The 111,779-nt window shown below is 64.6% G+C and carries 112 protein-coding genes and 1 tRNA gene (1 of these 113 running past the window's edge); 47 read left to right on the top strand and 66 right to left on the bottom strand.

Going from position 1 to position 111,779, the window contains the following annotated elements:
- From AQZ50_RS11015 to AQZ50_RS20075, 7 genes are all read right to left on the bottom strand, one after another.
- Positions 1-891: the 5' portion of a quinone oxidoreductase family protein gene (locus AQZ50_RS11015; RefSeq protein WP_067746485.1), read on the bottom strand. The gene continues 90 nt to the left of window position 1, outside the view; the window shows 891 of its 981 coding nt (coding positions 1-891); its start codon is at positions 889-891; its stop codon lies off the left edge, out of view.
- A gap of 9 nt (positions 892-900) precedes the next feature.
- On the bottom strand, positions 901-2,853 hold the full coding sequence (ftsH, locus tag AQZ50_RS11010; protein WP_067746483.1) for an ATP-dependent zinc metalloprotease FtsH: 1,953 nt from the start codon (positions 2,851-2,853) through the stop codon (positions 901-903).
- A gap of 125 nt (positions 2,854-2,978) precedes the next feature.
- Positions 2,979-3,935 carry a tRNA lysidine(34) synthetase TilS gene (gene tilS, locus AQZ50_RS11005; RefSeq protein ID WP_067746480.1) on the bottom strand — a complete coding sequence of 319 codons (957 nt, stop codon included), beginning with the start codon at positions 3,933-3,935 and terminating at the stop codon, positions 2,979-2,981.
- Between the two features lie 4 nt (positions 3,936-3,939).
- A complete protein-coding gene (locus AQZ50_RS11000; RefSeq protein WP_156427324.1) occupies positions 3,940-4,962 on the bottom strand; it encodes a tetratricopeptide repeat protein in 1,023 nt (340 codons plus the stop codon).
- Positions 4,963-5,065: 103 nt separating this feature from the next.
- Positions 5,066-6,103 (bottom strand): helix-turn-helix domain-containing protein, encoded by a 1,038-nt coding sequence (locus AQZ50_RS10995; RefSeq protein WP_067746478.1) that lies wholly within the window; start codon positions 6,101-6,103, stop codon positions 5,066-5,068.
- Between the two features lie 157 nt (positions 6,104-6,260).
- Positions 6,261-8,540: a phosphoenolpyruvate--protein phosphotransferase gene (ptsP, locus tag AQZ50_RS10990; RefSeq protein WP_067746473.1), complete on the bottom strand. Its 2,280-nt coding sequence runs from the start codon at positions 8,538-8,540 to the stop codon at positions 6,261-6,263.
- 199 nt (positions 8,541-8,739) lie between these two features.
- Positions 8,740-8,898, bottom strand: a complete 159-nt coding sequence (locus tag AQZ50_RS20075) for a YdcH family protein (RefSeq protein WP_082703587.1) — start codon at positions 8,896-8,898, stop codon at positions 8,740-8,742.
- 382 nt (positions 8,899-9,280) lie between these two features.
- Here AQZ50_RS20075 and AQZ50_RS10985 point away from each other — a divergent pair, with 382 nt between their 5' ends.
- From AQZ50_RS10985 to AQZ50_RS10960, 6 genes are all read left to right on the top strand, one after another.
- Entirely contained in the window at positions 9,281-9,478 is a 198-nt protein-coding gene (locus AQZ50_RS10985) for a YdcH family protein (protein ID WP_067746472.1), read from the top strand.
- Positions 9,479-9,604: 126 nt separating this feature from the next.
- Positions 9,605-10,159 (top strand): DUF1465 family protein, encoded by a 555-nt coding sequence (locus tag AQZ50_RS10980; protein WP_197412466.1) that lies wholly within the window; start codon positions 9,605-9,607, stop codon positions 10,157-10,159.
- Between the two features lie 47 nt (positions 10,160-10,206).
- Positions 10,207-11,178 (top strand): MBL fold metallo-hydrolase, encoded by a 972-nt coding sequence (locus AQZ50_RS10975; protein WP_067746470.1) that lies wholly within the window; start codon positions 10,207-10,209, stop codon positions 11,176-11,178.
- A gap of 37 nt (positions 11,179-11,215) precedes the next feature.
- Positions 11,216-12,202 carry a quinolinate synthase NadA gene (nadA, locus tag AQZ50_RS10970; RefSeq protein WP_067746468.1) on the top strand — a complete coding sequence of 329 codons (987 nt, stop codon included), beginning with the start codon at positions 11,216-11,218 and terminating at the stop codon, positions 12,200-12,202.
- Positions 12,203-12,353: 151 nt separating this feature from the next.
- Complete coding sequence (locus AQZ50_RS10965) at positions 12,354-13,457, top strand: alkene reductase (protein WP_067746466.1); 1,104 nt, start codon at positions 12,354-12,356, stop codon at positions 13,455-13,457.
- A gap of 66 nt (positions 13,458-13,523) precedes the next feature.
- Positions 13,524-14,402 carry an HpcH/HpaI aldolase/citrate lyase family protein gene (locus AQZ50_RS10960; protein ID WP_067746580.1) on the top strand — a complete coding sequence of 293 codons (879 nt, stop codon included), beginning with the start codon at positions 13,524-13,526 and terminating at the stop codon, positions 14,400-14,402.
- On the opposite strand, the gene AQZ50_RS10955 is transcribed toward AQZ50_RS10960, so the two are convergent.
- Together AQZ50_RS10955 and lipB are read right to left on the bottom strand one after the other, a co-directional pair.
- Positions 14,399-14,731 (bottom strand): hypothetical protein, encoded by a 333-nt coding sequence (locus AQZ50_RS10955; protein ID WP_156427323.1) that lies wholly within the window; start codon positions 14,729-14,731, stop codon positions 14,399-14,401. The genes AQZ50_RS10960 and AQZ50_RS10955 overlap by 4 nt on opposite strands.
- Before the next feature lie 32 nt (positions 14,732-14,763).
- Positions 14,764-15,429, bottom strand: coding sequence for a lipoyl(octanoyl) transferase LipB (gene lipB / locus AQZ50_RS10950; RefSeq protein WP_067746579.1), 666 nt, complete (start codon positions 15,427-15,429; stop codon positions 14,764-14,766).
- 181 nt (positions 15,430-15,610) lie between these two features.
- Here lipB and AQZ50_RS10945 point away from each other — a divergent pair, with 181 nt between their 5' ends.
- Positions 15,611-16,384, top strand: a complete 774-nt coding sequence (locus tag AQZ50_RS10945) for a hypothetical protein (protein WP_067746462.1) — start codon at positions 15,611-15,613, stop codon at positions 16,382-16,384.
- Here the strand turns inward: AQZ50_RS10945 and AQZ50_RS10940 are convergent.
- On the bottom strand, positions 16,362-16,988 hold the full coding sequence (locus AQZ50_RS10940; protein WP_067746460.1) for a class I SAM-dependent methyltransferase: 627 nt from the start codon (positions 16,986-16,988) through the stop codon (positions 16,362-16,364). The genes AQZ50_RS10945 and AQZ50_RS10940 overlap by 23 nt on opposite strands.
- A gap of 205 nt (positions 16,989-17,193) precedes the next feature.
- Between AQZ50_RS10940 and AQZ50_RS10935 the strand changes: the two genes are divergently transcribed.
- A complete protein-coding gene (locus AQZ50_RS10935) occupies positions 17,194-18,594 on the top strand; it encodes an MFS transporter (RefSeq protein WP_231730228.1) in 1,401 nt (466 codons plus the stop codon).
- On the opposite strand, the gene AQZ50_RS10930 is transcribed toward AQZ50_RS10935, so the two are convergent.
- Positions 18,569-19,498 carry a CDP-alcohol phosphatidyltransferase family protein gene (locus tag AQZ50_RS10930; RefSeq protein ID WP_067746578.1) on the bottom strand — a complete coding sequence of 310 codons (930 nt, stop codon included), beginning with the start codon at positions 19,496-19,498 and terminating at the stop codon, positions 18,569-18,571. The genes AQZ50_RS10935 and AQZ50_RS10930 overlap by 26 nt on opposite strands.
- A gap of 226 nt (positions 19,499-19,724) precedes the next feature.
- On the opposite strand from AQZ50_RS10930, the gene AQZ50_RS10925 reads away from it, so the two are divergent.
- Both AQZ50_RS10925 and AQZ50_RS10920 read left to right on the top strand, forming a co-directional pair.
- Entirely contained in the window at positions 19,725-20,825 is a 1,101-nt protein-coding gene (locus AQZ50_RS10925) for an inositol-3-phosphate synthase (RefSeq protein WP_067746458.1), read from the top strand.
- A 101-nt stretch (positions 20,826-20,926) separates the two neighbouring features.
- On the top strand, positions 20,927-21,700 hold the full coding sequence (locus tag AQZ50_RS10920; protein ID WP_067746456.1) for an NTP transferase domain-containing protein: 774 nt from the start codon (positions 20,927-20,929) through the stop codon (positions 21,698-21,700).
- 3 nt (positions 21,701-21,703) lie between these two features.
- Here AQZ50_RS10920 and AQZ50_RS10915 read toward each other — a convergent pair whose 3' ends face one another.
- Positions 21,704-22,657, bottom strand: coding sequence for a 2-hydroxyacid dehydrogenase (locus AQZ50_RS10915; protein ID WP_067746455.1), 954 nt, complete (start codon positions 22,655-22,657; stop codon positions 21,704-21,706).
- Positions 22,658-22,664: 7 nt separating this feature from the next.
- A complete protein-coding gene (locus tag AQZ50_RS10910) occupies positions 22,665-23,165 on the bottom strand; it encodes a DUF2141 domain-containing protein (protein WP_067746454.1) in 501 nt (166 codons plus the stop codon).
- A gap of 347 nt (positions 23,166-23,512) precedes the next feature.
- Between AQZ50_RS10910 and rpe the strand changes: the two genes are divergently transcribed.
- The 5 genes from rpe (at position 23,513) to AQZ50_RS10885 (ending at position 30,006) form a co-directional block, all read left to right on the top strand.
- Positions 23,513-24,175: a ribulose-phosphate 3-epimerase gene (gene rpe, locus AQZ50_RS10905; RefSeq protein WP_067746453.1), complete on the top strand. Its 663-nt coding sequence runs from the start codon at positions 23,513-23,515 to the stop codon at positions 24,173-24,175.
- A gap of 5 nt (positions 24,176-24,180) precedes the next feature.
- Entirely contained in the window at positions 24,181-26,103 is a 1,923-nt protein-coding gene (locus AQZ50_RS10900; RefSeq protein ID WP_231730237.1) for a heparinase II/III family protein, read from the top strand.
- 13 nt (positions 26,104-26,116) lie between these two features.
- Positions 26,117-27,706, top strand: a complete 1,590-nt coding sequence (gene purH, locus AQZ50_RS10895; protein WP_067746451.1) for a bifunctional phosphoribosylaminoimidazolecarboxamide formyltransferase/IMP cyclohydrolase — start codon at positions 26,117-26,119, stop codon at positions 27,704-27,706.
- A gap of 102 nt (positions 27,707-27,808) precedes the next feature.
- Positions 27,809-29,098: a sugar MFS transporter gene (locus tag AQZ50_RS10890; RefSeq protein WP_067746575.1), complete on the top strand. Its 1,290-nt coding sequence runs from the start codon at positions 27,809-27,811 to the stop codon at positions 29,096-29,098.
- Between the two features lie 65 nt (positions 29,099-29,163).
- A complete protein-coding gene (locus AQZ50_RS10885) occupies positions 29,164-30,006 on the top strand; it encodes a thioesterase family protein (RefSeq protein WP_067746449.1) in 843 nt (280 codons plus the stop codon).
- A gap of 62 nt (positions 30,007-30,068) precedes the next feature.
- Here the strand turns inward: AQZ50_RS10885 and AQZ50_RS10880 are convergent, their stop codons facing one another.
- From AQZ50_RS10880 to AQZ50_RS10840, 9 genes are all read right to left on the bottom strand, one after another.
- On the bottom strand, positions 30,069-30,734 hold the full coding sequence (locus AQZ50_RS10880) for a cell wall hydrolase (RefSeq protein ID WP_067746447.1): 666 nt from the start codon (positions 30,732-30,734) through the stop codon (positions 30,069-30,071).
- A gap of 226 nt (positions 30,735-30,960) precedes the next feature.
- Positions 30,961-31,296 (bottom strand): DUF1491 family protein, encoded by a 336-nt coding sequence (locus AQZ50_RS10875; protein ID WP_067746446.1) that lies wholly within the window; start codon positions 31,294-31,296, stop codon positions 30,961-30,963.
- 32 nt (positions 31,297-31,328) lie between these two features.
- Positions 31,329-31,790, bottom strand: coding sequence for a PTS sugar transporter subunit IIA (locus tag AQZ50_RS10870; protein WP_067746445.1), 462 nt, complete (start codon positions 31,788-31,790; stop codon positions 31,329-31,331).
- A 223-nt stretch (positions 31,791-32,013) separates the two neighbouring features.
- Positions 32,014-32,613, bottom strand: a complete 600-nt coding sequence (gene hpf / locus AQZ50_RS10865; RefSeq protein ID WP_067746444.1) for a ribosome hibernation-promoting factor, HPF/YfiA family — start codon at positions 32,611-32,613, stop codon at positions 32,014-32,016.
- A gap of 48 nt (positions 32,614-32,661) precedes the next feature.
- Positions 32,662-33,369: a DNA polymerase III subunit epsilon gene (gene dnaQ, locus AQZ50_RS10860; RefSeq protein WP_067746442.1), complete on the bottom strand. Its 708-nt coding sequence runs from the start codon at positions 33,367-33,369 to the stop codon at positions 32,662-32,664.
- A gap of 105 nt (positions 33,370-33,474) precedes the next feature.
- Complete coding sequence (gene coaE / locus AQZ50_RS10855; RefSeq protein WP_067746440.1) at positions 33,475-34,113, bottom strand: dephospho-CoA kinase; 639 nt, start codon at positions 34,111-34,113, stop codon at positions 33,475-33,477.
- A complete protein-coding gene (aroE, locus tag AQZ50_RS10850) occupies positions 34,110-34,967 on the bottom strand; it encodes a shikimate dehydrogenase (RefSeq protein ID WP_067746424.1) in 858 nt (285 codons plus the stop codon). Before aroE ends, coaE begins: the two co-directional genes overlap by 4 nt.
- Positions 34,964-35,551, bottom strand: a complete 588-nt coding sequence (locus AQZ50_RS10845) for a Maf family protein (RefSeq protein ID WP_067746422.1) — start codon at positions 35,549-35,551, stop codon at positions 34,964-34,966. Before AQZ50_RS10845 ends, aroE begins: the two co-directional genes overlap by 4 nt.
- Positions 35,548-36,432 carry a pyruvate, water dikinase regulatory protein gene (locus AQZ50_RS10840; protein ID WP_067746421.1) on the bottom strand — a complete coding sequence of 295 codons (885 nt, stop codon included), beginning with the start codon at positions 36,430-36,432 and terminating at the stop codon, positions 35,548-35,550. The genes AQZ50_RS10845 and AQZ50_RS10840 overlap by 4 nt, the downstream gene beginning before the upstream one ends.
- Before the next feature lie 382 nt (positions 36,433-36,814).
- Here AQZ50_RS10840 and hemE point away from each other — a divergent pair, with 382 nt between their 5' ends.
- Entirely contained in the window at positions 36,815-37,843 is a 1,029-nt protein-coding gene (hemE, locus tag AQZ50_RS10835; RefSeq protein WP_067746574.1) for a uroporphyrinogen decarboxylase, read from the top strand.
- A gap of 7 nt (positions 37,844-37,850) precedes the next feature.
- Here the strand turns inward: hemE and AQZ50_RS10830 are convergent, their stop codons facing one another.
- Positions 37,851-39,362: a hypothetical protein gene (locus AQZ50_RS10830; protein WP_231730227.1), complete on the bottom strand. Its 1,512-nt coding sequence runs from the start codon at positions 39,360-39,362 to the stop codon at positions 37,851-37,853.
- Positions 39,363-39,411: 49 nt separating this feature from the next.
- Between AQZ50_RS10830 and AQZ50_RS10825 the strand changes: the two genes are divergently transcribed.
- From AQZ50_RS10825 to rho, 3 genes are all read left to right on the top strand, one after another.
- Complete coding sequence (locus tag AQZ50_RS10825; protein ID WP_231730226.1) at positions 39,412-39,651, top strand: hypothetical protein; 240 nt, start codon at positions 39,412-39,414, stop codon at positions 39,649-39,651.
- 69 nt (positions 39,652-39,720) lie between these two features.
- A complete protein-coding gene (locus AQZ50_RS10820; protein ID WP_067746417.1) occupies positions 39,721-40,164 on the top strand; it encodes a CopD family protein in 444 nt (147 codons plus the stop codon).
- A gap of 162 nt (positions 40,165-40,326) precedes the next feature.
- Positions 40,327-41,586, top strand: a complete 1,260-nt coding sequence (gene rho, locus AQZ50_RS10815; RefSeq protein WP_067746415.1) for a transcription termination factor Rho — start codon at positions 40,327-40,329, stop codon at positions 41,584-41,586.
- A gap of 221 nt (positions 41,587-41,807) precedes the next feature.
- Here rho and AQZ50_RS10810 read toward each other — a convergent pair whose 3' ends face one another.
- On the bottom strand, positions 41,808-42,191 hold the full coding sequence (locus AQZ50_RS10810) for a nuclear transport factor 2 family protein (protein WP_067746413.1): 384 nt from the start codon (positions 42,189-42,191) through the stop codon (positions 41,808-41,810).
- Between the two features lie 78 nt (positions 42,192-42,269).
- Positions 42,270-42,965 carry a dienelactone hydrolase family protein gene (locus tag AQZ50_RS10805; RefSeq protein ID WP_067746410.1) on the bottom strand — a complete coding sequence of 232 codons (696 nt, stop codon included), beginning with the start codon at positions 42,963-42,965 and terminating at the stop codon, positions 42,270-42,272.
- Between the two features lie 144 nt (positions 42,966-43,109).
- Here AQZ50_RS10805 and AQZ50_RS10800 point away from each other — a divergent pair, with 144 nt between their 5' ends.
- The 7 genes from AQZ50_RS10800 to AQZ50_RS10770 all read left to right on the top strand — a co-directional run bounded on the left by AQZ50_RS10800 (position 43,110) and on the right by AQZ50_RS10770 (position 50,353).
- A complete protein-coding gene (locus AQZ50_RS10800; RefSeq protein ID WP_197412465.1) occupies positions 43,110-43,379 on the top strand; it encodes a DUF6489 family protein in 270 nt (89 codons plus the stop codon).
- Positions 43,380-43,418: 39 nt separating this feature from the next.
- The gene (mnmE, locus tag AQZ50_RS10795) at positions 43,419-44,717 is read left to right on the top strand and encodes a tRNA uridine-5-carboxymethylaminomethyl(34) synthesis GTPase MnmE (protein ID WP_067746408.1); all 1,299 of its coding nucleotides are present in this window, start codon (positions 43,419-43,421) and stop codon (positions 44,715-44,717) included.
- A gap of 66 nt (positions 44,718-44,783) precedes the next feature.
- The gene (gene mnmG / locus AQZ50_RS10790) at positions 44,784-46,628 is read left to right on the top strand and encodes a tRNA uridine-5-carboxymethylaminomethyl(34) synthesis enzyme MnmG (RefSeq protein WP_067746406.1); all 1,845 of its coding nucleotides are present in this window, start codon (positions 44,784-44,786) and stop codon (positions 46,626-46,628) included.
- A complete protein-coding gene (gene rsmG, locus AQZ50_RS10785) occupies positions 46,625-47,332 on the top strand; it encodes a 16S rRNA (guanine(527)-N(7))-methyltransferase RsmG (RefSeq protein ID WP_082703584.1) in 708 nt (235 codons plus the stop codon). The genes mnmG and rsmG overlap by 4 nt, the downstream gene beginning before the upstream one ends.
- The gene (locus tag AQZ50_RS10780; RefSeq protein ID WP_067746404.1) at positions 47,329-48,105 is read left to right on the top strand and encodes a ParA family protein; all 777 of its coding nucleotides are present in this window, start codon (positions 47,329-47,331) and stop codon (positions 48,103-48,105) included. The genes rsmG and AQZ50_RS10780 overlap by 4 nt, the downstream gene beginning before the upstream one ends.
- Positions 48,102-49,091 (top strand): ParB/RepB/Spo0J family partition protein, encoded by a 990-nt coding sequence (locus tag AQZ50_RS10775; RefSeq protein WP_067746402.1) that lies wholly within the window; start codon positions 48,102-48,104, stop codon positions 49,089-49,091. The genes AQZ50_RS10780 and AQZ50_RS10775 overlap by 4 nt, the downstream gene beginning before the upstream one ends.
- Positions 49,092-49,198: 107 nt before the next feature.
- The gene (locus AQZ50_RS10770; protein WP_067746571.1) at positions 49,199-50,353 is read left to right on the top strand and encodes an acyl-CoA dehydrogenase family protein; all 1,155 of its coding nucleotides are present in this window, start codon (positions 49,199-49,201) and stop codon (positions 50,351-50,353) included.
- A gap of 323 nt (positions 50,354-50,676) precedes the next feature.
- Here AQZ50_RS10770 and AQZ50_RS10765 read toward each other — a convergent pair whose 3' ends face one another.
- On the bottom strand, positions 50,677-51,165 hold the full coding sequence (locus AQZ50_RS10765; protein ID WP_067746399.1) for an Lrp/AsnC family transcriptional regulator: 489 nt from the start codon (positions 51,163-51,165) through the stop codon (positions 50,677-50,679).
- A 159-nt stretch (positions 51,166-51,324) separates the two neighbouring features.
- Between AQZ50_RS10765 and AQZ50_RS20460 the strand changes: the two genes are divergently transcribed.
- Both AQZ50_RS20460 and AQZ50_RS10760 read left to right on the top strand, forming a co-directional pair.
- Complete coding sequence (locus AQZ50_RS20460; RefSeq protein ID WP_156427322.1) at positions 51,325-51,477, top strand: hypothetical protein; 153 nt, start codon at positions 51,325-51,327, stop codon at positions 51,475-51,477.
- 9 nt (positions 51,478-51,486) lie between these two features.
- Complete coding sequence (locus AQZ50_RS10760; RefSeq protein ID WP_067746398.1) at positions 51,487-52,398, top strand: EamA family transporter; 912 nt, start codon at positions 51,487-51,489, stop codon at positions 52,396-52,398.
- Positions 52,399-52,400: 2 nt separating this feature from the next.
- Here the strand turns inward: AQZ50_RS10760 and AQZ50_RS20455 are convergent, their stop codons facing one another.
- Positions 52,401-53,006, bottom strand: a complete 606-nt coding sequence (locus tag AQZ50_RS20455; RefSeq protein WP_156427321.1) for a hypothetical protein — start codon at positions 53,004-53,006, stop codon at positions 52,401-52,403.
- Between the two features lie 113 nt (positions 53,007-53,119).
- Entirely contained in the window at positions 53,120-53,614 is a 495-nt protein-coding gene (locus AQZ50_RS10750; protein ID WP_067746394.1) for a GAF domain-containing protein, read from the bottom strand.
- A gap of 557 nt (positions 53,615-54,171) precedes the next feature.
- Between AQZ50_RS10750 and AQZ50_RS10745 the strand changes: the two genes are divergently transcribed.
- Complete coding sequence (locus AQZ50_RS10745; protein WP_369801412.1) at positions 54,172-55,140, top strand: PQQ-dependent sugar dehydrogenase; 969 nt, start codon at positions 54,172-54,174, stop codon at positions 55,138-55,140.
- Positions 55,141-55,175: 35 nt separating this feature from the next.
- Here the strand turns inward: AQZ50_RS10745 and AQZ50_RS10740 are convergent, their stop codons facing one another.
- Positions 55,176-55,997, bottom strand: coding sequence for an ATP-binding protein (locus AQZ50_RS10740; protein WP_067746387.1), 822 nt, complete (start codon positions 55,995-55,997; stop codon positions 55,176-55,178).
- A gap of 9 nt (positions 55,998-56,006) precedes the next feature.
- Positions 56,007-57,728, bottom strand: coding sequence for an acyl-CoA dehydrogenase family protein (locus AQZ50_RS10735; RefSeq protein WP_067746385.1), 1,722 nt, complete (start codon positions 57,726-57,728; stop codon positions 56,007-56,009).
- A gap of 49 nt (positions 57,729-57,777) precedes the next feature.
- Between AQZ50_RS10735 and AQZ50_RS10730 the strand changes: the two genes are divergently transcribed.
- Entirely contained in the window at positions 57,778-58,722 is a 945-nt protein-coding gene (locus AQZ50_RS10730) for an L-threonylcarbamoyladenylate synthase (protein WP_067746382.1), read from the top strand.
- Between the two features lie 4 nt (positions 58,723-58,726).
- Here the strand turns inward: AQZ50_RS10730 and AQZ50_RS10725 are convergent, their stop codons facing one another.
- From AQZ50_RS10725 to AQZ50_RS10695, 7 genes are all read right to left on the bottom strand, one after another.
- Complete coding sequence (locus AQZ50_RS10725) at positions 58,727-59,470, bottom strand: head GIN domain-containing protein (RefSeq protein WP_082703583.1); 744 nt, start codon at positions 59,468-59,470, stop codon at positions 58,727-58,729.
- Between the two features lie 179 nt (positions 59,471-59,649).
- Positions 59,650-60,174 carry a CarD family transcriptional regulator gene (locus tag AQZ50_RS10720; protein WP_067746380.1) on the bottom strand — a complete coding sequence of 175 codons (525 nt, stop codon included), beginning with the start codon at positions 60,172-60,174 and terminating at the stop codon, positions 59,650-59,652.
- Positions 60,175-60,603: 429 nt separating this feature from the next.
- Positions 60,604-60,942 (bottom strand): ferredoxin FdxA, encoded by a 339-nt coding sequence (gene fdxA, locus AQZ50_RS10715; RefSeq protein ID WP_067746375.1) that lies wholly within the window; start codon positions 60,940-60,942, stop codon positions 60,604-60,606.
- A gap of 73 nt (positions 60,943-61,015) precedes the next feature.
- Entirely contained in the window at positions 61,016-61,342 is a 327-nt protein-coding gene (locus AQZ50_RS10710; protein WP_067746373.1) for an RNA-binding S4 domain-containing protein, read from the bottom strand.
- The gene (locus AQZ50_RS10705; protein ID WP_067746371.1) at positions 61,342-63,903 is read right to left on the bottom strand and encodes a helicase-related protein; all 2,562 of its coding nucleotides are present in this window, start codon (positions 63,901-63,903) and stop codon (positions 61,342-61,344) included. Before AQZ50_RS10705 ends, AQZ50_RS10710 begins: the two co-directional genes overlap by 1 nt.
- 122 nt (positions 63,904-64,025) lie before the next feature.
- Positions 64,026-64,370: a DNA-directed RNA polymerase subunit omega gene (gene rpoZ / locus AQZ50_RS10700; RefSeq protein WP_067746368.1), complete on the bottom strand. Its 345-nt coding sequence runs from the start codon at positions 64,368-64,370 to the stop codon at positions 64,026-64,028.
- Between the two features lie 101 nt (positions 64,371-64,471).
- Positions 64,472-65,158: a CPBP family glutamic-type intramembrane protease gene (locus AQZ50_RS10695; protein WP_231730225.1), complete on the bottom strand. Its 687-nt coding sequence runs from the start codon at positions 65,156-65,158 to the stop codon at positions 64,472-64,474.
- A 141-nt stretch (positions 65,159-65,299) separates the two neighbouring features.
- Here AQZ50_RS10695 and AQZ50_RS10690 point away from each other — a divergent pair, with 141 nt between their 5' ends.
- The 5 genes from AQZ50_RS10690 (at position 65,300) to ruvB (ending at position 68,833) form a co-directional block, all read left to right on the top strand.
- Positions 65,300-66,043, top strand: coding sequence for a YebC/PmpR family DNA-binding transcriptional regulator (locus tag AQZ50_RS10690; RefSeq protein WP_067746361.1), 744 nt, complete (start codon positions 65,300-65,302; stop codon positions 66,041-66,043).
- A gap of 12 nt (positions 66,044-66,055) precedes the next feature.
- Positions 66,056-66,532 carry a crossover junction endodeoxyribonuclease RuvC gene (gene ruvC / locus AQZ50_RS10685; protein ID WP_067746359.1) on the top strand — a complete coding sequence of 159 codons (477 nt, stop codon included), beginning with the start codon at positions 66,056-66,058 and terminating at the stop codon, positions 66,530-66,532.
- Between the two features lie 31 nt (positions 66,533-66,563).
- Positions 66,564-67,118 (top strand): DUF4337 domain-containing protein, encoded by a 555-nt coding sequence (locus AQZ50_RS10680; RefSeq protein WP_067746357.1) that lies wholly within the window; start codon positions 66,564-66,566, stop codon positions 67,116-67,118.
- A gap of 66 nt (positions 67,119-67,184) precedes the next feature.
- Positions 67,185-67,799, top strand: a complete 615-nt coding sequence (ruvA, locus tag AQZ50_RS10675; protein ID WP_067746356.1) for a Holliday junction branch migration protein RuvA — start codon at positions 67,185-67,187, stop codon at positions 67,797-67,799.
- A complete protein-coding gene (ruvB, locus tag AQZ50_RS10670; RefSeq protein ID WP_067746352.1) occupies positions 67,796-68,833 on the top strand; it encodes a Holliday junction branch migration DNA helicase RuvB in 1,038 nt (345 codons plus the stop codon). The genes ruvA and ruvB overlap by 4 nt, the downstream gene beginning before the upstream one ends.
- Before the next feature lie 479 nt (positions 68,834-69,312).
- Here ruvB and AQZ50_RS20960 read toward each other — a convergent pair whose 3' ends face one another.
- Positions 69,313-69,855, bottom strand: coding sequence for a hypothetical protein (locus AQZ50_RS20960; RefSeq protein WP_067746351.1), 543 nt, complete (start codon positions 69,853-69,855; stop codon positions 69,313-69,315).
- Here AQZ50_RS20960 and AQZ50_RS20955 point away from each other — a divergent pair.
- Positions 69,848-69,922 carry a hypothetical protein gene (locus AQZ50_RS20955; RefSeq protein WP_231730236.1) on the top strand — a complete coding sequence of 25 codons (75 nt, stop codon included), beginning with the start codon at positions 69,848-69,850 and terminating at the stop codon, positions 69,920-69,922. The genes AQZ50_RS20960 and AQZ50_RS20955 overlap by 8 nt on opposite strands.
- Positions 69,923-70,238: 316 nt before the next feature.
- On the opposite strand, the gene acnA is transcribed toward AQZ50_RS20955, so the two are convergent.
- A complete protein-coding gene (gene acnA, locus AQZ50_RS10660; RefSeq protein ID WP_067746350.1) occupies positions 70,239-72,911 on the bottom strand; it encodes an aconitate hydratase AcnA in 2,673 nt (890 codons plus the stop codon).
- Positions 72,912-73,282: 371 nt separating this feature from the next.
- Between acnA and AQZ50_RS10655 the strand changes: the two genes are divergently transcribed.
- Complete coding sequence (locus AQZ50_RS10655; RefSeq protein ID WP_067746348.1) at positions 73,283-73,468, top strand: hypothetical protein; 186 nt, start codon at positions 73,283-73,285, stop codon at positions 73,466-73,468.
- A 19-nt stretch (positions 73,469-73,487) separates the two neighbouring features.
- Here the strand turns inward: AQZ50_RS10655 and AQZ50_RS20450 are convergent, their stop codons facing one another.
- Together AQZ50_RS20450 and AQZ50_RS10650 are read right to left on the bottom strand one after the other, a co-directional pair.
- On the bottom strand, positions 73,488-73,640 hold the full coding sequence (locus AQZ50_RS20450) for a hypothetical protein (protein ID WP_156427320.1): 153 nt from the start codon (positions 73,638-73,640) through the stop codon (positions 73,488-73,490).
- Between the two features lie 58 nt (positions 73,641-73,698).
- Positions 73,699-74,610 (bottom strand): DMT family transporter, encoded by a 912-nt coding sequence (locus AQZ50_RS10650; RefSeq protein WP_067746343.1) that lies wholly within the window; start codon positions 74,608-74,610, stop codon positions 73,699-73,701.
- A 203-nt stretch (positions 74,611-74,813) separates the two neighbouring features.
- On the opposite strand from AQZ50_RS10650, the gene AQZ50_RS10645 reads away from it, so the two are divergent.
- A complete protein-coding gene (locus tag AQZ50_RS10645; RefSeq protein WP_067746339.1) occupies positions 74,814-76,283 on the top strand; it encodes a L,D-transpeptidase family protein in 1,470 nt (489 codons plus the stop codon).
- A 52-nt stretch (positions 76,284-76,335) separates the two neighbouring features.
- Here AQZ50_RS10645 and AQZ50_RS10640 read toward each other — a convergent pair whose 3' ends face one another.
- The 8 genes from AQZ50_RS10640 to xseA form a co-directional block, all read right to left on the bottom strand.
- Positions 76,336-76,908: a murein L,D-transpeptidase catalytic domain-containing protein gene (locus AQZ50_RS10640; RefSeq protein ID WP_231730224.1), complete on the bottom strand. Its 573-nt coding sequence runs from the start codon at positions 76,906-76,908 to the stop codon at positions 76,336-76,338.
- A 47-nt stretch (positions 76,909-76,955) separates the two neighbouring features.
- The gene (locus AQZ50_RS10635; protein WP_067746568.1) at positions 76,956-77,438 is read right to left on the bottom strand and encodes a GNAT family N-acetyltransferase; all 483 of its coding nucleotides are present in this window, start codon (positions 77,436-77,438) and stop codon (positions 76,956-76,958) included.
- An 11-nt stretch (positions 77,439-77,449) separates the two neighbouring features.
- On the bottom strand, positions 77,450-77,983 hold the full coding sequence (locus AQZ50_RS10630; RefSeq protein WP_067746337.1) for a retropepsin-like aspartic protease family protein: 534 nt from the start codon (positions 77,981-77,983) through the stop codon (positions 77,450-77,452).
- An 18-nt stretch (positions 77,984-78,001) separates the two neighbouring features.
- Positions 78,002-79,120, bottom strand: coding sequence for a flavodoxin-dependent (E)-4-hydroxy-3-methylbut-2-enyl-diphosphate synthase (gene ispG, locus AQZ50_RS10625; protein ID WP_067746332.1), 1,119 nt, complete (start codon positions 79,118-79,120; stop codon positions 78,002-78,004).
- A gap of 146 nt (positions 79,121-79,266) precedes the next feature.
- Positions 79,267-82,095: a TonB-dependent receptor domain-containing protein gene (locus AQZ50_RS10620; RefSeq protein ID WP_067746331.1), complete on the bottom strand. Its 2,829-nt coding sequence runs from the start codon at positions 82,093-82,095 to the stop codon at positions 79,267-79,269.
- Between the two features lie 505 nt (positions 82,096-82,600).
- Complete coding sequence (locus AQZ50_RS10615; RefSeq protein ID WP_067746329.1) at positions 82,601-83,455, bottom strand: M23 family metallopeptidase; 855 nt, start codon at positions 83,453-83,455, stop codon at positions 82,601-82,603.
- The gene (locus AQZ50_RS10610) at positions 83,452-83,655 is read right to left on the bottom strand and encodes a DUF2093 domain-containing protein (RefSeq protein WP_067746327.1); all 204 of its coding nucleotides are present in this window, start codon (positions 83,653-83,655) and stop codon (positions 83,452-83,454) included. The genes AQZ50_RS10615 and AQZ50_RS10610 overlap by 4 nt, the downstream gene beginning before the upstream one ends.
- Before the next feature lie 26 nt (positions 83,656-83,681).
- On the bottom strand, positions 83,682-85,154 hold the full coding sequence (gene xseA, locus AQZ50_RS10605; protein ID WP_067746325.1) for an exodeoxyribonuclease VII large subunit: 1,473 nt from the start codon (positions 85,152-85,154) through the stop codon (positions 83,682-83,684).
- Here xseA and purD point away from each other — a divergent pair.
- From purD to pbpC, 3 genes are all read left to right on the top strand, one after another.
- Positions 85,153-86,433: a phosphoribosylamine--glycine ligase gene (purD, locus tag AQZ50_RS10600; RefSeq protein WP_067746323.1), complete on the top strand. Its 1,281-nt coding sequence runs from the start codon at positions 85,153-85,155 to the stop codon at positions 86,431-86,433. The two genes, xseA and purD, sit on opposite strands and share 2 nt — an antisense overlap.
- A 69-nt stretch (positions 86,434-86,502) precedes the next feature.
- Complete coding sequence (locus tag AQZ50_RS10595; protein WP_197412464.1) at positions 86,503-92,292, top strand: Ig-like domain-containing alpha-2-macroglobulin family protein; 5,790 nt, start codon at positions 86,503-86,505, stop codon at positions 92,290-92,292.
- Positions 92,280-94,400: a penicillin-binding protein 1C gene (pbpC, locus tag AQZ50_RS10590; RefSeq protein WP_067746322.1), complete on the top strand. Its 2,121-nt coding sequence runs from the start codon at positions 92,280-92,282 to the stop codon at positions 94,398-94,400. The genes AQZ50_RS10595 and pbpC overlap by 13 nt, the downstream gene beginning before the upstream one ends.
- Here pbpC and galK read toward each other — a convergent pair.
- The 3 genes from galK to AQZ50_RS10575 all read right to left on the bottom strand — a co-directional run bounded on the left by galK (position 94,387) and on the right by AQZ50_RS10575 (position 97,647).
- On the bottom strand, positions 94,387-95,535 hold the full coding sequence (gene galK / locus AQZ50_RS10585; protein WP_067746321.1) for a galactokinase: 1,149 nt from the start codon (positions 95,533-95,535) through the stop codon (positions 94,387-94,389). The genes pbpC and galK overlap by 14 nt on opposite strands.
- The gene (locus tag AQZ50_RS10580) at positions 95,532-96,566 is read right to left on the bottom strand and encodes a UDP-glucose--hexose-1-phosphate uridylyltransferase (protein ID WP_067746566.1); all 1,035 of its coding nucleotides are present in this window, start codon (positions 96,564-96,566) and stop codon (positions 95,532-95,534) included. Before AQZ50_RS10580 ends, galK begins: the two co-directional genes overlap by 4 nt.
- Before the next feature lie 85 nt (positions 96,567-96,651).
- Positions 96,652-97,647: an adenosine kinase gene (locus AQZ50_RS10575; protein WP_067746565.1), complete on the bottom strand. Its 996-nt coding sequence runs from the start codon at positions 97,645-97,647 to the stop codon at positions 96,652-96,654.
- 168 nt (positions 97,648-97,815) lie between these two features.
- Between AQZ50_RS10575 and AQZ50_RS10570 the strand changes: the two genes are divergently transcribed.
- Complete coding sequence (locus AQZ50_RS10570) at positions 97,816-98,184, top strand: hypothetical protein (protein ID WP_067746564.1); 369 nt, start codon at positions 97,816-97,818, stop codon at positions 98,182-98,184.
- Here AQZ50_RS10570 and AQZ50_RS10565 read toward each other — a convergent pair.
- From AQZ50_RS10565 to AQZ50_RS10540, 6 genes are all read right to left on the bottom strand, one after another.
- On the bottom strand, positions 98,181-99,086 hold the full coding sequence (locus AQZ50_RS10565; RefSeq protein ID WP_156427319.1) for a HupA family protein: 906 nt from the start codon (positions 99,084-99,086) through the stop codon (positions 98,181-98,183). The two genes, AQZ50_RS10570 and AQZ50_RS10565, sit on opposite strands and share 4 nt — an antisense overlap.
- A 137-nt stretch (positions 99,087-99,223) precedes the next feature.
- The gene (locus AQZ50_RS10560) at positions 99,224-100,387 is read right to left on the bottom strand and encodes a saccharopine dehydrogenase family protein (protein ID WP_067746318.1); all 1,164 of its coding nucleotides are present in this window, start codon (positions 100,385-100,387) and stop codon (positions 99,224-99,226) included.
- A gap of 89 nt (positions 100,388-100,476) precedes the next feature.
- Positions 100,477-101,031 (bottom strand): dCTP deaminase, encoded by a 555-nt coding sequence (gene dcd / locus AQZ50_RS10555; protein ID WP_067746316.1) that lies wholly within the window; start codon positions 101,029-101,031, stop codon positions 100,477-100,479.
- Positions 101,032-101,055: 24 nt separating this feature from the next.
- Entirely contained in the window at positions 101,056-101,487 is a 432-nt protein-coding gene (locus tag AQZ50_RS10550; protein ID WP_067746314.1) for a cytidine deaminase, read from the bottom strand.
- On the bottom strand, positions 101,484-102,191 hold the full coding sequence (locus tag AQZ50_RS10545; RefSeq protein WP_231730223.1) for a glycoside hydrolase family 25 protein: 708 nt from the start codon (positions 102,189-102,191) through the stop codon (positions 101,484-101,486). The genes AQZ50_RS10550 and AQZ50_RS10545 overlap by 4 nt, the downstream gene beginning before the upstream one ends.
- Before the next feature lie 67 nt (positions 102,192-102,258).
- Entirely contained in the window at positions 102,259-102,741 is a 483-nt protein-coding gene (locus AQZ50_RS10540) for a UPF0262 family protein (protein ID WP_067746308.1), read from the bottom strand.
- Positions 102,742-102,857: 116 nt separating this feature from the next.
- Here AQZ50_RS10540 and AQZ50_RS10535 point away from each other — a divergent pair, with 116 nt between their 5' ends.
- On the top strand, positions 102,858-104,372 hold the full coding sequence (locus tag AQZ50_RS10535; RefSeq protein ID WP_067746307.1) for a replicative DNA helicase: 1,515 nt from the start codon (positions 102,858-102,860) through the stop codon (positions 104,370-104,372).
- Positions 104,373-104,433: 61 nt separating this feature from the next.
- Here AQZ50_RS10535 and AQZ50_RS10530 read toward each other — a convergent pair whose 3' ends face one another.
- From AQZ50_RS10530 to AQZ50_RS10520, 3 genes are all read right to left on the bottom strand, one after another.
- The gene (locus AQZ50_RS10530) at positions 104,434-104,670 is read right to left on the bottom strand and encodes a DUF2312 domain-containing protein (RefSeq protein ID WP_067746306.1); all 237 of its coding nucleotides are present in this window, start codon (positions 104,668-104,670) and stop codon (positions 104,434-104,436) included.
- A 110-nt stretch (positions 104,671-104,780) separates the two neighbouring features.
- Positions 104,781-105,449 carry an RlmE family RNA methyltransferase gene (locus tag AQZ50_RS10525; protein ID WP_067746305.1) on the bottom strand — a complete coding sequence of 223 codons (669 nt, stop codon included), beginning with the start codon at positions 105,447-105,449 and terminating at the stop codon, positions 104,781-104,783.
- On the bottom strand, positions 105,446-106,828 hold the full coding sequence (locus tag AQZ50_RS10520) for a Ppx/GppA phosphatase family protein (RefSeq protein WP_067746303.1): 1,383 nt from the start codon (positions 106,826-106,828) through the stop codon (positions 105,446-105,448). The genes AQZ50_RS10525 and AQZ50_RS10520 overlap by 4 nt, the downstream gene beginning before the upstream one ends.
- Before the next feature lie 152 nt (positions 106,829-106,980).
- Here AQZ50_RS10520 and AQZ50_RS10515 point away from each other — a divergent pair.
- Positions 106,981-107,054, top strand: a tRNA-Gln gene (locus AQZ50_RS10515).
- Positions 107,055-107,057: 3 nt separating this feature from the next.
- Here AQZ50_RS10515 and AQZ50_RS10510 read toward each other — a convergent pair.
- The 3 genes from AQZ50_RS10510 to AQZ50_RS10495 form a co-directional block, all read right to left on the bottom strand.
- Complete coding sequence (locus AQZ50_RS10510) at positions 107,058-108,143, bottom strand: tyrosine-type recombinase/integrase (protein WP_067746302.1); 1,086 nt, start codon at positions 108,141-108,143, stop codon at positions 107,058-107,060.
- Between the two features lie 368 nt (positions 108,144-108,511).
- Positions 108,512-109,006 carry a hypothetical protein gene (locus AQZ50_RS10500; RefSeq protein WP_067746300.1) on the bottom strand — a complete coding sequence of 165 codons (495 nt, stop codon included), beginning with the start codon at positions 109,004-109,006 and terminating at the stop codon, positions 108,512-108,514.
- A gap of 164 nt (positions 109,007-109,170) precedes the next feature.
- Positions 109,171-109,689 (bottom strand): hypothetical protein, encoded by a 519-nt coding sequence (locus AQZ50_RS10495; protein WP_156427317.1) that lies wholly within the window; start codon positions 109,687-109,689, stop codon positions 109,171-109,173.
- Between the two features lie 271 nt (positions 109,690-109,960).
- Here AQZ50_RS10495 and AQZ50_RS20740 point away from each other — a divergent pair, with 271 nt between their 5' ends.
- Genes AQZ50_RS20740 through AQZ50_RS10490 form a run of 3 tightly spaced genes read left to right on the top strand, consistent with a single transcriptional unit; the run spans position 109,961 to position 110,817 of the window.
- Positions 109,961-110,149: a hypothetical protein gene (locus tag AQZ50_RS20740; RefSeq protein ID WP_197412463.1), complete on the top strand. Its 189-nt coding sequence runs from the start codon at positions 109,961-109,963 to the stop codon at positions 110,147-110,149.
- Between the two features lie 32 nt (positions 110,150-110,181).
- Entirely contained in the window at positions 110,182-110,487 is a 306-nt protein-coding gene (locus AQZ50_RS20445; protein WP_156427316.1) for a hypothetical protein, read from the top strand.
- A 42-nt stretch (positions 110,488-110,529) separates the two neighbouring features.
- Positions 110,530-110,817, top strand: coding sequence for a hypothetical protein (locus AQZ50_RS10490; RefSeq protein ID WP_067746298.1), 288 nt, complete (start codon positions 110,530-110,532; stop codon positions 110,815-110,817).
- A 4-nt stretch (positions 110,818-110,821) separates the two neighbouring features.
- On the opposite strand, the gene AQZ50_RS10485 is transcribed toward AQZ50_RS10490, so the two are convergent.
- Together AQZ50_RS10485 and AQZ50_RS10480 are read right to left on the bottom strand one after the other, a co-directional pair.
- Positions 110,822-111,484, bottom strand: coding sequence for a hypothetical protein (locus AQZ50_RS10485; RefSeq protein WP_067746297.1), 663 nt, complete (start codon positions 111,482-111,484; stop codon positions 110,822-110,824).
- Positions 111,481-111,779: hypothetical protein (locus AQZ50_RS10480; RefSeq protein WP_231730222.1), on the bottom strand; the 299-nt coding region annotated here is incomplete at its 5' end. The genes AQZ50_RS10480 and AQZ50_RS10485, both read right to left, overlap by 4 nt.

The following is a 111,779-nucleotide window of genomic DNA, read 5'->3' as shown; positions in this document are numbered from 1 at the left end:
CAAGAGCGGCAGATCGCCCGCCGCCATCGCCGCAAACAGACTGGCCGAAGCGGACAGCAACTTGTCGCGCGGATGGATATAAGGCCACAGGAACGGGCGCGAGACTTTGGCGGATTTCGCACCCAACCGCGACAGATCGAACAGCGGAATCGGCCCGGAGGCCTGACCGTAATGAACCAGATGCCCCTTGGTCGCCAAAGATGCGAGCGAGCCCTCGAACGTGTCCTTGCCCACGGCGTCAAACACGACATCGACACCCCGGCCACCGGTCAGTTCCATCACCCCGGCGGCAACATCGGCCTCGCGATAGGCGATGATATGGTCACAACCGGCAGCGCGCGCGATCGCCGCCTTTTCGGGCGAGCCGGCGGTGCCGATCACGGTTGCGCCGCGCAACTTGGCCATGCGCGCGACCAGCTGCCCCACCCCGCCCCCGGCGGCCTGAGCCAGAACCACGCTGCCGGCATGGACCGGCTCGACATCGTCGACCAGCGCCTGCGCGGTCAGCCCCTTGAGATACCAGGCGGTCGCAACGCCATCGTCGATCCCGTCGGGAAGCGGCACGGCAAGCTCTGCCGCCAGCACGCGCAACCGCGCATACCCGCCGTAATGCCGATCGATATAGGCGACGCGATCCCCGATCGCGAAATCATGCACGCCTTCGCCCAGCGCTTCGACGCGACCGACCGCTTCCAATCCCGGAATACCGGGCAGGGGCAGTGTCTTGTATGCGCCCGAGCGGACATAGATGTCGTGAAAATTGACCGAAGCCGCGCTTTGCCGGATCAGGATCTGACCGGGGCTGGGCGCGGGTACAGTCACCGTTTCGAGAACGAGCGCTTCGGGCCCGCCCGGCTGGCGCAGAACGATCGCTTCGCTGGTAAACGCCATTCCTGCCTCTTACGCGCCGAGCGGACGCGGCGCGCCCGCATTGGCATCGACACCGACAAAGCGGCGACCGGCACGCGGCACCGAGACAATCTGCGGCATCGGCGGCCGCGAATCGTCCGAAGCGCTGTCGGGCCGGTCGAGCTTGCCTTCCTCGATCAGCTTCTTGATCTCTTCACCGGTCAGCGTTTCGTATTCGAGCAGCGCTTCGGCCAGCAGACGCAGCTTGTCGGCATTGTCCTGCAGGACCGTCGTTGCGCGGGCGTGGGCATCGTCGACCAGCTTGCGGATTTCGCTGTCGATCAGCTTGGCGGTTTCGTCCGACATCATCGTGCGCTGCGACATGCCCATGCCGAGATAGCCGTCCTGGCTTTCTTCATAGAGCAGCGGGCCGAGCTTGTCCGACATGCCCCAGCGCATGACCATGTTGCGCGCCAGACTGGTGGCATATTGAATGTCCGACGAAGCGCCCGACGACACTTTGGCATGGCCAAAAATGATTTCCTCGGCCACGCGACCGCCCATGCTGACCGACAGGTTGGCCAGCATCTTGTCGCGATGATAGGAATAGCTGTCGCGCTCGGGCAGACGCATGACCATGCCCAGCGCGCGACCGCGCGGGATGATCGTCGCCTTGTGAATCGGGTCGCTGGCCGTTTCATTGACCGAAACGATGGCATGACCGGCCTCGTGATAGGCGGTCATCTTCTTTTCTTCCTCGGTCATGACCATCGAGCGCCGTTCCGCGCCCATCATGACTTTGTCCTTGGCGTCTTCGAATTCCTGCATCGCGACGAGGCGCTTGTTGCGCCGCGCGGCCAGCAGCGCCGCCTCGTTAACCAGATTGGCGAGGTCCGCGCCCGAAAAGCCGGGCGTGCCGCGCGCAATCACGCGCGGATTGACGTCGGGCGCGAGCGGCACTTTCTTCATGTGTACGCCGAGGATCTTTTCGCGGCCCTCGATGTCAGGGATCGGCACGACCACCTGCCGGTCAAACCGGCCCGGACGCAACAGCGCCGGATCGAGCACGTCGGGGCGGTTGGTCGCGGCAATGATGATGATGCCTTCGTTGGCCTCGAAGCCGTCCATTTCGACCAGAAGCTGGTTGAGCGTCTGTTCGCGTTCGTCGTTGGAATTGCCCAGGCCATGCCCGCGATGACGACCGACCGCGTCGATTTCGTCGATGAAGACGATGCACGGCGCGTTTTTCTTGGCCTGTTCGAACATGTCGCGCACGCGGCTGGCGCCGACGCCGACGAACATTTCGACAAAGTCCGAGCCCGAAATGGTGAAGAACGGCACGCCCGCTTCGCCGGCGATGGCGCGCGCGAGCAAGGTCTTGCCGGTGCCGGGGCTGCCGACGAGCAATGCACCTTTGGGAATCTGCCCGCCGAGTTTGGAAAAGCGGCTGGGATCGCGCAGGAATTCGACGATTTCCTGCAGTTCCTCGCGCGCTTCGTCGATCCCGGCGACATCGTCGAACGTGACCCGGCCCGATCGTTCGGTCAGCAGCTTGGCCTTGGACTTGCCAAAGCCCATCGCGCCCGAGCCGCCACCTTTTTGCATCTGGCGCAGCGCGAAAATGACCATGCCGAGAATCAACAGGAACGGCAGCGACTGAGCGAGGAAATAGAGCAGGACATTGGGCTCCTCGGCGGCTTTGCCGGCATATTGCACGCCCTTGTCCTGCAACAGCTTGGCAAGGTCGGTATCGCCCGGGATCGGCACGGTCTGAAACTGCTGATCGTTCTTGAGCGTGCCGGTGATCCGGTCAGAGCCGATCTGAACCTCGCGCACATCGCCTGCCGTGACATGGGCACGGAAATCCGAATAGCGCATCAAGGTGCCGGTCGAATCGCTGCGGGCGCTGAACATCGAAACCACCAGCAGCAGCGCCAGGAAAATCCCGCCGTACACCAGAAGGTTCTTGATCCAGGGATTACCCTGCGGCTGGTCGTCGTTCATCGCGTGTCGCTTTCTGCCGGGCAGACTCGTCCTGCCCTTTCGTTGGCCCAATGTAGGAAGGCGCGGGTGAATGGCAATATAACCATACGTGCGAATTTCTGCGCGGGTGTCAGTGGATTTCTCGATCAGCGGCCACGATGCGGCGGCGCCGGACTGAATCGCCATGGCCGCGCCCGCCCGTCGCCGCGCACTCCGGCGAGCGTCGCTACCTCGCCGCCCGCGAGTCGGTCGTGCCAGCGCGCCAGATCGCGCCCGCGCGGCACGCCGCCGCCAAGCCGCACGAGCACGCGCTGGAGCACGCGCAACGCCAGCGCGCGGGGCAAATCAGGATCGAACGCAATCACGCCATCGATCGCCCCGCCGTCCAGCGGCACCCGGTTCGCCACCCAGTCGAGCGCGGCATCGGCCTCGGCAAGATGCCCCGATGCGGCCGCAAGACCGGCAGGATCGAGCCAGGACGCCCCTGCCAACCCTTCACGCATGCGCACGCGTTCAAATCGCGTGTCGCGATTCGACGGATCGTCGACGGCCTCGATCCCCGCTCCGGCAACCAGCGCGACCAACGTTTCGCGCCGCCAGCCGAGCAAGGGCCGCAACAACGGCAGATCGCCGCCGGGCACGATCGTGCGAGCGCGCATTCCGGCAAGGCCGCGCAAGCCCGCCCCCCGGTTCATCCGCATGATCATGGTTTCCGCCTGATCGTCGGCGTGGTGCGCGGTAACCAGCGCTGTCAGGCCCCGTTCGCGGCACCAGCCTTCGAGCGCACGATAGCGGGCGTCGCGCGCGCGTTCCTGAACCGCCGATCCCGGCGCCAGGCCAATCGGCAAAGTGGCATGGGCAATCCCGCGCGCGTCGCAGAGCGCCGCCACATGCGCAGCTTCGGCAGCAGCTTCGGCGCGAAGGCCGTGATCGACCGTGGCCACGGCAAAGCCGCCTGCCCCGACCGCCGCATGCATCATCAGCAACAGCGCCAGGCTGTCCGGCCCGCCCGAAACGGCAAGCCCGACCGGCCCCTCGCCGGGCCGGAGCCGGGCCCAGTCGGCAGCAAAGGCCGCAATACGATCCGCCGCGATCAGAGGCACATCGTCAATGACAGCTCGCCGTCCTGGTCACGGCGTCATACTGACCTTTGAGCCGACCATCGGATTCGGTCGGATATGTCTGGCGAAATTCGCCCAGCGCGATGCAGGCGCGCTTGGCTTCCTTGAGCCGGGTCATCGCCACGGCGAGATAGAGCAGGCTGTCCGGCGCACGATCACCGGCTTTGTCGGCGCGATAGTTCTGCGCGAACCATTGCGCCGCCGCGCCCGGCTTGTTGTCGTCGAGATAGGCCCGCCCCAGCAAGTTGCGCGCATAGCTGATGCGCTTGTGGCCGGGATATTGCTGAACGAAATCAAGCAGGACGGCTTCGGATTCGGCGAAGAACTTCGCCTCCCACAAGCGATAGCCATAGGTATAGGCATCTTCGCCCTTGTCGTCGCTCGAAGGGTGCTCGATCGCGGCGACCGCTGCGGCGCGATCACCCGCTGCGGGCGACGACGGCGTGGCGGCACTGTCTGTCGAAGCGGCCTTGCCCTTTGCAGCCCCTTTGACCGGTTTTGCCGGGGGCACAGGCGGGGCATCGACGGGCGGCGGCACGGGCTGCGGGGGGGAGCTCGCCGCGGCGGCGCCGGCTTGTGCCGTTTCGACGGCGCCGATCCGCCCTTCGAGTTTGGCCAGCCGGTTCTGATTGTCTTCGCTGGTCGCGGTCAGCGATTTCATTTGCGCCTCGACCGCATCCATCCGCGCCAGCACGTCGCTCAGCGCGCCTGCATTGCCCGAAGGAACAGTCGCCGCAGCCCCGGGCGAGCCCGGGGCGATTTCGGGAGCGAAAGTCTTGCCTGCGCCGTCGGGAAAAACCTTGCGCTGCAGCGCGCGCAATTCGCCCTCGATCCGGCGCAGCCGCGCTTCGGTCGTTTCAACCCCTTGTGAGGGCGTGTCCGCATAGGCCGCGACCGGAACCAGCGCCGGGACGGCCAGCACCCCGATCAACACCGGCAGCAGGCGCTTCAGCATCGGGCGTGACGGGCGGCGACCGGTCGAATCGCGCAGCGGCAAAGTGAAAGTCATGGATACTCCAACAAAAGCAACAGCTTTACGGCGCATGGCCGTTTCGGCGCGGCACCGATTTTGCCGCAGTGTCGCCGCGAAGTCGAGCGCGCGCGACAGAACCTTATTGTGGTGGCGGTGCCGGAGTTGACGTCGCCAAAGGCGCCGCCGCCGCGTCGGCAGCGACCGGGGTGGAGGACGCCGCAGGCGCCGCCTCGACATGGGCGGCAGTCCGGCGCGATTTGTGCCGCGGCTGCGCGGGTGCGGCGGCAGGAGAGGTGGCAGCAGGAAAAGTGGCGGCAGGAGAAAGGGCGGGCGGAGACGCGGCAGCAACCGGCGCGCGCGCCAGCAGCGCTTGCGCTGTCACCGGCACATCGCGCACGATCCCGCGCTTGTCGGACAACGGCGCAACCGCCTGCCCGGCGACGGTGATCGTCAAGGCGTCGGGCCGCCCGGTCCACAGCCTGGGATCGACCGCATCGGTGGGCACGGTATAGCTTTCACCCCGAGCCAATTGCTTTTGCAGCAGTTGCGTCCCGTGCCCGTCGTAGAATTTTACCCAGATGCCGTCCTCGCGCGCGGTAAACACCACCGGGCCTGCGGGCACCGCAGCGGGTTTGGCCACGACAGCAGGCCTGGGCTTCGGCGCCGAATCAGGCTCGACCAGCGAAGGCAGCGCCGCACCGGGCGCGTAATAGCTGCGCCAGAACACGCCGCCGGCGGCCAACACCGCGATGACCAGACCCAACGCCGCCCAGGTAACCAGCCGTGACGGAATCTTGGCCGGATCGTCGACATCGAACTGGTGAACCATGCGCGGCACGGGCCGGGGCACGCTCGCGTCCATCTCGCTGCGCGCCAACGTGGCCAGTTCTGCGCCATCGAGCCCGACTGCGCGGGCATAATTTCGTACAAATCCAAGAACATAAGGCCGACCTGGCAAAGCGGCGAGATCGCCGCGATCGAGCGCTTCGACATGACGAATGGTAATACGGGTGCGCGCGGCGATATCGCCCGTCGTCAGGCCAAGCGCTTCACGCGCGGCCCGCAGGCGCGCACTTGCCGTCTGGGGCAGTTGGGAAGGCGCAGACGTTCCCGCCTTGCCTTCGTACCCACCGCCGTGATCGCCGTCCGGGGCCACGGCGTCGCGCGCTTGATCCATTATGCTTGTGCAACCCTTGGTATGGTGAAATTCCCTTAGGCAGGCTTGGTTGCAATCCCAAGAATGTCAACGGGAATCGCGGCGCAACGGCCATGGCTTGCGATGCGTGGCGCAAGGAGGTCCGGCGGCCGCCACAAATGGCCATCGGCGCTTGCGCTCAGTCGCAGTCTATTCCGTGATCCGCCGCCCATTCGGTCAGCGTCGCGCGCATATTGGCCGGCGGATCGACCAGCCAGCCGGTCATGGCCAGGCGAATCGCGCCAATGTCGACTTTGCTGACCAGTTCCTTGATCGGCCCGACCGAAGCCGGGGTGATCGACAGCCGCGTGATGCCCAGCCCGAGCAGCGCCAGCGCCTCAAGCCGACGCCCGCCCATTTCGCCGCATACGGTAATGTCGGTGCCAAACGGCGCAACCGCACAGACCACGCGATTGAGAAAGCGCAAGATCGCCGGAGAGACCCAGTCATAGCGTTCGGCCAGCTTGGGGTGACCGCGATCGGCGGCAAACAGAAACTGGGTCAGATCGTTTGTGCCGATCGACAGGAACGACAGGCGCGGCGCCAGCACGTCGAGCCATTCGGCAATCGCCGGCACTTCGACCATCGCGCCATAGCGGATCGCTTCGGGCAGCAGCTTCTTCTGCTTTTTGAGAAAGGCCACCTGGCTTTCGAACACCGCCTTGGCCGCGTCGAATTCCCACGGTTCGGTGACCATCGGGAACATGACGTTGAGCGTGCGTCCGCCCGCCGCCTCGATCAGCGCGCGCGCCTGAACCTTGAGCAGCCCGTCGCGTTCGAGCGCAACGCGCAAGGCGCGCCAGCCCATCGCCGGATTTTCCTCGAGCGCGCTGTCATCCTGACGCAGGTAGGGCAGCACTTTGTCGCCGCCGATGTCGACCGTGCGGAACACCACCGGCCGGTCGCCCGCCGCATCGAGCACATCGCGATAGAGCCGCGTCTGGCGCTCGCGCGCGGGCAGCGTGGCCGAAACGAGAAACTGGAATTCGGTGCGGAACAAACCGATGCCGTCTGCCCCGGTCAGATTGAGCATCGGCATGTCATCGCGCAGGCCGGCATTGATCATCACCGTGATGCGCCGACCGTCGCGAGACACCGGCTCAACATCGCGCATCGCCGCGTAATGCGCCTGGCGCTCGCGATTCTTGGCAAAGCGCGCCTCGAACGCTTCGGTCATGCTCGGGGTCGGGCGCACGTCGATCACGCCCCGATCGCCGTCGACCAACAGATGATCGCCTTCGCGCAGCTTGCCGCGCAGGCCGCGCAACCGCCCGATCACGGGAATGCCCATGGCCCGCGCCACGATCACCACGTGCGCGGTCAGCGAGCCTTCTTCGAGAATCACGCCTTTCAATCGGCGGCGATCGTATTCGAGCAGTTCTGCCGGGCCGAGATTGCGCGCGACGAGAATCGCATCGCCTTTGAGCCCCATGCTCGCAGCCGTGCCCAATTGACCCGACACAATCCGCAAGAGCCGGTTGGACAAGTCCTCCAGATCGTGCATGCGATCGGCCAGCAACGGATCGTCGATCTGGCGCATGCGCATGCGGGTGCGCTGCTGCACCCGCTCGATCGCAGCCTCGGCGGTCAGTCCGGAATCGATCGCTTCATTGATGCGCCGGCCCCAGCCTTCGTCATAGGCGAACATCTTGTAGGTCTGGAGCACTTCCTCGTGCTCTCCGCCCACGCCGAATTCGGCCTGACTCGCCATGCGGTCGATCTGTTCGCGCATCTTGTCAAAGGCAAGATAGACGCGCTGCCGCTCGGCCTCGGTATCATCGGCGACGATCTGTTCGATCGTGACGCGCGGCTGGTGAAACACGGCCGCGCCCGATGCGATGCCCTTGACCAGAGTCAGGCCCTGCAAGCGTTCGGGCCCCGTCATGTGGGCGCCCGAGCCCAGGAAATCGTCCTCGTCGATCAGCCCGGCGTTGGCGATCAGTTCCGAAAGCACCATCGCCACGGTCTGCAATGCCTCGATTTCGACTTCTTCGTAGCGGCGCGGCTCGACATGCTGCACCGCGACCACGCCGACCGCGCGTTCGCGCCGCACGATCGGCACCCCGGCGAACGAGTGAAAGCGCTCTTCGCCGGTTTCCGGGCGAAACGCGAAATCGGGGTGCGCCGCCGCTTCGGCCAGATTCAGCGATTCGGTGTGCAGCGCGATCGTGCCGACAAGACCTTCGCCCACCGCCATCCGCGTAACGTGGACGGCCTGCTGGTTGAGCCCGCGCGTGGCGAAAAGCTCAAGCATGCCTTCGCGCAGGAGATAGATCGAGCAGACTTCGCTATGAAGCTTCTCGCCGATCACCTCGACGACCTGATTGAGCTTGGCCTGCGCTCCGCTGCGCGAAGCCATAATCTCGTGCAGCGAGGTCAGGATTGCCCGGGCGGCGGCGGCGGCTGTCTGCGGAGGCATGACCCATGGCCTAGCGCAAGGGGCGCGTTTTGCAAGCCGCAGACACGACGTTGGCGCGCCCTTCTTGAAAACAGACTGTTTTTTAGAGCGCCGGGTGCAAGCAAGAGCCGATTTCAGGCAAGACGGGGCGACCGACAAAAAAGCGGCGGGCTTCGCGTCCCGCCGCCCTTTCCTTCCGATGCCCGAAAAGGGCGCAGGATCAGTGCAGTTGCGCCAACTCTTCCTTGATCTTGAGCTTGCGGCGCTTGAGATCCTTGATCAGAACCGCATCGGGCGATGGTCGAGTCATTTCCTCGGAAATGCGGCGTTCGAGACCGGCATGTTTGTTTTGCAACGCGCTGAAGTGCGAGGATTCCATCCAGTGCCTCCTTCATGCCAGGACTTCCCTGATGGAAGTCGCGGGCCCTATCCGACCGGCCATTGCCGGCCGAGCTCTCGTCGCCCCCGCTGTCGCGACTCGTCCCGGTGGATAAGCCCGGGCAGCAGGTGCGTTGTCATGCTCCCACATTCGCCGTATCTTGCAAGCGTTGTCGCGTCGGTACGCAATGTTTGCGGGGCAGATCGAAAGATCTGGTCAAGCAAAAGGGCAAGCGGACCCTCGCGCAACGCGCTTCATCGCCGGAAGGTCCGGGGCGGTGGGCGGCAGAGACAAAGGTTTGCCGGACCAGACCCGTTGCGCGCCTCGCCCATGCGCGCTCCGGTTGCGTGCAGAAGCGTTGGCGTCGAGGAGTTGGCCAGGAGTGACCGAAGACGAAATGCGCAAGCGACTGACCGCGCTGCGACTGGAACACCGTGATCTCGATGCCGCGATCGATGCCTTGACCCTGGCGGGCGCAAACGATCAATTGCAGATTGCCCGGCTGAAAAAGCGGAAATTGCGCCTGAAGGATCAGATCAGCCTGATCGAGGATCACCTCATCCCCGACATCATCGCGTAAAATAGCGGTTTTACACGTCGTGGCAGTCGATTGCGCGCGCTTTGCGGCGTGCCAATCCGATACAGCCGATCAACCGGCCAATGCGAACGGTTGAGCCCGGTCGGCACACCCCGCTATGCCGCCGCCATGACCGAAGTGCCAAGCCTCAATCCGCGCATTGTCGAAGCGCTCTATACCGAGGCCCTCGTGCTGGCCGATGCCGCGCGCAGCCGGTTTGACGACTTGCGCCAGGCGGCGGGCGGTACGGTGCAATTCGCCCGTCTGGTCCGCACGGGGCCAGATGGCACTTCCGATTCGGGCCGGATTTCCGATTCTGGCCGGAATTGCGGGCCGGACGATGTGGAAGTGATGTGCGAGGCCTTGCGCACCACCACCCGCGTGATGCACTGCCTTGCCTGGCTGCTGAACCATCGCGCCTGGTTCGCCGGGCAGATCAGCGCGGTGCAACTGCGCCGCCACGGTCGCCTGATCAGCCATTTTCCCGCCAGCGACTCGATGATCGTCGACCACCTTCCGCCCGATCTCGCCGCGCTCGTGCATCAAAGCGAACGGCTCTATGCCCGTATCCAGCGGCTCGAACAGGCGTGGCGCAACGAGACCCCCGCCCAGCCCGGGGCCATCGAGCGCCTGCGCGAACGGCTGCGCGAACGGCTGGCCCACGCCGCGCTAAAGCAGGCGTGAATTGCGAAAAAGTTGCGCGGCGCAACCGGAATGCCCATCATGGGGACATGACCGAAGCGATCCCTGCGGAAAACCCCCACGACCCGTCCACCTGGCCGACCGGACGGGCGGTCCGGCTTGAGCCGCTGGTCCGCCGCGTGCTCGCCCCCAACGGATCGCCCTATACGTTTACCGGCACGCAGACCTATCTCGTGGGCCGCGGGGCCGATCTGGCCGTGATCGATCCCGGCCCGGCGGATACCGGCCTTGCCGGTCATGCCGATACGCGCGGAGACGGGCATATCGAGGCTATTCTGGCCGCGATCGGCCCGGTGAAAGTCGCCGCGATCGTGTGCACCCATACCCATCGCGACCACAGCCCCGCCTCGCGCGCGCTTCAGGCCGCAACCGGCGCGCCGATCATCGGCTGCGCCGCGCTGTCGTTCGAAGATGACGGGCCCCGCGCCGATGCCGCGTTCGACCCCGATTATCGCCCCGACCGCGTGCTGGCCGATGGCGAGCGCCTGTCGGGCGAAGGCTGGACGATCGAGGCAGTGGCAACCCCCGGGCATACCAGCAACCATTTGTGCTATGCCCTGATCGAAAGCGGCGCGCTGTTTACCGGCGATCATGTCATGGGCTGGTCGACCAGCGTGGTTTCGCCGCCCGATGGCGACATGGCGGCCTATCTGACCAGCCTGGCCCGACTGCAAGAGCGCGAGGATCGCGTCTATTACCCCGCGCACGGGCCGCAGATCGACAATCCGCGCCAATTCGTGCGCGGCATGATCGGCCACCGCCGCCAGCGCGAACGCCAGATCGCGACACTGCTTGAAGCGGCCCCGCGCACGATCCCCGATCTGGTGGCGTCGATGTACAAAGGGCTCGATCTGCGACTGCACGGCGCGGCGGGCCGATCGGTTCTGGCGCATCTGATCGATCTCGAACGCCAGGGCCGCGTCGCCGCCGATGGCGATCTGTGGCAAGCGAGCGCACTTGCCCCAGACCCGACACTTGCCCAAGCCCCGACACAGGCCTAAGTCGCCTCGCGTCCGAACACCTGACAGGATTTACCCCATGACGGCCCAGACTGCCCTGCCCGCCGGAACCGACTTGCGCGCCGAAATCGACCGGCTGCGCAAAGAGCGCAACGCGGTGATTCTGGCGCATTATTACCAGCGCCCGGAAATTCAGGATCTGGCCGACTATATCGGCGATTCGCTCGAACTGTCGCGCAAGGCGGCGGCGACCGATGCCGATGTCATCGCCTTTTGCGGCGTGCGCTTCATGGCCGAGACCGCCAAGATTCTCGCGCCCGAAAAAACCGTGATCCTGCCCGACATGGATGCCGGATGCAGCCTTGAGGATTCGTGCCCGCCCGACCGCTTCAAGGCGTTTCGCGAGGCGCACCCCGATCATATCGCGCTGACCTACATCAACTGTTCGACCGAAGTAAAAGCGCTGTCCGACGTCATCGTCACCAGCTCCAGCGCCGAAACGATCCTGTCGAAGATCCCGCCCGAACAGAAAATCATCTTCGGCCCCGACCGCCATCTCGGCGGCTATCTCAATCGCAAGTTCGGGCGCGAAATGCTGCTCTGGCCGGGCGTGTGCATTGTCCATGAAGCGTTCAGCGAGACCGAGCTGATCAAGCTCAAGGCGCAGCACCCCGGCGCCCCGGTCGCGGCGCACCCGGAATGCCCGCCGCATATCATCGACCATGCCGATTATGTCGGATCGACCAGCGGCATCCTCGCCTATGCGAAGGAAACCCCGGCGCAGACGCTGATCGTCGCCACCGAGCCGCACATCATCCATCAGATGCAACTGGCCATGCCGAACAAGACGTTCATCGGTGCCCCCGGCGCCGACGGCAACTGCAATTGCAACATCTGCCCCTACATGGCGCTCAACACGCTGGAAAAGCTCTATCTGGCGCTGCGCGACCTGAAGCCTGTGGTGCATATCGAGGAAAACCTGCGGCTTGCCGCGAAAAAGAGCCTCGATGCGATGCTTGACCTTGCCTCGGGCACAGTGGGCATGGGCGACCTCGGCGCGCGCTGAACGGATAGGGCTGATTTGTCGTTCGAGAGATTTTCTGAACGACGGGGCAGTTGTCAGGGCGGCGGTCCTTGCCTAGGTTAGGTTGCAAATGGAAACGGTTATTGCCTGCGGGCGAGCCGTTCCCTTTTCCACCCAGCAAGAAGGCATCCCTATGGTCGAATCCTTGTTAAAGCCGATCCAGCTTGGCGCCATCGCCGCCCCCAACCGCGTCATCATGGCCCCGCTGACACGCGGTCGGGCCACTGCCGAAGGCGTGCCGACCGCAGTCATGGCGGAATATTATCGTCAACGCGCCAGCGCCGGGCTGATCATCAGCGAAGCCACCGGGATCAGCCGCGAAGGCGCCGGCTGGCCCTCTGCGCCGGGCCTGTGGACCGAAGCCCAGACCGAAGCGTGGAAGCCGGTGATCGAAGCCGTGCACAAGGCCGGTGGGCGCATCGTCGCCCAGCTGTGGCACATGGGCCGCATCGTCCATCCCTGGTTCCTCGGCGGCGAACCGCCCGTTTCGGCATCGGCCACCCGCGCGCCGGGCCAGGCCCACACCCCCGAAGGCAAAAAGGACTTTGCCGTCGCGCGGCCCTTGCGCCTCGATGAAATCCCCCGGCTGATCGACGATTATGCGCTCGCCGCCGAAAACGCGAAAAAGGCCGGATTCGACGGGGTCCAGCTCCATGCCGCCAACGGCTATCTGATCGACCAGTTTCTGCGCAACGGCACCAATCTGCGCGACGACGATTACGGCGGGTCGGTCGAAAACCGCACGCGGCTGCTGCGCGAAGTGACCGAACGGCTGATTTCGATCTGGGGCGCGGATCGCGTCTCGGTGCGCCTATCGCCCAACGGCGATTCGCAAGGCGTCGATGACAGCGATCCTGCGTCGATCTTCGGCGAAGCGGCGCGCGTGCTTCAGGCGCTGAACATCGCCTTTCTCGAATTGCGCCAACCCGGCCCCGACGGAACGTTCGGATCGACCGACGTGCCGCAACAGGACGCACTGATCCGCTCGATCTACAAAGGTCCGCTGGTGCTCAACAGCGACTACACCGTCGACAAGGCCGAAGCCGACATCGCTTCGGGCCGCGCCGACGCGATCAGCTTTGGCCGCCCGTTCATCTCGAATCCCGATCTGGTCGAGCGCATTCGCGTGGGCGCGGCGTTCGCGCCCAACGTCAATGTGCCGCAGTCGTGGTATTTCCCCGGCGACGCGGGCTATATCGACTATCCGACACTGGCAGAGGTCGCTACGCCTGCATGATCGCGACCGCCGCCGCCCGCGTCAATGCGGGCGGCGGCGGTCCGCCATCGGTTGGAGCTGCTTCTTATGACGTCAATCCCGCGTTCCTGGCTGTTCATCCCCGCCGACAGCGAACGCAAACTGGCCAAAGCGCGCGAAACCGGCGCGCATGCGGTCATTATCGACCTTGAAGACGCGGTTACGGCCGATCGCAAACCGGTCGGTCGCGCCCTTGCCGGCGAATGGCTGCGCCAGCAAACGGGCAATCCGTCCGATCAGCAGATCTGGGTACGGATCAACGCGCTCGACACCGGGCTGTGGCGCGACGATCTTGCCGCGATCATCCCCGGCGCGCCCGTCGGAATCATGGTGCCCAAGGCCGAAGGGCCCGACCAGATCGCACGGATCGGCGAAGAACTTGCAGCGCTCGAACAGGCCCATGGCCTGACGCCGGGGCAGACCCGCATCCTCCCACTGGTCAGCGAAACGGCGCGTGCGGCAGTCACCATTCCTGCCTATGCCCATGCCGTATTGCCACGCCTTGCCGGGCTGACCTGGGGCGCGGAAGATCTTGGCGCAGTGCTTGGCGTCACACGCAAGCGCGATGCGCGCGGCGTCTGGACCGATGCCTTTCGACTGGTGCGCGCGCAGACTTTGCTCGTCGCGCATGCGGTGGGCGTTTGGGCAATCGACACGCTGCACGCCGATTTTCGCGACGAGGCCGGGCTGGCCGAGGCGGCCCATGCCGCTGCGGCGGATGGTTTCGCCGGGATGCTGGCGATTCATCCCGCACAAGTCGCCGTGATCAACCGGGCCTTTGCCCCCGATGCGGCGGCGCTCGCCGAAGCGCGCGCGATCGTCGCCGCCTTTGCCGCCAATCCCGGTGTCGGCGCGCTGCAGATCGACGGGCGAATGATCGACCAGCCGCATTTGCGCCAGGCGCGCGCTCTGCTCGGACTCGATTAGGGCTGTTTGGGCTTTTCGTCCGCCGGTTTGGGCGCCCCAACCTTGTCCGGCGCAACCTTGTCCGGTGCGGCATCGCTGGCCGCGCCGCCGGTATCCTCTCCCATGATGTCCGCCGCGCTCGGGCGGCTGCGCTGCACCGGTTGCAACAGTGGTTGCGCCTGCGAGCGGTCGAGGTCGAGCATCGAATCGCTGATCGTGCCGGGCAACACTTGTGCACCGGCAGCCTTGCCGGCGGGCGCCTGCGTACCTTTGCCGCACCCGCTCAACCCCGACAGGGCAACGGGGGCCAAAACGGCCAGCATGACGAGGCGGGCTTTGCAGGACATCATCGACAGGATCCGTTTGCTGAAACTGCGGTACATCACGGGCAAGGTCGATCAAGCTGCGCAAGAAACGCATCAAACCGTGCAAGCAGCGCCTTATCCCACGCCTCTGCGCTAACCTCCAGCCCCAGGTCGGCAAGGCTGGTGACGCCATAATCGGCGATGCCGCAGGGCACGATTCCGCCGAAATGGGCAAGATCAGGCGAAAGATTGACGGCAAAACCGTGCATCGTCACCCAGCGGCGAATGCGGATGCCGATCGCGCCGATCTTTGCCTCCGCCCCGTCGCGCCCCTGCGTCCAGATGCCGATTCGCCCCGGCGCGCGCCAGGCTTCGACGCCGAAATCGCCCAGTGTGTCGATGACCCAGCCTTCGACCGCATGGACGAACCCGCGCACATCGCGCGCGCGCGTCCGCAAATCGAGCATCAGATAGCCGATCCGCTGTCCCGGCCCATGATAGGTATAGCGCCCGCCGCGACCGGCCTCGACCACTTCAAACCGCGGGTCCAGCAGTTCTTCGCGTGCCGCGCTCGTCCCGGCGGTATAGACCGGCGGATGTTCGAGCAGCCAGACCAGTTCGCGGGCGCATCCTTCGGCGATCCCGGTGTTGCGTGCGGTCATCGCATCAAGCGCGTCGCGATAGGGCACGCGCGCGGATTCAACGCGAATCTCTATATCCCGCCTGGGGCTCGCTTCGGTCATGATGCGGCACTTGGCCTCGCTGCCCGCGCGGTGCAAGGGGTGTTAACGCGAAGTCCCGTTCCGGACTTCGCGAAAACCGGTTCCCACAGGTCGCCCCGATGCACTAGAAGTGATTTTGAAAGCGAGGTAATCCACCGTGGTAACTCTGGACAGCAGCGCCGCATGGCAGAGCGCGAGACGCATGGTCTCTGCCAATCGCGACATGCTTGCCGCGATCGCCGGCGTGTTCTTTCTCCTTCCCGGACTGGTTGCGGCGGTCGTGCTGCCTTCGCCGCAGCTGAGCAACGGCATGGATCAACAGCAGATCGCCGATGCGATCACGCGGTTCTATGCCTCTGCCGGGCCGCTCATGCTGGCGCTGTCGCTGCCGATGCTGGTCGGATACCTGACTCTGCTTGCCGTGCTGCTCGACCGCGACCGGCCGAGCGTGGGCGCCGCCATCGGCCAGGCAGTGCGCCTCTTGCCCAGCTATCTCGTGGCGCAATTGCTCACCGCGCTCGTGCTGTCGGTCTTGTGGGTGACGGTGCTCGGCGGGCTAGCGGCCATCATGCCGCAAACTTTCGCGGTGCTGCTTTCGCTGATCGTGATGATCTATCCGCTGACCCGCGTGGTGCTGATCGGGCCGGAAATGGTCGTGCAGCGGCTGTACAATCCGATTCGCGCGATTGTCGGTGGCCTGTCCCGCACGCGCGGCCAATTCCTGGGCGTCCTGCTCTATTTCGGCCCGGCACTGACGCTTTTCGTGGTGGTCTATGGGCTGGTGATGATCTTTGTCGGCGTCGTTCTGGTCAATCTGAGCCAGGGCGAAGCGCAGCGCATGATCAGCGAGGCGATCGCCGCTGTGGTATTTGCCGTCGGCTATACCTATTTTGCCGCGATCGCCGCCTCTGCCTATCAGCAGCTCGGCCCCGTCAACGGGACCGGCGACGCGTTCAGTCCTTCCAGCCCCAGCTGATCACGCACGGCGGCACGTTGATCGGCTCGAACCCCTTGTCGATGCGCGGGAAATATTCGCTCATCAGCGTGCGCGCCCGCGCCGTGTACTGATAAACGCAAAACGCCCCGCCCGGACGCAGGACATTGCGCGTCGCCGCCATGATCGCCGGGCCGACACCGGGCGGCAAAGTGGTGAAAGGCAGGCCCGACAGCACATAATCGGCATGATCGAAACCATGCGCGGCGACGATCGCTTCGACATCGGCGGCCGAACCATGGACCGCGCTGAATCGGGAATCGCGGATCGTCGCCTTGAGATAGGCGATGAAATCGGGATTGGTGTCGATCACGATCAGCTTGCCATCGCGGCGCAGGCGATCGAGCACCGGCTGGCAAAACGTGCCGACGCCCGGACCATATTCGACGAAAACCTGGCACCGATCCCAGTCGACCGGCGAAAGCACCCGCCGGATCGTGCGCCGCGACGAAGGAACGATCGCGCCGACCATCACCGGATGCTTCACGAAGCCCTTGAGGAACAGGCCCATCGGCCCGAGCATCGCGATTGCCTTTCGCTTGAGACGAACGGGGAGCTGTTCCTGGGCGAATTCGGTGGGCGACATTGGCGATATGGACCTTTGCGCAATAAACGATAGCTAAGGCCATGCTCGGTTGCAAAAATCGCGCCCCATTGCAAGCTTTGTCCAAGCATCCTACCGGGACAATCACGCCAGGTTGCAAAGCGCAACTGATTAAGCGACGACAGGGACACGCGCTCGCCGCACGAAGCCCCCTGCGTCCATTGGGATTGGGGAACCACAAAAGGCGATGACCGAAACGCGCGCGATTGACACCACGGCCGACGGGCAATCCGAACACGATGCGCAAGTCCTGCCGCCGGGGCGCATGACGCTGCTGTTTGCGGTCATGCTGATCACGGCCGCAGGCAATACCGCGATGCAATCGGTCATGCCGTCGATCGGCACGCATCTTGGCATCGCCGACGTCTGGGTCAGCCTGGCCTATTCGTGGTCGGCGCTGCTGTGGATGCTGCTGGCGCCGTTCTGGGCGCGCCGTTCCGACCGGCTTGGGCGCAAGGCGATGATGACACTGGGCCTGGGCGCCTTTGCGCTGTCGTTCGCGCTGTGCGGCATGGCGTTGCTGGCCGGGCTCACCGGTCTGGTCGGCGGGATGAGCGCGATCTTGCTGTTTGCGCTCGCGCGTTCGATCTACGGCACATTCGGTTCGGCCGCGCCGCCGGCGGTTCAGGCCTATGTCGCCGGGCGCACCGGTCGCGCCGAACGCACCAAGGCCTTGTCGCTGGTCGCATCGAGCTTTGGCCTGGGCACCGCGCTGGGCCCGGCGCTGGCGCCATGGCTGATCGTGCCGGGGCTCACTGTGCCGGGGCTGGGACTGATCGGGCCGTTCGCGGGCTTTACGCTGGGGGCCTTGGCGGTCCTGGCAATCCTGCGGATGCGGCTGCCCGACGATACGCCGCAGCCTGATGACGACGCGCAGCACGGCCCGGCGCACCTTTCGCCCGCGCAGGCCGCACAGGCCCGGGCCCAAAAATTCGGCGAATATGCCGATGGCTGGCCCGGCGAGGACGGTCCGCAGGAAACCGCATTCCCGACCGGGCGCTTGCGCTGGGGCGACCCGCGCCTGCGCCCCTGGCTGATCGCGGGCACGCTGGGCGGACAGGCGCAATCGATCCTGCTTGGCGTGATCGGCTTTCTCCTGCTCGACCGACTGGGATTGCGGCATCAGCCCGACGCCGCCGCAGGGCCGATCGGGCTCGTGCTGATGTCCGGCGCGATCGCCATGCTGCTGGCCCAATGGGGGCTGATCCCGATGCTGGGGCTGGGCCCGCGCATGTCGACCATTCTGGGCATGGCGCTGGTTTCGGTCGGAATCGTGCCGGTCGCGCTGGGGGCGGACCTTCATACCATCGCCACCGGCTTTGCCGTCTGTTCGGTGGGTTTCGGATTGTTTCGGCCGGGGTTTACCTCCGGCGCCAGCCTTGCGGTCTCACTTGGCGAACAGGGGCAGGCGGCGGGCATCGTCGCTGCGGTCAACGGATCGGCCTATATCGTCTCGCCCGCAATCGGCGTGTGGCTCTACAACCATTCGCACTGGATGGTCTGGGCCGTCGTCGAGGCGTTTGTGCTGGCCGTGCTTGGATTGATCCTGTCCGACCGGAAAGTCAGCGCACAAGCCCGAGCCGATTGACGACACGCAGCGCCGCCGCGTCTTCGCGCCGCACCGCGATGGCGAGCAAGGCATTCAGAGCCAGCGACTGATAGACGAAATACCACAGCGGGCTGCCGACCAGCATGGCGATGCCCAGCACGATCGCGCGCGGATTGGGCCCGAGAAATTTGAGCATGAACAGCAACGGCCGCTGTTCGCGCTGCACTTCGGCGCGAATCCGCGCCAGCGCGGTGCCGTCGCCCGCGCGGTCTGCCGCAATCGCTTCGGATACCGCCGCATCGATCGTCAACGCATTGGGGCTCATCCCCGAAGCGAGCCGCAAATAGCCGCGCACAAAGCCGCGCAGGATCCACGAAACCCCGCGCTTGTCCTTGAACAGCGCCGCGTCGGCCTGAGTCGCATTGTTGAGCCAGGGCACGCCATAGGTCCAATACTGGTAGAACCGGCGCTGCACTTCGACGAAATTGGCCTGCGCGATATGGCTGGCTCCGGCGACCAGAGCCCAGAACCACGCCCACCCCCAGCCGAGCGACGGCGCGAGGATCATCACCAGCAGGATATAGAGCACGACATGGCTGGCATAATCGCAAATGCCGTCGATCAGTTCGCCCAGCGGGCTCGACCGCCCGGTCAGCCGCGCGAGATCGCCATCGGCGCCGTCGACGACATGCCAGGTCATGTGCAGCATCATGCCGATGAGCGGCGCCCACGGCCATTCCAGCCCCCAGACGGGCCCGCGCCAATAGACGATTCCCGCCGCAACGACGAACAGACCGCCCACCACCGAGACCATGTTGGGCGTGACCGGCGTCGGCGCCAACAGCCGGGCCAGCCGCCAGGCAAGCGGGTGATAGAGGTAGTGGTTAAGCGAATCCTGCAGTTCGCGCGGGCGGCGCGGACGTTCGCGGGATGCTGTCGCCATCGTGCGGTGCTTTCCTTCTTGCGTGTTGCGATCGGCTTCCAGCCGCGATTCGCCAGCCCATAGGCTGCCTTGACGCATCGCGCCACCAGCGGTTGAAACCTCACACCTTTGCAGGGCTTGCTTGACAATCTCGGGATTCCGCTTGCATTCCCGGATAATTTCGCAAACTAAGGCACTTTGATGACAGCCATCCGGCAGCGGTGCCTGTCGAAGAGGACGTGCTTACATGAAGCCAATCAAGGTCGCGGTGATCGGCGTAGGAAACTGCGCCAGTTCGCTTGTCCAAGGGGTGTATTTCTATCGTCAGAACAATTCGGCCGGAGGGCTGATCCACGACCGGATCGGCGGCTACGGCGCTGGTGATGTGGAATTCGTACTCGGCGTCGATGTCGACGCGCGCAAAGTCGGTAAAGACATCGGCGAAGCCATCTTTGCCGGTCCCAATTGCACCGCCGTGTTCCACGCCGATGTGCCACAGACCGGCACCAAAGTGATCATGGGCCGCATCCTCGACGGTGTTGCCGAACACATGACCGGAATGGGCGATCGCGGCTTCATCGTCTCCGATGCAGCCGAAGCAACGCACGAGAGCATCGTCGCCGCGCTGAAGGCGTCGGGCGCCGAAGTCCTGCTCAACTTCCTGCCCGTCGGGTCGCAGGAAGCGACTGAATTCTATATGGAAGCAGCGCTCGAAGCGGGTGTTGCCGTGGTCAACTGCATGCCGGTGTTCATCGCCAGCACGCCCGAATGGGAAGCCCGGTTCCGCGCCAAGCGCCTGCCCATCGTCGGCGACGACATCAAGGCCCAGATCGGCGCGACGATCGTCCATCGCGTGCTGTCGAGCCTGTTTGGCGCCCGCGGCGTGACGGTCGAAAAGACCTATCAGCTCAACACCGGCGGCAACACCGATTTCATGAACATGCTCGACCGCCAGCGGCTGGGCAGCAAGAAGGAATCGAAGACCGAGGCGGTGCAGGCCATGCTTGCGCACCGCCTTGCGGATGAAAACATCCACGTCGGCCCGTCGGACTATGTGCCCTGGCAAAAGGACAACAAGCTGTGCTTCCTGCGCCTCGAAGGGGCGCAGTGGGGCAATGTCCCGATGAATCTCGAATTGCGTCTGTCGGTCGAAGACAGCCCGAATTCGGCCGCTTGCGTGATGGACGCGATCCGTTGCTGCAAAGTCGCGCTGGAACGCGGCGAAGGCGGCGCGCTGATCGGTCCGTCGGCCTATTTCTGCAAGCACCCGCCGCAGCAGTTCAACGACGATGTCGCCGCGCATCTCGTCGAAGAATACATCACCGAACCGGCCCTCGCGGCCGAGTAAGCGGATTTGACCTGATCGTCAGGGGCGGCGTCGGCACAAGCTGACGCCGCCCTTTTCGGTCGCGCGTGATCCACGCAAAGCTTTTGGGGAATACGAAACGCATGGATGCGTTGATCATCGCCGCCGGCTATGGCAGCCGCCTCGGCGCGCTATCGTCATCGAAGCCGCTGACGCCCGTCTGCGGTGTGCCGATCATCGAACTTTCGATCCGCCAGGCCATGCTGGCCGGGGTGACGCGCGTCGTCGTGGTCACCGGGCACGAGGCTGATCGCGTCGAAACCTTTCTCGCCGAATTGTCGCTGCGGCTTGGCATTGCGATCGTTCCGGTGCGGCTGTCCGACTGGTCGACGCCCAATGGCCATTCGGTGATTGCGGGCGCGACGCGCTGCGAGGGCAATTACCTGTTGCTGATGGCCGACCATTTGTTCGACGCCGACATCCTCGCGCGGCTGATCACCGAATCGCCCGCCGATTGCGGGCTGACGCTGGCCATCGACCGGCGGATCGACAGCCCGCTGATTGATCCCGAAGATGCCACCTGGGTCAAAGTCGACGAACGCGGCCTGATCCAGTCGATCGGCAAGACGATACCCACGTATGACGCGTGCGATTGCGGCGCGTTCCTCGCCACACCCGAACTGGCGCCGGCGATCCGCGCGGCGATTGCATCGGGCAAGGCCGGATCGTTGTCCGAAGGGGTCCAGGTTCTGGCGCAATACAACCGCGCCGCCACGCTCGACATCGACGATGCCTGGTGGATCGACATCGACGATCCCCATTACCACGCGCTGGCCGAGGAAACCGCGCCCTGGCACCTCGCTCAGGCGTTGGTCGACATCGGCGCCGATGTCGACGGGGAACCGGTGGCTTCCTGAAATTCAGCTTGAAGGCATAATCCGCGTTTCGGGCACTGGGGTCAGCGGCCTGCCGGTTTCAAACCATGCGACCAGATTGTCGACCATCAGGCGCCCCATTGCCTGGCGCGTGATGGCCGATGCCGAACCGATGTGCGGCAAGAGCACCACGTTGTCCAGGGCGAGCAGCGCTTCGGGCACATCGTGTTCGCGCTCAAAGACATCGAGCCCGGAAGCCAGGATCGTGCCCGCTTGCAACGCCGCGATCAGCGCGGCTTCATCAACCACGGTTCCACGTGAAACGTTGATCAGCACACCTTGCGGCCCCAGCGCGGCAAGCACGCGCGCATCGACGAGATGGCGCGTGCTGGCCCCGCCCGGCACGATCGCGATCAACACATCGCAGGCCCCGGCCAAAGCCTCGACCGAAGGATACCAAGGATAGCCGACATCGCCCTGCCGGGTGCGCCCGTGATAGGCGATGTCGACCGCAAAACCGTCGAGCCGCCGGGCAATCGCCTTGCCGATCCCGCCCAGCCCGATGATCCCGACGCGCCGACCGCGCAGCGACGGCGACAGGGGAAAGTTGCCGTCCCGCCAAAGCCCATCGCGCAAAAAGCGTTCTGCCGCCGGTATCCGCCGCAGCGTCGCCAGGAGCAGACCGATGGTGAGGTCGGCAACCTCTTCGTCAAGCACGCCGGCGGTGTTGGTAACGACAAGACCGCGCGCCACGGCGGCGACCATGTCGATATTGTCGTAGCCGACACCGAAATTGGCGATCACTTCCAGCGCGGGCAACCGCGCAAACAGGTCATCGCGGACCGGCCCTGCCAATGTGCTGGCAGCCATGCCGCGGACCCGCGACAGGACATCGTCCGCGACACCCTCCCACAAGCGGTGAACGACAAAAGCATCATCCAGCGCGGCCATCGTCACCGGCGGCAACGGGGCCGCAACCAAGACGTCGGGCCGGGTCATCGCGCGGTCAGGACGGATATTTCAGGTGGATCGTCGTGGCCAGATTGGCGCGCGGGATCGCAAGCCGCACCGACCGGAATACCGGCAGGCTGGCCAAAGTCGGCGGGTTGTTCGAAAAACCAAACCCTTCGGTCGGAATCCCCAAGACCCCGGCGCGATTGATCGTCCCGGAATTGTCCTCGTCGTGATAGATCGCGATGGCATAGACGCCGGTTGTGGGCACAAACACGCAGAACTTGGTCGCCCCGGCGACGGCCGGTGTACGCACGACATAGAGCGATCCGTTTTTCACCAGAAAGCGTTCGGGAATGTCGGCGTAGACCGTCGTTGCGATCTGTCCCTGGGCGTTTCGCACACCATCGACGGTGACATGAATCCAGGTATTGCTCGGCGGCCCCAGGCAAGGCGGTGCGGCAAGCGCCGGCGTTGCCGCCAGACATCCGGCAAGGACTGCCACACAGGACATTTTCGGCAGGGCGCGGCGGATAAACCGGACAGTGGAGCGCATGACAATCCCTGACCCAAGGAGGAAGATGGCGCCGACATGCGACAATCGGACGCCGTGTGCAAGATGCCGTCACGGCGTCAAATTGTCGCACGACCGGGACAAATGCACCGCCATCGGCATGCGCCGACGATGAAAACGACCGAATCGATTCCCGTCAAACCATCGGAAATGGCGCAATTCGCGACAGAGCGTGTGGAAAACGCGCACAAAGCCGCTTGTAGCGGCAAGACCCCGTGGGTATCGGCATAAGGGGCAGACCGGCGCGGCGCTTTATCGCGCAAGGGCCGGGATGACAAGACCGCGCCGGCACTGCCGATCTGGCGCTATGCATGGACCGGGTTGCCGCAATGACTGTTCCGTTGATTTCGCCATCGATCCTGTCGGCTGACTTTGCGCGATTGGGCGAAGAAGTGCGAGCGATCGACGCAGCCGGTGCCGACTGGATCCATGTCGATGTGATGGATGGCCATTTCGTGCCGAACATCACGATCGGGCCCGGCGTGGTCAAGGCGCTGCGCCCGCACACGACCAAGCCGTTCGATGTGCATCTGATGATTTCGCCGGTGGATTCGTTTCTTGAGGCTTTTGCCCAGGCCGGCGCCGACATCATTACCGTCCATCCCGAGGCCGGCCCGCACGTTCACCGCACGGTGCAGGCGATCAAGGCGCTGGGCAAGAAAGCCGGTGTTTCGCTCAACCCGGCGACGCCCGCCAAAATGCTCGATTACCTGATCGATGACGTCGATCTCGTTCTGGTGATGAGCGTAAACCCAGGCTTCGGCGGCCAGAGCTTCATTTCCAGCCAACTGCGCAAGATCGAGGCGATCCGCCGGATGATCGACAAGTCCGGTCGGCAAATCCATCTCGAAGTCGACGGCGGGGTCGACTTGTCCACCGCCGCCTCGTGCGTTTCCGCAGGCGCCGACGTGCTGGTTGCGGGAACGGCCACATTCCGCGGTGGTCCGGCGCATTACGCGGCGAACATTGCCGCCCTGAAGGGAACCGGTTGACCCTCATGCATCGTCCCGGCCATACCATCGCCCACCGCGCTGCCGCCGGTTTCGATGCGGCTCACGGCGATGTGGCTGGCGACGATGCAGGGACACGTATGGCAATCCCTTTGGGCCCCGATGCCGAATATCAGGCGCAACAGTCCGAATTGACGTTCGCCGCGATCGAGGCCCGCATGAGCGAGCCGGGCCAGTTGAACGAACCGGGCGTGATCGAGCCGGGGCGGGCGCTCGCACTGGCCGATTTTTCGCCGCCGCAAGTCAGCACCGGCGAACGCCTCGTCCGTCTTGCCTATCGCTTTGGGCTGGGGCCGCGCGCGCTCAATCCGTTTGGCAAGCGCGCTGCGCCGCGCCTGACCGCGACGGTCGCCAATCCGCTGCCCGGCGATGCAGCGAAGGGGACGGCGGTCCGCGCCGGGCATTTTCTGCTCCACGGGCTCAAGGCGCCGATCGCCGACATCGAATTTACCGGTCCGCGCCTTGCCCCTCCGCTGGAACGGCTGGTGCACGGGTTCAGCTGGCTGCCCGATCTTGAGGCTTGCGCCGCGCGCGTACAATGCACCGGGGTGGCCGAACGCATTCTCGGTCGCTGGCTGACAGCCAATCCACGCCCCGATGCAACGCCCGCATGGGATGTCGGCAATGTCGCGCATCGCCTGCTCGGCTGGCTGATCCACGCGCCGCTGATCCTGTCGGGGCAAGACCGCAAGTTTCGCAGCCGCGCGCTGCACGCCTTTGACACCACCGCCTCCTGGCTCGACCGCAATGTCGGCCGCGCCGAGGACAAATTGTCCGAAGTCGCCGGCTGGACCGCGATCACCGCCGCCGGGCTGCTGCTCGCCGATGGTCGTGCGCGCCGGCTCTATGGCGAGGCGGGACTGGTCCATGCACTGGGCGATCTGGTCGGCGATGACGGTGGCGTGCTCTCGCGCAGCCCGCTTTGCCAGATCGAGGCCATCGAACTGCTGGTCCGGCTCAAGGCCTGCTACAGCGCGGTACGCACCGAGCCGCCGTCGCAGATCGACACGATTCTGGGCGTTCTCGTGCCGCCGCTGCTGGCGGTGCTGCATGGCGACGGCGCGCTGTCGGCCTGGCAGGGCGCGCCTGCCCTGCCCGCCTCGCGGATTCAGAGCCTGATCAAGGCCAGCGGTGTGCGCACCCGGCCGCTTCGCGATGCGCGACAGTGGGGATACCAGCGAGTCGCGGCGCAGCGGTCCATCCTTCTGTTCGATTCGGCCCCGCCGCCGGTCGCGCGCCATGCCCGCGACGGCTGCGCTTCGACGCTGGCGTTCGAATTCAGCCATGGTCCCGAACGGATCATCGTCAATTGCGGCGGCGGCGCCTGCGCCGGAGGCCTGATCCCGCTGCGCCTGGCGCAAGGTCTGCGGGCGACGGCGGCGCATTCGACGCTGACCATCGACGATCTCAATTCGACCGCCGTGCTGATCAACGGCAAGCTTGGCACGGGCGTGTCCGAAGTCGACATCGACCGCCGCACCTTGAGCGGCGATGCCCCCGGAACCGGCGCCACCCGGCTGGAAGCCAGCCATAACGGCTATGTCTCGCGCTATGGCCTGACTCATCGCCGCATCCTGATCCTGCGCGATGACGGGACCGAACTGCGCGGCGAAGACAGCCTCGTGCCGACCGGGCGCAAAGGCAAGCGCGGCACGATCGCAGTGATCTTGCGATTCCATCTCGGCCCGCATATCGAGCTGGCGAAGGGCCGCGACGGCATGGGTGTCACGCTGGCGCTGCCCGATGGCAGCCTTTGGCAATTCCGGTCGGGCCGCGACCTGGTCACGGTCGAGGAAAGTCTGTGGGCCGATGGCCAGGGCCGCCCGATCGGGACGCGCCAGCTGGTGATCACCGCCAAAGTTTCGCGCAGTGGGGAGACGTTCTCCTGGCTGCTGAAGAAGATGCGCTAAACGGGAATTGAACTTGAGCGATGTAACGATCGGGCGGGCACTGCTTTCGGTGTCCGACAAGAGCGGTTTGGTCGAACTGGGCCAGGCACTGGCAGCACGCGGGGTCGAACTCGTTTCGACCGGGGGCACGGCCAAGACACTGCGCGAAGCAGGCCTTGCCGTGCGCGACATTTCCGAACTGACCGGGTTTCCCGAGATGATGGACGGACGGGTCAAGACGCTACACCCCAAAGTGCACGGCGGCCTTTTGGCGGTGCGTGACAATGCCGAACATGCCGCCGCCATGGCCGAGCACGCGATCGGCGCGATCGACCTCGTCGTCGTCAATCTCTATCCGTTCGAAGCGACCGTGGCACGCGGTGCGCCGCGCGACGACGTGATCGAAAATATCGACATCGGCGGCCCCTCGATGGTTCGTTCGGCGGCAAAAAATCACGAATTCGTGGCGATTGTCACCGATCCCGCCGACTATGCCGGGCTGATTGCCGAGCTCGAAGCGACCGATGGCGCGACCACCCTGCCCTTTCGTCGGCGCCTTGCCGCCAAGGCCTATGCCGCCACGGCGGCCTATGACTCGGCGATCGCCGCCTGGTTTGCGCGCGTCGATCAGGGTCAGCATTTCCCCGAAACGCTGACCGGATCGCACCGCCTCGTGACCACGCTGCGCTATGGCGAAAATCCGCATCAGGCCGCCGCGCTCTATGTCCCGCGCACGACGGACGTCATCGGGCTGCCCCAGGCCGAGCAGATCCAGGGCAAGGAACTGTCCTACAACAATTACAACGATGCCAATGCCGCGCTCGAGCTGATTGCCGAATTTGCCGATGCCGCGCCGACCGTGGTGATCGTCAAGCATGCCAATCCCTGCGGTGTGGCGACGGCGCCGACTTTGCTCGAAGCCTGGCAGGCCGCGCTTGCCTGCGATTCCGTTTCGGCCTTTGGCGGCATCGTTGCGACCAATGTTCCGCTCGACGGCCCGACGGCCGAAGCGATCGGCGCGATTTTCACCGAAGTCGTCGTTGCGCCCGGCGCGGACGAGGCCGCGCGCGAAGTGTTCGCCCGCAAGAAGGCCTTGCGCCTGCTGATCGTGCCGGGCCTGCCGCAAGCGGCGCGCGCCGGGCAGATCACCGTGCCGATTGCCGGCGGTCTGCTGGTGCAGGATCGCGACAATGGGCATGTCGACCCCGCCGATCTCAAAGTCGTGACCAAGCGCGCGCCGACGCAGCGCGAACTGGCCGATGCGCTGTTTGCCTGGACCGTGGCCAAACATGTCAAGTCGAATGCCATCGTCTACGCCCGCGACGGCGTGACCGCCGGGATCGGCGCGGGTCAGATGAACCGCCGCGATTCGTCGCGCATTGCCGCCGCCAAGGCACAAGAGGCCGCCGAAACCCATGGCTGGGATCAGCCGCGCACAGTCGGCTCCGCCGTCGCCTCGGACGCGTTCTTCCCCTTTGCCGACGGTCTGCTCGCCGCAGCACAAGCGGGCGCGACGTGCGTCATTCAGCCGGGCGGATCGATCCGCGACGAAGACGTGATCAAGGCCGCCGACGAAGCGGGCCTGGCCATGGTCTTTACCGGGATGCGCCATTTCCGCCACTGATACGATGCCCACCACTGGCACGATGCCCACCACTGGCACGATACGTTGACCGCCGCCGCAAGCGATCCTACCCAAGACACAAGCGGGGAGTGGGAGAGCATGATGGCGGCGGCAGAAGCGGGTTCAACTGGGTCTCCGGTGTCCACGCCGGTGCGCACGATGGCGCTGCTGTCGAGCCTGTTCTTCATGTGGGGCTTCATCACGGTCATCAACGACACGCTGCTGCCCCATCTGCGCAGCGTGTTCGCGCTGAGCTATACCGAAACGACCGCGATCGAGAGCACCTGGTTCATCGGCTACCTCGTCGCTTCGCTGCCGGCGGCGCGGCTGATCGCGCGGATCGGCTATCAGCGCGCAGTGGTCACCGCGTTGGGCGTGATGACGCTCGGCTCGCTGGGCATGGTGCTGGCGGCGAGCCTGCCCTCCTATGCCGTGACGCTGGCTGCGCTGTTTACGGTGTCATGCGGCATTGCGCTGCTGCAGGTCGCGGCCAATCCTTATGTTGCGGTGATCGGCCCGCCGCAAACCGCCGAATCGCGGCTCAATCTCGCGCAGGCCTTCAACACCACCGGCGATGTGCTGGCGATCGTGTTTGGCCAGTATCTGATCCTCGGACGCACCGCCGGCGGCACTTCGGCCGAAGGCACCGCGCTGAGCTATGCGCAGCGCATGGCCGATGCCCGCGCGACCGAGCTGCCCTATCTGATCGTCGCGGTCCTGCTTGCGATCCTGACACTGATCATCGCACGCGCGGCGCTCCCGGCGCTCGGCACGGCAACGGCGCGAGCCGATGCCCAAACGCGCAAGGGCCTGTCGTTGTGGCGTCATCGCGGCCTGGTGACCGGATGCGGGGCGATTTTCCTCTATGTCCTGGCCGAAATCGGTGTCGGCAACTTGTTCATCAATTTCGCCTCGCAGCCCGGCATCGCCAATGTGACACACGAACAGGCGGCGTTCTATCTGATGTTCGTGTGGGGCGGGATGATGGTCGGGCGCTTTGCCGGGGCCTGGATCACGCGCCATTTCGTCGCTGAAAACGTGTTGGCGCTGTTTGCCGTCGCCGCTCTCGTTTGCGCACTGGTGGCAACATTTGGCCATGGCCATGTCGCGCTGGCCGGGCTGATCGCGATCGGCCTGTTTCATTCGATCATGTTTCCCACCATCTTCGGCCTCGCCATCCGCGATCTCGGGCCTTTGACCGAGGAAGGATCGGGTCTGTTGATCATGGCGATCGCCGGTGGGGCGCTCGTCTTCATCCAGGGCTCGATCGCCGACCATTTCGGGATTCAATGGGCCTTTGCGGTGACTGCGGTTTGCGAGCTCTATGTGCTGTTTTTTGCGCTGTGGGGATGCCGCGCGCCGGTTCGGGCCGGGGTCGCCGGGATCGGTTGACGCGGGCTTTTCCCATCGGTTTAATCGTGCAATTAAGTCCCCGAAAAAATTTCGGGAGAGCAGGCATGATCGAAACGCGGCCAGGGCATTTCTACACAAGCGACGGCGATCGATTCATCCCGACAAGCGCGGCACGCGGCTATTGGCAAAAGGGTACGCTCAGCGGATCGGCCGCCGCCTCTCTGCTGGGCCATGTCATCGAGCGGGATTTTCTGGCGGATGACCGGATTCCGGTACGGTTGTCGATCGACATGCTGCGCATGCCCCCCGATGCCCCGCTCCGTGTCGAGACGGAAGTGCTTCACGAAAGCGGGCGGCTGCAACTGGTCGAGGCGCGACTGGTGGCCGAGACCCGTGTCGTGACCCGGGCGCTGTGCCAGATTGCCAAAGCCGGGCGCCAACCTGCCAATCCCGTCTGGCAAAGCCCCGCCTGGCCCGCGCCGCATCCCGATACGCTGGAACCGATGCCGCATTTCGGGCGTTGGGACATGCGCCCGATCCCACCCGGACATGACCGGTTTGCGCGCGCGACGCCTCGCGTCGCAGCCGCCGCCGAGGGCAATCCCCCGGTGCTCGGGCGCCTTGCCCCGGTTGCTGCACGCCAGACCTGGCTGAAATCGGGAATCGAGGTCATTGCCGGCCATGCGCCCGGCCCGTTCCTGAGGCTGGTCACCACCGCCGATTTCGCCAGCCCGCTCTCGCACAGCAGCGAATTCGGCATCGATTTCGTCAACACCGATTTCACGATCCACCTCCATCGCCTGCCGCAAGGCGAATGGATCGGCTATGAATTGACCGGCCACAGCTCTGCCCACGGCATCGCCGTCGGCCAGGCGGCCATTCACGATCTGTCGGGCCCGCTTGGTGTCGTTGTCGTCTCCGCCCTCGCCAATAGCCGCCGTCCATAGCAAAAGGCCGTCGCACCCCGGGGGATGCGGCGGCCTTTTGCCATGATTGGCGTACGATCGCCTCAGCGATAGAAAACGTGATTGTCGATCTGCGCGACACGGGTCTTGCCCGCAACCGGGCCGACGCGCTTGGCATGGAAGAACAGCGCGCCTTCGGCCGGGCTTTTCCAGGCGCCACGATGCGCGATCAGCGCGATCCGCACCGCTTTTTGCCAGGTGCGGCTCGACCGGTCGATCGCCGGCAGATTGCCGCCGTGCACAAACGAGAACTGCGAGTGCTGAAGCACTACGCCGCAGTAGGAAGCGGGAAAGCGGCCCGATTCGGTGCGCGCGACGATCACGCGTCCGACGGCCAGCTGGCCGGCCAGGCCTTCGCCCTTGGCTTCGAAATAGACTGCGCCGGCCATGCATTCGATGTCGTGCGACAGGCTGGCGGGAATAGGGGTGGCATCGACCAGTTCGGCAAGCGAGGCTGCGGGCGACATGGCAATGTCGTCTTCCGAGGCCGTTGCCGGATCAATGGCGGCGTCGTGCAAAGGCTGTGCCGTGATGTCGGCAGGCATTGCGACGCTTTTGCTGTCAGAAATGACCGGCGATGCATCTTGTGCATCGATCACCCGCATTTGCGGATCCTGAGGGCGGGCCTTTGCACCGGTCGTGCCGAGCACCGCGAAAGTCAGGGTCAGGGCAATGCCAAAGGCACTGGCCAAACGAAACTGATAACTCACTCTTTATCCAAACTGGGCGGTGGACATCGGAGCAAGGATCGGTCGCGGATCAAACCCGGCGGCAAAAAACGCCGTCAGTGGTCGATCCGAGCCGAGGGCCAAGCCGTCTGCCCCCCGTCTGCGTGCCTGCGCGATCGGCCTTTTTGCCGATCATCGCCGCCTGCGCAAAAGCGGAAGAGTGGCCTTTATGGCCGAACCCCGACAAGTCAACCCATGCGCGGCCCAGTCAGCCAGGGTTCAGGATGGACCGTTCAACATCCGCGACAGTCAGTTCGATGATCCACACGTCCGGGTCTTGCTGCGCGCGGCGATCGAGATAGTCATCGAATGCGGCGCGCGAGTCGGCTTGCTGCTGACGAACTGCGACCCACCGCCGCGGGCCGGTCGGATCGGGCAGGCGTTCATAGAGTGTGCCAAGCCCGTCACGATCGACGCCAACGACCAGGATCGTTCCCGCGTCGGGCTCTCCCTTGTGCAGGACCATGGCAAAGCCGCCTGCCGCGCCGGTGCTGCGCACAAGCCCCGAGACTTCGAGCGAGGCCGGCAGACGGGGCGTTTCCATCGTTTGATCAGACCCGGAAATTGGACAAGCGGTCAGGCCGCATCGCGATCGATCACATTGACCAGCAGGGCATAGAGCGAATCGACATCGGGTGCCGTCGTCAGCCGTCCATGCATGCGGTCATCGCGCATCAGGCGTGAAATCGCCGCCAGCGCCTGGAGATGAACCGCACCTGCCTGATCGGGCGAAAGCAGGCCAAACACGCAATCGACCGGCATGCCGTCGGCGGCATCGAATTCGACCGGCTTTTCCAATCGCAAGAACACCGCGACCGGCCGCGTCAGCCCGGCGATCCGCGCATGCGGTATCGCGACACCACGCCCGAATCCGGTGCTGCCCAGCGCTTCGCGTTCGAGGATACGTTCAAGAACATGCGCCGGATCAAGCCCATAGACGTCGGCAAAACAAGCCGAGAGCGTGGACAGAATCTGCGCCTTTGAATCCGCGCGGATTATCCGAACTGCCTGTTGATCAATTGAAAAAAGCGCGCTCATCGGCAAAGCAATACCATTGGGCAATACCATTGGCCCCCGCACAGGCACCATCATCTTCGCCGCGCCATGCTCCTCATTTGGGCAAGGCGCAAGCGGCGAATGGCGTAGTCGGCGGGTATGGCCAGCGCTTCGTCGCGTCCTCTGGAATCGGAGGAATTCCGAATGAAAGCGGGCCCACCTGCGCCACAACGAGACAGGTGGGCCCGGTCAATGTTTCTTTGGCCTATTTCCTCGGTTCGACCCAGCCGATCGAACCGTCACCGCGGCGATAGACCATGTTGTGAACCCCGGTTCCCGCATTGGTGAACAACAGCGCATTGGTATTGCGCAAGTCGAGCATCATCACCGCGTCCGACACCGTCGCGGTCGGCACGTCGACGCGGGTTTCGGCGATCACCAGCGGCGCATCATCGGGCTCCTCATCGATGCCTGGCTCGGCAAAGACGGTGTAGGCGACATCTTCGATCGCCGGGGCAAAGCCGAGAAAATTGGCATCGTCGAGGCGGCGCGCATGGACCGTGTTTTCGTGGCGATCCTTGATCCGCCGTTTGTATCGACTGAGCTGGCGGTCGATCTTTTCGACCGACTGATCAAGCGCCTGATGGGCATCCTGCGCGATGGAACTGCCTTTGAGAATCAGTCCCTTGTCCACATGAGTCACGATGTCGCAACGAAACCCGCCATGCGGGGCCTTGCCCAAGGTGATCTGCGAGGAGAGCGCGCGCGAAAAATATTTGTCGACGATCGTGGCCAGCCGTTGTTGGGCGCGCGACTCGAAAGCGACGCCGGTATCGACCTGATGTCCCGAAACGCGAATATCCATCGTACTTCTCCTCTTGAGGGGAGAGTGCCCCGGCAGGGCCCGCGCAGATCACGCGCGAGTCCACAGGGGATCTCCGAAACCCGCCATGAATTCATGATGGCGGGCCAGTTCCGCGTCGCTCGGGCGATGAGGCCGGGGCGACCGGAAGGGGCGGGCGGTCGAAGTCTCTATCGGTCTGTCCGACAGATCCCCCGACGGGCCGTTTCCGGATGATGACGCGTCAGCAGCCAGCTCAAGGCCGATCTGCCTGCCGCCCATCAATTCGACATAAAGTTGCGCCAGAAGCTCGGCGTCGAGCAAGGCTCCGTGTTTGGTCCGGTGGCTGCGGTCGATGCCATAGCGCGAACACAACGCATCGAGACTGAGCTTGGCGCCCGGATGCTTGCGCCGGGCGATCGCGATCGTGTCGATCATCCGGTCGAGCGAAACGATACCAAGGCCGATGGCCGTCAATTCGGCATTGAGAAAGCCGAAGTCGAACGCGGCATTGTGCGCAACGAGCGGCGCATCGCCCAGAAAGGCCAGCAGATCTTCGGCACGTTCGGCAAATTTGGGTTTGTCCGCCAAAAACGCGGCGGACAGGCCGTGCACCGCCTCGGCTTCGGCCGGCATGTCGCGTTCGGGGGTGAAATAGGCATGGAACACCGCGCCGGTGGCCACACGGTTGACCATCTCGATGCAGCCGATCTCGACCAGCCGATGGCCACCCTTGGGGTCAAACCCCGTCGTTTCGGTATCGAATACGATCTCGCGCATTTGACGAACGATGGACCCGCGCGCGCGCCCTGACAAGGCTCCAGCGCAAATTTCGCGTGGATCCGAAATTATAAATTTTTATGGAAATTCAGATCTATACGTATTTTAGCGCGAGTCCGTTGTGCAATTTTTCACGCCCAGCGCGCCGACCAGCGCCGCAACGGCGCGCTCGGTCTCGGCGAGTGTCGTCCCCGTATCGATGACATAATCGGCACGCGCGCGCTTTTCCGCATCGGGCACTTGCAGGTCCAGGATCCGGGCGAATTTCGCCTCGGTCATGCCGGGGCGGGCCAATACGCGCTCACGCTGCAGATCGGCGGGCGCGGAAACCACCACGACCGCATCGAGCCCGACGCCCCCGCTTTTGTCCTGATGCCCCTTTTCATAGAGCAGCGGGATGTCGAACACGACCAGCGGTTCCCCGGCATGCTCGATCAGAAAGGCTTCGCGCTGCCGCGCGACGGCGGGATGCATGATCGCCTCAAGCCGGGCAAGCGCAGCGCGATCGCCAAACACCCGCGCGCCCAGATCCTGACGATGCACACCATCGGGGCCCGTCGTACCGGGAAATTCCGCTTCGATTGCGGGCAGGAGCGGGCTGCCCGGCGCCTGCAAGGCATGGACCGCAGCGTCGGCGTCGAACACCGGCACGCCCAGCGCACGCAGCATCAGCGCGACGGCCGATTTGCCCATGCCGATCGATCCGGTCAGCCCGAGAATGAACGGACGATCGCGGGTCGTCATGCCACAAGCCTTGCACGCAATTCATCATCGGCAGGCCCGCGCGGCGGAAGCGCGCCGAAGAAGCGGCGAAAGGCATGATCCGCCTGGCCGATCAGCATCGACAGGCCGTCGACCGTGCGAAATCCGCGTTCGCGCGCCGCACGCAGAAAGGCGGTATCGAGCGGACTGGTGACGATGTCATAAAATACCGAGCCCGGTGGCGCGTGCGACAGATCGAACGCCAACGGCGGATGACCGGTCATGCCAAGCGCGGTCGCATTGACAATCAGGTCGAAACAGCCGGCGCGATCGTCAAAGGCAAAATCGGTCGGCCCGGCAAAATGGGCAAGGTCGGTCACATGATGGTCCCCGGCCGGATCGAGTTCGTCGAGCAAGGCGCGTGCCTTGGCGGGATCGCGCCCGGCCAGAACCAGCACCAGACCTTCGCCCGCCAGCGCGGCAATGATCGCCCGCGCCGCCCCGCCCGTACCCAGCACCCGCCCCATGCGAAACAGATGCGGCTGATCGAGCAACGGACGCAAGGGTTCGAGAAATCCCGGCACATCGGTGTTGTAGCCGACCAGTTCGCCGCCTTCGGGCACGATCGTGTTGACCGCGCCGACGCGTGCCGCCAGCGGATCGAGCTGATCGAGCAAGGCAATCACCGCCTGTTTGTGCGGCATCGTCACATTGCAGCCGCGCCAGTCGGGATCCTGCCTGCGCGCAGCGATGAAATCGGCCAGCCCGCCCGTCGTGACATGCGTGGCGCGATAGTCCCCGTCCAGCCCCAGCCGTTCGAGCCAATAGCCATGGATCGCCGGCGATTTCGACTGACGGATGGGATCGCCGATCACTTCGGCATAAGCCCCGCTCATGCCGTCAGTTCCCCGAAATTGCGCAAGGCCGTCAGGATCGCGAGCAAGGGCATGCCGAGCACGGTAAAGTGGCTGCCGTCGATCGCCTCGAACAGCTGCACGCCGCGCGCCTCGATCCGGAACACCCCGACACAGGCCGCAACATGGGGCCATTCGCTGTGGAGATAGCTGTCGATAAAGCTGTCGGAAAGGGCCCGGACGCGCAGATTTGCGGTCTCGACATGGCGCCATACCACTTGCCCGTCGCGCGCCAGCACAGCGGCCGAAGACAGCGCCATGATCTTGCCCGAAAAGAACGCAAGGTGTTCGACCGCCTGTTCGCGGCTGGCGGGCTTGTCGAATTGCCGTCCGGCCACTTCAACCAGCGAATCCCCGCCCAGCACCAGCTGTCCGGGGCAGGCGAGCGAGACGGCGAGCGCTTTGGCCTCGGCCAGAATCATCGCCACGTCGGCGCCGGGCACGCCCAGCAATTCACGTTTCAGCGCGGTTTCATCCACCCCGGCGGCGCGCGCCTCGAACGACACGCCCGCCGCGTCGAGCATCGCCTTGCGCGAGGCGCTTTCGGAAGCGAGGACGATCGTCATTGCGCCGATCCAATCGCTGCATCGCGCCAGCCGCCGGGCTCGCGCTCGATATCGGCCCCGGTCGAGGCACGGACATTGTGGCGTTCGTTGTAGAGATTGATCACGGCGGCTGCGCTCTCCTCGATCGACCGGCGGCTGACATCGATCACCGGCCAGCCGTTATCGGCAAACATGCGCCGCGCATATAGCACTTCGCGCGCGACATGCTCGCTGTCGACATAGTTGGTTTCGGGCGGCTGGTTGAGCGACAGCAGCCGGTTGCGGCGCACCTGGATCAGGCGTTCGGGACTGGTGGTCAGCCCGACCACCATTGGCCGGCGCACCGAATAGAGCGACGGCGGCGGCGGACATTCCACAACAATCGGAATGTTGGCCACACGAAATCCCCGGTTGGCGAGATAGATCGAGGTCGGCGTCTTGGAGCTGCGCGAAACACCGGCCAGGATGATGTCGGCCTGTTCCCAGTTTTCCCAACCGATTCCGTCGTCATGGGCAATGGTGAACTGGATCGCATCGACGCGACGGAAATAGGCTTCGTCCATGGTGTGCTGGCGACCGGGACGCCCTTTGGCTTCCTGGCCAAACAACTGTTCGAGCGCGTCGGTTACCGCATCGAGCGCCGAAACGCTGCGCAAACCGAGCGCAGAGCAGCGCTGTTCGAGCCGTTCGCGGATCTCGGTGCTGACCACGGTAAACAGGACGAGACCGGGATGCATGCTGATTTCCGCCATGATCCGGTCAAGATGCTGCTGCGAGCGGACCATCGGCCAGAAATGGCGCACGACATCGGTGTTTTCGAACTGCGCCATCGCCGCCTTGGCGATCATTTCCAGCGTTTCGCCCGTGGAATCCGACAGAAGGTGAAGGTGAAGACGCTGCATGGACCCCCTCGTTGGCTTGTCCTGATGGTTCAAGGCACGGTTTGGCGCTTGCGAACCGGGTCCGGGACACACCTGTGGACAGGCACAGGATAAACCACGGGATGAAAGTGTCGACAAGAACGAGGCACCGATCCATGCCCATGATCCCGATCGTCCGGGCCATTTTCGCCACAGGTGGACAGCACTTGCCCACAGGGTGTGGACAATGGGCACAAGTATCGCTTGCCCGCTTGAGTCAGGAGAGTCGGGGCCCGAACATTTTTGTGGGATTGGTGGATCATTTGGGGCAGAGCGCGTCCGTCCCCGCTATCCACAGGGCCAACAGACTCTTCATCCAGATTCAAATAAGAATCTTATTAGATTTTGAATGGACACGAACACGATGCCCGGTCCCCTTCTCGACACGCTCCTGGGATCCAATCTCGCCCGGCGCCCGATCTGGCTCATGCGTCAGGCGGGGCGCTATTTGCCGGAATACCGGGCTTTGCGGGCAGAAAAGGGCGGGTTTCTCGATCTCGTCTATGACAGCGCCGCTGCGGCAGAGGTCACCGTGCAGCCGATCCGCCGGTTCGGCTTCGACGGCGCGATCCTGTTCAGCGATATTCTGATCGTGCCGCACGCGATGGGTCAGACTCTCGAATTCCTCGCCGGAGAAGGCCCACGCCTGTCACCGCGTCTGATCGATACGTCGCTGGAGGCTCTCCAGAGGGTCCCGGAGCGGCTGTCGGTCATCTATGAGACCGTGGCACTGGTCCGGAGCATGTTGGAGCCCCAGACCACCTTGCTGGGCTTTGCAGGAAGTCCGTGGACCGTTGCCACGTACATGACGGCGGGCGAGGGCAGTCGCGATCAGCATGAAACCCGCGCGCTCGCCTATCGCGATCGTCACGCGTTCCAAGCGATCATCGATGCCATCGTCGAGGTGACGATCGAATACCTGTGCGGCCAGATCACGGCGGGCGCCGAAGCGGTGCAGCTGTTCGATTCCTGGTCGGGCAGCCTGGCCCCGCGCGAATTCGAACGTTGGGTGATCGCGCCCACAGCGCGGATCGTCGCCGAGCTTGGTTTGCGTCATCCCGGTGTGCCGGTGATCGGATTTCCCAAGGGAGCCGGCGAAAAACTGCCCGCTTATGCCCGCGAAACCGGGGTTGGCGCGATCGGGATCGATGAAACGATCGATCCGGTCTGGGCGGCGCAGGCCTTGCCACAGGGGCTGCCGGTCCAGGGCAATCTCGATCCGTTGCTTTTGCTGGCCGGTGGCGATGAACTCGATGCGCGAGCGCGCGAAGTGCTCGATGCCTTTGCCGGGCGGCCGCATGTCTTCAATCTGGGTCACGGCATCGGGCAGTTTACCCCGATTGCGCATGTCGAGCGATTGCTTGGCGTGGTGCGCGACTGGCGGCCAGCCTGAATTTCTGTCAGCCGGTCGGCGCGGTGATCAGAAGCCAGCCGGATCCGATACGTTTTGCCCGCCCGGATGCGATGGGATAGCCGGACGCGCGCAGGCCGTCGATCATGGCCTGCGCGGTCGGATGCTGACCGGCGACATGCTCGGTCCAGAACACGGTCGGGCATGTCCTTGACAGGTCGTGCGAGACTTCGGGCGCGAGCGTGAAGCCAAAGCGGTGGGCGACATCGCGATAGGCAAACGGCACGATCTCGTGGTTGTCGTGCGGCGGCATGTCGCGTGGAATCGTGTTCCAGAGCATATCGGCATGGACGATGGTCCCGGGACACCCCCGCACGATTGCGGCGATCGCCGATCCGGTGCCGTTCCAACTGGGTTGCGCCAAAGTCGCGGCCAGATGGGCCTGAAGCACAAGCCCCGCTGCCGCAAGGATCAGCAGATCGAGCGCGGCGGTTGCCAGCAGGGGAAGCCGTCGCGCCATGGCATCCGCACAAAGCGCAAGGATCAGGGCCAGTACCGGATCGAGCGCAACCAGATAGCGGGTGATCAGCAAGGGCCGATGGAGATGCGCCGCCACCAGCACAGCGAGCGCCAGCGCGAGTCCGCCGCCAAGCGTCAGGATCAGATTCAGGGTTGCGCGCGCTTCGTCGTCATGTCGGCGCGCGCCGACAAGCACCGACGCCAGACCTGCCAATGCGGCCAGAGCCAGCACCGGGTTGGCATCAAGCGCCCTGACCACTTCAAGCTCGATGGCCCAGCGTGCGGCCTTCAGTCCGGCCGGAATCCAGAACATTTGCGTGTTGGCGAGGATCGTTGAAAACTGCATCGCCATCGTCAGCGCAAAAGGGACCAGCGCCAGCGTGGCAATCAGCGTCAGCCGGGCGGCATCGGCCCGGCGGCCGGACAGCAGCAATTGCATCGTCGTTGCCGCGACCAGACCGCCAATGATCACGGTCGTCACCAGATGCACGCTGAACGCCAGAGCCAGAACCAGGCCCAAAGTCAGCGAGTCGTATTGCCCCGTGCAGCCACGAATCCGGCGGGCAAGCAGGGGCAGGGCGAGCGCGCAAAGTGCAAAGGACAGAAAATAGGACCGCAGTTGATCGATCTGATCGAGCGCGGGGATGGTCACCGCCAGCGCGAGACAATCGTACCAGACAATGCGCGCAAACCATGCATCCGTGCGCGCAAGACGGACAAATGCGACGATAACCCCGGCCAAAATCGCCAGATTGAGCGTGCGCAGGCTCTCGATCGTGTCCGACAGGCCAAACCCCGTGACAAAGTGCGACCAACCCCACACCAGCGCGTAGAACAACGGCGGATGATTGTCGCGCAGCCAGCCCGGCCACAGCGCCCGGACCGGGACACCCGATCGGACGACGTAAAACGAATAGAATTCATCATACCACGGCCCGCGTTCGCAGATCGCGACCACTGCCGCGCCGACAAACATGGCCAAAAGGATGACAAATCCGATCCGGCGCAGCATGAGCAGCGAGGACTTTTCGAGCATAGGCATGGCTCTTCCTCACCTGTCGTGCGTGTGTCGCCCATCGGGGATCTCGCGGATGACCCAACTATCGGAATGGACGATGCGGACGCGACAGAGGATTTGCAAGGCCAAGAAGAGCTATCCCGATCACGCGACAGCGGCGGCTGTCGCGGCGCGTTTCGATCATGCGGTGCGTCCCTATCGCTGCGACCGGTGCCATGCCTGGCATCTGACCAGTCGGCTGAAGGGCAAGCGGATCCCCCGACCTGATCGCAACGTCCCCCCCGATCGCAGCGTACCCAATACGACGGATTGAAGACACGACAAGCCGGGTTGCCAAGCAAGACACCTTCCGGCAGCGAGACAAGCAGTCTATCTGGAACCCATGCTACAGGTGCTCGCCATGCTCTATCTCTGGCTCAAGGCCGGTCACGTCATCTTCGTGGTATTCTGGATGGCGGGGCTGTTCATGCTGCCCCGGTTTTTCATCTATCATCAGGAACTGGCCGAAGATTCGCCCGAAAACGCGGTTTGGATCGATCGCGAAAAGCGCCTGTTGAAAATCATCCTGTGGCCTTCGCTGGTGATGGTGTGGGTGTTTGGTCTGGCTTTGGCGGTCAGTGGCGACTGGTTTGCCCAGGGCTGGCTTCATGCCAAGCTTGCCGTGGTGCTCGCCTTGACGGCCTATCACGTGTGGATGGCCGATTATGCGCGCCATCTTGCCATCGGACGACGCAAACTTGCCGGCAGGAAACTGCGCCTGGTCAACGAAGTGCCAGGCGTTGCGGCGGCGATCATCATCGTTCTGGTGATTCTCAAGCCATTCTGAATTGTCAGATGATTGTCTATTGATTGACGGGGGCAGCGCGCGCGGATAAGGGCAAAGGCGCTAATCCGGATAAATTCCGGCGGGCCCAGCGCCCGCACATGGTCTGCTTTCTCCAAGCCCAATGACCGTCCGGCCGGCGCACTCCCTTGCTGGAATATACCCATGCACTTGAAAGAATTAAAGAAAAACAAGACTCCTGCTGAGCTGGTCGCGATGGCCGAAGAGCTGGGCGTCGAAGGCGCGAGCACGATGCGGCGCCAGGATCTGATGTTTGCGATCCTCAAGGAAATGGCCGAAGACGGGGAAGAAATCCTCGGTATCGGCACGATCGAGGTTCTGCCCGACGGTTTCGGCTTTTTGCGCAGCCCCGAAGCGAACTATCTGGCCGGGCCTGACGACATCTATGTCTCGCCCAACCAGGTCCGCAAATGGGGCCTGCGCACCGGCGATACGGTCGAGGGCGAAATCCGCGCCCCCAAGGACGGCGAGCGCTATTTCGCGATTACCCGGCTGATCAAGGTCAACTTCGACGATCCCGATGCCGTGCGCCATCGCGTCAATTTCGACAACCTGACCCCGCTCTATCCCAACGAGCGACTGCGGCTCGACACGCTCGATCCGACCGTCAAGGACAAGTCGGCCCGCGTCATTGATCTGGTCAGCCCGCAGGGCAAGGGTCAGCGCGCGCTGATCGTCGCTCCGCCGCGCACCGGCAAGACCGTCTTGCTGCAGAACATGGCCAAGGCGATCACCGACAATCACCCCGAAGTGTTCCTGATCGTGCTGTTGATCGACGAACGCCCCGAGGAAGTGACCGACATGCAGCGTTCGGTAAAGGGCGAGGTGATTTCCTCGACTTTTGACGAACCGGCCACGCGTCACGTCCAGGTCGCCGAAATGGTGATCGAAAAGGCCAAGCGCCTGGTCGAACACAAGCGCGACGTCGTCATCCTGCTCGATTCGATCACGCGTCTGGGCCGTGCCTACAACACCGTGGTGCCAAGCTCGGGCAAAGTGCTGACCGGCGGTGTCGATGCCAATGCGCTGCAACGCCCGAAGCGCTTCTTCGGCGCGGCGCGCAACATCGAGGAAGGTGGTTCGCTGTCGATCATCGCCACCGCGCTGATCGATACCGGCAGCCGGATGGACGAAGTCATCTTCGAAGAGTTCAAGGGCACCGGCAACTCGGAAATCGTGCTCGACCGCAAGGTTGCGGACAAGCGCATTTTCCCCGCGCTCGACGTGGGCAAGAGCGGCACGCGCAAGGAAGAATTGCTGGTGGCGCGCGATCAGCTGTCGAAAATGTGGGTGCTGCGTCGCATCCTCATGCAGATGGGTACGGTCGATGCCATGGAATTCCTGCTCGACAAGATGAAGGATTCCAAGACCAACGAGGATTTCTTTGCCACGATGAACCAGTAAGGTTCTCCGGTATCGAGGCCAATAGTAAGGGCGGCAGGGTTATCTCCCTGCCGCCCTTGTTTTTTGCGCCGCCCTTGTTTTTTGCGCCGCCCTTGTTTTTTGCGCCGCCCTTGTTTTTTGCGCCGCCCTTGTTTTTTGCGCCGCCCTTGTTTTTTGCGCCGCCCTTTGTCTTTTACGCCGCCCTTTGTTTTTTGCCGAGATTGGCAAACCGGATCGGCGGTTCACGGCTGGTCGAGTTGCGCAGCCATCAATTCCCAGACCTTGTTGATCGCTTTCAAGGGCCGGACCATGACCTTGAAATCGACAATCCGTCCTTGCAGGTCAAAGCGGATCAGATCGATGCCGTTGACCGTAACCCCGTCGATTTCGGTCATGAATTCCAGCATGGCCTCGGGCCCGTCGACCAGCTCGCGGACATAGTGAAAGGTTTCGTTGCCGAGAACCTTGGCCGCGGCATTGAGGTACAACAGCACCTTGGCCTTGCCGACTTGGGGGGTGTGCACCACCGGCGAATGAAACACCGCATCATCCGCGATCAGTTCGCCCAGCAGTTCGGAATCGTTGCCCACCATATAACGGTGCCATGCGGCCAGACCCAGTTGCATCGCGCATTCTCCTCTTGCCGAATGTGTCGGCCCAGGCCCGACGTGCGGCATTGACGTGCCGCAAGTCGGGCATGATTGTTACACCAAATGGGCGGCAAAGAAATCGCGCGTGCGCTGGTCGGCAAGCTGTGCAGCCGCTTCGTCGCGGCGATTGCCCATTTCGGCGGCAAAGCCGTGATCGAGCCCTGCATAATCCCACAGGGTGACCTGGGGGTGCGGATCGAGCGCGGCATGGATCGCGGCCTGCGCCGCCGGGGTCACGAAATGGTCTGCGGTCGGAATATGCAAAGCCAGCGGCTTGGCAATGGCTGCCGCTTCGTCGAGCATGGTGTCGATCATCACGCCGTAATAGCCGACGGCAGCATCGACCGTCGTCCGTGCGGCGGCCATGTAGGCCAATCGTCCGCCGAGGCAAAACCCGACAAGCCCGGTCTTTGCCACGCCTTGCGCGCGGGTCCAGTCGAGCACGGCCTTGATGTCTGCGACACCGAGATCGGCATCGAATTGTTGAAAATAGCCAAATGCTTCCTGCATCTGCTCCGGCACGTCGGGATCAAGTTCGACGCCGGGGGCAAAGCGCCAGAAAATATCGGGCGCGATGGCAAGATAGCCGAGCGCGGCCCAGCCATCGACTTTGCGCCGAATGCCTTCGTTAACTCCGAAAATCTCGGGAATCACGATCACCGCCGCTGTGGCGGGGGTGGTTGGCTGCGCGACATAGGCGGGGATATGTCCTTCGCCGGCGGTTGCGGCCAGGGTGATCTTCGTTCCCATGCAATTGGTCCTTCTCGGTGATGCGTTGGGTATGCGGGTGGTTATTTCCAGAATGGTGGTCGGCGCAGAATGGTGGTCGGCGTGGACTTTGCCAAGCTTGCATGACAATCTTGCCCCTTGGACCCATCGAGGAGAGGACAAGCGATGAAAGTGAATCTCGAGGTCGACTGCACCCCGGAAGAGGCTCGCCGCTTTCTGGGTTTGCCCGACGTCACCAAGGCGCAAGAGGCCTATGTCGATGCCGTGGTCAAGGCGATGAAAGGCGAAGGCTCGCTTGATCAACTGGGCGGCTATGTCAAACAATTGGCGCCGATGGGCGAAATGGGCCTGAAGCTGTTTCAGCAAATGATGGAACACGGCGCCGGTGCGGCTATGTCGGGCTTCAAACCAAAGGGCGGAAAAACCAGCGAATGACGGGGTTTCGTTTGGCCGGGTCCAATCAAGAGGTCCGGCATGTCGGGTGATACCATTTTTGCCCTCGGATCGGGGCAGTTGCCCGCAGCGCTGGGTGTGATGCGGATCAGTGGACCGGGTGCGGGCGAGGCGTTGCAACGTCTGGCGGGGGTTTTGCCTGCACCGCGCCGGGCCAGCTTGCGCCGCCTGATTGATCCACGTGACGGAGCCGAGCTCGACCGCGCGCTGGTGCTGTGGTTTCCCGGATCGCGCAGCGCGACGGGCGAGGATTGCGCCGAATTGCATCTTCATGGGGGCAGGGCAGTTGCCGCTGCGGTCGAATCCGCACTGGCAGCGCAGGGCCTGCGCCGCGCCGAGCCAGGCGAATTCACCCGGCGCGCCTTTGCCAATGGGCGGCTCGATCTTGCCGAAGTCGAGGGGCTGGCCGACCTGCTTGCTGCGGAGACCGAATTGCAGCGACGCAGCGCCCAGGCGATGGCTGGCGGTGCCTTGTCTCGTGCGGCGCAGGACTGGCGGGAAGGGGTGCTGACTCTGTCGGCGCGGCTCGAAGCATCGCTCGATTTTTCCGACGAAAGCGATGTCGACGGGGGCGGCGATGGTCTGCCCGATGGTTTTGGCGATGGCTGCCGTGCGCTGGCGGCCAGTCTTGGCGAATGGCTCGATCGCCCGCGCGCAGAGCCTTTGCGCGAAGGATTTCGCGTCGTTCTTGCCGGACCGCCCAATGCGGGCAAGTCCACACTGTTCAACGCATTGGTCGAAAGCGAGGCCGCGATCATTTCGGCCGAGCCGGGAACAACGCGCGATGTGCTCGTGTCGGGCGTTGCCTTGGGCGGCGTGCCGTTCAGCTTTGTCGATACTGCCGGTCTGCGCGACGAAGGCGCCGGGACGATCGAGGCGATCGGCATTGCCCGTGCGCGCGCGGAGGCGGAACGCGCCGATCTCGTGTTGTGGCTGGGGCCGGAAGGGTTGGGCCCGGTGAATCGCCCCTTGTGGGAAATCGCCGCACAATGCGATCGACGCGATGGCCCGTCCAAAAGCGCCGGGGCTTTGCGGGTTTCGGCGCGGACGGGTGAAGGTCTTGGCGAACTGCGCGCGGCCTTGATCGATGCGGCACGCCGGGCGATGCCTGCACCCGGTCAGGCGGCGCTCAACCGCAGGCAGGCGCAATGTCTGGGCGATGCGCGTCAGGCGCTCGATGGTGCTGCGCGCGAGCGCGATCCCTTGCTGGCGGCAGAGTGCCTGCGTTTGGCGCGTCGTGCGGTCGATGCGCTGGTTGGGCGAACCGATACCGAAGCGATGCTCGATGCGTTGTTCGGTCGGTTCTGCATCGGTAAATGATGTGTTTCACGTGAAACATCGCGCGCCCTTTTGACCTCCCGGCGCGAATCCGTTAACGCGGGCGCCATGCACCAGTTCGATGTCATCGTGGTTGGCGGCGGGCATGCCGGCGTCGAGGCGGCGGCGGTTGCCGCACGCATGGGCGCGCGCACCGCGCTCGTCTCGTTCGATCCGGCAACGATCGGCGCCATGAGTTGTAATCCGGCGATCGGTGGTCTGGGCAAGGGCCATCTCGTCCGCGAGGTCGATGCCTTTGACGGGGTGATTGCGCGCGCGGCCGATGCGGGTGCGATCCATTACCGGATGCTCAACCGTTCGAAAGGCAGCGCGGTGCAGGGGCCGCGTGTGCAGGCCGACCGCAAGCGCTTTCGCGCGGCGGTTCAGGCCGTGGTGACGCGGCAGGATAATCTGGCCATCATCGCCGGAGAGGCGGCTGCGTTGCGGCTCGATGGTGGGCGCGTTGCCGGGGTCGATCTTGCCGACGGCACGGCCCTGATGGCGCCGGCGGTGGTCTTGTGTACCGGCACGTTTCTGGGTGGCCGGCTCTATCGCGGCGAAGAGCGGATGGAGGGCGGACGCATCGGCGAACATGCGGCGCACCGTCTTGCCCAGCAATTGCGTGCGGCGGATTTGCCGATGGCGCGGCTGAAGACGGGGACGCCGCCCCGGCTTGATGGGCGCACGATCGACTGGGGCCGCTTGCCCGAACAGCCTAGCGATGTCGAACCCTGGACGATGTCGCCGCTGTCACCGGGGCGCGCGTTGCCGCAAGTGTTTTGCGGGATTGCCCGCACCAACGCGCGCACGCATGCCATTATCCGCTCGGGCCTGGATCGATCGCCGTTGTTTACCGGCGCCATCGAAGCGCAAGGGCCGCGGTATTGCCCGTCGATCGAAGACAAGATCCATCGCTTCGGCGATCGTGACGGGCACCAGATTTTTCTCGAACCCGAAGGGCTGGACGATCCGACAGTCTATCCCAACGGCGTTTCGACCTCGCTGCCGACCGATATTCAGATCGCGATGATGCGCAGCATCGAAGGCCTGGAACGGGTTGAAGTGACCGTGCCCGGCTATGCGGTGGAATATGACCATATCGATCCGCGTGCCTTGCGCAGCAGCCTGGAAGTCAAGGCAATCCCCGGCCTCTATTGCGCCGGGCAGATCAACGGCACGACGGGGTATGAGGAAGCGGCGGCACAAGGTCTTGTCGCCGGGCTCCATGCTGCGGGTGAAGTGCTGGGTCGTGCCATCCCGCTGCTTGATCGCGCCAACAGCTACATCGCGGTGATGATCGACGATCTCACGCTCCATGGGGTCAGCGAGCCTTATCGCATGTTGACCGCCCGTGCCGAATATCGCCTGCGGCTGCGCGCCAACAATGCCATGAGCCGACTTACGCCGCTGGCGCTGGCGGCGGGCTGCGTCGGCGATGAACGGCGCGAATGGTTCGCTCGGCGCGAGGGAGAGCGCGTGCGGATCGACGCCGCCCTGGCGCAAGTTGCGACTGCAAACGATCTGGCGCAAGCCGGTATAGCGGTGCGCGCCGATGGTGTGCGCCGCAGCCTGAGCGAGTGGTTGCGCTTTCCCGAAGTCAAGCTGGGCGGATTGGCGCCATGGCTGGGCGAGGGGGGCATCGATCCCTGGCTGGCCGAGGAGATCGAGGAGGATGCGGCTTACGCGCCCTATCTCGCCAGACAGGAAGCCGAGCTGCGCGATTTGCGCGCGAGCGAGAGCGTTGCGCTGGGTGATCATTTTCCGTTCGGTGATGTGCCGGGCCTGTCGCGGGAAATGGTCGAGCGATTGAGCAATGCCCGACCAGAAACTCTGGCGGCGGCGGGGCGCGTGGCCGGGATCACCCCGGCGGCGCTGGCCAGCCTGCTTGTCCATGCCCGGCGGAGCGCAGCATGATCGACAATGAAGCAGCGGCGCGCGCGTGGTTGGTCGATGCGCTTGGTGCGGACCAGACAGCGCTGGAACGGCTGGAGCGCCTGGTGGCGATGCTGGCCGAGGAGAATCAGCGGCAGAATCTCGTGGCGCGCGCGAGCCTCGACCATGTCTGGCAGCGGCACATTGTCGACAGCGCGCAACTGCTTTCCGTTTCACGTGGAACAGCGGTGGGTGAGGGCGCATGGCTCGATCTGGGTACCGGGGCGGGTTTTCCCGGTCTGGTCATCGCCGCCATGCAGCCGACTCGCGAAGTCGTGGTGGTCGATTCGCGACGCCTGCGAACCGAGTGGCTGGCGCGTGCCGCCGATGCGCTCGGGCTCGACCGTGTGCGTGTCGTGCTGTCGAAAGTCGAAGATTTGCCGACGCGTGCCCATGCGGTGATTTCGGCGCGGGCCTTTGCACCGCTTGAGCGCCTCTTGTCGCTTTCTGCGCGTTTTTCCACACCGCAGACACTTTGGCTGTTGCCGAAGGGGGCCAAGGCCCGGCATGAACTGCAAGAGCTTGGCAAAGGCTGGCGACATACGTTCCACGTGGAACAATCGCTGACCGACGCAGCGGCTGGGGTGCTGGTTGGGCATCTGCTCGGCGCACCGACGACGAACGACACGGCACAGGTGCGGAACTCGACTACGGGCCATCCGGCCAGGAAAGGCGCGCGACCATGATCACGATTGCGATTGCCAATCAAAAGGGCGGCGTGGGCAAAACCACCACCGCTATCAATGTCGCCACGGCGCTCGCCGCCACCGGCTGGAAAGTCTTGCTGATCGATCTCGATCCGCAGGGCAACGCGTCGACCGGGCTCGGCATCGGTACGGCCGATCGCGAACGGTCTTCGTATGAATTGGTCATCGATCAGGCGCCGGTAACCGAATGCGCGATGGCGACGCGGATTCCCGGGCTCGATCTCGTGGCGGCGACGGTCGATTTGTCCGGCGCCGAAGTCGAACTGGTCAGCGTCGAAGATCGCACGGGCCGCTTGCGCCGCGCGCTGTCGCACGACACCGTGCATGACATCTGCCTGATCGATTGTCCGCCGTCGCTGGGTCTGTTGACGCTTAACGCCTTGAGCGCGGCGGATACCTTGCTCGTGCCGCTGCAATGCGAATTCTTCGCGCTCGAAGGGCTGAGCCAATTGCTGCAGACGGTCGAGCGCGTGCAGGAACGCTTCAATCCCGATCTCGGCATTCTCGGCGTAGTCCTGACCATGTATGACCGGCGCAACCGGCTGACCGATCAGGTCTCGGATGATGTGCGCTCGTGCCTTAACGATCTGGTCTTTGAAGCGGTCATCCCGCGCAATGTCCGCTTGTCCGAAGCGCCGAGCCATGGGCTTCCGGCGCTGATCTACGATCACGCTTGCGCCGGGTCGCAGGCCTATATGAAACTGGCGCGCGAAATCATTGCGCGCTTGCCCGAACAGAGGAAGGCAGCATGAGCGGCGATTCCACCACGACCGACACGCCGGCTCCGGCAAAACCGGCAACGCCGCGTCGCGCCGCGCTTGGGCGTGGGCTCGGTGCATTGCTGGGGGAAACCCGGCGCGAAGAATCGGTGCGTCAGTCCGCCGAAGCTGCGGCGGTGCCGTCGGCCCAGTCTGCTCTTGCCTCGACTGGTGCCACCACGGGCTTGATGCTGCTCCCGGTTTCGCAAATCGAGCCGCACCCCGATCAGCCGCGCCGCCATTTTGACGAAGCGGCGTTAGAAGAACTCGCCGCGTCGATCGCCGCGCGCGGGGTGATTCAGCCGGTGGTGGTCCGCCCGCTTGGCGATAACCGCTATCAGCTTGTGGCGGGCGAACGGCGTTGGCGGGCATCGCAGCGCGCGCGCGTCCACGAAATTCCGGCCATCGTGCGTGAGCTTGACGAGCGCGAAGTGACCGCGCTGGCCCTGATCGAAAACCTGCAACGCGAAGATCTCAATCCGGTCGAAGAAGCCCGCGCCTATCAAAAGCTGGCCGAGCGCGAAGGGCTGACTCAGCAGGAAATCGCCAACTTCGTCGACAAATCGCGCAGCCATGTCGCCAATATCATGCGCCTGCTCGGGCTGCCCGAGGAAGTGCTGGGTCTGGTCGAGCGTGAAGAGCTGTCGATGGGCCATGCCCGCGCGCTTGCCACGCTGCCCGATCCCGCCGCCGCCGCGCGCGAAGTCGTCGCCAAGGGCTTGTCGGTGCGCGATACCGAAAAGCTGGCGCGCCGCCTGGCTCGGCCGGAAAGCACCGGCCCGCGCCGTGCCCGCGCCGATCGTTCGCCCGGCGAGTCCGCCGATATTGCCGCGGTTCAGGCGCATCTTGAGGAATTTCTGGGCCTCAAGGTCACGATCAATGCCGATACCGACCCGCGCACCGGCGCGGTCACGATCCGCTACAAGACGCTCGATCAGCTCGATCTGATTTGCCAGCGGCTGACCGGGGGCGCGATCTGACCCGTCCTGACGGGCAATACTTTAATCGATCGCTTAATTTGGATTGACCGCGCGCTCCGGCCTGCTTTACCTTCGGGCAAAGCAATCAAAACCGGAGAGCCATGCCCATGTCACTCGATCTGATTCCCCGCTCTGCCTATAACGAGGATCACGAGGCGTTTCGCGCCACGGTTCGTCGTTTCCTTCAGGAAGAAATCGAACCCAACGGCGCGAAATGGGCCGATGAGGGGATCGTGCCCAAGGCGGTCTGGCCCAAGGCGGGCGAGCTGGGCATGCTGTGTCCGACCGTGCCCGAGGAATACGGCGGGCTGGGGCTCGATTTCGGCTATAACGCGATCGTGGACGAAGAAAGCTCGTACTATGGCCGGGTCGCCACCGGCTTTTCGCTGCAATCGGACATCGTCGCCAATTATCTCGTGTCCTATGGCTCGGAAGAGCAGAAGAAGAAATGGCTGCCCAAGATGGTCTCGGGCGAAGTGGTCACTGCCATCGCCATGACCGAGCCGGGCACTGGTTCCGACCTTCAGGGCATGCGCACGACCGCGAAAAAGGACGGCAACCATTATGTGATCAACGGGTCGAAGACCTATATCACCAATGGCCAGAACGCCGACCTGATCCTTGTATGCTGCAAGACCGACACTGAAGTACAGCCCGCGTGGAAAGGCGTGTCGATCGTGCTGGTCGAAGCATCGAGCGAAGGGTTTCAGCGCGGGCGCAATCTCGACAAGATCGGCATGGACGAAGCCGATACGTCGGAACTGTTCTTCAACGATGTGCGCGTGCCGATCACCAATTGCCTGGGTGAAGAGGGCAAGGGCTTCATCTATCTGATGAGCGAATTGCCGCAGGAACGCCTGTCGATTGCGGTCGGCGCGCAAGCCTCGGCACAACGCGCGTTTGACGATACGGTGGCCTTTACCCGCGACCGCAAGGCTTTCGGCAAGCCGATTCTCGATTTCCAGAACACCCGCTTCACGCTCGCCGACATCAAGGCCAAGCTTCAGGTCGGCTGGGCCCATCTCGACTGGGCACTGGCGCGCCATCTGAAGCGCGAACTGACCCCCGAAGAAGGCGCCGCCGCCAAGCTGTGGCACACCGATCTGCAATGGGAAGTCATGGACAAATGCCTGCAGCTGCATGGCGGCGCCGGCTACATGAACGAATACGCCATCGCTCGCGCCTGGCGCGCCGCCCGCGTCACCCGCATTTTCGGCGGCACCAACGAAATCATGAAGGAACTGATCGGGCGCAAGCTCTGATTGCGGGTGCTTGATCAAGAAGGGGCCCTGTCGCGCGCGGCGGGGCCCTTTCTTCGGAAATATGTCCAAAGCGAACGCCAGTTTGGTCGAATGACGCTTAGCGCCCCACTTGCGGACACACCCTTCGTCATTCCAGCGAAGGCTGGAATCCAGTTGCGACGCCTCGAATAGACACAACGTATTCCATAATCAGTACCGTAGCCCCCGTCACTGGATTCCAGCTTTCGCTGGAATGACGAAGCGACGTGTTGGCGACGACAGCTAACCTCCAATCCCGGTCATTCCGACGCCACCATCGGACCGGATAGAACCGCCCGTTTTCGTCAATCGAACGGCAGGATCGGGCGGCGGGAGGCGTCGTCTTCTACGATGGTGCGGATGGTGATCAGGGTCTTGAACGAATGGACGCCCTGGTCCTCGCTCAGCGCGCGGCGGGTGAAGCGGTCGTATTCCTGCATCGAGCCGACCTGAACTTTCAGCACGAAATCATCGTCCCCGGTGACATCCCATGCGCCGGTCACTTCGCGGTGCGTGCCGAGCGTCCGGGCAAAGGCATCCATCGTGCTGGCGCCGGCCTGTCGCATCTTGATCAGGACATGCATGGTCAGCGCCGATCCGGTCAGCGCGGGATCGACGATCGCGTGGTCGGCTACGATCACCCGTTCTTCACGCAGGCGGCGCAGGCGGCGCAGCACCGCCGAGACCGACAGCCCGACTGTGTCCGCCAGGATTCGCGCCGGTTGCTGGTTGTCGCGGCGCACTTCTTCGAGCAAACGGCGGTCAAATTCGTCCAGATCGAACTTTTTTCGCATATTGATGGCTATAGCGCGAAATTTGGTCGCAATCTCTCCCAAAAAAAGCGCCAATGATCCCGGTGGTTCGATTATTTGCCCGTTCAGACATAGACGAACAGGGCCCTCCCGAACCGGGCCCGGACAGGGTGCCCACCGGCGCCTGACAGGAGAACAACCATGAACCGCCATCTGCGCGCAGCCGGGTTTCCGGCGCGTTTTCTTATGCTTGCCCGCGACACTTTCGAAGCGAGCGTCGCCATCCACTACCATGCGCCATGGACGCGCCATGCGCCGGTCCGTGCAACGTCCGCCCGTGACGAAGCGGCCTGAGCCACAGCGATGACGTCTGCCCGCCTTTCCGCCCGGCCTGATACGTTCGGCGCGCTGGCCCCCTATGCGGCGTTGCTGGGGTCGATGGTCAGCGTGACCGTCGGCACCTCTTATGCCAAACACCTGTTCGCCGAAGTCGGGGCAGAGGGCACCGCATTTTATCGCGCGGGCTTTTCGGCGCTGTTGCTGATGGCGCTGTGGCGGCCCTGGCGGCGGACGTGGACCCGGCGCGAACTGGCCGACATGGCGCTGTATGGCGGTTCGCTCGGGGCGATGAACCTGCTGTTTTACGAGGCACTGGCGACGATCCCGCTGGGGTTGGCGATTGCGATCGAATTCATGGGACCGCTGGGCGTTGCCTTGATCCATTCGCGCCGGATCGCGCATTTTGCGTGGATCGCGCTGGCCGTCGTGGGCCTTGCGCTGCTGCTGCCGATTGCCGGGCCGGTCCATGCGCTCAATCCCGTGGGCGTGATGCTGGCGCTGCTGGCGGGGGTGTTCTGGGCGCTGTACATCGTGTTTGGGCAGCGCGGCGGGCATGTTCATCCGGGGCAAGCGGTTGCAGTGGGCATGACCACGGCGGCGCTGGTCATCGCGCCGGTCGGGATTGTCACGGCGGGGCTGCACTTGCTGACGCCGCGCCTGATGATTCAGGGGCTGGTCGTGGCGGTCGTGTCGAGCGCGCTGCCGTTTTCGCTCGAGCGTGTTGCCTTGAAGGGCATTCCCCGGCGCACCTTTGGCGTGCTCGTGGCGGCCGAGCCCGCCGTCGGTGCTCTGGCCGGTCTGGTCCTGCTCGGCGAAGCGCTGACCACGCGGCAAGGACTGGCGATCGCCTGCGTCATCGGTGCGGGCGTCGGCTCGGTGCTATGGAGTGGGGAGGGCCATGCCTTGCCCGATGATCCGATCTTGTCCGACGACTGATCTCAGCTTCCGGTGTAGACGCGCTTTTCCTTGCGATGGGGTTGGGCGCGGATCACGCGGTGGCGCCGTTCGGTGACATATTCGGTGGTGACCGTTTTCGTTTCGACGCAAGGTGCCTGCGGGCCTTGCACCACCGGGACCATCATCCAGCCCATCGGCGGCGCATAAGCACCCTGGGGCATGGGCCCATAAGACGGCGCGCCATAGGGCATGGGCGCATAAGGCATGTTGGCATAAGGTTGGGGGGCGTAAGGCTGGCCCGGGGTGCCATAGCCCGCCGCAAATTCGGGATGATCGCGCAAAAACATCGTGCAATCGTGGCCATGCGCATGCCGATTATCGTGGAAACGGGCTGCCATCCGCTGCATCTCTGGATCGGCCATAGGCGGCGCATAAGCACCCTGGGGCATGGGCCCCGGGCCACCCGGAGCGCCGGGAACCCACTGCCCGGTCCACCGGCCATCCTGCCACACGCCTTGCCAGACCCAGCCCGGGGGCGGACTGGGCGCCGGAGTCATGGTCTGCGCCTGGGCGAGACCAGCGCCCGCCAACAGGCAAGCCGAAACGGCAAGGCGGGTCCATTTGCGCAAGCTGATAGGCGGTTGCATCGACAATCCCCGGATTGGCAGACCTGCGCAGACCGCAGATTTGCGTTAATCCGGAATTTACCATGCAATTCGGCGAAAAACCAAGCGATCCGCCGCGCCTGTCCCGATTCGGATCAGAGTTCGATTCGGGCGGCGATTGCGTTGGCCAGCGCCTCGATCCCGGCGAGGTCCTCGGCGTCGAAGCGGGCGGGCAAGGGGCTGTCGAGATCGATCACCGCGATCACCCGGCCTTCGCGCAGCACCGGCACGACCAGTTCCGATCGACTGTCGGCATCGCAGGCGATATGCCCCGGAAAGGCATGGACATCGGCCACGCACTGGCTGGCCCGTGTCGCGGCGGCGGTGCCGCATACGCCGCTGCCCAGCGCAATGCGGATACACGCCGGTTTGCCGATGAACGGCCCCAGCACAAGCTCGGTCGCCCCTGTGGGCAAGCGGTAGAATCCCGCCCAATTGAGATCGGGCAGACAGGTCCAGATCAGCGCGGCGCAATTGGCCATGTTGGCCACGCCATCGCTCTCACCCTCGGTCAGCGCCAGCGCGGCAGCGACGAGATCCTTGTACACATCGGCCTTGTCGAGACCGGCAGCGGGGGCAAAGGCAAACATGGTCGACCTCATAAGCCAATTGCACGTTGCTGTCGCCCCCGTGGCGCCCTAGATTTGCACCCATGACCAAGCTCAAGAAGACGCTCATCGGCCTTGGCGCCGTTATCCTGGTGGCCGGCGGCGGGATCGTCTGGCTGATGCAGGGGGATCCCGCGATGGTTCCCTTTATCCAGACCACCGGCCCGCATCCCCGGATTACCGAGCCGCGACCGCAGACGTTTCCGACTGTCGGCATTGCCAAGCCGATCGGGTGGAAGCCGGGCGAGGCGCCCGAAGCTGCCGCGGGCTTGCGCGTCACGCGCTTTGCCGATGGCCTCGATCATCCGCGCACGCTCTATCTCTTGCCCAATGGCGATGTGCTGGCGGCGCAGACCAACGCGCCTGCCGCCAATGGGCCGGGCGGGCTGACCGGGCTGGTCGCGAAATTCCTGTTTCGCGCGGCGGGTGCGGGCGAGCCTTCGCCCAACACGATCGTTGTGCTGCGTGATACGAAGGGCACCGGCACTGCCGATCAGCGCTTTGTCATGGCCAATCCCGGGCTCAATTCGCCGTTTGGCATGATCTGGCGCGACGGGCGGCTCTATGTGGCCAACAACGACGCGGTGGTATCCTGGGCGTTTCAGCCGGGGCAGACCAGCCTCGTCGGCAAGCCGGACAAGCTGATGGACCTGCCGCCGGGCGGCGAGCATTGGGCGCGCAATCTGGCGCTCAGCCCCGATGGGACGAAGCTGTATATCTCGGTCGGCTCGGCAACCAATATCGCCGATGACGGGATCGAGCAGGAACGCGATCGCGCGGCGATCTTTGAATATGATTTCACCAAGCACAGCGTGCGCAAATATGCCGCCGGAATGCGCAATCCCAACGGGATGGATTTCAACCCGCGCACGGGCGAATTGTGGACGGTGGTCAACGAGCGCGACATGCTCGGCTCGGACCTCGTGCCCGATTATCTGACCAATGTGCCGCTCGGCGCGCAATATGGCTGGCCCTGGCTCTATTGGAAGAAATTCCCCGATTGGCGCGTGCAGGCGCCGATGCCCGAATATATGACCGACTATGTGCGCAAGCCCGAATACGCGATGGGTGTTCATGTCGCGCCGCTCGGGCTGGCCTTTGCGCGCGGCGGAAACCTGTTGGGCGACCGCTTTGCCAGCGGGGCGCTGATCGCCGATCACGGATCGTGGAATCGCAAGCCGCTGGCGGGCTATGACGTGGTGTTTGTCGCCTTTGACGATCGCGGGAATGTCCTGCCCGCGCCGCCGGTGCCGGTGCTGACCGGGTTTCTTGACGGCAAGGGCCATGCGCATGGCCGCCCGACCTGGGTCGGTTTTGCCAAGGATGGCGCGCTGCTGGTCAGCGACGATGTCGGTGGGGTAATCTGGCGCGTGGTCGCGCCGGGGGCAAAGCCCGCCGCCGCGATCGTGCCGATCCCCACGCGTGAGGCACCGCCCGAGCCCACCATGCCGCAGCATTTCACGATCAAGAAGGACGAGAATTCCGACCTGATGAAGGCTCAGCAATAAGCCCCAGCAATAAGCAGCATGTCGGGCGCGGGGTTTTACAGCCCGCGCCCGGCGCGTCCCGCCAGTTCGGTCACATAGTGCCAGGCGATGCGCCCCGATCGGCTGCCGCGCCGCTTTGACCATTCCAGCGCGTCGGCGGGATCGAAATCGAGCGCGTAATGCGCGGCATAGCCGGCAATGATCGCCAGATAATCGTCCTGCGAACAGACGTGAAAGCCAAGGCTGAGCCCGAAGCGGTCGGCCAGCGCCAGTTGATCGTCGACCACATCGCGCGGATTGATCGGATCGTCCTGTTCGCTCATGTGTCGTTCGACAATCGCGCGGCGGTTCGACGTGACGGCAAGGCGGACATTGGCGGGGCGCGCCTCGACCCCGCCTTCGAGCCATGACCGCAGCTTGCGCGGGCCTTCGCTGTCGCCCGCGTCAAAGCCGAGATCGTCGATGAACACCAGAAAGCTGCGCGGCTGATCGCGCAAGACGCCGAACAGAGTGGCCAGGCTGGCATCGGCGGCGGCCTGGACCAGCGCGATCCGCCCCGGGTGCCCCTTGGCCGCCGACGCCACGGCAGCACGCAACAGCGCCGATTTGCCCATTCCGCGTGCGCCCCACAACAGCATGTCGTGCGCCGATGCCCCGGCGGCGAGCCGTTCGACATTGCCGACGACTGCCGCCTTTTGCGCGTCGATCCCCTTGATCAGATCGAGCGTCGGGGCTTCCAGAACGGGCACGGCGTGGCTTGTCGCGCCCTGCCAGACATAGGCGGGGTGCGCGAGCCAGTCGACGGCGGGCGGGGAAGGCGGGGCGAGCCTGTCGAGCGCATCGGCGATGCGCTGCAGGATGTCGATGCGATCGCTCATGGCCGTGTGTCAGCCGACCAGCGCAGCGCTGTCGAGATCATAGAGCAAGCCGGAGCCAGCCATCGCCGCCGCGCCGAGGCCGCGCGCTTCGGGAACGATGGTGCGGTTGAAAAAGCGGGTGATCGCCGCCTTTTCATGGCTTCCGGTTGCATGGACCTGACGCACGAGCTGCCATCCGGCGACAGCAACGGCGCACATCGTGGTGAACGGCACCGATCCTGCCAGCTTGTCATCGAGGCTGGCATCGCCGCCCGCCATCCAGTTGGCGATCGCCGCCGCATCGCGCGCCAACGAAGCGAGTTCGGGGCTTTCCGCGCAATCGGCCTGAATGTCGTTCAGCAGCGATTGCACGACGCCACCGTTTTCATAGCCCAGCTTGCGGGTGACGAAATCGGCGGCCTGGATGCCGTTGGTGCCTTCATAGATCGGGGCAATGCGCGCGTCGCGATAGAACTGCGCCGCCCCGGTTTCCTCGATGAAGCCCATCCCGCCGTGAATCTGCACGCCAAGGCTGGCCACTTCGCAGCCGACATCGGTGCCCCAGGCCTTGAGCAGCGGAACCAGAACCTCGGCCCGCTTGTGCGCGGCGGCATTGCCCAGCGCGCCGCGATCGACCTGGCCTGCGGTGTAATAGAGCAGCGCGCGCGCGCCTTCGGTCATCGCGCGCATCCGCAGCAACATGCGGCGCACGTCGGGATGTTCGACGATTGCCACCGGGGTCTTGGCGCCGCTGCTGGCGCGCGGGCTCTGAATGCGGTCGCGGGCATAGGCGCGCGCCTTTTGCAGCGCGCCTTCGGCGATCTGCACGCCCTGGCTGCCGACGTTGATCCGCGCCGAATTCATCATCGTGAACATCGCCGGCAAGCCGCCGAATTCATGCCCGATCATTTCGCCGACACAGGCATCGTTATCGCCAAACACCATGATGCAGGTCGGCGAGGCATGAATCCCCAGCTTGTGTTCGATCGAGGCGCAGCGCACGTCGTTGCGCGCGCCGAGGCTGCCATCGGCAAGAACATGGAATTTGGGCACGAGGAACAGCGAAATGCCGCGCGTTCCCGCAGGCGCGCCGGGCGTGCGCGCGAGCACGAGATGGACGATATTCCCGGCGAGATCGTGTTCGCCCCAGGTGATGAAGATCTTGGTGCCCTTGATCAGGTACTTTCCGGCGTGTTCGCCTTCGCCGATCGGGGTCGCCGTGGTGCGCAGCGCGCCGACGTCTGACCCTGCCTGCGGCTCGGTCAGGTTCATCGTGCCCGACCATTCGCCCGAAATGAGCTTGGCCAGGTACGTGGCCTTTTGGCCGTCGCTGCCGTGATGGTCGATCGCCTCGATCGCGCCCACGGTCAGCATCGGCAGCAGGGTAAAGCCCATGTTGGCCGCGCCCAGCGTTTCGAGCACGCATGTCGCCAGTGTGAAAGGCAGGCCCTGTCCGCCGTGATCGGCCGATCCGGAAATGCTGTTCCAGCCCTGTTCGACAAAGGCCCGATAGGCTTCGCGAAACCCATCGGGCAAGGATACCGCGCCGTCGTCCCACTTGGCGCCCTGCGTGTCGCCAATTCGCGCAAGTGGCGCCCATTCGCCGGCGGCAAGCTGGCCGATACCTTCGGCGATTGCGGCAACAAGGTCGGGCGTGGCGGCGGCAAAGCGTTCGCTCGTCGCCAGCTGTTCGATCCCGGCGTTGACCTGCATGGCAAGAACCTGGTCGGCAGTGGGGGCGGTGAAAGTCATCGTGCAGTTTTCCTTGGCAAGCCTCGGTGAGCGCCTATAGCGAAGCACGATGCCCGCGACAAAGTCGAACTGTCTTTTGGCTAATGATGCGACGCTCGCGCGCGCGGCGGAGGTACTTCGTGCCGGGGGCACGGTGGCGGTGCCGACCGAGACGGTCTATGGTCTTGCCGCCCGTGCCGACCGCGACGACGCGGTCGCGGCGATCTATCGCGCCAAGGGCCGACCCGATTTCAACCCGCTGATCGTGCATGTCGCCGATCTTGCCGCAGCAGAGGCGCTGGCCCATTTCGATGATGCGGCGCGCAAGCTTGCCGTAGCGTTCTGGCCGGGGCCGTTGACTCTGGTCGTGCCGCGCCGTGAAGACGCGGGATTGAGCGCGGCAGTCTCGGCGGGGCTGCCGACAGTTGCGCTGCGCTGCCCGGCGCATCCGGTGATGCGCGCGCTGATCGCGGCGGCGGGGCTGCCGATTGCGGCGCCCTCGGCCAATCGCAGCGGCGGCGTCAGCCCGACCAGTGCGGACCATGTTGCGGCGTCTTTGGGTGAAAAAGTCGATCTGATTCTCGACGGCGGATCGTGCGCGCGCGGAATCGAATCGACGATCGTGGCGATTCGCCCCGGTGGCGGCTGGACGATATTGCGCCCCGGGCCGATCGGTCGGGACGATATTGCCGCGCTGCTTGGCGCCGATCACGAAGTTGCCGCGCGCGGCGGAATCGAGGCGCCGGGGCAATTGGCCAGCCACTATGCCCCGGGCAAGCCGGTCCGGCTTTATGCGGCGGGCCCCGCGCCCGATGAATTCATGATCGGGTTTGGCACGGTTCCGGGCGATGTCACACTGTCGGCTTCGGGCGATCCCGCCGAAGCGGCGGCGCGGCTCTATGCCTGCCTTCATGCCGCCGCCGCCGCCGCACAACCGCGCGTGGCGATTGCGCCGGTGCCCGATCATGGCATTGGCGAGGCGATCAACGACCGGCTGCGCCGCGCCGCTGCATAAGGCATCAGGGTTGGCAGGTGACCCGGCCCGATCCGGTCACGCCGACATCGCAGTGCGCCTTGCCATGGATAGTGACGACGCCCGATCCGACCACGGACCCGGTGACGCGGCCATCGCTGGCAAGGTCGCCGGTGCCCGATCCGGTCACGTCGATGGCGGCTTCGTCGGCTTTGAGCCGGGCGAGATCGACTTCGCCGCTGCCGGCGAGAGTCAGCGCCAGTTTCCCGGCGTGGCCGCTGCCGGTAAACGATCCCGATCCCAGAACTTCGGCATCGAACTGGTTCGCCTCGATTCCCGCCGTGACGATATGGCCCGATCCACCGATGATCACGCCGACCGTCTTGCCGGTAAGCCGGTCGCTGGACATCGTGCCCGACCCGGCCATCATCAGATGATCGATCGACGGGGCGGTGATCGTCACGGTCGCGGTGCCATTGCCCGCATTGGCGTCCGGTTGCCGCCCGATGCCCAATTTTCCGTCGTTCAGGACGAAGCGCAGCGCCGCTTGCGCGCGTGCATCGCCTTCGACGCGGATGGTCAGCGTATCGCCATACACGACATGGACCGTATCGGGGCCGAGCAAAGTCACTTCGTGTGCGGTGCGCCCCGACAGGGCGAGCTGCGCCAGCGGAACTCCGTTATGCCCGTCGATCGACACTCTTGGCTCGTCACACGCGGCAAGCGCGAAAGCGAGCACGATGACCGCGCGAAGAAGCGATCCGGGCGTCAGGCGATCAGGCGGAAACATCGAACGGGGTCTGAACTTTCGCTGCAAGTGCGGGCGGCGTTGCCTTGGGCCTCTGGTCGCTGGTTAGGCCGCACCAGGGCCTAAAGCAAGCGGCCCCAAAGCAAACGGGCCGCCGGAGAAGAACCTCCGGCGACCCGTTTGATCTTTGCCTGTGGCGGGCTGCGTGCAGCCCGGCCGTGTCAGACGGTTTCGTAATACTTCGGCGCGTGCTCGTTCAGAATCGCAAGGATCTTCTTGAGCGCGGCAGGCTCGTCGGTCTTTTCCATCGCGGCCAGCTCGCGAGCGAGGCGCGAAGAGGCGGCCTCGAAGATCTGGCGTTCGGAATAGGACTGTTCGGGCTGATCATCGGCGCGGAACAAGTCGCGAGTCACTTCGGCAATCGAGACGAGATCGCCGGAGTTGATCTTGGCTTCGTATTCCTGGGCGCGGCGCGACCACATCGTACGCTTGACCTTGGGCTTGCCCTTGAGCGTATCGAGCGCTTCGCGCAGGGTCTTGTCCGACGACAGCTTGCGCATGCCGATCGCTTCGACCTTGTTCACCGGTACGCGCAGGGTCATGCGTTCCTTTTCAAAGCGGAGCACATAGAGCTCCAGCTTCATCCCCGCGATTTCTTCGTTTTGCAGTTCGACCACGCGGCCGACACCATGCTTTGGATAAACGACATAGTCCCCAACATCGAAGGCAAGAGCCTTGGCTGCCATTGCATATCCTTTCGACGCGGCAGGAAGAAAACGGTTGCGGATGCTGCGTGCCTCACGAATGCCGTCGATAGGGGCATTCGCGTTGGCGCGATGGGTAGTCCGGGCCCTTTGGGGAAGAGGTCCGGCAAACGACCGTCTTACGCGCGGTCCAGCGAAGCCCAGCGATCCGTTTGCCGTATATCCTGCCTGATTCGTGTGACAAAACGCCGGGCGAAAAAAGGAAGAATCCGGCGCGTGGTTGCGGATATAGCAACTCTGTCACAAAAATTCCAGTGGTCTGACCACGGGAATCTGCGCAAATCGGCAAAACCCCGCTGCCGGGGCGGCAGCGAGGGTATTGCATAGGCCTGTCGAGGGCCCCGTCGAAGGTATAGTGTCCGCGTGCCGGTCAACCTTTGCCGCGATGGCGCGGGCGGACCGGACAGGCGATCAGTCGCCTTCGCCAGGCTCGGCCGAAAAGTACTTGTCGAACTTGCCGTCTTCGCCCTTGTGCGCGTCGGCATCGGCCGGCGCGTCTTTCTTGGCGGTGATATTGGGCCAATCGGCCGAGTACTTGGCGTTAAGCTCAAGCCACTGTTCCAAACCGCTTTCGGTGTCGGGCAGAATCGCTTCGGCGGGGCATTCGGGCTCGCACACGCCGCAGTCGATGCATTCGCTGGGGTTGATCACCAGCATGTTTTCGCCTTCGTAGAAGCAGTCGACGGGGCAGACCTCGACGCAGTCCATGAACTTGCACTTGATGCAGGATTCGGTGACGACATAGGTCATGGTGGCGATTGTCCCTCGGATCTTTGTGCGGTCGTTGTTTGGCCGTCGTGCTAAAGGTGTCGGGGGGCACCCGTCAAGCCCGGCTGTGATCCCCGTTGCCGCTTGTATCGACATAACGGTAACATGCCTGGGCTTCGGGCGCGGGGCCGCGACGCACCGGAATCGCCAGCACTTCGATCACGCGCACCGCATCGCGCAAGGGCAGCACCAGCATGTCGCCTGTGCGCACGGCAGCGCTGGGGCGCTCGATCCGCCGCCCGTTGAGCCGGATATGGCCCTCGCTCGCCCAGTCCTGCGCAAAATTCCGGCTCGATGCGAGGCGCAGAAACCACAGCAGCTTGTCGATACGGATGCTCGGCCCCAACGCAGGTTCCTGTGTCGGTGCGCGTGGGGCAGCCATCAGCGCAGCAATCCGGCGAGCGCGGCAAAGGCGCCGGTCGCGGCGCGCGGTGGCGCGGCTTGCGGAATTTTCGGCGCGGGGCGCGGCGGGCGCCAGTCCCACAAGGGCGGCGCATGCGGGCCGAACGCGCCCTCGGGCAAGGGGCGCGGCATGGCGACGCGAAATCCGCCCGCGCGCAACAGCGCGGCATAGCCTGCGGTTGTCAGCCCCATCGATCGCGCCCGCGCCGGATCGAGAAAGACCCGTCGCCCCGGCGCGCCGAGCCGACACCGATGCGCCTCTTGCAACAGACGGTCGGCAAGATCGACACGCAGCGCCTGATGCCCGACCCGACGATAGCCGACCGGCCGTTCGCGCCCTTCGACCGTTGGCGGCAGCGGCTCCGGCGGGGCGACCGGGTTCAGCCCGCGCAAGGCCGCCAGCCGCAACCACAGCCTGACCGTGGCCGGGCGCAGCGCCGAGGGCAGATAGAGATCGAGCCCGCCGGTGCGCACGCCCAATCGGCGCAAGATGTCGCGCTGGCGCGAATCGAGCCGGTCGAGCCCCGAGTCTTCGCGCGACAAGACCCCGCCGCCGTCGACCAGGCGCAGCAACAAGGCACGCAGATCGGGCCCGGAATCGGGCGCCTCGCTCGCCTCGGCAAGTCGGCGCAACGGGGCGAGCAGCCGCCCGGAATGCCGCGAAAACCAGCCGGTCAGCGCATCGCGCACGCTGTCGCGCAGCGTCTGGGGCAGCCGGTCGAGCGCGGGATCAAGCCGCACCCGCGCATCGAGCACGCCGCGACCGGCTTCAAGCCGCGCGACCGGGATGTCGTCCCAGATGATGCCGCCGTCGGTCAGCGTCAGACCATCGGGCTCGACCGCCGCCGCGATCAGCAAAGCCGCGCGCCTGGCCAGCAAGCCGGGCAAGTGCCGCTCTGCCGCCGCGAGCAGCATCTTGCGGTCGGCGGCGCGGGCCAGCGGGTCGACGACAAAACGAAACCCTTCGAGATGCCCGATCGGCTCGTCATCGACCAGCACCGCGCCCGCCTCCGATAGCCGCACCGGCAATAGCTGTTCGTCGGTGCCCGCCTTGCGCATCAGCACCGTGGTCCGCCGGTTGACGAAACGTTCGGTCAGCCGCGCGTGCAGCGCATCGGACAGGCGCGTTTCGACAGCGCGCGCGCGGGCGGCCATTTCCTCGCGCGCCATGACCCAGTCGGGGCGTTGCGCAATATAGGCCCAGCTGCGGATGGCCGAAATCCGCCCTTGCAGGGCGTGAATGTCGCCTGCCGGGTTGTCCAGTTGCGCGATCGCCTGGGCGACATAGTCGGCGCCGAGATAGCCCTGGCCGAGATCCTGCCACAGCCGCGCGATGAAGCGGGAATGGGTTTCGCTGCCCTGTTGGCGAAAATCGGGCAGGCTGCACACTTGCCAGAATCGCCGCACCGCACCCGCCCCGCGCACCGTGTCGGCAATGGCCGCATCGCCGGCGAGCAGGCGCAGCACGGCCAGATCGATCGCTTCGGGCGGGCTGGCCAGTTCGGGGCGCGGCGGGGGAGACGCCAAGTCGCCGATCAGATCATCGAGCGAGTCAAAGCGGGGATCGGATTCGCGCCAGAACAGGCGGGTCAGCGGCGGGAAGCGATGCTCCTCGATCGCGTAGACTTCGTCATCGGTGAATTCGGGATTGTGGGCGCCAAGTCCCGCCAGCGTGCCGAAAGTGCCGTCGCGATGGTGCCGCCCGGCGCGACCGGCGATCTGCGCCATTTCCGCCGTGGTCAGACGGCGTTGGCGATGCCCGTCGTATTTGGTCAGCCCGGCAAAGGCGACATGGTGAACATCGAGATTGAGCCCCATGCCGATCGCATCGGTGGCGACGAGATAGTCGACCTCACCTGCCTGATACATCGCGACCTGGGCATTGCGGGTCTGTGGAGACAGCGCGCCCATCACCACCGCCGCGCCGCCCCGGAACCGGCGCAGCATTTCAGCCATGGCATAGACCTGTTCGGCGCTGAACGCGACGATCGCGCTGCGCGGCGGGATGCGCGACAGCTTTTTCGATCCGGCGTGGCTCAGTGTCGAAAAGCGCGGTCGGCTGACGATCTCCGCCTTGGGCACAAGCGCGCGAATCATCGGTTCGAGCGTGGCCGAGCCGAGAATCATCGTCTCTTCGCGCCCGCGTGTGTGCAGCAGGCGATCGGTAAAGACGTGGCCGCGTTCGGGATCGGCGGAAAGCTGCGCTTCGTCGATGGCGACAAAGGCAAGGTCGGGCCGCTGCGGCATCGCTTCGGCGGTACACAGCAGCCAGCGCGCGTTTTTCGGCTCGATCCGTTCTTCGCCGGTAATCAGCGCGACCCGGTCGGCACCCTTGATCGCCACGACCCGGTCGTAGACTTCGCGCGCAAGCAGGCGCAGCGGAAATCCGATCGCGCCCGAGGAATGGCCGCAAAGCCGCTCGACCGCGAGGTGAGTCTTGCCGGTGTTGGTCGGGCCCAACACGGCGCGCACGTTTGATGCGTCACTGGGTCCGCGAACACTGGCGGATCGGTCGCCCCGCAAAGACAGCTGGCTGGCCATGGACCGAAATGTGGCGCGCGATCATGGCAAGCGCAAGAAGACGCCGGAGAATTATCCCCGGCGTCGGAAAAAGGTGGTGCCAAATTGCTTGGCGATCGAGCAATGTGTGCGCAGAAGACGGCTTAGCCGTCGTAATCGGCACCCAGCGAGGTGTTGCGAACCGGCGCGGCGGCCGTGATGCGCAGCGCTTCGGCAGACTGCGACAGCGAGCCGATTTCATCGACCTGATCGTCGTCGTCGGGCTGCACTTTCTGCAGCGACTGAACCAGGTTTTCCTTGAGAATAACCGGGCGAACGGTTTCCTCGGCGATTTCACGCAGAGCCACAACGGGGTTCTTGTCACGGTCGCGATCGACCGTCAGCTCCGCGCCGCCGGAAATCGCGCGGGCGCGTTCTGCAGCCAGCAGCACGAGATCGAAACGGTTGGAAACCTTGTCGACGCAATCTTCGACGGTAACGCGCGCCATCAGGGCACTCCGTAAAACTAACCGGAAAGGGCGGGATAAGCGCTGGCAACTAGGCGCGTGCGCGGCGAGAGTCAAGATTTACCCGCTTATGCGTCTTTGTCCTAATGAGCGGACAGCAAGGCGAAGGCCAGGGCGACCGCATTGCCGGTCGCATGCGCAAGGATCGAGGCGATCAGGCCGTGGCGCATGCGCAGGTAGCCAAAGACGAGGCCTGCCCAGATTTGCGGCAGGACCATCGGCACGAGCGCCCATGACAGGCGCGGGTAATTGGCAAGATGCGACAGGCCGAATACCGCGACCGACAGATAGAACCACAGCCCGAAGTGGCGCGTAAACCAGCGCGGCGGCCCGGCCCGTCGTCGCAGCGCCAGCCAGCCGATCAGCGCGGCGAGCACCGTGCTGACAAAGCCGAGCGCGGCGGCCTGATCGTGCCAGTGCGCCGACACCGCGCCGAGCAGTGCGCCGCCGACCAGCGCCATTGCCAAAAGCCACAGCGCGCGCGGCCGTCCGGTCAGCCAGCCGCGAAACGCCACTTCCTCGCCAATCGGTGCGGCCAGCACCACCGCCGCCGCCAGCATCTGCGCGGAAAAGCCGCGAAACGCCTCGGGTGCGGGCAGATGCAATGCGCGTTGCCAGCCAAGCAGCATCACGCCCAGCACGACGAGGCCGGCAAGGTAAGTGCCGACCATGATCGCCCATCGCATCCGGCCGTCATGCAAGGGCGCAGGCGCAATCAGGCGCGGGGCAGCGAGATACGTGCGGAAATCGGTGAAAACGGTGCGGATCATGCCTGCGATCATGCCACTTGCCGGGTTAAGACCGGGTTTGCCGCGCCGGAGATTGCCGAAAGCCGCACAAACGGCTAGGGCGCCGGGAAATCCCGCCTGCAAGGCGGAATATCAGGCGAACATCCGGCAAGAAGCACGACCATGGCAGGCCATTCCAAATTCAAGAACATCATGCACCGCAAGGGCGCGCAGGACAAAAAGCGCTCGGCGATGTTTTCCAAGCTGTCGCGCGAAATCACCGTTGCGGCGAAGATGGGCATGCCCGATCCGGACATGAACCCGCGTCTGCGCGCCGCGATCAATGCCGCCAAGGCGCAGTCGATGCCCAAGGACAATATCCAGCGCGCGATCGACAAGGCGTCGAAGGGCGACGGCGATAACTATGAAGAAGTACGCTACGAAGGCTATGGCCCGGGCGGCGTCGCGCTGATCGTCGAGGCGCTGACCGACAATCGCAACCGCACCGCAACCAATGTGCGCACCGCCTTTGCCAAGAACGGCGGCAATCTCGGCGCGTCGGGCGCGGTCAGCCACGGCTTTGAACGGCTTGGCCTGATCGAATATCCCGGCAAAGTCGGCGACGAGGAAAAAGTTCTCGAAGCCGCGATCGAAGCCGGCGCCGAAGATGTCGAAAGCGACGAGGATTCGCACCAGATCTGGGTCTCGGTGGAAAACCTGCACCCGGTCGCGCGCGAACTGGAAAAGGCCTTGGGCGAAGCCGAAGGCGTAAAGCTGGCCTGGCGCCCTTCGCTCAAGGCCGTCGTCGATGCCGATACCGCCACCACCTTGCTCAAGCTGATCGACGTGCTAGACGACGATGACGACGTGCAGGCCGTGTGGGGCAATTACGAAATCCCGGATGAAGTCATGGAGAAGCTGGGTTAATCCCCGCAGCCCATGATCATCATCGGTATCGATCCCGGGCTGACATGCACAGGCTGGGGCGTGGTCGCCAAAGCGGGCAGCCGCCTCAGCCATGTCGCCAATGGCCAGATCCGTACCGACACGACGCTGTCGATGGCCGAACGGCTGGTCGAGCTTGACGCGGTGCTGACCGATGTCATCCTCAATCACCAGCCCGATTCGGGCGCGGTCGAGGAAGTGTTCGTCAACGTCAATCCGCAGTCTACGCTCAAGCTGGGCCAGGCGCGCGGCGTCGCCATGGTCGCGCTGGCCCGCGCGGGCATGCCGGTCGCCGAATATCCGTCAAAAGTGATCAAGAAGGCGCTCGTCGGCACCGGCGGTGCGGCCAAGGCCCAGGTTCAGGCCATGCTCAAAGTCCTGCTGCCCGGCGTCAGGCTGGCCGGTGAAGATGCCGCCGACGCGCTGGCCGTTGCCATCACCCATGCCAATATGCTTGGTAGCCACAGATAGTCAGGTATCGCTGAACCAGGAGTACCCGTCCATGGAACTCGAAGTTACCGCCGAAGCCAAGGACAAGTCGCTCACCCGCCGCATTGCGATCACGGTGGTTGCGTTGTCGGTGTTTGTCGCGCTTTGCCACATCAAGGACGAAAACACCGTTCAGGGGATGGAGCGCAATGAGGCGCACGCCATCGACACGTGGAACGAATATCAGGCCAACAAGACCAAACAGCACCTTGCGGAAAACGCGCGCGTGCAACTGAAGGTGCTGGCCGTGCCGGGCAAGGCCGATGCCGAACTGGCCAAGCTCGATGGCGACATCGCCAAGTACAAGGCGCAATCGCCCACACTGTCGGACCAGGCGCACGAGCACGAGACGGCATACGACGCCTTGCGGTTTCATCATGATCAGTTCGATGCGGCGGACGCGGCGATTTCGACCGCGATTTCGCTGGCAGCCGTCGCGGCCTTGATGGAAACGGTCGCGCTGTTGTGGGTCGCGTGGGGCTTTGGCGCGTTCGGGGTCTTCATGGGGCTGAACGGTTTTCTGGGCGGATCGTTCCATCCGGGCATATTGAGCACGCTGCTCGGGTGATCCACGTGGAACATCACATGCCAAACAGGGTGGCATCGGTCTGCGTTCTCGCTTAGAGAACAAACCATGATCGCAAAGCTGACCGGCATCCTTGATGACAGCGGGCCCGACTGGGCCGTGATCGACGTTGGCGGCGTCGGTTATCTCGTCCATGCCTCGGCGCGCACGCTGGCGCAGCTGGGCAATCGCGGCGACCGCGCCGTGCTTCACACCGAATTGCAGGTCAGCGAAAGCGACATGCGGCTGATCGGCTTTGCCAGCTCGGGCGAGCGCGCGTGGTTTCGCCTGCTGACCGTGGTGCAGGGGGTCGGTTCGAAAGTCGCGCTGGCGATCCTGTCGGCGCTGACGGTCGATGAATTGCAGCGCGCCTGTGCAGGCGGCGATGCGGCGATGATCGCCCGCGCCAACGGGGTCGGCCCGAAACTGGCCAGCCGCATCGTCAACGAATTGAAGGACAAGGCGGGCGGGCTGGCCGGGCTGAGTGGTGGCGCGGGGATCACGGCAGAGAACGCGGCCATTCCTCCCGGCTCGGTCAGCGCCGACGCCATCTCGGCTTTGCAGAACCTTGGCTTCAAGCCGGCGGTCGCGGCAACGGCCGTGGCGGGCGCGATCGAGGATCTGGGCGAAGATGCCGCGCTGGGTGATGTGATGCGCGTCGCGCTGAAGCGGGCGACGGCATGACCGACAACCCTCTCCTGTCCGCGCAGGCCCAGATCGAAGACGCCGATGCGGCGATGCGGCCCAAGACTCTGGCCGAATTCGTCGGGCAGGAATCCGCGCGGGAAAACCTCAAGGTCTTCATCTCCAGCGCCAAGGCCCGGCGCGAGGCGATGGACCATGTCCTGTTCTTTGGCCCCCCCGGCCTTGGCAAGACCACGCTGGCGCAGATCATCGCGCGCGAACTGGGGGTCAATTTCCGCGCCACTTCGGGCCCGGTGATTGCCAAGGCGGGCGATCTCGCGGCGTTGCTGACCAATCTCGAATCGGGCGATGTCCTGTTCATCGACGAAATTCACCGGCTCAATCCGCAAGTCGAAGAAGTGCTCTATCCCGCGATGGAAGACCGCGCGCTCGACCTGATCATCGGCGAAGGGCCTTCGGCGCGCTCGGTCAGGATTGATCTGCCGCCGTTTACGCTGATCGGCGCGACGACGCGGCAGGGGCTGCTGCAGACGCCCTTGCGCGATCGCTTCGGCATTCCGGTGCGGCTGCAATTCTACTCCGTGGCTGAGCTGGAACGCGTGGTGGCGCGCGGGGCAAGCCTGATGGGTATCGGCATCGATCCCGAAGGCGCGCGCGAAATCGCCCGGCGCGCACGCGGCACACCGCGCGTGGCGGGGCGGCTGTTGCGCCGGGTCCGCGATTTTGCGCAAGTCGCCGGTGATGCGGTGATCAGCCGCGCCTTGGCCGATTCGGCGCTGACCCGGCTCGAAGTCGATTCGCTCGGGCTCGATTTGCAGGACCGGCGCTATCTCCTGATGATTGCCGAGATATACAAGGGCGGACCGGTCGGCGTGGAAACGCTCGCGGCGGGCCTGTCGGAGCCGCGCGACACGATCGAGGAAGTGATCGAGCCCTATCTGATTCAGCTCGGCATGGTGGCGCGCACCGCACGCGGCCGTTGCCTCAACGATCGCGCCTGGCAACATCTGGGCATGGCCATGCCGGCACCGGGCGGCCTGTTCGATTCGGACAGCCAGAGCGGGGGGCAGTAACCGGACGCGCAGAATCGGTCCCGAACTGGCACAGAGTTAACCGATCGGCGACGCGATCCCGATATGAACGCCCGGACGCGTTCCAAAAGTGGTTAATCCCGTTGCTCTTGGGCGTGCTATCTGCGTTTGTTGAGTGCGGGACATGCGTCCCATACGCGATCAGGCCGGATTCGAAGTGCCGGTACTTTGCGGACGATGAGGACAAAGGCGACTATCATGTCGGTTCGGATGGCATTGGCAAAACTGGCGGCCTGCGCGGCTGGCGGCGCTATGATCGGCGGCGGAGCTGTGCATGTTTCGGAAGCGCCCTCGGCGGCTGAACTCCATCATGTAAAGCCGATCAAGATCAAACGGGCCAAGCCGGTGCATATCGCGCGCCGCGCCGCACCGCATGTCGTCCATCACGCGCGCCGGGTGGTGCGCACCACGATCACCCGTTCGTGCGCCCCGCCACAGCAGATAGCCATGGTTCCTGTGCCCTATATGCCCCCGATGCCGCCGCAGGCGGCAGGTGGCGGCGGCGGTGGCCCGGTGGTGATCGAAGGTGGCAGCAGCGGCGGTTTTGGCGGTGGCTTCTTCGGCGGTTTCTTTGGCGGCAGCAGCGGCGGCGGCGGAAACATCGTCGTCTCGTCGACCACGACGGGGTCTACATCGACCTCGGGCGGCTCCACCTCGTCTTCGGGGGGATCGACCTCGACCTCAGGCGGGTCCACCTCCAGCTCGACTTCGGGGGGATCCACCTCCAGCTCGACGTCCGGCGGGTCCACTTCGACATCCTCGTCGGGGAATGTCAGTTCGACCACGTCGTCATCAGGCAACGTCTCGACCAGTTCGGGCAATGTCACCAGCACGTCGTCGACCAGCAGCAGCACCAGTTCGTCGACGTCGTCCTCAACCTCTTCGTCGACATCTTCCTCGACCTCGGGCTCCTCATCGACCAGCACCAGCTCGTCGTCGAACGGATCGACCACCAGCACGAGCAGCAACGGCCACACCGACGTGCCCGAGCCCTCGATGGTCATCCTGTTCGGCGTCGGCGCCGCAGCGCTCGTCGCCCGTCAACGCCGCAAGCAGCCGGCCAAGGCTTGAAACCCGGTTTACGCCCGTCTCCAGCGGGCCGTTCGGAAGAAAGGGCGCCCCTCCAACGCGAGAGGGGCGCCCTTTTTTGCTTTTGGATTGATTGCGGGAATGTCTGAAATTGGGCGGGGAGCAGACTTTGCCAACACGTCCCTTCACTGGAGCGGCTGCGGAATCTGGTGCGGTGGTTCGAACTATCCTCATGGCACAAGTCTCGCTCATCCTTGCTGAGCGGATGTGGGCGGGTCACGATGGGGACCCGGTGCCACGAAAAAAGGGGCGGCACCCTGCGGCGCCGCCCCCCTTTTTCAGCAAGTGATGGCCTGGATCAGGCGGCCAGTTTGCGCAGCACGTACTGCAGGATCCCGCCGTTGTTGAAATACTCGATTTCGTTGGCGGTATCGATGCGGCACAGCGCGGTGAAGGTAAAGCTGGTGCCGTCCTTGCGGGTGACCACCACGTCCACATCCTGGCGCGGCTTGAGGCTGGCAACGCCGGTGATGGTGAAGGTGTCGTCGGCGGTCAGGCCGAGCGACTGACGCGTGTCGCCGTTCTTGAACTGCAGCGGCAGCACGCCCATGCCGACGAGGTTCGAACGGTGGATACGTTCGAAGCTTTCGACGATGACCGCACGCACGCCGAGCAGCTTGGTGCCCTTGGCCGCCCAGTCGCGCGACGAACCGGTGCCGTATTCCTTGCCGGCGATGACCACGGAGGGCACGCCGTCGGCCTTGAACTTCTGCGCCACGTCATAGACCGGCAGGACTTCGGCGCCATAGCGCGAAAAGCCGCCTTCGGTGCCGGGGACCATTTCGTTCTTGATGCGGATATTGGCAAAGGTGCCGCGCATCATGACTTCGTGGTGACCACGGCGCGCGCCGTAGGAGTTGAAGTCCGCCTTGGCGACCTGATGCTCCTGCAGCCACTGGCCGGCGGGGCTGTCGGCCTTGATGTTGCCGGCGGGGCTGATGTGATCGGTGGTGATCGAATCGCCCAGGATCAGCAGAGGTTTGGCTTCGACGATGTCGCTGACCGGTTCGGGCGTCATGGTCAGGCCGTCGAAGTAGGGCGGATTGGCGACATAGGTCGAACCTGCGCGCCACTGGTAGGTTTCCGAGCCGGTGACGTTGATCGCCTGCCAGTGCTTGTCGCCCTTGTAGACGTCGGCATAGCGGGCCCGGAACATCGCGCGGTCAAGCGCGCCGGCCATGACCGAGGCGACTTCGGCGTTGGTCGGCCAGATGTCTTTCAGATAGACATCGACGCCGTCCTTGCTCTTGCCGATCGGGGTCGTGGTGAAATCCTCGATCACCGTGCCCTTGAGCGCATAGGCGACGACCAGCGGCGGGCTGGCGAGGAAGTTGGCGCGCACGTCGGGGCTGACGCGGCCTTCGAAGTTGCGGTTGCCCGAGATCACCGAGGCGGCGACGATGCCGTTTTCGTTGATCGCCTTGCTGATCGGTTCGGCGAGCGGACCCGAGTTGCCGATGCAGGTGGTGCAGCCATAACCGACGAGGTTGAAGCCGATGTTGTCGAGGTGTTCCTGAAGGCCCGCCTTGATCAGATAGTCGGTGACGACCTGCGACCCCGGTGCGAGCGAGGTCTTGACCCAGGGCTTGGGCTTCAGGCCGAAGGCGTCGGCCTTTTTCGCGACGAGACCGGCAGCGATCAGCACGCCGGGGTTCGACGTGTTGGTGCAACTGGTGATCGCGGCGATGACCACGTCGCCGTCGCCGATGTCATGGCTCTTGCCTTCGACCGGAACGCGGCTCTGCGTCTTTTTGTAAAGCTCGACGAGATCCTTGTTGAACACGTCGTCGACGTTGGGCAGCGTAACCTTGTCCTGCGGGCGCTTCGGGCCGGCAAGCGAGGGCACCACGGTCGACAGGTCGAGTTCGAGCGTCGAGGAGAAGATCGGTTCGACCGATGGGTCGATCCAGAAGCCCTGTTCCTTGGCATAGGCCTCGACGAGCGCGATCTGGTCTTCTTCGCGACCGGTCAGGCGCAGATAGTCGAGCGTCTTGTCGTCGATGCCGAAGAAGCCGCAGGTCGCGCCATATTCGGGCGCCATGTTGGCCAGCGTCGCGCGGTCGGCGAGCGTCAGGCCGGCAAGGCCCGGGCCGTAGTATTCGACGAAGCGGCCAACCACGCCATGCTTGCGCAAGAGGTTGGTCGCGGTCAGCACGAGGTCGGTCGCGGTCACGCCTTCCTTCAGCTCGCCCACGAACTTGAAGCCGACGACTTCGGGAACGAGCATCGAGACCGGCTGACCCAGCATGGCCGCTTCGGCTTCGATCCCGCCGACGCCCCAGCCGAGCACGCCAAGGCCGTTGACCATCGTGGTGTGGCTGTCGGTGCCGACGCAGGTGTCGGGATAGGCGACGAGGTTGCCGTCCTGATCCTTGCTGGTCCACACCGCCTGCGCGATGTTTTCAAGGTTCACCTGGTGGCAGATGCCGGTGCCCGGGGGCACGGCGTAAAAATTGTTGAGGCTCTTCGATCCCCACTTGAGGAAGTCATAGCGTTCGAGATTGCGATGATATTCGATCTCGACGTTCTGTTCGAAAGCCTGCGGGGTGCCGAATTCGTCGACCATGACCGAGTGATCGATCACCAGGTTGACAGGGACGAGCGGGTTGATCTTGCTGGTGTCGCCGCCGAGCTTGGCGATCGCGTCGCGCATCGCGGCAAGGTCGACCACGCAAGGCACGCCGGTGAAATCCTGCAACAGCACGCGCGCGGGGCGGTACTGAATTTCGTTCTGCGATTCGACCGGGCTCTTCTGCCAATCGATCAGCGCCTTGATGTCATCGGTCGAAACGGTGAAACCGTTGTCTTCAAAGCGCAGAAGGTTTTCCAGCAACACCTTCATCGAGAAGGGCAGGCGGGAAATGTCGCCGAACTTGGCGGCCGCCTTGTTGAGCGAATAGTACGCGTAGTCCTTGCCGCCGACTTTGAGCGAGCTGCGGGTGCCGAGCGTATCCTGTCCGACGTGGGTCATGGCGATGCGGATTCCCTATGTAGTTGCCAGCATCCCTGTCGCGTCGCCCGGGGAACCGGATCGCCCAAAAAAGGGGGGCGAGCCGGAGCGCGAGACAGGACATGCCTTGCGAAGCGGTTCGCGCGATGCGCGTTTGACGGGGCTGCGTCAAGGCCGCCGAAGCGCTAAAATTGCCGCTTTCGGCGCGATTGTCTCGATTGGGCTTCGGGTGGGGCAACTATTGCGACGCATTTGCATTAATTGGAAGAATCTGGGGGAAATTGCTAAGGTGTGACCCGATCGTTCTCTTTAGCATCCTGCGCAACATGACGGGCCTATTGTCGGGACGATCGGTGGCTCCTCCACCGGACAACGGATCAGAGACGCCCGCCATGCCCAAAGCGCCTGCAAAGATCGTCGTGCGCACACAGCAACTTTCTACTGCCGCCTGTCGCACCGCGCCAGGTGAGTCGGCTGCGCTGATCGATCGCACGCTGGCGCTGTTTTTGATGGCGCTCGTCGTTGCCTTGTTTGCCGGGGCGGGTGTCGCACAGCTTCAGCGCCTGCTCGGCACCTGATCACACTTGAAATGGCAGATCAAAGCGATAGGCGCACCCGGTCGGGCCGATGCCGCAAAATCCACAGCGCGACCGCAAAATGCGCGGCATGGGTCCATTGCGCCTTGGGCAGGGAACAGTCGATCATCGCGCGCGCGGTGCGCTCGATCGCGTCGTCGTCGTCAAAGGTCATCATCATCGTCTACCGATAATACCGGGCCGATAATACCGGGCCGATAATACAGGGCCGATCATGCCGGATTGGGCTGGCCGTTGTCCACCGGCACCGTGCGCGTGGAAATCGCCATGAGGCAGCCGGCGACGATCAGCGCGACGCCGCCCAGCGTGCGCAGCGTCACCGCTTCACCGAACAGCAACCAGCCGACCAGCGCCGCCCAGATGAACGCGGTATATTCGAGCGGCACCAGCACTTGCGCCTCTGCCCGTGCATAGGCCCAACCGATCAGCATCAGCGACACGACCGCCAGCACCGCGCCCGCCCCCAGCAACAGCGCCTGCCCCGGATGCGGCAAGGCCGCCAGCCACCAGGCCCCCGGCGCAAACAGCAGGCTGATGAACAAATTCTGGAAAAAGGCGATCTCGTCGGGCCCGGCGAGCTGCGCCTGGCGGCGCTGCACGACCAGATTTGCCGCATAGAGCACGGCTGAAACGAGGATCGCGATCATGCCGTGCATGGCGGCGGGGGCGTAATGGCCGCCAAACTTGCCCGCCGCGATCACCCCGACACCGGCCAGCGCGAGGACCGATCCGGCAAAGGCGCGCCGTTCGATCCGCTCGCCCAAAAATGCCGCGGCGAGGAACAGCGCAATCAGCGGCGCGATGAACGACAGCGCCATGGCTTCGGCGAGCGGGGTATGGATCGTGCCCCAGAAAAACAGCCCGGCCATCACCCCCGACAGCGCCGAGCGGAGCAGATGCAGCCGCAGCACGTCCCCGCGCGGGAGCCATCCTCCGCCCATGCGCCGCCGCACCGTCACCCAGACCGGAGTCATCAGCACAAGCCCGAAGACATTGCGCCAGAACAGCGCGGCATAGGCGCCCACCGCGATCGAGGCGGCTTTCATCACGCCGTCCATCACGCTGAAACTGGCAAGCCCTGCCAGCGTCACGCAAATCGGGATCAGGGTGGCACGGGATCGCATGGACGGGGCCATAGCGGCAACGCCGGGCGCTGGCAAAAGCGGGCCCATCACTTCTTTTACCCCAACGTGCTTGATTGGCGCACCCGGCTGGGGCAGGGAACCAGCGGGGCGAAGGCATGCGCGGTTGCGCCCGATGGCGTGCGCGTGGCTTTTGCCCGGTAAACTCTCTCGCGCAAACTTTTGCCCATCGGCAGGGAACGACCATGCAAGCACGCCACAGGACCATCCCTTCTGTCCTGTCTTCCTTTACCCTGTTGCTTGGCGGCAGTCTGTTCGCGTTGACCGCGCCGCTGGCTGCCAATCCGGCGCAAACGGGCCCGACCGACCTGACCTCGCAGGCACTTCCCGCCGCCAGGGCGACGAAGGCGGTTGCTGCAAAGACGGCGAAGCCCGCCACGCCCAAGGCGTCGCGCCCGGCAACGCCGCCGCTCCCCGCTGCTGCCCCCGCCGCTACCGCGCCTGCCGCTCCGGTCGGCACCACGTTTGAAGTCGAAGCGCCCGAAGCGCTGCCCGTGGCGCATTGGTCCCAGGCCGATGCGCGCGCGCTGCTTGTCGCGATCAAGGGGATCGGCGCCGAGGGCCTGTTTGCGCGCGACTATCAGCCCGCCGCGCTGGCTGCCGAAATCGCCAAAGGCGAAAGCGGGGATCTCGACACGCTCGCCAGCCGCCTGTTCATCTGGCTGGCCGAAGACTTGCGCGACGGACGCACGCCGATGCCCGCGCGCGAACAGTGGTTTGCCGTCGATCCCGATCAGGATCTGCATCCCAATTCGCAACTGCTGGCCGAAGCGACCGAGCTGCACGACATTCCCGGGGTGCTCGCTTCGCTGGAGCCGACACACCCTGATTTTGCCTTGCTCAAGGATATGCTGGCCAAGGCCAAGGATCCCAGGCAGATCGCGATGATCCGCGCCAACATGGATCGCTGGCGCTGGCTGGGCCGCGATCTCGGGCTGCAATACCTGATGATCAATGTGCCCGAACAGATGCTGCGGCTGACGGTGAACAACAAGATCATTCACAGCTATCGCGCGATCGTCGGTCGTCCGGGCAAGACCGCGACGCCGCAGCTCGCCGAGCAAGTCAAGAATGTGGTGTTCAATCCGACCTGGACCGTGCCGCAGTCGATCGTCGTCGGCGAAGGGCTGGGCAAGAAACTGATCGCGAGCCCCGCCAAGGCCAAGCGCGAAGGCTATGTCGCGACGGAAGGTGGCGATGGCACGATCACCGTGGTGCAGCAGCCCGGCGCGAACAATTCCCTGGGCCGGGTCAAGCTCGACATGCCCAACGAACATGCGATCTATATCCACGATACGCCCAACCATGCGCTGTTTGCGCTACCCGCGCGCGCGCTGAGCCATGGCTGCATCCGGGCCGAACACGCGACCGAACTGGCGATGACGATGGCCATTCTCGGCGCCGACCTGCCGCCCGAGACCGCGATCGAATACAATCTGTCGGGCAAGTATACCAAAGTCCCGATGATCAAGCCGTTTCCGGTCTATGTCACCTATTTCACCGTCGCGCGCGACGTGAACGGGCTGATGCGCAGCTTTCCCGATCTCTATGGCCGCGATCCGGCGGTGATCGCCAGCTTTGCCCAGCCGCGCCAGTTGCACACGACCCAGCGCAAGAGCAACGAAGCGATCATCAAGCTGGATAACCCTCTGTAATCCGGCCTCTGTAATCCGGCCGCTGTAATCCGGCCCTCTCCGATTGGGGCGATCAGCCCAGCCCCAATCGGTCGGCGAAAAGCAGGCGCCCGGCGGCAAGGTGCCACAGCGCTTGCGCAAAATCGCCCGGTGCCATGGCAAAACAGCCGTCGCTGCGCCCCAGTCGGCCCCATTTTTCCAGCATCGCCGGATCGGCGTACCAGGCCGGGTGCATCACGACGGCGCGGGCCGCAGCGTTGCTGTTGTCTGGATCGAGCCCGCCGAGGCGGATCGAGGGGCCGTATTTGCCGTCATACCATTCATAGGTGATGTATGCCCCGCGCGAGGTTGCCTCGCTGCCGACATCGTTGGAAAACCGTTTGAGAAAACCGTCATGCTCGGGGTCCGACCCTTTGCCATGGGCGACCAGAAACGAATGGACCGTGCCCGCCTCAAGATCGGCGAAATGCAGCCGGGGCAATGCCGAAGGCAGCGCGAAATCGGCAATCCCGACGACATCGGTGCGCCACAGCAAGGGGCGCGCCCGGTCCAGCCGATCGCGCGCCACGGCCAGCACGCGGCGGTGTTGTTCGCTGATCGAATAAGCCTGCGCAAACAGGCGCGGGCCTGCCAGCCCCGTGGCCAATGCCCCGACCAGCGCCGCGCGGCGCGTCAGAGTGCCGACGGACGGGCTCAGGCCTGCCCCCCCAGCGCACCAAGCGCGTCCCCATCGACGCGCATCACCGTCCATTCGTCCATCGGCCGCGCGCCGAGCGCCTTGTAGAATCCGATCGCCGGGGCATTCCAGTCGAGCACCGACCATTCGAGCCGCGCGCAATCGCGCGCGATCGCCAAAGCGGCCAAGTGCGCGAGCAGCGCCTTGCCCAATCCGGCGCCGCGCGCCTCGGGCCGGACATAGAGATCTTCGAGATAGATCCCCGGACGCCCTTCGAATGTCGAGAAATTGTGAAAGAACAACGCAAAGCCCTGGGCATGGCCATCGACTTCGCCGACCACCACTTCGGCATGAGGGCGCGGGCCGAACAGATGGCGCGCCAGTATAGCTTCGTCAAAGCGCACTTCCGCTTCGAGCTTTTCATAGACGGCAAGCTCGCGAATCAAGGCGGCAATCAGCGGTAAATCGGCCGGGGCGGCGGGGCGGATGGAAATCGTCATGCGTTTACGCCCTAATGCCCGAGGACCATGCTGTCGCCGTTGATGTTGACCGATCCCATCCGCCGCAGCACCGATTGGCCAAGCAGGCTGGTGCGCAGCCCGCGCAGGACCACGGCATCGACGCCGGACAGATCCTGCCCGCCGATCTCGATCCGGTCGAGCCGCACGTGCGCGCCATAGCCCGGCCCCGAGGCCGTGTTGGCCACCCGGATATAGGCGGAAGGATCGATCGACAGCCCGACGGATTGGGCATCGGCCTCGCTCAGCGCGACACTGTCGGCGCCGGTATCGACAAGAAAGCTGACGGGGTGACCATTGACGTCGGCGACGAGATGGAATTGCCCGCTGCCGTCGCGGGCGATCGTCATGCCCCCGCCGCCCCCGCTCCCGCCATTACCGGGCGTTGGGGGCTCAGGCAGGCTGCCGTCTGCCGATGACGATTCCGGGGCCGATGTCGATCCGGGAACGCCGAGATGATCGAGCGACGGCGCAAACACCACCACCAGCACGAGCAGGCTGACAGCAAAGAGCAGATAGCGATGCATTCCGCGAAGCGCGTGCGCTCAGGCGACCGGTTCGGGCTGTGCGGCCTCGATTTCGGCCACTTTCGCCTCGACCAGCGCGACGATGTGATCAAGCATGTCGGCCGACTGGACATGATGGTCGGTCACGCCCGAAAGATAGACCATGTGCTTGCCGTTGCCGCCGCCGGTAATGCCGATGTCGGTTTCGCGCGCTTCGCCCGGCCCGTTGACGACGCAGCCCAGCACCGACAGCGAAATCGGCGTCTTGATATGCTGCAACCGCTTTTCCAGCGCCTCGACCGTGCGGATCACGTCGAACCCCTGCCGCGCGCACGAGGGACACGACACCACGCGCACGCCGCGTGTGCGCAGGCCCAGGCTCTTGAGGATTTCAAAGCCGACTCGCACTTCCTCTTCGGGCTCTGCCGACAGCGACACGCGCAAGGTATCGCCGATTCCGGCCCAGAGCATGTTGCCGATGCCGATCGAGGATTTGACCGTGCCGCCGATCAGCCCGCCGGCCTCGGTAATGCCCAGATGCAGCGGGCAATCGACCGCTTCGGCAAGGCCCATATAGGCCGCCACGGCAAGGAACACGTCGGAGGCCTTTACCGCGACTTTGTATTCGTGAAAATCATGGTCCTGCAACAGCTTGATATGATCGAGCGCGGATTCGACCAGAGCCTCGGGGCAGGGTTCGCCGTATTTTTCGAGCAAGTCCTTTTCCAGGCTGCCCGCGTTGACCCCGATGCGGATGGCGCAGCCGTTGGCCTTGGCCGCGCGCACCACTTCGGCGACACGGTCGCTGTTGCCGATATTGCCGGGATTGATGCGCAGGCACGCCGCCCCCGCATCCGCCGCTTCCAGCGCGCGCTTGTAGTGAAAATGGATGTCCGCGATCAGCGGCACGCGCGCCGCGCGCACGATCTGGCGAAACGCGGCGGTGCTCGCCTCATCGGGGCAGGACACCCGAATCAGATCGGCCCCGGCATCCTCGCAGCGGCGGATCTGATCGATCGTCGCGACCGCATCGGCGGTCGGCGTATTGGTCATGGTCTGGACCGTGATCGGGGCATCCCCGCCAACGGGGACCGCGCCAACCATGATCTGGCGGCTCTTGCGACGCGCGATATCGCGCCAGGGACGTAGGGATGACATGGCTGCGGCTATACGCCACCTGTCGCGCCGACGAAAGGGAGCATGGCGGCGGGTCGCTGATCCGGATGACCCCAAAAAAAGCGGGCCCGGTCGTTGCCGACCGGGCCCGCCTGATTTGGCAGAAATTCAAAGCGTCTCGACGAAGCTTAGAACTTCTTCGAAGCGCGAATGAACATCGTCCGCCCAAGCACGTCATACGTCGTCGGGAACGTGCTGCCCGCCGCCGAAGTCGCGCCGCTGGTGTCGCCGATGATCGGCGGCGTCTTGTCGAACACGTTCAACATGCCGACCGTGATGCCAAAGCCACCTTCGACGTTGAAGTTCACCGTTTCGTCGAAATAGTGAACCGCCGGGATCCGCGCGGTCAGAATGTTGGTCGAGCTGTCTTCCGACGTCGCACCGATCATGCGCCAGCGGGTGGTGAACTCGACCGGCTTCCAACCGAAGGTAACGCTGGCCACGTGCTTCCACTTCGGCGACGGCGTATCGCAGTCCGCGCCGAACTTGCCCGCGCACTGGATCGTCGTGGAGTTCACGATCTGATAGTTCGTGATCTGATACGTGCCCTGGAAATCAAGTGCGTAGTGGAAGTCGTCGTGACGTCCGCGACGGAAGTTGAAACCAAAGTCGAAGCCGCGGGTGCGCATCACCGCAACGTTGTTGTAAAGCGCGGGGACGCCGATCGTGGTGTCGCCGCTGAGCGAGCCGTCAAGCGGGTTGCGAACGATGCTCTTGCAGACGGAGCCGTTCGGATCCTGCTCTACGGAGAAGCACTGGTTCATCGTGACCGAGGTCGGCTCATAGACGATCGCGTTGGCGATCTTGATGTCATAGTAATCGACCGTGAGCGCAAGGCCGCGAATCTGCGTGGGTTCGATCACCGTACCAAAGGTGATGGTGTTCGCGTTTTCAGCCTTGAGGTTCGCGTTGCCGCCGTAGAACGCGTTGATCTGGCCGGAGATCGGTTCGGGGATATGGCCGATGGCCGATTGCGGAGCACCCTGCGCGACGCAGATTGCTGCAACTGTCGCCGAAACGCTCGTCCCGGCGCAGGGGTCGGTCCCGAGATTGCCGGTGCCGGCGCTGCGCGGCAGGTAGAGTTCGTAGAGGTTCGGCGCGCGAACCGCGCGCTGATAGTTGCCGCGGAACTTCAGCCCCAGGACCGGGCTCCAGTCGCCGCCGAACTTGTAAGCCGAAACACCGCCTGCAGTCGAATAGTGCGAATAGCGATAGCCGGCTTCGAAATTGAGCGCCTGGATAAGCGGCTTATCCTGAACCAAGGGCATATGGAATTCAAGGTATGCTTCCTTGACGTTATAGCTCTTGTTCGGAATGTTGTAGCCCTGACCGTAATAGATCAGATCGCCAGAGGCATAGGCATCGTTGACTTCGGTATCGGCGGTTTCACGACGATAGTCGACGCCGACAGAGATCGCCGCCGGCTTGGCTGCCAGAGGGCTTTGCAGAAAGCCGACGTCGCCCGAGATGTTGCCTTCGGCAACCAGCTGGCTGGTCTTGTCCGCCTCGGTCGCGTTGCGCAGCACATAGGCCAACGAAGCGGCAGAAAGCGGCGCGGTGCCGAACAGGTTCAGCGGCTGACAGCCCGCCGTCCGCGCCGCGGCGCTGCGGCATTCGGCCTGACCGTTCGGCCCGGCGATCACGTCGAGAGCGTCGGTAAGCGCGCTGTACGACAAGTCGTTTTCAAGCAGGTTGTACTTGTGAACTTCGGCATATTGCACCGAAGCATCCCACTTGAAGCCCCAGCCCAGATCGCCGCGCAGACCGCTCATCACCTGCCAGGTCTTGCTGGTGTGTTCTTCGACGCGACCGCCGGTTTCGACGATGCGGCGACGGATGCCGACAGTCGAGGTGCCGTCGGAATTGATCACCAGATTGGGATTGGCCGTGGTGTCGAAAAACGCTTCACGTTCTGCAGCGCTGAGCAGCGGGTTCGACGGGTCGATATTGAAGGAGAAACCCGCCGTCGCGGTCGGCGCCAGGGTGGTGACGACTTTGGTGTGCTGGTACATCGCGCGACCATACAGTTCGATCGCGTCGGTGATGTCGTAGTTCCACAGCGCGGTTGCGCCATAGCGTTCGAGCGGAACCTGCGCATAGTTGACCGGGTTGTAGTTGTAACCCTGAACATTGCTGGTCAATCCGCCCGAGGCAGTCACCTGCTGGCGGCCGGCGCCGGGGATGTCGAATGCCGTTGGCGTGGTGTTCGACGAGCCGCAGAACGATACGTTGTCGCCCGAGCACAGCACGCTGTTGCTGAAGCTGCGCTGGCCAAACTTGACGCCGTCGCGCTTGGACCAGTTGGCCGCGATGGTGAAGTGGCCGCGATCGCCGATCTTGAAGCCTGCTGCGCCGCTGACGTCATAGGTCGCGCCGTCGCCCTGGCCGGTAACTTGCGCGCCGCCATCGACTTTGAAGCCGGTGAACTTGTCATCGAGAACGAAGTTCACAACGCCCGAAATCGCGTCCGATCCGTAAACGGCCGATGCGCCGCCGGTCAGAACTTGAATGTTCTTGAGCAGGACGGTCGGGATCTGGTTGACGTCGACCGCGCCGGTCGAATCGTAGAACGGCAGACGCTTGCCATCCATCAGCACCAGCGTGCGCTTGGCGCCAAGGCCGCGCAAGTCGATCGTCGCCGCGCCGTCGCCGGGGTTGTTGCTCGCGCCGTTGGTGCCGGGCGCAAACTGAGGGTTGACCGACAGGATCTGTTCGACCGTGACGGTGTTGACCGCCTTGATCTTTTCGTCGGTGATCACGTCGACCGGGCTGGATGCCTGGAGATCGACGCGCGTGATGCGGGTTCCGGTGACGACGATTTCCTGGGGCGGTTGGGCCGCCGGTGCGTCGGCTGCGGGCGCCTCAGGTGCAGTCTGGGCAAATGCCGGGCCTGCCAGCATGGCAAGGCCCAGGGCTGCGCTGGCCACGCCGGCGTTCAGCTTGGACAAGGTATTCATAATGGTTCTAGCCCCTCTCAAGAATGGCAACCGACGGGCGGCTGCTCCTTTGCAGGACCAGGGGGCAACGCAAACGTCGACGCGACCACAGCAAGGTCAGCCAACTCATGTCATCCTGCGAAATCCCCCGGATGGATGGGGACTGGCAGGTTATCCCCCGTCTCGTAAAGGTCACGAAAGTGACATCTCAGAGGTTTTGTTCCCGATGTAACCATAATGCCACACTCGCGAGGCGTAGGGAGACGGCGCAATGCTCTTTGAAATGGTTGATTTATGTCAACCAAAGGCGGATTGAATGCGTGGGTGAAAAAGCGCCGGCAAGCCGCGGCGACACGCAACCTGTACGTCGAATTCACGACCGGCGGGGCCCGAGATGATCGCAGATTGCTTGCCGGAAAATATAATTTTATTACACATTGCGGCAATATTTCGGCAAAAAACGCCAAGCAAAGATGCATTTGAGACAGACGATTTCAAATGCGCCCCATGTGTTCGCTCGCTCCGATCACGCCAGAAACAGCAGCGGATCGAGCCTGTGGCCGTGCCAGGCCAGGCTCCAGTGCAAGTGTGGACCCGTTGCTCGCCCGGTCATGCCGACCTCGCCGATCGTTTGTCCCTGGCGCACCGCCTGCCCTTCGGTCACGGTCAGCGCGCGGGCATGGAGCATCGCGCTGTTGAGCCCCATGCCGTGATCGATGATGACCAGATGCCCTTCGAGCGTGAACGGATCGCCGGTAACGGCCAGCACGACCACGCCATCGGCGGGTGAACGAATCACCGCACCGGCCGGGGCGGCGATGTCCAGCCCGGAATGATAGGCCGCCGGAACCCCGCGAAACACGCGCTGCGCGCCAAATCGGCCCGAGAATGGCCCCGCCGCCGGGTGAATCATCGACTGGCGCCACCCTTGCGCGCCCCACCCTTGTGCTCTGGTGTCGCGGGTGCGCGCGGCGCTGATCTGCGCCAGCTCGCCCGATCGGCGGCGCGCGAATTCGGCGTCGGGCATGCCCGGCGGATGCATCGGGGTATCGACATGTTCGATCCGCCAGGCGCGCGGGGCAATCGACAGGGTCTGTCGGACATCGCCGCCTTGCGCCATCAGCGTCGCCGTCGGCGCGGCATCGCGGTCAAACGCGATCAGGAACGCCCCGTCGTCGGCAAAGCGGATCGCCATGCCGTCAAGCGCCAGGCTGGTCGTTCCCACAGGCACGCGCCCGCGCAACCACCCGCCCTGAGTCGCCTGCCCATAGAGTGAAAACGGCCCGTCTGGCGAAAACCGGTCGTCGGCGGCAAACGCTGGCCCCGCCGCCAGCGTTGCGGCGCAGACCAGCAGGGTGCGGCGCGTGACCGCGATCGTCACACTTGCCCGAGCAGCCGCTTGGTCGCGATTTCGCAACTGGCATAGGCTTCCTGCCGCTCCGCGCTCCAATAGCGCAGCATGTCGAGCGGGATCTGGACGCCCGTCACCGCGCACAGGACATGATCGCCCGCCGAAAGCTGGCGAAAGGTGCCGGGAAGATAGTGAAGCCGGGCCAGACGGCCGCCAGGAGGAGTCAGCATGTCGGTCCTGTAAGTCGCTTGGAGGTTCAAAGCAATTTCGGTTGTTGCGATGCTTTGTCGACCGGCGCGGCGCGGGGCTTTGCCGGTCTATGCGCCACAGGCTCGCCCCCGGCCGGAACGACCGTCAGCGACCCGTCGGCAAATTTCAGCGTAAGCTCGCTTTCTCCGGCGGCGGCGGCGCGCGTCTTGATCACCCGGCCCGCCGCATCGGTGACGAGCACATAGCCGCGCTGCAAGGGCGCCTCGGGATCGAGCGAGCGACGCAGACGGTCGAGCGCGTCAACCCGCCCGCGCGCGCTCTCGATCCGCTGCAACACGGCTTCGGGCCGCAGTCGCAGGGCGGACAGCCGTTCGCGCTCGCGCCGCAGCCGCGCTTCGAGCAAGGCCGGTCGCAAGGCCCCGGCGTAGCGCGCCAATTGCGCGGCGGCCAGTTCGGTGCGGTGCCCGAGCGAGCGGCGCAAGCGGTCACCCCAATCGTCGAGCCGCTGCACTTGCGCAGCCAACAACGCCTGCGGTTGGGGCAAACGGCGCGCGCGCTGATCGAGGCGTTCGCGCGCTTGTGTCAGATGGCGCCCGATCGCGCGCTGCCGCCGCGCCTCGAGATCGGCCAGCGTGCCCGCCAGCTCGGCGCGCACCGGCACGGCCATTTCGGCCGCCGCCGTGGGCGTCGGCGCGCGGCGGTCGGCGGCAAAGTCCGCCAGCGTGGTATCGGTTTCGTGACCCACCGCGCTGATCACCGGAATCGTCGATGCGGCAATCGCGCGCACCACCTCTTCCTCGTTGAAGGCCCACAAGTCCTCGATCGAGCCGCCGCCGCGCGCGACGATCACCAGATCGGGCCGCGGCACCGCGCCACCCGGAGCGATGTCCGAAAATCCGCGCACTGCCGCTGCGATCTGCGGCGCGGCGCCCTGTCCCTGGACGAGCACCGGCCAGACCACGACATGGCTGGGAAAGCGGTCGCGCAGACGATGCAGGATGTCGCGGATCACCGCGCCGGTCGGCGATGTCACCACCCCGATCACGCGCGGCAGATAGGGAATCGCCCGTTTGCGCCCGGCATCGAACAGCCCTTCGGCGGCCAGCCGCGCCTTGGTCTTTTCGAGCAAGGCGAGCAGCGCGCCTTCGCCCGCGATTTCCATCCGCTCGATGACGATCTGATAATTCGAGCGACCGGGATACGTCGTCAGCTTGCCCGTGGCGATGACTTCGATCCCGTCGGCGGGGGCAAACCCCAGCCGTTGAACGCTGCCGCGCCACATCACCCCGTCGAGCCGCGCGTTTTCATCCTTGAGGCTGCAATAGAGGTGCCCCGAGGCCGCGCGTTTCACCCCCGACAGCTCGCCGCGCACGCGCACGAAACCGAATCGATCCTCGACCGTGCGCTTCAGCAATTGCGACAGTTCGGAAATCGACATCGCCGGGGCGTTGTCGCCCGCCGCTTCCCTCGCTAACAGCGCTGAGCCGTCACTATCGTCGCTGGCGAAGGGAGTACTCATGAATATCCTGTTGCTCGGGGGAGGCGGTCGCGAACATGCGCTGGCCTGGAAACTGGCCCAAAGCCCGCTGCTGGGCAAGCTTCATGCCGCGCCGGGCAATCCGGGCATAGCCGATCATGCCCGATGCCACGCGCTCGATATGACCGATCATGGCGCAGTGACAGCCTTTTGCAACGACCATGGCGTCGATCTCGTGGTGATCGGGCCCGAGGCGCCGCTGGTCGATGGCCTCGCCGACAGTCTGCGCGGCGCAGGCGTCAGCGTGTTTGGTCCCTCGCAGGCCGCCGCGCAGCTCGAAGGGTCGAAAGGCTTTACCAAGGATCTGTGCCTGCGCGCAGGGATTCCCACCGCGGGCTATGTGCGCGCCACTTCCCAGGCCGAGGCGCTGGCCGCGCTCGACAGCTTTGGCCTGCCGGTGGTGATCAAGGCCGATGGGCTTGCCGCAGGCAAGGGCGTCGTCATTGCCGAAACCGCCGACGAAGCGCGCGAAGCGATCATCGACATGTTCGGCGGCCATTTCGGCAGCGCGGGCGCCGAAGTGGTGATCGAGGAATTCATGACCGGCGAAGAGGCCAGCTTCTTTGCGCTGACCGACGGGGCGACGATCGTCGCGTTCGGATCGGCGCAGGATCACAAGCGAGTCGGCGACGGCGATACCGGCCCCAATACCGGCGGCATGGGCGCCTACAGCCCGGCGCGCGTGCTGACCCCGGAGCTTGAGCGTGAGACGCTGACCCGGATCATCGCGCCCACGGTCAAGGCGATGGCCGATGCCGGAACGCCGTATTCGGGCGTGCTCTATGCCGGGCTGATGCTGACCGAGGATGGGCCCAGGCTGATCGAATACAATTGCCGCTTTGGCGATCCCGAATGCCAGGTGCTGATGCTGCGGCTGCAAAGCGATCTGGTCGAGCTGCTTTCGGCGGTTGCGGACAACCGGCTGGCCGCGATCGCGCCGCCCGACTTTTCGCCCGATCCCGCGCTGACCGTGGTCATGGCGGCCGGCGGCTATCCCGGCACCCCGGTCAAGGGCGGGATGATCGCCGACATCGCGCTTGCCGAAGCGCATGGGGCCAAAGTGTTTCACGCCGGAACCATCCGCGACGATCAGGGCGTCCTGCGCGCGAGCGGCGGGCGCGTGCTCAATGTCTCGGCGCGCGGTGCCACCGTGCGCGCGGCGCGCGATCTGGCCTATGACGCGGTCGATGCGATCGATTTCGCCGACGGGTTCTGCCGCCGCGACATCGGCTGGCGCGAAATCGCGCGCGAAAGCGAATGATCCGGATCGCGATGGACAAAGGGCCCGTTTGACGAGACTTTGCCTGCGGCGAATCGTCGGGGGCGGGGTATGGCAAATCGGGTGCGCTGGGTCTGGAGGCTGTGCCTGGCGCTGCTGATCGTGCTGCCGCTGGCGGCGCGGGGCGATTTGCCGCCGCAAGTGGTCATGGCAACGCCCGGCAGCAACGGGGCGATGAGCGGGACGATCGACCGCTTTACCCTGCGCTTTTCCGAAGCGATGGTCGCGCTGGGCGATCTGCGCGCCATCGCGCCCGCCACCAGCACGTGCCCCGCTATCGCATCCGGGGGCGGTGGCCACTGGGTCGATGCGCAGACCTGGGTGCTGGAATTTGCGCCCGCGCTGCCGCCTGCGACCCGCTGCACGGTCACTTTGCGCGAGACGCTGGCGACTTTGGCAGGCGCACGCATCCTGGGCCTCAGACAGTTTTCGCTCGATACCGCCGGGCCTTCGGTTCGCGCAGTCCTTGCGCCGGGCGAAGACGGCAGCGCGATCGACGAGGATCAGGTGTTTCTCGTCGCGACGAATGGCCGGGCGGACGTGGCCTCGGTCGCGGCCCATGCCTCGTGCGCGATCGACGGGGTGGGCGAGGCGGCGGCGGTCGATGTCCTGCCGCAGGGCACGGCGGCCAGAGTGCTCGACGGTCTTGGCCACCACGACTGGCACCGCCGCAATTTCCTCGACAGCGCGGGGATTCCGCCGTCAGCCGGGGGGCAGGCGCTCGACAGCGTGCTTGCGCTCAAATGCCGCCGCCCGCTGCCGCCCAACCATGACATGGCGCTCGTCTGGCCGCATCAGATCAGCGATCCCCACGGCGTTCCGGCGGGGCGTGATCAGCGGTTCGATTTCACGGTGCGCGCCGCTTTCGATGCGCGATTCGAATGCAGCCGGATCAACGGCAAGGCGGGGTGCAGCCCGATCACGGCGGCGCACCTGGTCTTTGCCTCGGGCGTCGACCGCGCCACGGCGCTGGCTGTGCGGCTTAAACTGGCCGACGGCAGCGAGCGCAGCCCGACGCTGGATGATGATCAGCGCAATGCCGCCGAAGTGACCACGCTCGATTTTGCAGGGCCATTCCCCGCCGACAGCGACGCGCATGTCGTGCTGCCGGGCGGGATTCACGACTTGTCGGGGCGCATGCTGGCCAATGCCGCGCGCTTTCCGCTGGCCGTCCATTTCGATCCCGCCCCGCCGCTGATCAAATTCGCCGCGCCGTTCGGCATTATCGAGGCCAACGAGGGCGATGCCTTGCCGGTCACGGTGCGTGCGGTCGAGCCCACGCTCGGCGCGCATGTCACCGCGATTGCGGGCACGAGCAGCCGCATTGCCGACGATGACCGCACGATCGCCGAATGGCTGCGCAAAGTCGCCGCGGCCAATGAAGACGACTATGAGACGATTGACAAACCGGGCGGCAAATCGGTGACGATCAACCACACCGGGGAAAAGCCGATCCTGCCCGCCGGCACCCCGGTCAGGATCGGGCTGCCGGGCAAAGGCCGCGATTTCGAAGTGATCGGCATTCCTTTGGGGGGCAAGGGATTCCACGTCGTCGAAATGGCGAGCCCCGCGCTGGGTGCGTCTTTGCTCGGTCGGCGTGTGCCGCGCTACGTCGCGAGCGCCGCGCTGGTCACCGACATGGCGGTTCATTTCAAATGGGGCCGCGAAAGCTCGCTGGTCTGGGTCACGCGCCTGTCCACCGGGCTGCCGGTCGGCCATGCCGCGATCCGCATCGGCGATTCGTGCGACGGGCGCCAGCTTGCGTCCGGATTGACCGATGCCAGCGGGCGCATGGCGGTTCACGGCGGCCTGCCCGCGCCGACGATGAACGATGGGTGCAAAAGCGGCGGGGACGGCGGGGACGGGGACAGAGGGGACGGGGACAGCAATCATCCGCTGATCGTGTCGGCGCGGGCCGATGGCGATATGAGCTTTGTCCTGTCGAGCTGGGACAAGGGCATTTCGCCTTATGATTTCGAGATGCCCTATGGCCGGGCGGACGAGCGCGACATCATTCATACCGTGTTTGATCGCGCGCTGGTGCGCGTGGGCGAGACGGTCCATTTCCGCCATATCGTGCGCCACCCGATCGGTGCCGGGTTTGCCTTTGGACAAGGCTTTACGGGCACGCTGGTCTTTTCGCACGAGGGATCGGACACGCGCTTTACCCAAGCCGTGACGATCAACGGCAGCTCGGGCGGCGATGGCGAATGGACCGTGCCGCAAGGCGCGCCGCTGGGCGATTATGCGCTAAGCTTTGAAACCGGGGGCAGGACGATCGACACCGGGCAGACGATCCGCGTCGATGAATATCGCCTGCCGACGATGCGCGCGACCATTTCCGGCCCGAGCGAAGCCATGGTGCAGCCTTCGACAGTGCCGCTGTCGCTGTTTGTCGGATATTTGTCGGGCGGGGGCGCCGGGCAATTGCCGGTAACCGTGCGCAGCCAGTTCAGCACCTGGTTCCCCACGCCCAAAGGCTGGGACGCCTATACTTTCGGCGGCGACGCCGTGGCTGAAGGGACGCGCCCGCTGGGCGGGGGCGAAGGCGGCGCGGATGAAGGCGGGGACAATGCAACGCTGCCCTATGCCCAGACTCTGCCCGCGACATTGGGCGCGGACGGCACCGCGCGCGCCGATATTGCGGTCAATCGCGCGGTGACCCGTCCGCTCAGCCTGACGGTCGAGATGGATTACCCCGACGCCAATGGCCAGACGATGACCGCGTCGCGCTATCTGCGGCTCTATCCGGCGGCTTTGCAGGTCGGGATCAGGACCGACGGCTGGATGATGCGCGACGATGACTTGCGGCTGCAGACGGTCGTGCTCGATCTTGCCGACAAGCCGGTCGCGGGGGCCCAAGTCCACATCGATCTCTATACGCGCGAAACGATCACCGCGCGGCGGCGGCTGATCGGCGGGTTCTATGCCTATGACAATCAGGAAAAGATCACGCGTCTGTCCGGCGGCTGCAGCGCGAGCAGCGATGGCACCGGGCGCGCCGATTGCCGCCTTGCGCCGGGCATTTCGGGCGAAGTGATCGCGGTGGCGCGGGTGACCGACGCGCAAGGCCACGAAACGCGCGCGGTGCGCACCGTCTGGCTGGCCGGAAAAGACGCCTGGTGGTTTGGCGGCGACAACGGCGACCGCATGGACGTGATCCCCGAACAGACCGAATACAAGGCGGGTGACATGGCCCGGTTTCAGGTGCGCATGCCGTTTCGAGAGGCGACCGCGCTGGTCACGGTCGAGCGCGAAGGCGTGTTGTCGAGCTTTGTCACCACATTGTCGGGCACCGACCCGGTGGTGACCGTGGCGATGCCGGGCGATTATGCGCCCAATGTCTTTGTCTCGGTCTTGGCGGTGCGCGGGCGTGTCGGCGGATGGAGCTTGTGGCTGGCCGACTTTGCGCGGCGCTGGCATTTGCCGTTTTTCGGGCAGGACGCTGCGGCGCCCACGGCCACGGTCGATCTTGCCAGGCCGAGCTATCGCCTCGGCATGGCGCAAGTCCGTGTCGGCTGGGATGCGCATCGGCTGGCGGTCACGGTCGGCGCCGATCGGGCGCGCTATCGCGTGCGCGACACGATGCATGTTGCGATCGGGGTCAAACGCCCCGACGGCAGCCCCGCGCCGGGGGCCGATGTCACGCTGGTGGCGGTGGACGAGGCGCTGTTGCAATTGATGCCCAATCCCAGTTGGGATGTGCTCTCGGCGATGATGGGCGAGCGCAATCTCGAAGTGGTGACCTCGACCGCGCAGATGCAGGTCGTGGGCAAGCGGCATTACGGGCGCAAGGCGGTTGCGGCGGGCGGCGGGGGCGGCGATGCCTCGGGCGTCAATCGCGAAAATTTTCAGCCGGTCCTGCTGTGGCGCGGGCATGTCGCGCTCGATGCGCGCGGTGAAGCGCATGTCGATGTGCCGCTGTCCGACGCGCTGTCGCGGTTTCGCCTTGTCGTGGTGGCGACCGACGGCGCGCAGATGTTCGGCACCGGGCAGACCAGCGTGCGCACGGCGCAAGATCTTTCGATCTATCCCGGACTGCCCGATATCGTACGCACCGGCGATCGCTATGACGCGGTGTTTACCCTGCGCAACGGATCGGATCACGCGATGACGGTGACCGCGCAGCCGACGATCAGCCCGGCGGTGGCGCATGCCGGGCCGCTGACTCTGACCATTCCGGCGGGCGCGGCAGGGCGGATGCGCTGGGGCCTCAATGCGCCCGCCGCGACCGGTACACTGATCTGGACGCTCAAGGCGCAAAGCGGCGACGGCAAGGCGCGCGACAGCGTGATCGCGCGGCAGGACGTTATCCCCGCCGTGCCCGAAGAAGTCGTCATGGCCAGCCTGATGCGCGTCGGCGATCCGCCGCCGACCATCGCCGTTCCCCAGGGCGCCATGCCCGGCGGGGCGGTCATGGTCGATCTTGCCGATACGCTGGCCGCGCCGCTCGATGGCGTGCGCCGGTATATGACCGTCTATCCCTACAATTGCCTCGAACAACGGCTGTCGCGGATCGTCGCCAATTCCGATGCGGCGGGCTGGACGGCGCTGGCCGCCGCGCTGCCGACCTATCTCGATGGCGACGGGCTGGCGCGCTATTGGCCCGACGCGGGGCAAGCCGGTTCGCCCGAACTGACCGCCTATATCGTGGCCACGACGAGCACGGCGGGGCTGGCGCTGCCCAATGATGCGCGCGCGAAAATGATCGCGGCGCTGCGCCGCGTGGTGGCCGGGCAGATCCATCGCGACCGGCCTTACCCAATCGACGAGCGGCCCTTGCGCATTGCCGCGCTTGCCGCGCTGGCGCGGGCCGATGCGGCCGATCCCGAGCTTGTCGCGCGGATCGACATGGTGCCTGCCGACATGCCCACCGGCGCGCTGGCCGACTGGATGGTGACGCTCGACCGGGTTCGTGGCGTTGCCAATGTCGGCCCCTTGCGCGCGGCGGCGGCGGGCGAATTGCGCAGGCGGCTGGTCTATGGCGGCACGCGGCTCGATCTGGTCGATCGCGCGCGCGCGCCATGGTGGATGATGGTCAGCGCCGATGACATGGCGATCCATGCGCTCGATGCGGTCATCGGTCGGCCAGACTGGGCGGCGGAGGTGCCCCGGATGATGGCGGGCATCGCCGCGCGGCAGATGCATGGCGCCTGGGACACGACTCCGGCCAATGCCTGGGGCACGCTGGTCACGCGCCGCTTTGCCGCCGCCTATCCCGCCGCCGCGATCGGGGGGACGACGCATGTCGCGCTGGCCGGGCATGCCTTCGACGTCGCATGGCCGCGCCGTGGCGATGCCGCGCCCTTGCGCCTGCCGCTGGCCACGGGGCCGCTGACTCTGTCGCAAAGCGGTGGGCAGGGGCCCTGGGCCACGGTCAGCATTCGCGCCGCCGTGCCGCTGAAAAGCCCGTTGTTTGCCGGTTATCGCCTGACCCGCAGCGTCAGCGTGATCTCGGCGCGTCAGCCGGGGCGGCTGACCCAGGGCGACGTTGTGCGCGTCCATCTGGAAATCGATGCCGATGCCGGGCGTACCTGGGTCGCGCTGAGCGATCCCTTGCCGCCGGGCGCGGTGGTCATGTCCAGCCTCGGCGGACAGTCGCAGATCCTGCAGCAGGGCAATCACGGCGAAGGCGTCTGGCCGGCGTGGGTCGAAGGCGGGCGCGATGCCTGGCGGGCCTATTTCGACTGGCTGCCGCAAGGGCATAGCGTGGTCGAATATACCGTGCGGCTGAACAGCGCCGGGCAATTCACGCTGCCGCCCGCGCGCGTCGAGGCGATGTATGCCCCGGCGATCCACGCGGCGCTGCCGATTGCCCCGGTCACGGTATGGAGCCGGTAACACGGCGGCGCGCCGCATTCGGCCTGTTGGCGCTGGGCCTGCTGGCGCTTGGCTGGCTTGAATGGCGCACGATGCCGCCGTCGGTGCCCGACTTCGTGGCATTTCGCGGGGCATGGCCGCCGAGCGAGGCCTGGCTTTACGATCGCAACGGTCGCCTGCTCGACGAAGCGCGGGTTGATTTCAGCGTGCGGCGGCTGGGCTGGACGCGGCGCGAAGATGTTGCCCCGGCGCTGACGCGGGCATTGGTCGCGACCGAAGACCGGCGCTTTGCCTTTCACGGCGGGGTCGACTGGCTGGCCATGGCGGGGGTTGCGCGCGACCGGATTGCAGGCCGTCGCCCGCGCGGCGCTTCGACTTTGACCATGCAGTTGGCCGGATTTCTCTGGCCGGAGATCGGTCGGCCCGGACATCGCTCGGGGTGGGACAAACTGCGCCAGATGCGCGCGGCCTGGGCCATCGAAAGCCGCTGGACCAAGCCGCAGATCCTTGAGGCCTATCTCAATCTCGCGCCGTTTCGCGGCGAGACCCAGGGCGTGGCGGCAGGCGCGGCCGCGCTGTTTGCCAAGCCGCCCGCAGCGCTCGACCGGCGCGAGGCGGCGATCATGGTTGCGCTGTTGCGCGATCCTGCCGCGCCGCCGGTCGATCTGGCCCGCCGCGCTTGCCGTCTGGTTCCGTCAGGCGAATGTCCGGGGCTGTTGCCTCTGGCGCAAAATGCCGGCGTTGATTCCGGGTTGCGCGGGATGGATCCGGGGATGGCGCCGCATCTGGCCGCGCATCTGCTGATCAGGCCGGGAATGCGGGTGATCACCACGCTCGATGCGCGGGTACAGGACATGGCCGCGACCGCGCTGCGCCATCAATTGCAGGGCCTTGGCCCCCGCCGCGCGCGCGATGGCGCGGTGGTGGTGGTCGACAATGCCGACGGGCGGGTGCTGGCTTATGTCGGGGGCGTCGGACTGGGCTCGACCGCGGCCCAAGTCGACGGCGCAGCAGCCCCCCGCCAGGCGGGATCGACGCTCAAGCCGCATCTCTATGCGCAGCTGATCGAGCGTAAATGGCTGACCGCTGCCTCGATCCTCGACGATTCGCCGGTGCAATTGGATACCGCTTCGGGGCTCTATGTCCCGCAAAACTACGACAAGGCGTTCATGGGGCCGGTCTCGGTGCGGCGCGCGCTGGCCAATTCGCTCAATGTCCCGGCGGTGCGCGCGCTGTTGCTCGACGGGGTGCAGGATTTCCGCGATCGGCTTTTCGACCTTGGCTTTGGCGGGCTCGACAGCGATGGCGGCTATTACGGCTATTCGCTGGCGCTGGGCTCGGCGGAAGTGACTCTGCTCGATCAGGCCAATGCCTATCGCACTTTGGCGAACCTTGGCCGCTGGTCGCCGCTCAGGCTGCGCGCGGATGATCCGGCAGGCGAGAGCCGACGCGTGATCGATCCGCGTGCGGCGTGGATCGTGGGCGACATCCTGTCCGATGCGGGGGCGCGGGCGGGTACGTTCGGAGTCGATTCGGCGCTGCGCCTGCCGTTTTGGGCAGCGGCCAAGACCGGCACATCGAAAGCCATGCGCGACAACTGGTGCATCGGCTATTCCGACCGGTTTACCGTCGCGGTGTGGGTCGGCAATCTGGAGGGCGATCCGATGCGCGCGGTTTCGGGCACCAGCGGCGCGGCGCCGGTCTGGCGCGATGTCATGCTGGCGCTGCATCAGGACCGCCCCGGCCGTCAACCGCCGCGCCCTGCCGGGATCACCGCGTCGACGGTGCATTTTCAGACGGGCAGCGAAGGCGCGCGGTCCGAATGGTTTCTGGCCGGAACTGCGCAAGGGGTCATCCGCGCCGAACCGGCATTTGCGCACCGCCCGCGCATCACCAACCCGGTCTCGGGCGCGGTCTACGCCTGGGATCCCGACATTCCGCCTGCGTATCAGGCGATCGGCATCGGGCTGAGCGGCGAATCCGCCGGACTTCGGCTCAGCCTCGACGGGCGCGACCTCGGCCCTGCCGGTGTGGGTCTGCAAATGCCGCTGGTCCCCGGCGCCCATGTCCTGACTCTGGTCGAAACGGGCGGCCACGCGCTCGACCGGGTGCGCTTTATCGTGCGATGACTGCGGCGCCGGCTGCGGGTGTCTCGACGCGGACGTCGGGCAAGGCGCCATCGGGAGTGCGATAGTTCGCAAGCACGGCGTTGCGCGCGGTTTCGACACGCGCGCGGCGCATGATTGCGACCACCGCGCCGCCAAACCCGCCGCCGGTCTGCCGCGCGCCGCCTTCGTCGCCGATCGCGGTGTTGAGCAAGCCTGCCAGCGAGTCGGTATGCGGTACGGTGATGGCAAAATCGGCGGCCTGCGACAGATGCGATTCGCGCATCAGCCGACCGGTTGCGATCAGATCGTCCGCCGCGAGCGCCTCGGCGGCTTCGCGCGTGCGGCGGTTGTCGCCGATGACATGGCGCGCGCGGCGCCAGGCACGCTCATCGAGACCGCCTTGCGCCGCCGCCAGCATGGCCTCGTCGGCATCGCGCAGGGCGGCAACCCCCATGAACGCGGCGGCGCGTTCGCATTCGGCGCGCCGTGTGTTGTATTCGCCATCGACCAGCCCGCGCCGCACGCCCGATTGCACGATCATGATCGCGATGTCGTCGGGCAGCGGAATCTGGCGCAAGGCGAGCGAGCGGCAATCGATCAGCAAGGCATGGCCGGCGGTGGTCGCCGCGCTGGCAATCTGATCGAGATTGCCGCAGCGCACGCCGGGAAAGCCGCATTCGGCGCGCTGGGCCAGCAAGGCGATGTCAAGCGCGCGCCAGCTCTGCCCGGCTGCGGCAAGCAAGGCGTGAGTCAGCGCGACTTCGAGGCTGGCGGACGAAGACAGCCCGGTGCCGCGCGCAATCGAGCCGGCAATCGCCAGCGCGCCGCCGGGCACGGCGACCCCGGCGCGGCGCAGTTCATCGACAACGCCGCGCACATAATTGCGCCAGCCGCCTTCGGTATGCGGGGAGACCGTGGCGGGATCGAAACAGTCGCTTTCCCCGAAATCGAGCGCCGCAACGCGCAAGTCGGCGCCCGCTTCCGGCAGGAACGCCACGCGGGTTTCCGGCCCGATTGCCACCGGCATGGCAAAACCGTCGTTGTAATCGGTGTGCTCGCCGATCAGATTGACTCGCCCCGGCGCGCGCGCCTCGATCAGCGGCGCGGCGCCATAGGCTTCGGCAAACCCCGTGCGCAGACGAGCGGACAAGCTCATGCCTCGGCTCCATTGACCGGCATTGCCTCGCGCAGGCGCAAGGCTGCGGTTTCCGGAGTCAGGTCGCGCTGCGGCTCGGCCAGCATTTCAAAGCCGACCATGAATTTGCGCACCGAGGCCGAACGGAGCAGCGGCGGATAGAAATGCGCATGCAGCCGCCAGTGCGGCGCGTCGCCGGTGCCGGGCGCCTGATGCCAGCCCATCGAATAAGGCATCGAACAATCGAACAAGGCATCATAGCGCCCGGTCACCACGCGCAGCATCCGCGCCAGCGCATCGCGTGCATCGTCGTTCAGCTCTTGCAGCCGCCCGACCCGATCGCGCGCGATCAGCAGCACTTCGAACGGCCAGGCCGCCCAGAACGGCACCACGGCGAGCCAGTCATCATTGGCCGCGACCACGCGCGTCCCTTCGGCCCGTTCGCGCGTTGCCACCGCATCGAGCAACGCGCTGCCATGCAGGGCATGCCATGCCGCCTGTTCGCGCTCCTCGTCGGCCAGTTCGCTCGGCACGAAATCGCTCGCCCAGATCTGGCCATGGGGATGCGGGCTCGAACAGCCCATCATCGCGCCCTTGTTTTCGAACACCTGAACACTGGGATAAAGCGCGCCCAGCTCCGCCGATTGCGCCGCCCAGGTGTCGACCAGAGCGCGCACCGCCGCTTCGTCGAGATCGGGCAGCGTCTTTGCATGGTCGGGCGAATAGCAGATCACGCGCGACGTCCCGCGCGCAGGCGCAATCGCAAACAGGTCATCGCCTGTCGCAGGCGCGGGTGTATCGGGCATCAGCGCGGGAAAATCGTTGGGAAAGACGAATGTCGCCGGATAGGCGGGATTGGTTTCGCCGCCCGTGCGCCGATTGCCCGGACACAAATAGCAGCCGGGGTCATACGAGGGCCCGCCGCGCGGGGCCGGATCGCCGGTTTCGCCCTGCCACGGCCGCTTGGCGCGGTGCGGAGAAACCAGCACCCAGCGCCCGGTCAGCAGATTGCGTCGGCGGTGCGGATGATCGAGCGGATCAAAAACGGTCATGCCGCGCGATAGCATCACGCGGCATGACGGCGCAGACCTCAATCGCCCCGCGCAATCCTATTCATGGGGCCTATTCATGCGGCGATCAGCTCAACAGCGGTGCCACCAGCGCGGTCAGATCGGCTTCGGGCCGCGCGCCATAGTGCGAAATCACTTCTGCGGCACAGATCGCGCCCAGCCCGAGGCACGTTTCGAGCGCCAGCCCGCGCACATGCCCGAACAGAAACCCGGCTGCGAACAGATCGCCCGCGCCGGTCGTGTCGACCACATGCCCGACCGGCGCAGCGGCAACCATGGCGTGTTCGCCGCCGCTGACCGCATGGGCGCCCTTTTCGCTGCGCGTGACGACCAGCGTGGCGATTTTCGGACCGAGTGCGGCGATCCCTTCGTGAAAATCGTCTTTCCCGGTCAGCGCGGCCAGTTCGTGTTCGTTGGCAAACAGGATGTCGATTGCGCCCGCTTCGATCAAGGCGCGGAAATCATCGCCGTGGCGCGCAATGACAAAGGCATCGGACAGCGTGAAAGCGACTTTGCGCCCCGCCGCGCGTGCGGTGGCGATCGCCCGGCGCATGGCGCGGCGCGGCTCTTCGGGATCCCACAGATAGCCTTCGAGATAGAGCACCGCCGCATCGGCGATCACGGCATCGTCGAGCGCATCGGCGGGCAGGAACTGCGACGCGCCGAGAAAGGTGTTCATCGTCCGCTGCCCGTCGGGGGTGACAAAGATCAGGCAGCGCGCGGTCGAAGGCTCTCCGGCGCGGACCGGGGTGTCAAAGGCAATGCCTCCGGCGCGGATATCATGGGCAAAGACTTCGCCCAGCTGATCCCCGGCAACCTGACCGATAAAGCCGCATGACGCCCCCAGCGCGGCAAGGCCCGCCAGCGTGTTGGCCGCCGACCCGCCCGAAATTTCGCGTGCGGGGCCCATCGCCTGATACAATTCGTGCGCGCGCGGTTCGTCGACCAGCGTCATCCCGCCTTTGGCCAGACCGAGCGCGACAATGTCGTCATCGCTCGCCGCGGCCATGACATCGACAATCGCATTGCCGATCGCGACAACATCGAAACGGGGGCGGCTGATGGCAGAAGGCTGGGTCACGCGGCAGAACTCCGGCAGAATTGGTCGATTTCGATGGTTTTTGGGCGCCTAGTCGTTTGCCGCCCCTGCGGCAAGCCGCAGCGCGACCGCGACGGATGCTTCGCGGCCCTGATTGACACAGCGAGGGGCGCGCGCGATGGCGAATCCACCATGCGCGCGCTCTTGCCGATACCCTTGATCCTGATGCTCGCCGCGTGCGGCGGCGAAAGCGCGCAGCCGGCCGCCGCGATCAGCCAGCCCGAACCGCGCCTGCCGCACCATGCGCGGAGCGGCGCGTATGGCGGGGTGATCGGTGCCGATGTCGATGCGCTGGTCCGTCAATTCGGCCCGCCCCGGCTCGACATCCGCGACGGCGATGCGCGCAAGCTGCAATGGTCGGGAGCCGCGTGCATTCTCGACGCCTATCTCTATCCCGGCGAGCACGGCGAACATGCCACCGCGACGTTTGTCGACGCGCGGCGCGGCGATGGCCGCGATGTCGACCGTGAGGCCTGCATCGCGGCGCTCAGGAAGAATTAGTTCTTCTTGCCGACAGTAATGCCCGCCGCCGCCAAACTACCGGTATTGATCGCCCACGAGTAGCCAACTTCAGCGGCCTGTGGACCGTTGAAATTACCCGTGAAAAGGCTTGAGCCGCTGCCGGTGGAAAATGTACCGGTGAAGCCGGGGCCGCCAGCCGTGATCGTGCCGGTGCCGTTGAAGGTGCCAAATTGGGTCACCGTGCCAAAGCCGGCGACCGATGGCGTTCCCACCAGAGTGAGCGACGTCGCAACGGTGCCTGCACCGAAATTGGCGGAGAATGTCCCTGAACTGTTGGTTGGCTGGATGGAATAGGAAGTGCCGCCTGCCTGGGCAGAACCATTGACCTCCACGGTATAATTTGCGGTGCCGGTCTTGGGCACATCACTGGCAAGCGTCGGTACGCCGCCCGTTGCCAGCCAGATTGCGATGCCGTTGGGGGTGGCGTGAACCCACTCGCCGACCATCGTGTAGCTCAGCGCGACACCTTTGACTGTCGCCGTTCCTATTACCAAATTGTCGTCGACCTCGCCGGAGCCGGAACCCGAAGACTTGATATATTGCACCGTGTTCGGTGTGGTTGCGGCTTGATACAGATTGTTCGGTGAGAATGTGGCGGCGGTGCCATCGGGCGCGGTCAGCGTGTAACTGTCCGACGATGCGGTATAGGCAACGGTAACGCCGGAGCCATAGGGATTGGAGGTTGCAGTTGTCGCACCGAGCTGGACGCCGGAGGTTGAGAAGCTGCGATTTCCGCCCTGGCTGACGATTTGCTGCAACGTCTGATAGCTCGGCGGCGTCGGCGTACTGGCAATTCCGCCGCCGCTGCCGTCACCACAGCCCGCCAAAGCGAGACTAAACAGGGCGAGAGGTCCCAACTCCACCAACTTGCGAATATTCATCATGCAGATTCCTTTAGTCAGAACGCGACGCCCATTCCTGCGTATAACTATAAGTTCTGCCTTGAATCGGGCATTCTGACAAACACTTGTTTGCCACGATGCATTATATTCCCGGCGATCACAGCGCGTTGCAAAGATTAATCTTCCACCGCAAACGTGATTTCGGCGTGGTCCTGCAGGCGCTTGACCAGCGCGGCGCCGAGAATCGACCCCGGCGTGCCGATCCCGCCCGGTGCGTCGCTTTCGGTCAGGCCGATGCCGGTTTCGGCGATCATGCGGCTGGTCGAGCCATAGCCCGGATCATAGCGGCCCTTGACCCCATAGCGCAGCACGCGCCCGTCGGGCCATTCGCCGATGAACAGCAAGTCGTAGAAACCGTTGGCCCGCTGTTCCGGCGTCGGCCCTTCGCCGGGCAAAGGATCGTTGGGCGTGCCGATCATCGGGGTCTTGGCCAGATAGTTGGCCACCGCCTTGCCCTGATCGCCGGGGCCGGTCAGCACCATTTCGTCATAGACGAAGTCGGCGCCGTAAGGATGGCCGAGCAACTGGTTGGTGCGATGCACGTTCTTGGTGTTGATGATTGCCATCACGAATGGCGCGGCCCACTGGCCTGTCGCCTCGTCGAACATGGGCCGGTCGGCGGCAGGCTGATCGGGGCCGGTAAAGCCCGGCGTCAGGCCAAACGGGCTGGCCATGATCCGGCCCAGCGCGGGCTCTTTGGCGATCGCGGCGAGCGAGGCCTTGAGGCTGGCCGCCGTGCCGCCCGAAACCCCGCCCTGCATGCCGCGAACCCGGCATTTGACGCGCGGCGCGGCGCTGCCGAACCGCGCCTTCGCCTCGGTCTGGAGCATCAGCACGCCAAGGTCGAAGGGGATCGAATCATAGCCCGACGAAAACGCGATGCGCGCGCCGCTCGCTTTGGCCTCGGCGTCGTAGCGGTCGATCATCTGGCGCATCCACACCGGCTCGCCGCACAGATCGGCATAGTGCGTCCCCGCCGCGACACAGGCGCCGAGCACCTCGGTGCCGTAAAGCTGATAGGGCCCGACGGTGGTGACAAGGGCGCTGGTCGATTGGGCCAGCGCAGAGAGCGATGCGCGATCTTCGCTGTCCGCGACGACCAGCGGGGTATCCGCCGGCGCGCCGATCAGATCGCGCACTTCGGCCAACTTGGCCGCACTGCGCCCGGCCATCGCCCATTTCAGCCCCGATCCGGCATACGTGGTTGCCAGATATTGCGCCACCAGCCGCCCGGTATACCCGGTCGCGCCATAGACGACGATGTCGTAAGTCCGTGCCATCCGCTCACTCCGCTCATGCGATTTAAGCGCGTGATTAAAGCGATCGGACGAGTTCGGCAATCAAATAGGGCAGGCAAACAGGACGCGCTTCAAATTCGGGGCAGCGTGACGCCTCTTTGGCCCATGTATTTCCCGGCACGGTCGGCATAGCTCGTCTCGCACGGCTCGTTGCCCTGGAGAAACAGGAACTGGCACGCGCCTTCGTTGGCATAGATCTTGGCAGGCAGCGGCGTAGTGTTGGAAAATTCCAGCGTGACATGGCCTTCCCAGCCCGGTTCGAGCGGGGTGACATTGACGATGATTCCGCAGCGGGCATATGTCGATTTGCCCAGACAGATCACCAGCACATCGCGCGGCACGCGGAAATATTCGACCGTGCGCGCCAGGGCAAAGCTGTTGGGCGGGATCACGCAGACCTCGGTCTTGCGGTCGACAAACGAATTGGCGTCGAAATTCTTGGGGTCCACCACCGCCGAATCGACATTGGTGAAGATCTTGAAATCGTCGGCGACGCGCGCGTCATAGCCATACGACGACAGGCCATAGCTGATGCAGCCGTCGCGGCGCTGACTTTCGACAAAGGGTTCGATCATGCCGTCTTCGAGCGCCCTGCGGCGGATCCAGCGGTCGGAGAGAATGGCCAAGAGGTGTCTTTCAGGTTTGCAAAATTACCCGGCCAGATTGGCCGGACCAAAGGCAAGAGGCAAGAGCGCGCTCAGCCGCATGGCGAAGGTTTCGTCGGCGCCGGTGGCAATCACCAGCGGATCGGTCCCCCCCAGGGCGGCGAGTTCATAAAGCACCTGCCGACATCGGCCACAAGGCGCAACCGGCGCGCCGGGCACACCCCTGGTCCCGCCCGCGATCGCCACTGCGATCAGCCCGGCGCGATGGCCTTCGTGGCTGGCGCGCGCCGCCGCCACGGTTTCGGCGCAGAGCGACAGGCCGTAGCTGGCGTTTTCGAAATTGCTGCCGGTGATCACCGTACCGTCGGCAAACGCCAGCGCGGCGCCGACATGAAATCCCGAATAGGGCGCATGGGCCCCGGCCATCGCCGCCCGCGCAGCGGCGATCAGTGCGGGCCGGTCGAATGTGTCGTTCATGGCTGGACCACCACCCAGCGCACCGGCCCGGCCACACCGGGGATGTGCAGGCGATGCGTCGCCGTCCACAGCACCCAGGGCCGGTTGACCGTATCGGGCGCACGGAAATCGCCGGTCACCCAGACATTGCGGTCGATTCGCGCCGCCAGGTGATAGCGCCGCTCTGCCGCCGGCGAAGGCATCAGGACGACCGGGCGGCCGAGATGACGTTCGACTTCGTTGAGGAAAGTGGTCAGTTCGCTGTCGATCGAGGCCTCGCCGGGCGGTTCGGGGCAGCGTTTGGGATCGAGACCGATCGCGATCGCGGCGGGCAACATGCGTTTGTCGCGCGCCACGGTGGTGACGAAATTGCTCGCCTGGACATCGGCGGGGGCACACAAGTCATAGACGTGGACCGCGCCGACTTGCAGCCCGGCGGCGCGCGCGGCGTCAAACCCTGCCGCAAAGGCGTCATCGCGCTTGTCGGCCCCGGTGCTGGCGGTCAGATAGACGAAATCGGCGCCATGCCCGCCGGGACCGGTGGCCTTGATCGTGCGCCATTCGACCGCGCCGTTGCCGGCATCGAGCCACAATCCCTGTACCGGATAGCGCGCGCGATCGGGCGCCCAGTGGATCGTCCACCACCACGCTGCGAGCGCCGCAATGCCCAGCACGAGGACAAGTCCGGGCACCAGCAGCCAGCGCTTCAGCCCTGCCTTTGCCAAAATTCCAATTCCCTGAATGTAGTGGGGGGATGACCCGCGGTCCCCGCGAGTCTCGCCAGACTTGTCCTTAGCCCTTGATATGGAGAACGCAAATCAGCGTAAAGAGGCGGCGGGCGGTGATGAAGTCGGTCTCGATCTTGCCCTCCAGCTTTTCCAGCAACATTGTCGCGGCATCGTTGTGGACACCGCGCCGGGCCATGTCGATCGTCTCGATTTCCTGCGCCGTGGCACGGCGAATCGCCTGGTAATAGGATTCGCAGATCGCGAAATAGTCGCGAATCGGGCGGCGAAACCGGCCCAGCCCGAGAATGACCGTTTCCAGATGCTGCGCCGCCTCGTCCGAGACCATCAGCACCAGCCGTCCGTCTTCGACCGCCAGGCGCAGGCGATAGGGCCCCTCATGCCCGGCGGCAAACGCCCGCAACGGCTTGAAGCTGTTTTCCTCGATCAGGTCGAAGATCGCAATCCGACGTTCCTGCTCGATATCGGCATTGCGCCAGATGATCGTCGCTTCGTCGAGTTCGATATGGGCAATGCGCGGGTCCGCCATGATCGGGACAGTCTTTGCATAGGCGCCAAGCCCGGGGCAAGCCCTCCCCGCTATCCACAGGGTACATCTGCCGCCATCGCTTGTCGCTGTTCCGGGACTGGCGCTATTGAGGCGGCATGTCAGTCACCACATCCATTCTGTCGCGCGAGCCGGACCAGACCCGCTCGCTCCCCGCCAACGTCGAAGCCGAGGCCGCGTTCCTCGGCGCGGTGCTGATCGATAACCGTATCCTGGAGGAAATGACCTGCCCGTTGAAAGCGGAGCATTTCTTTGCCCCCGTTCATGGCCGTGTGTTCGAACGGATCGGCGCGCTGATCGACCGCAAGGCGATCGTTACCCCGGTTACGCTCAAACCCTATTTCGAATCCGATGAGGGATTGAGGGAACTGGGCGGCACCGCGTACCTCGCGCGGCTGACCGCCGATGGCCAGGGCCTGCTCGCCCCGCGCGAACTGGCGCAACAGATCTATGATCTGGCGCTGTTGCGCGAACTGATCACGGTCGGTCGCACGCTGGTCGAACAGGCGATGGACACGAGCGAAAGCGTTTCGCCGCTCGGCCAGATCGAAGCCGCCGAAGCCGCGCTCTATGCCGTCGCCGAAGGGGCGCAGACCGGCAGCGAGGCGCAAACCTTTGGTCAGGCGACGCGCACCTCGCTTGAAATGATCGAAAAGGCGCTGCTGTCGGGCGGCCACATTTCGGGCAAGACCACCGGGCTGACCTCGGTCAACGAAAAGATCGGCGGCCTGCACGAATCGGACTTGATCATCCTTGCCGGGCGTCCGGGCATGGGCAAGACCAGCCTTGTCACCAATATCGCCTTCAACGCGGCCGATCGTCTGCGCCGCGATCTGGCCGACGGCATCACGGTCAAGGATTCGGTCGGTGCGGCGGTCGCCTTTTTCAGCCTGGAAATGAGCGCGGACCAGCTCGCCACGCGTATCCTTGCCGAACAGTCGGGGATCAGTTCCGAAGCGCTGCGCATGGGGCGGATCAGCCGCGAGGATTTTCAGCAACTGTCGTTTGCCAGCCAGCGGCTTGCCGAATTGCCGCTCTATCTCGACGACACCCCGGCCTTGTCGATCAGCGCCTTGCGCGCCCGTGCGCGCCGGTTGAAGCGGCGGCACGACATCGGGCTGATCGTGGTCGACTATCTTCAGCTGTTGCAGGGATCGGGCCGCAGCGACAACCGCGTGAACGAAATTTCGGAAATCAGCCGGGGGCTCAAGACCTTGGCCAAAGAGCTTTCCGTCCCGGTGATCGCGCTGTCACAGCTGTCGCGCGCGGTCGAACAACGCGAAGACAAGCGTCCGATGCTGTCGGATTTGCGCGAATCCGGCTCGATCGAACAGGACGCCGATATGGTCTGGTTCGTCTATCGCGAAGATTATTACGTCGCCGCGCGCGAGCCGAAACAGGGCGTCGATGGCGATGAGAGCAAGATTCACGAAGCCCATGCCGCGTGGGCCGCGGAAATGGAGCGGGTCTTTGGTCTGGCCGAACTGATCGTGGCCAAACAGCGTCACGGTTCGACCGGCAAAGTCCGCCTGCGCTTCGAACCGCGTATCACGCGCTTTTCCGATCTTGCGCCCGACGACATGCGCGCCAGTTCCTATGGCAGCGACGAGTGATGCGCGACGGCGGCGCCTTCCCTGTTCGGAAAGGTGCCGCCGACACTGCATCGAACAGCGGTCAGTCGATGCCGAGCGCGTTCTTGTACGTTTCGAGAATCGCTTCCATTTCGCGGCGATCGTCGGGCTTCATTTTGCGCAGGCGGACGATCTGGCGAATGATCTTGGCGTCATAGCCCGTGGCTTTGGCTTCGGCGTAGACGTCCTTGATGTCGTCTCCGATGCCCTTCTTTTCTTCTTCAAGGCGTTCGATGCGTTCAATCAAAAGGCGCAGGCGGTCGTCGGCGGCGTCGGCCATCGGGGTAAGCTCCGGTCGTTGGATCAGGTAAGAAAGCCACGGCCTTTAGGCCGGTCGAAGTGATTCGTGCAAAATCCAGCCTGTGGAAATCGTGAGTTGGTTTGCTGCACTCATTCGGCCCGCCCCTTGAACCCTTGGGCAATGACATACCATTCGGACGAATCCTTGCGGCTGGCGGGGGGCTTGGCGTGTTTCACGGTCGTGAAATTGCGCTTGAGCAGCGCAAGCAGGACGGTGTCGGTGCCGCCGGCAAAGACTTTGGCGACCAGCGCGCCGCCCGGCGCGAGGTGGGAAATGGCGAAATCGACCGCCGTTTCGACCAGGCCCATGGTGCGCAAATGGTCGGTCTGCTTGTGCCCGACAGTGTTGGCGGCCATGTCCGAAAGGACGAGATCGGGTGCGCCGTCGAGCGCCTGGGTCAGCGCGGCGGGCGCTTCATCGGCCATGAAATCCATCTCGAAGATGGTCACGCCCTCGATCGGTTCGGTGGGCAAGAGGTCGATGCCGACCACTTTGGCCGCAGGCGCCTTTTGCCGCACGACCTGGCTCCATCCGCCCGGCGCAATGCCGAGGTCGACCACGCGCCGCGCGCCCTTGAGCAGCGTGAATTTCTCGTCGAGTTCGATCAGTTTGAACGCGGCGCGGCTGCGCCAGCCGTCGGCGCGGGCTTTTTGCACATAGGGATCGTTGATCTGACGGGTGAGCCAGCGGGTCGACGACGCGGTGCGCCCCTTGGCGGTTTTCAGACGAGTCCCGGGGTCTTTGCCGGATCGGCTCATGGTGTGTCCTTTCCGGCGGGGCGTCCGCCATCGCGGCGGCGCACGGCCAGCCGCGCCTTTTCGGCATCGCTTGCGGTCGCCATCAGGCTGCGCAGAATGCCTTCGCGGATGCCGCGGTCGGCAATGCCCAGCCGTTCGGCGGGCCAGATGTCGAGAATGGTTTCCAATATGGCGCAGCCGGCGACCACCAGATCGGCGCGTTCGCGCCCGATGCACGGCACGGCCATGCGCTCGGCAGGCGAACAGGCGGCCAGCCGCTGGCTGATCGCGCGCATCGAGGCGGCAGGCACGATCAGCCCGTCGACCGCGCTGCGGTCATATTGCGGCAGGCCGAGATGCAGGCTGGCCAATGTCGTGACTGTCCCGCTCGTGCCGAGCAGCCGGATCGCGGTGGGGTCGGTCTGCGCGGCATGTTCGCCCGCCACGCGCGCGGAAAAGTCGGCAAAGCCCTCGCGCACCAGTCGGCGCATTTCGCCATAGGCCACCGCGCGCGCCTCGGCGCTGTCGGCGATCGTGCCGATGCTTTCGGTCAGCGAGACGACGCCCCAGGGCACCGATTGCCAATCGAGAATGCGCGGCACGGGCTCGGACGTGTCGACCAGCACCATTTCGGTCGACCCGCCGCCGATGTCGAAAATCATCGCCGGGCCTTCGCCATGTTCGAGCAGGATGTGACAGCCCAGCACGGCGAGGCGCGCTTCTTCCTGCGCGGTGATGATGTCGAGCCTGATGCCGGTTTCGCGGCGCACGCGTTCGATGAAATCGGCGCCGTTGGTCGCGCGGCGGCAAGCCTCGGTCGCGACCGAGCGGGCCAGATGCACATTGCGGCGCTTGAGTTTGTCGGCGCAGATATGCAAGGCGGCAAGCGCGCGATCCATCGCCGCATCGGACAGCCGCCCCGATTGCGCAAGGCCTTCGCCCAGCCGGACGACGCGGCTGAACGCATCGACCACCACGAAATGATCGCCCGCCGGACGCGCGATCAACAGGCGGCAATTGTTGGTGCCAAGATCGATCGCGGCATAAGCCTGACGATGAAACGGCACCGGCCGATTGCTCAAGGCCGCGCGCGCCATCGCCGCGATCGCTGCGGCAGGCCCGTTCGTCGCAGGCGCAGTTGTGGCCGGAGCCGGGGCCATGTTCGCCGCCAAAGCCACGGCGCGCGGCGTCGCCTGTTCAGGCGATGCGCGCGAAGCGTCCGGCAATGCCGGGGCCGGGCTTATGGGCGGGATCTGGTCGGCGCGCGGCAATTCCGCGCCGGGGTCGGCAGGGCGAGCGGGGGTCCGTTTCGCGGTTGCCCTGGCATAGGCATGCTTTCGCCGCCTTTTCCGGCCGGGCCGCTTTCCCGCGTTGCCTGCCGACGCGTCTGTGTCGGCCATATCTGTTCAAATCTGCTTATGTTTTCCCGATGCCGGATGATACCGACCGGGTACTTGCAGCAACATGTAGCGTCAGTCCGCCTCGCCCGCAAGGCGCACGGCTCCTCCCATCTTGACACCCGCTCGCCTCACGCCTAATTGCGCGCCTCCATTGCCCCGTCGTCTAAAGGTAAGACAACGGATTCTGATTCCGTTTATCGAGGTTCGAATCCTCGCGGGGCATCCATTTTCATGGTAAAACTTCCTCATTTTCAACAGCTTGCGCCGCTGCGCTGGCTAACGATTTGGATCGGTTAGCCATAACCTTGCCCATTGCTGCGTCTGCACGCGCACTTTTGGTAGAGTCGCCAGCGTAGCGCAGGTACTCTTTTTCGGTCTTGTGACCGGTGATCGCCATGCCCTCTTCGTGACTGCACCCGGCCTCACGGCATCGGCGCGCGGCCGACTTACGCAGGCCATGTGCAGAGCAATGCGGCAAGCCGGCCGCGATCGCCGCCTTCTTGATCATGTTGGCAAAGCCCTTCGCGCTAAACGGCTCGCCCGACTTGTTTTCCAACAACGTCACCTTGCCCAACGGGCCGGCGTCCAGGGCGTCGCGCAGCGGCGGCACGACAGGCACGTCAACTGCCGAGCTGGTCTTGCTTTGCGCCAGTTGTATGCGCCCCTCGGCAATGGTCGCGTGCGTCATCACACGCACGTCGCCGCTACGCTGCGCCCCATAGAGCAACAGCGCGAAGGCAAGGCGCGGCTTCGTTCCGAGAGTATGCTTCGCTTCAAAAGCGGCCAGCTCATCCTCTGTCCATCGGTGATAACCATCGCCCTCTGTCTTTGGCGCCTTGGTATCTTTGACCGAATCGAAACCCGAATGCACCAGCTTAGCGCGTCTGGCGACGGTGAAAAGCTGTGCAAGCAGCTTGCGCAGGCGCGCGGCCGCGTGCGGCTTGTGCCGCATACTGGTCATCAGGCGCGCGATGCGTTCGGCGTCGAAGCGCGCGATCGGATCGTCTCCAAAGACCTTGCGGAAATTTTCCAAAACGCCCCGATAAACGGTTTGCGTTGATACGCGCAGATCCAGGAACGCATTGTCCGCATAATAGCGCGCGATCACGTCCGACACGCTGCCATGCTTGAGGCGCGCTGCACCAGGCTTGATTGGCTCGCCATCCAGGCACGCGGCATATTCGCGCTCGAATTCCTTCGTGCCGTAGGGAGCCTTGAAATAGTGCGTCGGATAGCCCTTGCGCCGAAAGCGCCAGCGACGCTTGCCGTGCCGGTCATCAAACGCCGATGCAAAAGGATAGCGCTGGCGCTTCATCCGGCACCAAAGGCCGCCAGGCGATCATCCAGGTCATCGCCGCCGATGCTCGGCGCGCTGGCTGACGGGGAGATTTCAACGGTAAGCCCGCCATCGGGATCGCGCCGCCCTCGGATCGCCACGCCCTCTTTGCGCGAAACCCGGGCCCACCGCCTAAGCTCTGCCTCCGGGATCATGGCGCGCCGAACCGTCATCATCGCAAACCCTGCATCACGCACCGGTACCAATCGGGCTTGAAAGCCTCGATAAATTGCCGAAGCTCGTGGACGCATTTTGCGCAGCGGCAAAACGCGCGATTGTGCTGTATTGGACGGCCGGCGCAATCTCGACCGCATGCAATCTCACCGGCGGTCAGACAGCGGGCCATTTCAACTCCCGAAATTCGCGCGTTCGGCCAGTACGCGCTGGAAGTGCGAAAAATTCAGCACAACCAGACTTTGCGGCCGTAAGTCAGTATTGCCCCATGAAAGGCAGCGCTCGATTGACGCAAAGATACCGAAGTAGGCACCCGCACCATCCCAATATAACAGTGCATCAGGGCGCGGTCCTTCCAACTCGCCCTGTTTTACGCCTTCACGATAGTCTAGGCCGGAAACCTTAAGAACCACGTCAGCCAAAGCGGACGCGATCTTGAAATCCTTGGTGATCGTCATTGCCTCGGCAAAGACCGCGAGCTGCTGGCAACCGTCCCACGCCCAAAGCCGAAAAACACCATCGTCAGGAACCTCGCCTCGGAAATCATAGCCCTTGCTTGCCCAGAGGCGTTGCTGGTCAGTGGAAACACCAACAATTTTCTGCACCTGCGACGGCTTGAACCGCATATAGTGGACATCCTCTGACCACTCTTCCTGACTGACCTGCATGATTCGACTTCCTATAATCATATCTGCGAATACGCTTATAGGCGGGCGACCGGCTCGACAAGAGAAATCGTATCCCAAAATATGAAAGATGCGTTGTTGCGACGACCTGCGCAGTGAGCGACGCTCGCAATTAGGCGCCGGCGAAAAGGCTCGGCGCGATCCCATCAACCTCTCTCAACCCATTCCCGCTTGGCAATCCTCTCAAGGTCCCAAGCGATCATCTGGGCCGCGTTTTTAGCTATCCCCGGCAATTCCCATGCGCCAGGGTCGAAATCGGTGAGTTTGAGCTTTGCATGCACCGCCGCAGCCGAAAAAACACCGCACAGAAGCGCGGCGTTGATCGCAGCAACCGAACGCTCGGCAAAGGCGCCCGAAACCGCGTCTTCGTCCTCACCCTCTTGTCGTTGCCTCGCGTTGAACTCGGATTCGATGCGCTGGGCCCCATCATACAGGCGCCAGAATTTATCATTCTCGGCGCGGTGATCTCTGGCAACCGTCGCAAGAAATGCTTGCCGCTGCGCCTCGCCCGGATCCTCGATCTCGGCCGAGGCGATGACCGGCACAGCGATTGCGACCGCTGCCGTCGCGACAGATGCGGCTAAAATCAGCTCACGGCGGGACATTGTTGGGGAAATTCCGGTTGGCGCGTGATCACGCGCGCCGGTAAGGGCAGCGATAGCCATGATCGTCTCTCCTAAAGACGGTTGCGGTTAGAGCGATGGCTAGGCGGCAACCTTGCCATCGCTCGCCTTTGTGGTATCAATATCCTATGAACCGGTCAAGCCCTGATACCAAAAACCCCGGAGGCCGTCCTAAGACTGGCGTAGGCACCCCTGTTATGGTGCGCCTCAACCCCGACCAGCTTGCCGGCCTGGACGCTTGGATTGCGCGTCAGGCCGAGTCGCAGACGCGCCCGGAAGCTATCCGCAACCTTTTACAAAAGGCATTAGAACAATGAAAGTCCATGTATTTTTTGATAATTCCGTCGAGACTATTGCTCATAAATTCAATGCCCCACCAATACTTGGCGATCATCTTGAATGGTCCAGTAGTGAATTTATTGTTGTGAAAAGAGCCTTCATTGATAGTGATGGCGAAATGCGTTTGGTAATTTGGGTAAATTCAATCGACCAAGCAGCCTAATGCTATCAGGCTCGTTTTGTGCAAGGTGCTGGATGTTTAGCCCCTCGCATCATGAGCGCCAGATCCTCGAAAAGGCAAGCGAGGACAATCCAAATAACTCCCGTGAACCCAATCGACCTTGGACGAAAGCCTATTGCACTTGCCTCGCCGTCGGTTGGATTGAAGTGAAAATGCATGCCCAAGGGGGTTACTACTACTTTGCAATAACCGAAGCTGGTGAAGCCGCGTTGCGCGCCCCGCGACCACCAAAGGCACCCAAGGCACCCAAGAAATCACGCCTCAAGATGGCAGAAATGCGCCTCAAAGCGCCGGAACTCCATCTTGGGCGCCTGCGCTAAATCCGACAACTGACACAAACCTATCGAATGGGGTGAGCAGCGATGACCAACGGCCGGACGATCGCCATCGCAAAGCGCCTGGACGAAATGACCAAGCCGGATTTCGGCGGAGCGCCCGATGCAGGCTTTGTCGCAGAAGTGCAGTGCTTGGCCAATGAGCTGCGCGGGCTCGTACTCGATGCCTCATTACGCGGCCGCATTTCTTCGCTGGTGACCGGCGTCGAAGAGGCTTGCTCAATGCGCCGATGGCGGGCTCTGGGCATCGACAAAGTCCGCATACATGTTCGCCAGGACGTTTACGAGATTTTGGGCGCGGCCGACGCCGAGTAGCGCCTCAAACCGCGATCGTCTCGCCCACCCGATCGGGCCAGGTATGCAGGCCCTGTATGTAGGCGCCGGCCGCATCGACCACGGCGAGATCCACACCGCCGCCAATGTGCGAGGCACCCCATGGCGATGGCAAGCGCCGCTGCGCCTCGACAAATGCCACGCCATCCCTTTCCAGATGCCAGGCAGCGCCCGGATGCAATTCAGCCGGTACCTCTGGTTGGATGTATTGACGCGTCGGCCACAGTTGAAATTCCGGAACACGGTCGGGCAGATGACCGCGGCCACTGGTCAGCACGCACCCGCCGGCACGATCGAACACGGTTGACCACATGGCAACAGCAAGCGTGACGACATAGGGCATGCCCTCAATCGCTTGCCGCGCGCCGGGTTCGCAAAGCGCCACATCGTTCAACGCGACCAGTTCACGCAAAAGGGACGGTAGCGCGGAAAGCGCCTCGGTTTGGTTGACTTGCCTTACCAACCAGGCCCGTTTGCAATCCATGAAATCGGGCGTTGAAACTCCGGTGTGCGCGATCGCGAGGCGGAGCCTGGACGAAACGACGATCTTTGACTCGATGCTCTGCAAAATGCCATCGGCTGTACAGCCGGCCCGATCGGCCAGCAAATAAGCCCCGGCCGGGCGGACAATCAGATTGAGCGCGGTCATTCTAGCGTGCCCTGAACAGCGCAAATGCCAAGAATAGCCGTTCGCGGCTGTTCACCGATCGCCAGCGTTGCAACCGCCGCCTGGCGATTGGTCTTCGGCCCGAATAGCGCGTTGATCAGCAGGCTCATACCGACCGCCAGTGCAACGTCCATCACAACGGTGGCGACGGCGATCGCAGCCTCACTGACAAATAGCGCACTCGCTATTGCTGCGACCACTGGTGCTGCTTGCGCAGGCGTTGAAATGACCAGCGCCAACAGAATGGCCAAGATCGACAATGGAGGGCGTTTCATTT

Origin of the sequence: Novosphingobium sp. Fuku2-ISO-50 (assembly GCF_001519055.1) — a bacterium.
Taxonomy (GTDB): domain Bacteria; phylum Pseudomonadota; class Alphaproteobacteria; order Sphingomonadales; family Sphingomonadaceae; genus Novosphingobium.
Note: the sequence above shows the minus strand (reverse complement) of the source record. Positions and strands in the feature narration are given on the sequence as shown.

Coding starts and splice junctions, on each gene's coding strand:
- AQZ50_RS10530 (WP_067746306.1), bottom strand. CDS start 104,670: ATGGCCGACGCCGCCGACGACCGCCTGCGCCTTTTGATTGAACGCATC.
- AQZ50_RS10650 (WP_067746343.1), bottom strand. CDS start 74,610: ATGCGATCCCGTGCCACCCTGATCCCGATTTGCGTGACGCTGGCAGGG.
- ruvA (WP_067746356.1), top strand. CDS start 67,185: ATGATCGCAAAGCTGACCGGCATCCTTGATGACAGCGGGCCCGACTGG.
- AQZ50_RS20075 (WP_082703587.1), bottom strand. CDS start 8,898: ATGGAATCCTCGCACTTCAGCGCGTTGCAAAACAAACATGCCGGTCTC.
- AQZ50_RS10810 (WP_067746413.1), bottom strand. CDS start 42,191: ATGCAACTGGGTCTGGCCGCATGGCACCGTTATATGGTGGGCAACGAT.
- AQZ50_RS10870 (WP_067746445.1), bottom strand. CDS start 31,790: ATGAGCGCGCTTTTTTCAATTGATCAACAGGCAGTTCGGATAATCCGC.
- AQZ50_RS10525 (WP_067746305.1), bottom strand. CDS start 105,449: ATGAGCCGATCCGGCAAAGACCCCGGGACTCGTCTGAAAACCGCCAAG.
- AQZ50_RS10780 (WP_067746404.1), top strand. CDS start 47,329: ATGATCACGATTGCGATTGCCAATCAAAAGGGCGGCGTGGGCAAAACC.
- AQZ50_RS10645 (WP_067746339.1), top strand. CDS start 74,814: ATGCAAGCACGCCACAGGACCATCCCTTCTGTCCTGTCTTCCTTTACC.
- AQZ50_RS10725 (WP_082703583.1), bottom strand. CDS start 59,470: ATGTTTCCGCCTGATCGCCTGACGCCCGGATCGCTTCTTCGCGCGGTC.
- rpe (WP_067746453.1), top strand. CDS start 23,513: ATGACTGTTCCGTTGATTTCGCCATCGATCCTGTCGGCTGACTTTGCG.
- AQZ50_RS20450 (WP_156427320.1), bottom strand. CDS start 73,640: ATGACCTTTGACGACGACGACGCGATCGAGCGCACCGCGCGCGCGATG.
- rsmG (WP_082703584.1), top strand. CDS start 46,625: ATGATCGACAATGAAGCAGCGGCGCGCGCGTGGTTGGTCGATGCGCTT.
- AQZ50_RS10620 (WP_067746331.1), bottom strand. CDS start 82,095: ATGAATACCTTGTCCAAGCTGAACGCCGGCGTGGCCAGCGCAGCCCTG.
- ruvC (WP_067746359.1), top strand. CDS start 66,056: ATGATCATCATCGGTATCGATCCCGGGCTGACATGCACAGGCTGGGGC.
- nadA (WP_067746468.1), top strand. CDS start 11,216: ATGACGGCCCAGACTGCCCTGCCCGCCGGAACCGACTTGCGCGCCGAA.
- AQZ50_RS10635 (WP_067746568.1), bottom strand. CDS start 77,438: ATGACGATTTCCATCCGCCCCGCCGCCCCGGCCGATTTACCGCTGATT.
- AQZ50_RS10925 (WP_067746458.1), top strand. CDS start 19,725: ATGAAGCCAATCAAGGTCGCGGTGATCGGCGTAGGAAACTGCGCCAGT.
- AQZ50_RS10705 (WP_067746371.1), bottom strand. CDS start 63,903: ATGGCCAGCCAGCTGTCTTTGCGGGGCGACCGATCCGCCAGTGTTCGC.
- AQZ50_RS10820 (WP_067746417.1), top strand. CDS start 39,721: ATGCTACAGGTGCTCGCCATGCTCTATCTCTGGCTCAAGGCCGGTCAC.
- AQZ50_RS10800 (WP_197412465.1), top strand. CDS start 43,110: ATGAAAGTGAATCTCGAGGTCGACTGCACCCCGGAAGAGGCTCGCCGC.
- AQZ50_RS20740 (WP_197412463.1), top strand. CDS start 109,961: ATGAAAGTCCATGTATTTTTTGATAATTCCGTCGAGACTATTGCTCAT.
- AQZ50_RS20460 (WP_156427322.1), top strand. CDS start 51,325: ATGAACCGCCATCTGCGCGCAGCCGGGTTTCCGGCGCGTTTTCTTATG.
- purD (WP_067746323.1), top strand. CDS start 85,153: ATGAATATCCTGTTGCTCGGGGGAGGCGGTCGCGAACATGCGCTGGCC.
- AQZ50_RS10845 (WP_067746422.1), bottom strand. CDS start 35,551: ATGACGATCGTCCTCGCTTCCGAAAGCGCCTCGCGCAAGGCGATGCTC.
- AQZ50_RS10930 (WP_067746578.1), bottom strand. CDS start 19,498: ATGGCGACAGCATCCCGCGAACGTCCGCGCCGCCCGCGCGAACTGCAG.
- AQZ50_RS11000 (WP_156427324.1), bottom strand. CDS start 4,962: ATGACTTTCACTTTGCCGCTGCGCGATTCGACCGGTCGCCGCCCGTCA.
- AQZ50_RS10775 (WP_067746402.1), top strand. CDS start 48,102: ATGAGCGGCGATTCCACCACGACCGACACGCCGGCTCCGGCAAAACCG.
- ptsP (WP_067746473.1), bottom strand. CDS start 8,540: ATGCCTCCGCAGACAGCCGCCGCCGCCGCCCGGGCAATCCTGACCTCG.
- AQZ50_RS10570 (WP_067746564.1), top strand. CDS start 97,816: ATGCGCGCGCTCTTGCCGATACCCTTGATCCTGATGCTCGCCGCGTGC.
- AQZ50_RS10770 (WP_067746571.1), top strand. CDS start 49,199: ATGTCACTCGATCTGATTCCCCGCTCTGCCTATAACGAGGATCACGAG.
- AQZ50_RS10885 (WP_067746449.1), top strand. CDS start 29,164: ATGATCGAAACGCGGCCAGGGCATTTCTACACAAGCGACGGCGATCGA.
- AQZ50_RS10540 (WP_067746308.1), bottom strand. CDS start 102,741: ATGGCGGACCCGCGCATTGCCCATATCGAACTCGACGAAGCGACGATC.
- AQZ50_RS10500 (WP_067746300.1), bottom strand. CDS start 109,006: ATGCAGGTCAGTCAGGAAGAGTGGTCAGAGGATGTCCACTATATGCGG.
- AQZ50_RS10760 (WP_067746398.1), top strand. CDS start 51,487: ATGACGTCTGCCCGCCTTTCCGCCCGGCCTGATACGTTCGGCGCGCTG.
- AQZ50_RS20455 (WP_156427321.1), bottom strand. CDS start 53,006: ATGCAACCGCCTATCAGCTTGCGCAAATGGACCCGCCTTGCCGTTTCG.
- AQZ50_RS10920 (WP_067746456.1), top strand. CDS start 20,927: ATGGATGCGTTGATCATCGCCGCCGGCTATGGCAGCCGCCTCGGCGCG.
- AQZ50_RS10535 (WP_067746307.1), top strand. CDS start 102,858: ATGTCAGTCACCACATCCATTCTGTCGCGCGAGCCGGACCAGACCCGC.
- AQZ50_RS20960 (WP_067746351.1), bottom strand. CDS start 69,855: ATGACCATCGAGGGCTCGGGCACGTCGGTGTGGCCGTTGCTGCTCGTG.
- AQZ50_RS10485 (WP_067746297.1), bottom strand. CDS start 111,484: ATGACCGCGCTCAATCTGATTGTCCGCCCGGCCGGGGCTTATTTGCTG.
- AQZ50_RS10805 (WP_067746410.1), bottom strand. CDS start 42,965: ATGGGAACGAAGATCACCCTGGCCGCAACCGCCGGCGAAGGACATATC.
- AQZ50_RS10690 (WP_067746361.1), top strand. CDS start 65,300: ATGGCAGGCCATTCCAAATTCAAGAACATCATGCACCGCAAGGGCGCG.
- mnmG (WP_067746406.1), top strand. CDS start 44,784: ATGCACCAGTTCGATGTCATCGTGGTTGGCGGCGGGCATGCCGGCGTC.
- pbpC (WP_067746322.1), top strand. CDS start 92,280: ATGGAGCCGGTAACACGGCGGCGCGCCGCATTCGGCCTGTTGGCGCTG.
- AQZ50_RS10940 (WP_067746460.1), bottom strand. CDS start 16,988: ATGTCGCCCACCGAATTCGCCCAGGAACAGCTCCCCGTTCGTCTCAAG.
- AQZ50_RS10630 (WP_067746337.1), bottom strand. CDS start 77,983: ATGCATCGCTATCTGCTCTTTGCTGTCAGCCTGCTCGTGCTGGTGGTG.
- AQZ50_RS10490 (WP_067746298.1), top strand. CDS start 110,530: ATGACCAACGGCCGGACGATCGCCATCGCAAAGCGCCTGGACGAAATG.
- AQZ50_RS10745 (WP_369801412.1), top strand. CDS start 54,172: ATGATCTGGCGCGACGGGCGGCTCTATGTGGCCAACAACGACGCGGTG.
- lipB (WP_067746579.1), bottom strand. CDS start 15,429: ATGACCGAAGCGAGCCCCAGGCGGGATATAGAGATTCGCGTTGAATCC.
- AQZ50_RS10565 (WP_156427319.1), bottom strand. CDS start 99,086: ATGAATATTCGCAAGTTGGTGGAGTTGGGACCTCTCGCCCTGTTTAGT.
- AQZ50_RS10580 (WP_067746566.1), bottom strand. CDS start 96,566: ATGACCGTTTTTGATCCGCTCGATCATCCGCACCGCCGACGCAATCTG.
- AQZ50_RS10610 (WP_067746327.1), bottom strand. CDS start 83,655: ATGCTGACTCCTCCTGGCGGCCGTCTGGCCCGGCTTCACTATCTTCCC.
- ftsH (WP_067746483.1), bottom strand. CDS start 2,853: ATGAACGACGACCAGCCGCAGGGTAATCCCTGGATCAAGAACCTTCTG.
- AQZ50_RS10900 (WP_231730237.1), top strand. CDS start 24,181: ATGCATCGTCCCGGCCATACCATCGCCCACCGCGCTGCCGCCGGTTTC.
- mnmE (WP_067746408.1), top strand. CDS start 43,419: ATGTCGGGTGATACCATTTTTGCCCTCGGATCGGGGCAGTTGCCCGCA.
- aroE (WP_067746424.1), bottom strand. CDS start 34,967: ATGAGCGGGGCTTATGCCGAAGTGATCGGCGATCCCATCCGTCAGTCG.
- AQZ50_RS10995 (WP_067746478.1), bottom strand. CDS start 6,103: ATGGATCAAGCGCGCGACGCCGTGGCCCCGGACGGCGATCACGGCGGT.
- AQZ50_RS10910 (WP_067746454.1), bottom strand. CDS start 23,165: ATGCGCTCCACTGTCCGGTTTATCCGCCGCGCCCTGCCGAAAATGTCC.
- AQZ50_RS10595 (WP_197412464.1), top strand. CDS start 86,503: ATGGCAAATCGGGTGCGCTGGGTCTGGAGGCTGTGCCTGGCGCTGCTG.
- AQZ50_RS10695 (WP_231730225.1), bottom strand. CDS start 65,158: ATGATCCGCACCGTTTTCACCGATTTCCGCACGTATCTCGCTGCCCCG.
- rho (WP_067746415.1), top strand. CDS start 40,327: ATGCACTTGAAAGAATTAAAGAAAAACAAGACTCCTGCTGAGCTGGTC.
- AQZ50_RS10520 (WP_067746303.1), bottom strand. CDS start 106,828: ATGGCCGACACAGACGCGTCGGCAGGCAACGCGGGAAAGCGGCCCGGC.
- AQZ50_RS10765 (WP_067746399.1), bottom strand. CDS start 51,165: ATGCGAAAAAAGTTCGATCTGGACGAATTTGACCGCCGTTTGCTCGAA.
- xseA (WP_067746325.1), bottom strand. CDS start 85,154: ATGAGTACTCCCTTCGCCAGCGACGATAGTGACGGCTCAGCGCTGTTA.
- AQZ50_RS10825 (WP_231730226.1), top strand. CDS start 39,412: ATGACCCAACTATCGGAATGGACGATGCGGACGCGACAGAGGATTTGC.
- AQZ50_RS10915 (WP_067746455.1), bottom strand. CDS start 22,657: ATGACCCGGCCCGACGTCTTGGTTGCGGCCCCGTTGCCGCCGGTGACG.
- AQZ50_RS10655 (WP_067746348.1), top strand. CDS start 73,283: ATGCCCAAAGCGCCTGCAAAGATCGTCGTGCGCACACAGCAACTTTCT.
- galK (WP_067746321.1), bottom strand. CDS start 95,535: ATGAGCTTGTCCGCTCGTCTGCGCACGGGGTTTGCCGAAGCCTATGGC.
- AQZ50_RS10710 (WP_067746373.1), bottom strand. CDS start 61,342: ATGGCTGCCCCACGCGCACCGACACAGGAACCTGCGTTGGGGCCGAGC.
- AQZ50_RS10935 (WP_231730228.1), top strand. CDS start 17,194: ATGACCGAAACGCGCGCGATTGACACCACGGCCGACGGGCAATCCGAA.
- AQZ50_RS10720 (WP_067746380.1), bottom strand. CDS start 60,174: ATGGCAGCCAAGGCTCTTGCCTTCGATGTTGGGGACTATGTCGTTTAT.
- AQZ50_RS10975 (WP_067746470.1), top strand. CDS start 10,207: ATGACCGAAGCGATCCCTGCGGAAAACCCCCACGACCCGTCCACCTGG.
- AQZ50_RS10955 (WP_156427323.1), bottom strand. CDS start 14,731: ATGATGTCCTGCAAAGCCCGCCTCGTCATGCTGGCCGTTTTGGCCCCC.
- AQZ50_RS10510 (WP_067746302.1), bottom strand. CDS start 108,143: ATGAAGCGCCAGCGCTATCCTTTTGCATCGGCGTTTGATGACCGGCAC.
- AQZ50_RS10740 (WP_067746387.1), bottom strand. CDS start 55,997: ATGAGCGATCGCATCGACATCCTGCAGCGCATCGCCGATGCGCTCGAC.
- dnaQ (WP_067746442.1), bottom strand. CDS start 33,369: ATGCGCGAGATCGTATTCGATACCGAAACGACGGGGTTTGACCCCAAG.
- AQZ50_RS10890 (WP_067746575.1), top strand. CDS start 27,809: ATGGCGGCGGCAGAAGCGGGTTCAACTGGGTCTCCGGTGTCCACGCCG.
- AQZ50_RS10550 (WP_067746314.1), bottom strand. CDS start 101,487: ATGAACGACACATTCGACCGGCCCGCACTGATCGCCGCTGCGCGGGCG.
- AQZ50_RS10980 (WP_197412466.1), top strand. CDS start 9,605: ATGACCGAAGTGCCAAGCCTCAATCCGCGCATTGTCGAAGCGCTCTAT.
- ruvB (WP_067746352.1), top strand. CDS start 67,796: ATGACCGACAACCCTCTCCTGTCCGCGCAGGCCCAGATCGAAGACGCC.
- AQZ50_RS10830 (WP_231730227.1), bottom strand. CDS start 39,362: ATGCCTATGCTCGAAAAGTCCTCGCTGCTCATGCTGCGCCGGATCGGA.
- AQZ50_RS20445 (WP_156427316.1), top strand. CDS start 110,182: ATGTTTAGCCCCTCGCATCATGAGCGCCAGATCCTCGAAAAGGCAAGC.
- AQZ50_RS10495 (WP_156427317.1), bottom strand. CDS start 109,689: ATGGCTATCGCTGCCCTTACCGGCGCGCGTGATCACGCGCCAACCGGA.
- AQZ50_RS10945 (WP_067746462.1), top strand. CDS start 15,611: ATGGTCTCTGCCAATCGCGACATGCTTGCCGCGATCGCCGGCGTGTTC.
- hpf (WP_067746444.1), bottom strand. CDS start 32,613: ATGGATATTCGCGTTTCGGGACATCAGGTCGATACCGGCGTCGCTTTC.
- AQZ50_RS10960 (WP_067746580.1), top strand. CDS start 13,524: ATGACGTCAATCCCGCGTTCCTGGCTGTTCATCCCCGCCGACAGCGAA.
- coaE (WP_067746440.1), bottom strand. CDS start 34,113: ATGACGACCCGCGATCGTCCGTTCATTCTCGGGCTGACCGGATCGATC.
- AQZ50_RS10750 (WP_067746394.1), bottom strand. CDS start 53,614: ATGTTTGCCTTTGCCCCCGCTGCCGGTCTCGACAAGGCCGATGTGTAC.
- AQZ50_RS10560 (WP_067746318.1), bottom strand. CDS start 100,387: ATGGCACGGACTTACGACATCGTCGTCTATGGCGCGACCGGGTATACC.
- AQZ50_RS10840 (WP_067746421.1), bottom strand. CDS start 36,432: ATGCAGCGTCTTCACCTTCACCTTCTGTCGGATTCCACGGGCGAAACG.
- AQZ50_RS10680 (WP_067746357.1), top strand. CDS start 66,564: ATGGAACTCGAAGTTACCGCCGAAGCCAAGGACAAGTCGCTCACCCGC.
- AQZ50_RS10735 (WP_067746385.1), bottom strand. CDS start 57,728: ATGACTTTCACCGCCCCCACTGCCGACCAGGTTCTTGCCATGCAGGTC.
- AQZ50_RS10730 (WP_067746382.1), top strand. CDS start 57,778: ATGCCCGCGACAAAGTCGAACTGTCTTTTGGCTAATGATGCGACGCTC.
- ispG (WP_067746332.1), bottom strand. CDS start 79,120: ATGTCATCCCTACGTCCCTGGCGCGATATCGCGCGTCGCAAGAGCCGC.
- fdxA (WP_067746375.1), bottom strand. CDS start 60,942: ATGACCTATGTCGTCACCGAATCCTGCATCAAGTGCAAGTTCATGGAC.
- AQZ50_RS10875 (WP_067746446.1), bottom strand. CDS start 31,296: ATGGAAACGCCCCGTCTGCCGGCCTCGCTCGAAGTCTCGGGGCTTGTG.
- rpoZ (WP_067746368.1), bottom strand. CDS start 64,370: ATGGCGCGCGTTACCGTCGAAGATTGCGTCGACAAGGTTTCCAACCGT.
- hemE (WP_067746574.1), top strand. CDS start 36,815: ATGCCCGGTCCCCTTCTCGACACGCTCCTGGGATCCAATCTCGCCCGG.
- AQZ50_RS10965 (WP_067746466.1), top strand. CDS start 12,354: ATGGTCGAATCCTTGTTAAAGCCGATCCAGCTTGGCGCCATCGCCGCC.
- acnA (WP_067746350.1), bottom strand. CDS start 72,911: ATGACCCACGTCGGACAGGATACGCTCGGCACCCGCAGCTCGCTCAAA.